Source organism: Paenibacillus sp. sgz302114, from assembly GCF_056120345.1.
The window spans coordinates 1-115,343 of sequence record NZ_JBVYOI010000012.1 but is presented as its reverse complement, the minus strand read 5'-3'; the positions used below and the strand labels follow the sequence as shown (position 1 = coordinate 115,343).

At 48.7% G+C, this 115,343-nt stretch carries 113 protein-coding genes, 1 rRNA gene, 2 pseudogenes, 3 riboswitches and 1 other annotated feature (1 of these 120 running past the window's edge); of the genes and pseudogenes, 88 read left to right on the top strand and 28 right to left on the bottom strand.

What is annotated here, in order from left to right:
- From AC0LWF_RS23075 to AC0LWF_RS23065, 3 genes are all read right to left on the bottom strand, one after another.
- Positions 1–1,115 carry the 5' portion of a tyrosine-type recombinase/integrase gene (locus AC0LWF_RS23075; RefSeq protein ID WP_474653884.1) on the bottom strand. 172 nt of this gene lie to the left of the window's left edge, so only the first 1,115 of its 1,287 coding nucleotides appear in the window; it begins with the start codon at positions 1,113–1,115; its stop codon lies off the left edge, out of view.
- Positions 1,105–1,674, bottom strand: coding sequence for a tyrosine-type recombinase/integrase (locus AC0LWF_RS23070; protein ID WP_474653883.1), 570 nt, complete (start codon positions 1,672–1,674; stop codon positions 1,105–1,107). Before AC0LWF_RS23070 ends, AC0LWF_RS23075 begins: the two co-directional genes overlap by 11 nt.
- A gap of 76 nt (positions 1,675–1,750) precedes the next feature.
- Positions 1,751–2,137, bottom strand: coding sequence for a hypothetical protein (locus AC0LWF_RS23065; RefSeq protein WP_474653882.1), 387 nt, complete (start codon positions 2,135–2,137; stop codon positions 1,751–1,753).
- A 1,007-nt stretch (positions 2,138–3,144) separates the two neighbouring features.
- On the opposite strand from AC0LWF_RS23065, the gene AC0LWF_RS23060 reads away from it, so the two are divergent.
- From AC0LWF_RS23060 to AC0LWF_RS23035, 6 genes are all read left to right on the top strand, one after another.
- The gene (locus AC0LWF_RS23060; protein ID WP_474653881.1) at positions 3,145–3,690 is read left to right on the top strand and encodes a hypothetical protein; all 546 of its coding nucleotides are present in this window, start codon (positions 3,145–3,147) and stop codon (positions 3,688–3,690) included.
- A gap of 49 nt (positions 3,691–3,739) precedes the next feature.
- Entirely contained in the window at positions 3,740–3,880 is a 141-nt protein-coding gene (locus AC0LWF_RS23055; protein ID WP_474653880.1) for a hypothetical protein, read from the top strand.
- 41 nt (positions 3,881–3,921) lie between these two features.
- Positions 3,922–4,077: a hypothetical protein gene (locus AC0LWF_RS23050; protein ID WP_474653879.1), complete on the top strand. Its 156-nt coding sequence runs from the start codon at positions 3,922–3,924 to the stop codon at positions 4,075–4,077.
- A gap of 184 nt (positions 4,078–4,261) precedes the next feature.
- A complete protein-coding gene (locus AC0LWF_RS23045) occupies positions 4,262–4,465 on the top strand; it encodes a hypothetical protein (protein WP_474653878.1) in 204 nt (67 codons plus the stop codon).
- 30 nt (positions 4,466–4,495) lie between these two features.
- Entirely contained in the window at positions 4,496–6,172 is a 1,677-nt protein-coding gene (locus AC0LWF_RS23040; protein ID WP_474653877.1) for a recombinase family protein, read from the top strand.
- A 6-nt stretch (positions 6,173–6,178) separates the two neighbouring features.
- Entirely contained in the window at positions 6,179–6,535 is a 357-nt protein-coding gene (locus AC0LWF_RS23035) for a hypothetical protein (RefSeq protein WP_474653876.1), read from the top strand.
- Positions 6,536–6,696: 161 nt separating this feature from the next.
- Here the strand turns inward: AC0LWF_RS23035 and AC0LWF_RS23030 are convergent, their stop codons facing one another.
- Complete coding sequence (locus AC0LWF_RS23030) at positions 6,697–7,308, bottom strand: hypothetical protein (protein WP_474653875.1); 612 nt, start codon at positions 7,306–7,308, stop codon at positions 6,697–6,699.
- Positions 7,309–7,332: 24 nt separating this feature from the next.
- A complete protein-coding gene (locus AC0LWF_RS23025; RefSeq protein WP_474653874.1) occupies positions 7,333–7,956 on the bottom strand; it encodes a zinc metalloprotease in 624 nt (207 codons plus the stop codon).
- Positions 7,957–8,275: 319 nt separating this feature from the next.
- Here AC0LWF_RS23025 and AC0LWF_RS23020 point away from each other — a divergent pair, with 319 nt between their 5' ends.
- The 3 genes from AC0LWF_RS23020 to AC0LWF_RS23010 all read left to right on the top strand — a co-directional run bounded on the left by AC0LWF_RS23020 (position 8,276) and on the right by AC0LWF_RS23010 (position 9,848).
- Positions 8,276–8,527, top strand: coding sequence for a hypothetical protein (locus AC0LWF_RS23020; protein WP_474653873.1), 252 nt, complete (start codon positions 8,276–8,278; stop codon positions 8,525–8,527).
- Between the two features lie 198 nt (positions 8,528–8,725).
- A complete protein-coding gene (locus AC0LWF_RS23015) occupies positions 8,726–9,253 on the top strand; it encodes a hypothetical protein (protein ID WP_474653872.1) in 528 nt (175 codons plus the stop codon).
- Between the two features lie 409 nt (positions 9,254–9,662).
- The gene (locus AC0LWF_RS23010) at positions 9,663–9,848 is read left to right on the top strand and encodes a hypothetical protein (protein ID WP_474653892.1); all 186 of its coding nucleotides are present in this window, start codon (positions 9,663–9,665) and stop codon (positions 9,846–9,848) included.
- Positions 9,849–10,460: 612 nt separating this feature from the next.
- On the opposite strand, the gene AC0LWF_RS23005 is transcribed toward AC0LWF_RS23010, so the two are convergent.
- On the bottom strand, positions 10,461–11,342 hold the full coding sequence (locus tag AC0LWF_RS23005) for a MerR family transcriptional regulator (RefSeq protein WP_474653871.1): 882 nt from the start codon (positions 11,340–11,342) through the stop codon (positions 10,461–10,463).
- A 207-nt stretch (positions 11,343–11,549) separates the two neighbouring features.
- On the opposite strand from AC0LWF_RS23005, the pseudogene AC0LWF_RS23000 reads away from it, so the two are divergent.
- From AC0LWF_RS23000 to AC0LWF_RS22955, 10 genes and pseudogenes are all read left to right on the top strand, one after another.
- Positions 11,550–12,586 (top strand): annotated as a pseudogene (locus tag AC0LWF_RS23000) (EAL domain-containing protein).
- A gap of 69 nt (positions 12,587–12,655) precedes the next feature.
- Positions 12,656–12,934, top strand: coding sequence for an alpha-hydroxy-acid oxidizing protein (locus AC0LWF_RS22995; protein WP_474653891.1), 279 nt, complete (start codon positions 12,656–12,658; stop codon positions 12,932–12,934).
- A gap of 40 nt (positions 12,935–12,974) precedes the next feature.
- Positions 12,975–13,199, top strand: coding sequence for a hypothetical protein (locus AC0LWF_RS22990; protein WP_474653870.1), 225 nt, complete (start codon positions 12,975–12,977; stop codon positions 13,197–13,199).
- Between the two features lie 162 nt (positions 13,200–13,361).
- Positions 13,362–13,664, top strand: coding sequence for an alpha-hydroxy-acid oxidizing protein (locus tag AC0LWF_RS22985; RefSeq protein WP_474653869.1), 303 nt, complete (start codon positions 13,362–13,364; stop codon positions 13,662–13,664).
- A 162-nt stretch (positions 13,665–13,826) separates the two neighbouring features.
- On the top strand, positions 13,827–14,696 hold the full coding sequence (locus AC0LWF_RS22980; RefSeq protein ID WP_474653868.1) for a phytoene/squalene synthase family protein: 870 nt from the start codon (positions 13,827–13,829) through the stop codon (positions 14,694–14,696).
- 15 nt (positions 14,697–14,711) lie between these two features.
- Positions 14,712–16,208 carry a phytoene desaturase family protein gene (locus tag AC0LWF_RS22975; protein WP_474653867.1) on the top strand — a complete coding sequence of 499 codons (1,497 nt, stop codon included), beginning with the start codon at positions 14,712–14,714 and terminating at the stop codon, positions 16,206–16,208.
- On the top strand, positions 16,201–17,598 hold the full coding sequence (locus tag AC0LWF_RS22970; RefSeq protein WP_474653866.1) for an aldehyde dehydrogenase family protein: 1,398 nt from the start codon (positions 16,201–16,203) through the stop codon (positions 17,596–17,598). Before AC0LWF_RS22975 ends, AC0LWF_RS22970 begins: the two co-directional genes overlap by 8 nt.
- Before the next feature lie 32 nt (positions 17,599–17,630).
- Positions 17,631–18,137 (top strand): glycosyl-4,4'-diaponeurosporenoate acyltransferase CrtO family protein, encoded by a 507-nt coding sequence (locus tag AC0LWF_RS22965; protein WP_474653865.1) that lies wholly within the window; start codon positions 17,631–17,633, stop codon positions 18,135–18,137.
- Positions 18,134–19,660: a phytoene desaturase family protein gene (locus AC0LWF_RS22960; protein ID WP_474653864.1), complete on the top strand. Its 1,527-nt coding sequence runs from the start codon at positions 18,134–18,136 to the stop codon at positions 19,658–19,660. The genes AC0LWF_RS22965 and AC0LWF_RS22960 overlap by 4 nt, the downstream gene beginning before the upstream one ends.
- Before the next feature lie 43 nt (positions 19,661–19,703).
- Positions 19,704–20,822 carry a glycosyltransferase family 2 protein gene (locus AC0LWF_RS22955; protein ID WP_474653863.1) on the top strand — a complete coding sequence of 373 codons (1,119 nt, stop codon included), beginning with the start codon at positions 19,704–19,706 and terminating at the stop codon, positions 20,820–20,822.
- A gap of 148 nt (positions 20,823–20,970) precedes the next feature.
- Here AC0LWF_RS22955 and AC0LWF_RS22950 read toward each other — a convergent pair whose 3' ends face one another.
- Positions 20,971–21,384 carry an organic hydroperoxide resistance protein gene (locus AC0LWF_RS22950; RefSeq protein WP_474653862.1) on the bottom strand — a complete coding sequence of 138 codons (414 nt, stop codon included), beginning with the start codon at positions 21,382–21,384 and terminating at the stop codon, positions 20,971–20,973.
- Between the two features lie 247 nt (positions 21,385–21,631).
- Between AC0LWF_RS22950 and AC0LWF_RS22945 the strand changes: the two genes are divergently transcribed.
- On the top strand, positions 21,632–22,864 hold the full coding sequence (locus AC0LWF_RS22945; protein ID WP_474653861.1) for an NAD(P)/FAD-dependent oxidoreductase: 1,233 nt from the start codon (positions 21,632–21,634) through the stop codon (positions 22,862–22,864).
- 70 nt (positions 22,865–22,934) lie between these two features.
- On the opposite strand, the gene AC0LWF_RS22940 is transcribed toward AC0LWF_RS22945, so the two are convergent.
- Complete coding sequence (locus tag AC0LWF_RS22940; protein WP_474653860.1) at positions 22,935–25,004, bottom strand: sigma-54 interaction domain-containing protein; 2,070 nt, start codon at positions 25,002–25,004, stop codon at positions 22,935–22,937.
- Positions 25,005–25,316: 312 nt separating this feature from the next.
- On the opposite strand from AC0LWF_RS22940, the gene AC0LWF_RS22935 reads away from it, so the two are divergent.
- The 6 genes from AC0LWF_RS22935 to AC0LWF_RS22910 all read left to right on the top strand — a co-directional run bounded on the left by AC0LWF_RS22935 (position 25,317) and on the right by AC0LWF_RS22910 (position 32,557).
- On the top strand, positions 25,317–26,954 hold the full coding sequence (locus tag AC0LWF_RS22935) for a glutathione ABC transporter substrate-binding protein (protein ID WP_474653859.1): 1,638 nt from the start codon (positions 25,317–25,319) through the stop codon (positions 26,952–26,954).
- Positions 26,955–27,039: 85 nt separating this feature from the next.
- Positions 27,040–27,963 carry an ABC transporter permease gene (locus AC0LWF_RS22930; RefSeq protein WP_474653858.1) on the top strand — a complete coding sequence of 308 codons (924 nt, stop codon included), beginning with the start codon at positions 27,040–27,042 and terminating at the stop codon, positions 27,961–27,963.
- Positions 27,964–27,975: 12 nt separating this feature from the next.
- Positions 27,976–29,532 carry an ABC transporter permease gene (locus AC0LWF_RS22925; protein WP_474653857.1) on the top strand — a complete coding sequence of 519 codons (1,557 nt, stop codon included), beginning with the start codon at positions 27,976–27,978 and terminating at the stop codon, positions 29,530–29,532.
- 12 nt (positions 29,533–29,544) lie between these two features.
- Positions 29,545–30,525, top strand: a complete 981-nt coding sequence (locus AC0LWF_RS22920; protein WP_474653856.1) for an ABC transporter ATP-binding protein — start codon at positions 29,545–29,547, stop codon at positions 30,523–30,525.
- A gap of 2 nt (positions 30,526–30,527) precedes the next feature.
- Positions 30,528–31,508 carry an ABC transporter ATP-binding protein gene (locus tag AC0LWF_RS22915; protein WP_474653855.1) on the top strand — a complete coding sequence of 327 codons (981 nt, stop codon included), beginning with the start codon at positions 30,528–30,530 and terminating at the stop codon, positions 31,506–31,508.
- 26 nt (positions 31,509–31,534) lie between these two features.
- Positions 31,535–32,557 carry an asparaginase gene (locus AC0LWF_RS22910; RefSeq protein ID WP_474653854.1) on the top strand — a complete coding sequence of 341 codons (1,023 nt, stop codon included), beginning with the start codon at positions 31,535–31,537 and terminating at the stop codon, positions 32,555–32,557.
- 61 nt (positions 32,558–32,618) lie between these two features.
- On the opposite strand, the gene AC0LWF_RS22905 is transcribed toward AC0LWF_RS22910, so the two are convergent.
- Positions 32,619–33,539 (bottom strand): cyanophycinase, encoded by a 921-nt coding sequence (locus tag AC0LWF_RS22905; RefSeq protein ID WP_474653853.1) that lies wholly within the window; start codon positions 33,537–33,539, stop codon positions 32,619–32,621.
- A 23-nt stretch (positions 33,540–33,562) separates the two neighbouring features.
- Entirely contained in the window at positions 33,563–34,738 is a 1,176-nt protein-coding gene (locus AC0LWF_RS22900) for a M20 family metallopeptidase (RefSeq protein WP_474653852.1), read from the bottom strand.
- Positions 34,739–35,007: 269 nt separating this feature from the next.
- Between AC0LWF_RS22900 and rpoN the strand changes: the two genes are divergently transcribed.
- The 4 genes from rpoN (at position 35,008) to AC0LWF_RS22880 (ending at position 38,908) form a co-directional block, all read left to right on the top strand.
- On the top strand, positions 35,008–36,318 hold the full coding sequence (gene rpoN, locus AC0LWF_RS22895) for an RNA polymerase factor sigma-54 (protein WP_474653851.1): 1,311 nt from the start codon (positions 35,008–35,010) through the stop codon (positions 36,316–36,318).
- A 175-nt stretch (positions 36,319–36,493) separates the two neighbouring features.
- On the top strand, positions 36,494–36,955 hold the full coding sequence (locus tag AC0LWF_RS22890; protein WP_474653850.1) for a TspO/MBR family protein: 462 nt from the start codon (positions 36,494–36,496) through the stop codon (positions 36,953–36,955).
- 36 nt (positions 36,956–36,991) lie between these two features.
- Positions 36,992–37,444, top strand: a complete 453-nt coding sequence (locus tag AC0LWF_RS22885) for a hypothetical protein (RefSeq protein ID WP_474653849.1) — start codon at positions 36,992–36,994, stop codon at positions 37,442–37,444.
- A 429-nt stretch (positions 37,445–37,873) separates the two neighbouring features.
- Positions 37,874–38,908 (top strand): phosphotransferase enzyme family protein, encoded by a 1,035-nt coding sequence (locus AC0LWF_RS22880; protein ID WP_474653848.1) that lies wholly within the window; start codon positions 37,874–37,876, stop codon positions 38,906–38,908.
- 330 nt (positions 38,909–39,238) lie between these two features.
- Here AC0LWF_RS22880 and AC0LWF_RS22875 read toward each other — a convergent pair whose 3' ends face one another.
- Positions 39,239–39,502 carry a hypothetical protein gene (locus tag AC0LWF_RS22875; RefSeq protein ID WP_474653847.1) on the bottom strand — a complete coding sequence of 88 codons (264 nt, stop codon included), beginning with the start codon at positions 39,500–39,502 and terminating at the stop codon, positions 39,239–39,241.
- A 1,024-nt stretch (positions 39,503–40,526) separates the two neighbouring features.
- Here AC0LWF_RS22875 and AC0LWF_RS22870 point away from each other — a divergent pair.
- Together AC0LWF_RS22870 and AC0LWF_RS22865 are read left to right on the top strand one after the other, a co-directional pair.
- Entirely contained in the window at positions 40,527–41,021 is a 495-nt protein-coding gene (locus tag AC0LWF_RS22870) for a tyrosine-type recombinase/integrase (protein ID WP_474653846.1), read from the top strand.
- Between the two features lie 893 nt (positions 41,022–41,914).
- Positions 41,915–43,609 (top strand): M3 family oligoendopeptidase, encoded by a 1,695-nt coding sequence (locus AC0LWF_RS22865; protein ID WP_474653845.1) that lies wholly within the window; start codon positions 41,915–41,917, stop codon positions 43,607–43,609.
- 91 nt (positions 43,610–43,700) lie between these two features.
- Here the strand turns inward: AC0LWF_RS22865 and AC0LWF_RS22860 are convergent, their stop codons facing one another.
- Positions 43,701–44,588, bottom strand: a complete 888-nt coding sequence (locus AC0LWF_RS22860) for a LysR family transcriptional regulator (protein ID WP_474653844.1) — start codon at positions 44,586–44,588, stop codon at positions 43,701–43,703.
- A 111-nt stretch (positions 44,589–44,699) separates the two neighbouring features.
- On the opposite strand from AC0LWF_RS22860, the gene aroC reads away from it, so the two are divergent.
- The 3 genes from aroC to AC0LWF_RS22845 all read left to right on the top strand — a co-directional run bounded on the left by aroC (position 44,700) and on the right by AC0LWF_RS22845 (position 47,291).
- Complete coding sequence (gene aroC, locus AC0LWF_RS22855) at positions 44,700–45,755, top strand: chorismate synthase (RefSeq protein WP_474653843.1); 1,056 nt, start codon at positions 44,700–44,702, stop codon at positions 45,753–45,755.
- A gap of 104 nt (positions 45,756–45,859) precedes the next feature.
- On the top strand, positions 45,860–46,600 hold the full coding sequence (locus AC0LWF_RS22850) for an AAA family ATPase (protein WP_474653890.1): 741 nt from the start codon (positions 45,860–45,862) through the stop codon (positions 46,598–46,600).
- Between the two features lie 25 nt (positions 46,601–46,625).
- Positions 46,626–47,291: an HAD family hydrolase gene (locus AC0LWF_RS22845; protein ID WP_474653842.1), complete on the top strand. Its 666-nt coding sequence runs from the start codon at positions 46,626–46,628 to the stop codon at positions 47,289–47,291.
- 325 nt (positions 47,292–47,616) lie between these two features.
- Here the strand turns inward: AC0LWF_RS22845 and AC0LWF_RS22840 are convergent, their stop codons facing one another.
- The 4 genes from AC0LWF_RS22840 to AC0LWF_RS22825 all read right to left on the bottom strand — a co-directional run bounded on the left by AC0LWF_RS22840 (position 47,617) and on the right by AC0LWF_RS22825 (position 50,692).
- The gene (locus tag AC0LWF_RS22840) at positions 47,617–47,937 is read right to left on the bottom strand and encodes a hypothetical protein (RefSeq protein ID WP_474653841.1); all 321 of its coding nucleotides are present in this window, start codon (positions 47,935–47,937) and stop codon (positions 47,617–47,619) included.
- A gap of 95 nt (positions 47,938–48,032) precedes the next feature.
- Positions 48,033–48,863 carry an ABC transporter permease gene (locus AC0LWF_RS22835; RefSeq protein ID WP_474653840.1) on the bottom strand — a complete coding sequence of 277 codons (831 nt, stop codon included), beginning with the start codon at positions 48,861–48,863 and terminating at the stop codon, positions 48,033–48,035.
- Complete coding sequence (locus tag AC0LWF_RS22830) at positions 48,860–49,645, bottom strand: ABC transporter ATP-binding protein (protein WP_474653839.1); 786 nt, start codon at positions 49,643–49,645, stop codon at positions 48,860–48,862. The genes AC0LWF_RS22835 and AC0LWF_RS22830 overlap by 4 nt, the downstream gene beginning before the upstream one ends.
- Before the next feature lie 81 nt (positions 49,646–49,726).
- Positions 49,727–50,692: an ABC transporter substrate-binding protein gene (locus AC0LWF_RS22825; protein WP_474653889.1), complete on the bottom strand. Its 966-nt coding sequence runs from the start codon at positions 50,690–50,692 to the stop codon at positions 49,727–49,729.
- A 215-nt stretch (positions 50,693–50,907) separates the two neighbouring features.
- On the opposite strand from AC0LWF_RS22825, the gene AC0LWF_RS22820 reads away from it, so the two are divergent.
- The 3 genes from AC0LWF_RS22820 (at position 50,908) to AC0LWF_RS22810 (ending at position 53,334) form a co-directional block, all read left to right on the top strand.
- Entirely contained in the window at positions 50,908–51,741 is an 834-nt protein-coding gene (locus AC0LWF_RS22820; protein WP_474653838.1) for a phytanoyl-CoA dioxygenase family protein, read from the top strand.
- A 100-nt stretch (positions 51,742–51,841) separates the two neighbouring features.
- The gene (locus tag AC0LWF_RS22815; protein ID WP_474653837.1) at positions 51,842–52,192 is read left to right on the top strand and encodes a hypothetical protein; all 351 of its coding nucleotides are present in this window, start codon (positions 51,842–51,844) and stop codon (positions 52,190–52,192) included.
- 41 nt (positions 52,193–52,233) lie between these two features.
- Positions 52,234–53,334: an alanine racemase gene (locus AC0LWF_RS22810; RefSeq protein ID WP_474653836.1), complete on the top strand. Its 1,101-nt coding sequence runs from the start codon at positions 52,234–52,236 to the stop codon at positions 53,332–53,334.
- A 249-nt stretch (positions 53,335–53,583) separates the two neighbouring features.
- On the opposite strand, the gene AC0LWF_RS22805 is transcribed toward AC0LWF_RS22810, so the two are convergent.
- Positions 53,584–53,754 carry a hypothetical protein gene (locus AC0LWF_RS22805; RefSeq protein ID WP_474653835.1) on the bottom strand — a complete coding sequence of 57 codons (171 nt, stop codon included), beginning with the start codon at positions 53,752–53,754 and terminating at the stop codon, positions 53,584–53,586.
- Positions 53,755–53,915: 161 nt separating this feature from the next.
- Between AC0LWF_RS22805 and AC0LWF_RS22800 the strand changes: the two genes are divergently transcribed.
- From AC0LWF_RS22800 to AC0LWF_RS22790, 3 genes are read left to right on the top strand one after another with little or no spacing between them, the layout of a single operon-like run.
- Positions 53,916–54,353: a helix-turn-helix domain-containing protein gene (locus tag AC0LWF_RS22800; RefSeq protein WP_474653834.1), complete on the top strand. Its 438-nt coding sequence runs from the start codon at positions 53,916–53,918 to the stop codon at positions 54,351–54,353.
- A gap of 25 nt (positions 54,354–54,378) precedes the next feature.
- Positions 54,379–55,842 (top strand): MFS transporter, encoded by a 1,464-nt coding sequence (locus AC0LWF_RS22795; protein WP_474653833.1) that lies wholly within the window; start codon positions 54,379–54,381, stop codon positions 55,840–55,842.
- Positions 55,843–55,892: 50 nt separating this feature from the next.
- Positions 55,893–56,798 carry a DMT family transporter gene (locus AC0LWF_RS22790; protein ID WP_474653832.1) on the top strand — a complete coding sequence of 302 codons (906 nt, stop codon included), beginning with the start codon at positions 55,893–55,895 and terminating at the stop codon, positions 56,796–56,798.
- 39 nt (positions 56,799–56,837) lie between these two features.
- Here AC0LWF_RS22790 and AC0LWF_RS22785 read toward each other — a convergent pair whose 3' ends face one another.
- The 4 genes from AC0LWF_RS22785 to AC0LWF_RS22770 form a co-directional block, all read right to left on the bottom strand.
- Positions 56,838–57,926, bottom strand: a complete 1,089-nt coding sequence (locus AC0LWF_RS22785) for a peptidase G2 autoproteolytic cleavage domain-containing protein (protein ID WP_474653831.1) — start codon at positions 57,924–57,926, stop codon at positions 56,838–56,840.
- 180 nt (positions 57,927–58,106) lie between these two features.
- Positions 58,107–58,364, bottom strand: coding sequence for a hypothetical protein (locus AC0LWF_RS22780; protein ID WP_474653830.1), 258 nt, complete (start codon positions 58,362–58,364; stop codon positions 58,107–58,109).
- A gap of 47 nt (positions 58,365–58,411) precedes the next feature.
- Positions 58,412–60,106, bottom strand: coding sequence for a peptidase G2 autoproteolytic cleavage domain-containing protein (locus tag AC0LWF_RS22775; RefSeq protein ID WP_474653829.1), 1,695 nt, complete (start codon positions 60,104–60,106; stop codon positions 58,412–58,414).
- A 457-nt stretch (positions 60,107–60,563) separates the two neighbouring features.
- On the bottom strand, positions 60,564–61,439 hold the full coding sequence (locus tag AC0LWF_RS22770) for a helix-turn-helix domain-containing protein (RefSeq protein WP_474653828.1): 876 nt from the start codon (positions 61,437–61,439) through the stop codon (positions 60,564–60,566).
- 120 nt (positions 61,440–61,559) lie between these two features.
- Here AC0LWF_RS22770 and AC0LWF_RS22765 point away from each other — a divergent pair, with 120 nt between their 5' ends.
- Together AC0LWF_RS22765 and AC0LWF_RS22760 are read left to right on the top strand one after the other, a co-directional pair.
- On the top strand, positions 61,560–62,663 hold the full coding sequence (locus tag AC0LWF_RS22765; RefSeq protein ID WP_474653827.1) for a glycoside hydrolase family 172 protein: 1,104 nt from the start codon (positions 61,560–61,562) through the stop codon (positions 62,661–62,663).
- Between the two features lie 213 nt (positions 62,664–62,876).
- The gene (locus AC0LWF_RS22760) at positions 62,877–63,329 is read left to right on the top strand and encodes a DUF1761 domain-containing protein (protein ID WP_474653826.1); all 453 of its coding nucleotides are present in this window, start codon (positions 62,877–62,879) and stop codon (positions 63,327–63,329) included.
- Positions 63,330–63,422: 93 nt separating this feature from the next.
- On the opposite strand, the gene AC0LWF_RS22755 is transcribed toward AC0LWF_RS22760, so the two are convergent.
- The gene (locus tag AC0LWF_RS22755) at positions 63,423–63,749 is read right to left on the bottom strand and encodes a YnfA family protein (protein ID WP_474653888.1); all 327 of its coding nucleotides are present in this window, start codon (positions 63,747–63,749) and stop codon (positions 63,423–63,425) included.
- Positions 63,750–64,142: 393 nt separating this feature from the next.
- Here AC0LWF_RS22755 and AC0LWF_RS22750 point away from each other — a divergent pair, with 393 nt between their 5' ends.
- From AC0LWF_RS22750 to AC0LWF_RS22735, 4 genes are all read left to right on the top strand, one after another.
- A complete protein-coding gene (locus AC0LWF_RS22750; RefSeq protein ID WP_474653825.1) occupies positions 64,143–65,765 on the top strand; it encodes a type 2 periplasmic-binding domain-containing protein in 1,623 nt (540 codons plus the stop codon).
- Between the two features lie 91 nt (positions 65,766–65,856).
- Positions 65,857–66,831, top strand: coding sequence for an ABC transporter permease (locus tag AC0LWF_RS22745; protein ID WP_474653824.1), 975 nt, complete (start codon positions 65,857–65,859; stop codon positions 66,829–66,831).
- A 16-nt stretch (positions 66,832–66,847) separates the two neighbouring features.
- The gene (locus AC0LWF_RS22740) at positions 66,848–67,717 is read left to right on the top strand and encodes a carbohydrate ABC transporter permease (protein ID WP_474653823.1); all 870 of its coding nucleotides are present in this window, start codon (positions 66,848–66,850) and stop codon (positions 67,715–67,717) included.
- A gap of 95 nt (positions 67,718–67,812) precedes the next feature.
- Positions 67,813–70,080: a helix-turn-helix domain-containing protein gene (locus AC0LWF_RS22735; protein WP_474653822.1), complete on the top strand. Its 2,268-nt coding sequence runs from the start codon at positions 67,813–67,815 to the stop codon at positions 70,078–70,080.
- 7 nt (positions 70,081–70,087) lie between these two features.
- On the opposite strand, the gene AC0LWF_RS22730 is transcribed toward AC0LWF_RS22735, so the two are convergent.
- Positions 70,088–71,887 carry a glycoside hydrolase family 36 protein gene (locus tag AC0LWF_RS22730; protein ID WP_474653821.1) on the bottom strand — a complete coding sequence of 600 codons (1,800 nt, stop codon included), beginning with the start codon at positions 71,885–71,887 and terminating at the stop codon, positions 70,088–70,090.
- Positions 71,888–72,055: 168 nt separating this feature from the next.
- On the opposite strand from AC0LWF_RS22730, the gene AC0LWF_RS22725 reads away from it, so the two are divergent.
- The 3 genes from AC0LWF_RS22725 (at position 72,056) to AC0LWF_RS22715 (ending at position 74,017) form a co-directional block, all read left to right on the top strand.
- Positions 72,056–72,280: a hypothetical protein gene (locus AC0LWF_RS22725; protein WP_474653820.1), complete on the top strand. Its 225-nt coding sequence runs from the start codon at positions 72,056–72,058 to the stop codon at positions 72,278–72,280.
- Between the two features lie 396 nt (positions 72,281–72,676).
- Complete coding sequence (locus AC0LWF_RS22720; protein WP_474653819.1) at positions 72,677–73,162, top strand: GNAT family N-acetyltransferase; 486 nt, start codon at positions 72,677–72,679, stop codon at positions 73,160–73,162.
- 27 nt (positions 73,163–73,189) lie between these two features.
- Positions 73,190–74,017 carry an NAD-dependent epimerase/dehydratase family protein gene (locus AC0LWF_RS22715; RefSeq protein WP_474653818.1) on the top strand — a complete coding sequence of 276 codons (828 nt, stop codon included), beginning with the start codon at positions 73,190–73,192 and terminating at the stop codon, positions 74,015–74,017.
- Positions 74,018–74,131: 114 nt separating this feature from the next.
- Here the strand turns inward: AC0LWF_RS22715 and AC0LWF_RS22710 are convergent, their stop codons facing one another.
- Positions 74,132–75,031, bottom strand: a complete 900-nt coding sequence (locus AC0LWF_RS22710) for a cation diffusion facilitator family transporter (RefSeq protein WP_474653817.1) — start codon at positions 75,029–75,031, stop codon at positions 74,132–74,134.
- A 232-nt stretch (positions 75,032–75,263) separates the two neighbouring features.
- Between AC0LWF_RS22710 and AC0LWF_RS22705 the strand changes: the two genes are divergently transcribed.
- Positions 75,264–77,657 carry a WG repeat-containing protein gene (locus AC0LWF_RS22705; protein ID WP_474653816.1) on the top strand — a complete coding sequence of 798 codons (2,394 nt, stop codon included), beginning with the start codon at positions 75,264–75,266 and terminating at the stop codon, positions 77,655–77,657.
- Between the two features lie 51 nt (positions 77,658–77,708).
- Here AC0LWF_RS22705 and AC0LWF_RS22700 read toward each other — a convergent pair whose 3' ends face one another.
- Entirely contained in the window at positions 77,709–79,442 is a 1,734-nt protein-coding gene (locus tag AC0LWF_RS22700) for a stalk domain-containing protein (protein ID WP_474653815.1), read from the bottom strand.
- Positions 79,443–79,618: 176 nt separating this feature from the next.
- Between AC0LWF_RS22700 and AC0LWF_RS22695 the strand changes: the two genes are divergently transcribed.
- From AC0LWF_RS22695 to AC0LWF_RS22685, 3 genes are all read left to right on the top strand, one after another.
- Positions 79,619–80,419: a phosphodiester glycosidase family protein gene (locus AC0LWF_RS22695; protein WP_474653814.1), complete on the top strand. Its 801-nt coding sequence runs from the start codon at positions 79,619–79,621 to the stop codon at positions 80,417–80,419.
- Between the two features lie 164 nt (positions 80,420–80,583).
- Positions 80,584–81,582: a mannonate dehydratase gene (locus AC0LWF_RS22690; protein WP_474653813.1), complete on the top strand. Its 999-nt coding sequence runs from the start codon at positions 80,584–80,586 to the stop codon at positions 81,580–81,582.
- 453 nt (positions 81,583–82,035) lie between these two features.
- Positions 82,036–82,293: a hypothetical protein gene (locus AC0LWF_RS22685; protein WP_474653812.1), complete on the top strand. Its 258-nt coding sequence runs from the start codon at positions 82,036–82,038 to the stop codon at positions 82,291–82,293.
- Positions 82,294–82,447: 154 nt separating this feature from the next.
- On the opposite strand, the gene AC0LWF_RS22680 is transcribed toward AC0LWF_RS22685, so the two are convergent.
- Positions 82,448–83,557, bottom strand: coding sequence for a GNAT family N-acetyltransferase (locus tag AC0LWF_RS22680; protein ID WP_474653811.1), 1,110 nt, complete (start codon positions 83,555–83,557; stop codon positions 82,448–82,450).
- Between the two features lie 50 nt (positions 83,558–83,607).
- Positions 83,608–83,689, bottom strand: a riboswitch (ZMP/ZTP riboswitch).
- Between the two features lie 159 nt (positions 83,690–83,848).
- Here AC0LWF_RS22680 and AC0LWF_RS22675 point away from each other — a divergent pair.
- The 17 genes and pseudogenes from AC0LWF_RS22675 (at position 83,849) to AC0LWF_RS22595 (ending at position 95,367) form a co-directional block, all read left to right on the top strand.
- Positions 83,849–84,625 (top strand): Cof-type HAD-IIB family hydrolase, encoded by a 777-nt coding sequence (locus tag AC0LWF_RS22675; RefSeq protein ID WP_474653810.1) that lies wholly within the window; start codon positions 83,849–83,851, stop codon positions 84,623–84,625.
- 11 nt (positions 84,626–84,636) lie between these two features.
- Positions 84,637–84,873, top strand: a complete 237-nt coding sequence (locus AC0LWF_RS22670) for a hypothetical protein (RefSeq protein ID WP_474653809.1) — start codon at positions 84,637–84,639, stop codon at positions 84,871–84,873.
- Between the two features lie 71 nt (positions 84,874–84,944).
- A complete protein-coding gene (locus AC0LWF_RS22665; RefSeq protein ID WP_474653808.1) occupies positions 84,945–85,163 on the top strand; it encodes a hypothetical protein in 219 nt (72 codons plus the stop codon).
- 169 nt (positions 85,164–85,332) lie between these two features.
- Positions 85,333–86,115 (top strand): NUDIX domain-containing protein, encoded by a 783-nt coding sequence (locus AC0LWF_RS22660; RefSeq protein WP_474653807.1) that lies wholly within the window; start codon positions 85,333–85,335, stop codon positions 86,113–86,115.
- A gap of 139 nt (positions 86,116–86,254) precedes the next feature.
- Complete coding sequence (locus tag AC0LWF_RS22655) at positions 86,255–86,983, top strand: AzlC family ABC transporter permease (protein WP_474653806.1); 729 nt, start codon at positions 86,255–86,257, stop codon at positions 86,981–86,983.
- Positions 86,974–87,300, top strand: a complete 327-nt coding sequence (locus AC0LWF_RS22650; RefSeq protein WP_474653805.1) for an AzlD domain-containing protein — start codon at positions 86,974–86,976, stop codon at positions 87,298–87,300. The genes AC0LWF_RS22655 and AC0LWF_RS22650 overlap by 10 nt, the downstream gene beginning before the upstream one ends.
- 82 nt (positions 87,301–87,382) lie before the next feature.
- A riboswitch (TPP riboswitch) is annotated at positions 87,383–87,492 on the top strand.
- 85 nt (positions 87,493–87,577) lie between these two features.
- On the top strand, positions 87,578–88,255 hold the full coding sequence (gene tenA / locus AC0LWF_RS22645; protein WP_474653804.1) for a thiaminase II: 678 nt from the start codon (positions 87,578–87,580) through the stop codon (positions 88,253–88,255).
- A complete protein-coding gene (locus tag AC0LWF_RS22640; protein WP_474653803.1) occupies positions 88,252–89,073 on the top strand; it encodes an ABC transporter ATP-binding protein in 822 nt (273 codons plus the stop codon). The genes tenA and AC0LWF_RS22640 overlap by 4 nt, the downstream gene beginning before the upstream one ends.
- Complete coding sequence (locus tag AC0LWF_RS22635; protein ID WP_474653802.1) at positions 89,063–89,815, top strand: ABC transporter permease; 753 nt, start codon at positions 89,063–89,065, stop codon at positions 89,813–89,815. Before AC0LWF_RS22640 ends, AC0LWF_RS22635 begins: the two co-directional genes overlap by 11 nt.
- Before the next feature lie 36 nt (positions 89,816–89,851).
- Positions 89,852–90,853 carry an ABC transporter substrate-binding protein gene (locus AC0LWF_RS22630; protein WP_474653801.1) on the top strand — a complete coding sequence of 334 codons (1,002 nt, stop codon included), beginning with the start codon at positions 89,852–89,854 and terminating at the stop codon, positions 90,851–90,853.
- 15 nt (positions 90,854–90,868) lie between these two features.
- Positions 90,869–91,875 (top strand): annotated as a pseudogene (locus AC0LWF_RS22625) (ThiF family adenylyltransferase).
- 20 nt (positions 91,876–91,895) lie between these two features.
- Positions 91,896–92,531, top strand: a complete 636-nt coding sequence (gene thiE, locus AC0LWF_RS22620) for a thiamine phosphate synthase (protein ID WP_474653800.1) — start codon at positions 91,896–91,898, stop codon at positions 92,529–92,531.
- Positions 92,528–92,728, top strand: coding sequence for a sulfur carrier protein ThiS (thiS, locus tag AC0LWF_RS22615; protein WP_474653799.1), 201 nt, complete (start codon positions 92,528–92,530; stop codon positions 92,726–92,728). The genes thiE and thiS overlap by 4 nt, the downstream gene beginning before the upstream one ends.
- Before the next feature lie 6 nt (positions 92,729–92,734).
- Positions 92,735–93,511 carry a thiazole synthase gene (locus tag AC0LWF_RS22610; RefSeq protein ID WP_474653798.1) on the top strand — a complete coding sequence of 259 codons (777 nt, stop codon included), beginning with the start codon at positions 92,735–92,737 and terminating at the stop codon, positions 93,509–93,511.
- A 39-nt stretch (positions 93,512–93,550) separates the two neighbouring features.
- A complete protein-coding gene (gene thiO / locus AC0LWF_RS22605) occupies positions 93,551–94,681 on the top strand; it encodes a glycine oxidase ThiO (protein WP_474653797.1) in 1,131 nt (376 codons plus the stop codon).
- A 174-nt stretch (positions 94,682–94,855) separates the two neighbouring features.
- A complete protein-coding gene (locus tag AC0LWF_RS22600; protein WP_474653796.1) occupies positions 94,856–95,146 on the top strand; it encodes a DUF5316 family protein in 291 nt (96 codons plus the stop codon).
- A 26-nt stretch (positions 95,147–95,172) separates the two neighbouring features.
- On the top strand, positions 95,173–95,367 hold the full coding sequence (locus AC0LWF_RS22595) for a DUF4177 domain-containing protein (RefSeq protein WP_474653795.1): 195 nt from the start codon (positions 95,173–95,175) through the stop codon (positions 95,365–95,367).
- Positions 95,368–95,384: 17 nt separating this feature from the next.
- Here AC0LWF_RS22595 and dapA read toward each other — a convergent pair whose 3' ends face one another.
- Entirely contained in the window at positions 95,385–96,266 is an 882-nt protein-coding gene (gene dapA, locus AC0LWF_RS22590) for a 4-hydroxy-tetrahydrodipicolinate synthase (protein ID WP_474653794.1), read from the bottom strand.
- A 116-nt stretch (positions 96,267–96,382) separates the two neighbouring features.
- Between dapA and AC0LWF_RS22585 the strand changes: the two genes are divergently transcribed.
- The 3 genes from AC0LWF_RS22585 (at position 96,383) to AC0LWF_RS22575 (ending at position 100,381) form a co-directional block, all read left to right on the top strand.
- On the top strand, positions 96,383–97,249 hold the full coding sequence (locus AC0LWF_RS22585) for a LysR family transcriptional regulator (protein ID WP_474653793.1): 867 nt from the start codon (positions 96,383–96,385) through the stop codon (positions 97,247–97,249).
- A gap of 86 nt (positions 97,250–97,335) precedes the next feature.
- The gene (locus AC0LWF_RS22580) at positions 97,336–98,310 is read left to right on the top strand and encodes an aldo/keto reductase (RefSeq protein ID WP_474653792.1); all 975 of its coding nucleotides are present in this window, start codon (positions 97,336–97,338) and stop codon (positions 98,308–98,310) included.
- Between the two features lie 66 nt (positions 98,311–98,376).
- Positions 98,377–98,639, top strand: a binding site (T-box leader).
- An 83-nt stretch (positions 98,640–98,722) separates the two neighbouring features.
- A complete protein-coding gene (locus AC0LWF_RS22575) occupies positions 98,723–100,381 on the top strand; it encodes a glutamine--tRNA ligase/YqeY domain fusion protein (protein WP_474653791.1) in 1,659 nt (552 codons plus the stop codon).
- A 101-nt stretch (positions 100,382–100,482) separates the two neighbouring features.
- Here the strand turns inward: AC0LWF_RS22575 and AC0LWF_RS22570 are convergent, their stop codons facing one another.
- The gene (locus AC0LWF_RS22570) at positions 100,483–101,430 is read right to left on the bottom strand and encodes a hypothetical protein (protein WP_474653790.1); all 948 of its coding nucleotides are present in this window, start codon (positions 101,428–101,430) and stop codon (positions 100,483–100,485) included.
- A 196-nt stretch (positions 101,431–101,626) separates the two neighbouring features.
- Here AC0LWF_RS22570 and AC0LWF_RS22565 point away from each other — a divergent pair, with 196 nt between their 5' ends.
- The 14 genes from AC0LWF_RS22565 to AC0LWF_RS22500 all read left to right on the top strand — a co-directional run.
- The gene (locus tag AC0LWF_RS22565) at positions 101,627–102,424 is read left to right on the top strand and encodes a DUF2935 domain-containing protein (RefSeq protein ID WP_474653789.1); all 798 of its coding nucleotides are present in this window, start codon (positions 101,627–101,629) and stop codon (positions 102,422–102,424) included.
- A 128-nt stretch (positions 102,425–102,552) separates the two neighbouring features.
- Complete coding sequence (locus AC0LWF_RS22560) at positions 102,553–103,059, top strand: GNAT family N-acetyltransferase (RefSeq protein WP_474653788.1); 507 nt, start codon at positions 102,553–102,555, stop codon at positions 103,057–103,059.
- Positions 103,060–103,090: 31 nt separating this feature from the next.
- Positions 103,091–104,476, top strand: a complete 1,386-nt coding sequence (locus AC0LWF_RS22555; protein WP_474653787.1) for a copper amine oxidase N-terminal domain-containing protein — start codon at positions 103,091–103,093, stop codon at positions 104,474–104,476.
- A 74-nt stretch (positions 104,477–104,550) separates the two neighbouring features.
- Positions 104,551–105,042 (top strand): hypothetical protein, encoded by a 492-nt coding sequence (locus tag AC0LWF_RS22550; RefSeq protein ID WP_474653786.1) that lies wholly within the window; start codon positions 104,551–104,553, stop codon positions 105,040–105,042.
- 55 nt (positions 105,043–105,097) lie between these two features.
- Positions 105,098–105,577, top strand: coding sequence for a GAF domain-containing protein (locus AC0LWF_RS22545; protein ID WP_474653785.1), 480 nt, complete (start codon positions 105,098–105,100; stop codon positions 105,575–105,577).
- 43 nt (positions 105,578–105,620) lie between these two features.
- Positions 105,621–106,148 (top strand): GNAT family N-acetyltransferase, encoded by a 528-nt coding sequence (locus tag AC0LWF_RS22540; protein WP_474653784.1) that lies wholly within the window; start codon positions 105,621–105,623, stop codon positions 106,146–106,148.
- 107 nt (positions 106,149–106,255) lie between these two features.
- Positions 106,256–106,447: riboswitch (Lysine riboswitch) on the top strand.
- A gap of 146 nt (positions 106,448–106,593) precedes the next feature.
- Positions 106,594–107,985, top strand: coding sequence for an amino acid permease (locus AC0LWF_RS22535; RefSeq protein ID WP_474653887.1), 1,392 nt, complete (start codon positions 106,594–106,596; stop codon positions 107,983–107,985).
- A gap of 207 nt (positions 107,986–108,192) precedes the next feature.
- Complete coding sequence (bcaP, locus tag AC0LWF_RS22530; protein ID WP_474653783.1) at positions 108,193–109,590, top strand: branched-chain amino acid transporter BcaP; 1,398 nt, start codon at positions 108,193–108,195, stop codon at positions 109,588–109,590.
- A gap of 103 nt (positions 109,591–109,693) precedes the next feature.
- Positions 109,694–110,143 carry a hypothetical protein gene (locus tag AC0LWF_RS22525; protein ID WP_474653782.1) on the top strand — a complete coding sequence of 150 codons (450 nt, stop codon included), beginning with the start codon at positions 109,694–109,696 and terminating at the stop codon, positions 110,141–110,143.
- 12 nt (positions 110,144–110,155) lie between these two features.
- Positions 110,156–110,749, top strand: coding sequence for a pentapeptide repeat-containing protein (locus AC0LWF_RS22520; RefSeq protein ID WP_474653781.1), 594 nt, complete (start codon positions 110,156–110,158; stop codon positions 110,747–110,749).
- A gap of 93 nt (positions 110,750–110,842) precedes the next feature.
- Positions 110,843–112,117, top strand: a complete 1,275-nt coding sequence (locus AC0LWF_RS22515) for a cytochrome P450 (RefSeq protein ID WP_474653780.1) — start codon at positions 110,843–110,845, stop codon at positions 112,115–112,117.
- Positions 112,118–112,174: 57 nt separating this feature from the next.
- On the top strand, positions 112,175–113,227 hold the full coding sequence (locus tag AC0LWF_RS22510; RefSeq protein ID WP_474653779.1) for a phosphotransferase: 1,053 nt from the start codon (positions 112,175–112,177) through the stop codon (positions 113,225–113,227).
- A gap of 11 nt (positions 113,228–113,238) precedes the next feature.
- Complete coding sequence (locus tag AC0LWF_RS22505) at positions 113,239–114,450, top strand: MFS transporter (RefSeq protein WP_474653778.1); 1,212 nt, start codon at positions 113,239–113,241, stop codon at positions 114,448–114,450.
- Between the two features lie 697 nt (positions 114,451–115,147).
- Positions 115,148–115,343 (top strand): 16S ribosomal RNA (locus tag AC0LWF_RS22500); the annotation flags it as partial.

Below are 115,343 nucleotides of genomic sequence, written 5' to 3'. Positions count from 1 at the left end.
ATTGGTCGTTTACGAGGCTTAAACGCTTTAAGATTAAACGTACAATCGGCCATGGGTTCAAAGGCAAAGGGGTACTTCTCAGTTATCTCCTTTTGAAGATCAGCCGGAATGAGCTGTAGATACACATATGTTGTTTTTGGATCAACATGCCCAAGAATCTGACATAGATATTCAATTTTCATTCCAGCCATTAGGCATCGAACAGCGAAGGTGTGTCGAAATGAATGAACCGTGTAGGTATCAGTAAACTTTAACTTCTTGCATATGGCGGTAACCATTCGCTCAATGCTGCGTACCGATATTTTCTTACTGCGATCTTGCCCATATCCATGAGTAAACAAATAGCCTCTTTCACTTCGACTCCACTGTTTTATACCAGTCATGTTCAAATAACCTATCACACTTTGTATAACTTGAGGATACAAGGGCACAACCCTGTCCTTCTTCCCTTTTCCCTTATAAATTGTGAGAATCTTGCTACCAAGATCTACATCACAAACGCGGAGATTAACTAGTTCACTTACCCGACAACCAGTCCCAACTAAAAAACTGAACACAGTATGCCACAAGTAACCGTTTCTACGTTGAATAGTTTCAGCTAAAAATGCTTTTAAACGCTCGTCAGGTAAATATCGAGGAAGTAAACCGACTGATTGGAAACTAAATTTGTGGCGATGATCCCTACTTGTAAATTCCATTCGATAACAATATCCTAAAAAGGATCTAAGCACTGCGGTGTAAGTGTTCTGTGTCCGATCACTTAGAGCGCGCTCATTACCTTCTTTGCAAAAAAGTAAAAACTCACCAAACACAACTTCATTTAGCGATGAAATAGTGTGTTTTTGCTCAAGGTCTGATAAATATGCTTTAAAGCGTATCAGGACCCCTTCGTATAACTTTTGTGTTTGTAGTGAAATTTTTTGTAATCGCAGTAATTGGTTTTGATGGGAGAGAAAGATATCAATTGCTTCAAATAGCGGCTTGTCGGTTGTTACTGTAGTAATAAGGCTGCTGGAATTATTGCTGTTTAAAAAAGCAATGAAGGCGCTATATTCTATCCCTAGTTCGGAACACATCCCTTTGTAATCGTATGAAGATGTATGATCAAAGTTCATTATGTTCATCGACTCCTTCCATTGGGTTGTGTGATAAGGTTTGCTTAAGTAACATTTCCACGTCTCTATAAAAATAATGCAGTGTGGAGATTAGATACTTGTGGCCAGCTGCCTCTGCAACGTCACGCATATTGTTTCGATTGTTTAATTGATTTGTAATGCAAGTATGCCGTAGAGATTTTGCTGAGAACCGTGGTTCCCCAAAAGTTATTTGTGCATAGCGACGAACCATATTTGTGATACGCATGGAGTTGATTGGTTCTCCATAGGAGAGTAAAAAAAGCGAATCCCCGTGAATCTCCAGCCTATCATACAAGTATTGTTTCACGAATTCGCAAACAAATGGATGTATTTTTAATTTTCGTTGACCCGATTTCTCGCAATAAAGTATTATTGTTTGTTCAGTCGCGTTAAAATCGGTCACAGTTAATCCGGCCAGTTCAATCGGTCTGCAACCAGTATCAATTAGATATAAGCAGATCGCCATATCTCTGCTAAAGTACATTCCGTTGTACTGAATAATCGTGTTGAGAAATGCTAATCGGTCATGATTGGACACGTACTCGTTATCTTGATCGATAGGGGCCCCCTTGAACCGTTGAGGGATACGATAGCTAAAATCAATAACATCTGTCCTACACAAGTAGTTGAGAAAGTGCATGACGTACCTCACAATGTTTGTATGCCGTTCCTCGCTTAATTTCCTTGTTTTCAACTCGCATCATCACATGATTTTCGAATGCTTGGACTAATTCAAGTGTTAGCAATTTTAGATCTTGAATTTTGTGGTTAGCGTGCAAATATCGTAAAAAATATCCGATTTTTTTATAGGCGGTTTGTATCGTCACTGATCCTTTGTTATGCAAAAATTCGCTTAAGTATAGCTGGAGATATAAATTGTTTGCCACAACATCATCTGGTTTTTGGGGGTAATTAGGCTTCTTTAAAAGCATGAATTGCTTGTTTGCCTCCTTTTGATCCACAGCTTCATAAGGCATGTTCATTTTGTTGAGTTGTTCCATAAAATCCACCTTCATTTGTAGTCTAGTAGTATTGTTACCAGATTTATAGGATGCTATAATCTTGGTAGATTATTCTTCGTAGTTGGCTCGATAGTTGAGTTTTTTCCTAGCGAAGAAGGGGGATGCGGATGGTCCGCATAGATAATTAAGGAAGATTTATTTGTCATGTCCTAAAAAAATGGAGATAAGATTCTTAATTCTTACTGTTGGGTTTCTTTAATTCGGATTTGAATTGGAGAGGTAGAATGGGGATTGGTAATATTTGGAGTGAAGTGACGCTTAATTTTTTTTAAGCGTCACTTCACCTCTCTTTCCCGATCAATTCTTGAACCAATCAATTCAAAAAGATATTGGAGTAAGGGCTATGATCGTAAAAGTGAATATTTTTGTGATAAAGCCTTGTTCGAAATCGAACAAGGCTTTTTCTGTTCATTTGTATTTCTTACATCATCAGCTTCTATGCAAAGTACAAGAAAATCCAGCTGCTCTTATTTAATTTATTTAACAAACGTTACTCAATTTTATGAAGGAGGTGTGTGGGATGATCATACATTATGGTAATTTCTGTGTTTACAATGGCTTTGAAATTACGGTTAGACGTTGCTTGGTACGTGCCGCACTTTTTCAAGAGTATTTGTTAAATGGATATAAGAAGTATTGTACCTCTACTCTGTTTTTCCTAGGGCAATAAAGCCAATTGGCCTCGTCGCCCTAGGAGACTTCCGAGAAACCTATACTTTTCTCGGTGATGAAAATGGATATGAAGTCCGGTGAAGGCTTATGGATTGGGGAGTATTACAAAAAAGCTATTTCTCTTATAAATGGTGACATCACTGAAAGTGATTGGGAAGAGTACCACGGTGAACAAAACTCGAAACATCATTTTGAAATCCGACTCCTGAAGAAGAACTATGATAAATACGCAACGTTCGTAAGGACCCTTTCATTGGAAAACAGACTGCCAATATTATTGGATGCTTACTCCACGGGTTTTACGAGGGACGAGCTTGAGAAGGCAGGAGTCTCCAGTAAACGAGTTGGCAAGTTCGTTCGTATGGAAAACAAAAAAAGATGAGGATACATCTTGTAGTTTTCTAACGTTAATAAGTTTATATTGCCGTGTACCATCACATTGGTTAACGCATAGTTCTTGTATTGATATTTGGGATAATGAACATTTGCTTCATCCGAATATTCCAGAACTACACTTGGATAGTTTGAGACCATATCTGAATAAAGTTTGTAAAGCTCCACGTGCTGTTTACGGCATTAGAGTCATGATGAATTCCAGTTACTATAGGGTTCGTGTTGAAGTTTTATCAGATGGAGTATTATTAATTGAGTTCTATCACGATTTTATTTCTGATATAGAGCTAAATATTTTTAAAAATTCCTTAGAAGCATCTCAGTGCTTTCCTGGGTATATGCGGACAGTTATCCCTAATCGGAATTATAGAGCATTGTTCTGTAATAACTTAGAGCAACGTAATAGTATTTCTCCTCCCATTGAATTTTATACAGATGAAGCCAAATCGCTATATACTGGTAAATAGTCTTGTGGAGGAAAACCTTCTAACGAAGTCTTGTTAGGAGGTTTTTTTATTGAATGAAAATCGGAAACGCGCACTTAAATTAATAGAACAGTGGTTGAAGGATGAAGAGCTGCGAATAGAAAAAGAAAATGGGGGACGACAAGCTACAGCAGACGAGCAGGTTGATTGGAAACCAAGTGAACTGGACTAAGTCAAGCCACTATTCGAATACATCAGTATTGAGGTGGTTTGATGCATAAGACGTATATGTTCACGTATGTATCTGAGGCTAAAGCTGAAGAGAACAAGCAAAATACTGAGCCGTCGAGCATCGATGCAGCAGCTATTGTAGCCAAATGGAGAGTCATTGACTACATCCTAAAACAGATCATGATAAAAACCGGCTGAAGCTTGTTCAGTCGGTTTATTTTTTGTGAAAAAGGACACGCTAACAATATACGAACAAATGTTCTCATTTGGTGGTGTGTTTAGTTTGGGACTGCAATCGAGAAAAGCATTTATTACTCGAAGGGGTATAGAAGTGGATGATCATATATATACCTGTTCCCTGGCAGTCAAGGAGCAGTGGTTTATGAAAGTGGTTGATTCTGCCCCGATTGAAGTTGAGTTTTGTGTTAATTCAAACAACATTGAGGAAGGGTTCCTCATTACTAATGTAGGCTTTGAATGGTGCTCACGAATCAGCCATGACACATTCCCACCTGAGGCTTTAGATGCTTATTACAAGCAGATGGAGAGAATGAAACAAGTTTTTCTCAAACGAGACCCCGAATAATAAGTCGTGTAAAAGGAGGAAGTAAAACTGATGTACACAGCGGTCTATGTAAGGGTATCGACTGGCATGCAAGCGCTAGAAGGAACCAGTTTGGATGGTCAATTGGAGCTATGTATGAAGAAAGCTAAAGAGCTAAACATCGCTGCTTCTAATGTTAAAATGTATCGCGAAGAGGGGGTTAGCGGTGAGGATATCGACCGCCCTGCTATGAACCAGCTAAGACAGGATATATTAGCAGGGCTTATCTCTAAAATCATAATTACTCATCCTGACAGATTGTCACGCGACCTTACTGACAAGTTACTCATTTGTCGTGAGTTCGAGGCCAAACATGTTCAGTTGATGTTCGTGGACACGGAGTATAAGAATACGCCGGAAGGCCTGCTCTTTTTTAATTTGATCAGTGTGATTGCTCAGTATGAGTTGTCATTGATAAAGAAGAGAACTGTTCGAGGACGTCTAAATGCCGTAGAGAAAGATAAAAAGATAATGCCGATGCGTGTTCCACCGTATGGCTATGACTTAATCGACAGCAGGCTAGTGATAAATGAGAACGAGGCAAGGTTTGTGAAACTTGTCTATCAATGGTATGCGCATGATAACTTCTCGATAAAGGAGATCGGAAACCGGCTAGTTGAGATAGGGGCAGAACCGAAGAGAGCTGAAAGGAATATTTGGAATGCCAGCACGCTAAAACGTATATTACAAAGTGAAATTTATATTGGTAATTATTACTACAATCGAAGATGCACTCAGAGGGCTAAAGGAGAACGTACGAAGAAGGGAGCACCAAAGAGAACTGTAACCTATCGGAATAAGAGCGATTGGATTCATGTAGAAATACCAGCGATTATTGATGATAGTATATTTCAGTTAGCTCAAGAGCGGCGTGCGAAGAACAGAGCAAATGCTGGCAATCACAAATCAGAGTTTCTACTCCGATCTCTTTTAAGGTGCGGACATTGTGGCCGTAAATGGGAGGGGACTACATATTTAGGACGAATAAACAAGTCCACGGGGATAAAGGAGAAATATATTTGTTATAGGTGTCCTAACAGATATCCGAGCCAATATGGCAAATCCGTAAAGCCATGCCCCACTAGCTCCATTCGAACTGAAGTTCTTGATGATTATGTGTGGGGGTTGGTTATCGAATTGGTATCTGTTCCTCAGGAATTTATGGAGAGGCTAAATAGCAATAAGGAGACAATAATTACCGAGTTAGAATTAACATCCGAGTCGCTTCATAAGTTGATATCGACAAAGGAAAAGGAAATGGAAAAGGTTAAAATCATGTTCAAAAAGGACTTGATTGATGAACAAGAAATGGAGCGCGAGTTCAGGACAGTAAAGAATGAAATGTCTGAAATACAGCAGCGCCTTGATTCATGTCAAGAGCAGATGCGCTTAATGAAAACGGAAGTAGCTTCTATGGAAGAGAACCAGTTGGCCTTGGATAAAATAAACGAGTTTATTCTGACCAAAGGCAGCAGCTTAACGTACGGAGACAAGAGACATATAATCCAATCTCTTGTTCATGAATTACTGATTAGGTGTGAGGGAGCGAACATCCATATTAGTGCAATTGGTCCTTTAGATTCATTACGGAACGAGCAAGATGCTCTGAATAAGGGACAGCAATCAATAATTACAGGACAATTAATCGTGTTCTCACAGCGAAGTAAAGATCAATCTCATGAAGGGTGAGCATTCTTGGAAGAGCTATTGAAGCAGATTGAAAGCAAGGTTGCTGTAATTAAACATAGCATTGTAAGAAATGAGAATTATCGTGATTTTGCTCACCCGACAGACATAACTCATTATTATAGGCTACTCAGATTGCACATTGAACTGCGCGATTGGGAAACGATATTAAAACTAGTGTTGAAATATAAGAATTCACGTTGCCAGTTAATTGAGAAGAGTAGTGCGGTTTTTCAAGAAATTATAAACATTCAGAAGAGGAGTCCGGGGGTTGTTACGCAGCAAACGCTGGACCTTATGATTGAATATATGAAGCAACTTGAGTGGAAGATTGATGTGCTTAATGGAGTGTGGAAAGAGAGTTGAGAAGCTGCCGACAAGAGTCGGCAGCTTTTTTATTGTACGCGCAATCAAAGGTAGGAGAACCACTTTGAACGCATTCAAGAAATATAGCATTTGGTTGGCTATAATTGCTGTTGGATTAGTTCTAATAACATTATGGGAAAAGATGATAAGAACTTATTTAATTATTTTATTTTACCATCCCCACCTTTCTGGGTTACCTGCAGTTTTGCTTTTTCTTTAATTAGTTCTTTAAAAGATTTAAGATCATCTCCATCAAGTTTGCTTAAGATCGAGTTATCCGTCTTCGACTTTAATTTCCCATTTATATTTTTCCAAACACCATCATTAAAATTATACGACCAATACTTATTGTCATCAGTCTTGACTAGCAGGAGAATTACTTTATCACCTTCATGCACATAATCATTATTTCCTTTTGCTTCTTTCTCAGTGCCATGCTGTAAAAAAGTAATTGTTGAGCTATCTGGTGCTTGACCATAAAGGACATTTTCAATATTTACTTCAGCTGGTGTCACGTCATACTGGAAAGACGTATTCCCAACCTTGCCACTATCACGCATTTCTGGGAGGTCTACTTTTTGAACTGTTCCTTCAACTATCAGATCTACACCATAAAGAGCCTCTTCAATATTTTTACTTGAAGTGATGTCAACGGCTTCAGTCTGATTTTGTTCAGTATTATGTAATCCCTGAACCCCAAAATAAGATCCAAGTAAAATTGCAGAGACAATACCAAGTGAATACAGAGGAATTAATATTTTAGATTTCTTCATAAAGTACACTCACATCGCTTTCGTTTAAGGATAAATTTGATTTACACAAGATACATCAAACGCAGTTATGGCATATCCATAGTTTAGTTCGGCTTCCATAATTGTACCTGATAGAAAACGAGCATGAGCTAATCCTATTGAATGACCTAATTCATGTGTGAGTACTGCTTGTTTTTTAGCTCCATCGGATGGAACTAATCCGTTATTTAGGTAAATAGCTGCATAATTAATAACGTCACCTGTACCGCAATCAGTATACGTGAAATCCAAATTACAAGGTGTGCCGCTGGTCTTATAAGCTTGAGTCCAAGCATTACATGAAGATCCCCAACCATTATGATCCCATACCGAACTATCAACAGAGTTCAGATCAACCAAAGAACTGGAGGCACCGTAGCCAGACACGTACGCATGTGCTCCGGATGAATTCCAAGCTGACATGGCATTTTGTATATAGGTGTGGTAAGCACTATTTAAATTATCCCCATTGGCTTTAATAACAACTTTTCCATTTTGTATTTCAGCACTCTCCCATTTCCATCCATATGGTTCTGCATGAACTGTGCTTGATGAAAATGCAAATGCAATTATGCAGACAACAGGGAAAATTAAAAAATGAATATAATCTTTTTGAAACAACTTTTTCAAGCAATATTCCTCCTCAGAAGTAAATGAAAATAATTTTAAGCAATTCTACTAATTATGCCTAATTTGGATTTTATGTACTTCAGGCGTTAAGAATACAATCTAATGTTCTTCTCTAATAGTTTCATAGGAACTAATTTTTTTTCTGCATAGACGCGGTAAAAATTTGGTATTTTTTTACTCTTAATTTTAGAGGTTAAAGGAGATTAAGGATGAAAAAACGTTTGAGCCTGTTTTTGTTATTGACGTGTGAGTTTGCACGTTAGTAATAAATAGGATGCGACTCCCTAATACTACTGTTGCTTGACTCGGTACTTACCCGATGGAAGAAAACTCAGAATTTTTCGCCGCGTTGTTGTTCATGCCATCTCACTCCTTCGCAGGAGTTGTGCGCATTGACGAAATATTGAAAGATGCTGCACCTGATGCGCTTTGGCTTTCTGTGAGCAAAGATGATTTCGATGCTATCAAGGTAGACGATCAAGTAAGAATCAATATTATTGAAATGGATGCAAGTTTGATGTATCCAGCACAGGCAACCGCAGACATTAAGAAAATGTTTGATTTATTTTGATTGAGCTATCGGGCACTATCGCTCAATATAACACGACGGCAGCTGGGTTAATTCGCAACTGCCGTTTTTCATTGAAGTAACGGGGCAGAATAATTTAACCATTTATGCGGACAATAACCCAAACTTTTACGGGGGAATCTGTCCATGTTAGTGAGAGGCGTTGTGATTTTCATAATCTTGTTAAGCTGCATTAATGTAATGAGTAAAGCCACAGCCTCCACCAGTTCGGGGAGTACATTAATAGACGCTTTCCAGATCGGTCTGACTGAAGCAAGAAAATGGGATGCCCAGGCGAGTCTAACCTTGATAACGAGTGTTGGTGATACAGGTCCAGCACCACCATCTACTCTCGGTAATGATGGCAAAAGAGAAGTTTGGAATTTGTTGTTCAGCAATGGTCAAAGAAACGAAACTTTAATCATTAACATAAAAAAAGGTAAGATTGCGATTACGCGGACTGTTCGAGAAGATATTCAAGACTTTGAAATTATCCCGCAAAAAGATCTCATACTTGATTCAACTAATATGGTGCAGATTGCGGTTAAAAACGGTGTCAAACCAGGGGAAGGATGGGCTAAAGGATATCATTTCAACGTTAGAAAAGATCACCATGCCTTGTTTTTTGGAGTAGTTGGGCAGAACAAGTACGGTATGATGACGAAACTTTACATGGACAAGACAGGAAAGATTCTTGGTTCCGAAACGAAAAATGAAGAACTGAGATAACTTAATTCATTAAACTAACGGGCACAATGGAGCAGTTTGCATATGCAGCTGCTCTATTTTCATTAAGCTAAAGGACAGCTATCCACAATAAAACAAGAGAGAAACCTGTCTTTAAGTCTAGTTGGTGAGATTTGAAGTACAATAGGTGTCTAATAACGGTGTGATGTCACACATGGTTGCCGCAGCTGACAACGGAGAACGAAATTATGAAAAAGTTTCATATTACCCCCATGAGGTGGTAGTCAAAAGTTTAAGAACCAGCTTATTATCTCGAGAAAGCTGGTCAATTTTTAGGAAAGTATTATAGATGAAAGGATTGTATCTATGGCTAAAAGGATAAAATACACAATTGGTGACTTGATTCTTATCCCAGTTGCCGAACGAAAAGAACTCAAATTAGTAGGGGAGAATTCTCAAGAAGGATGGTGGTTCTGTACTTCTAGAGGTATTTGATATAAATCCGATGTTTAACAAACTGGAATTTATATATGACTCGGTGAAGTCTAAAAAGCCATATTTAATTGTTTGGTGTTATGATAATGCGATTAAAAAAGGCGAATGGGAGATCATTGGGAATGAGGAATCGGGCAAATAGCAGATATATTCTTTTTTACTCAAGAATTCACAGCAAAGCTTAATTTAATGAAGTGTACGGATACAGTTTACGGAGAGTCTACAGGGATAGAAATTACGGAAGAAGAGTCAAAAATGTATTTTCGATATGGAATAACCAATGAGTATGCACTACCTGATGTAAATGGGATTTTCTGTTGCGTGATTATTTAGATATCAGTATTAATATGTATTGGTAATTAAGACATTCCATTGAGCTGTCACATCTCTAGTAAGGGAGCTGGGGAATTGTAATTGGCTCTGAAGCCGAGGTCGAACAAATGTACAATGCGATGATTGCGGACATGGAGAAGAATGTGCTGAGTGATCTTGAGAAGGTATATACCGCCAACTGCAAGGCGAAAGTGGAGCTGTGGAAGTAAGCTGCTCGCTGCTGCTTGATTCCGCATTCCTCACGGTAAACAATATTAGCCTGTCCAGGAAATACTGGGCAGGTTGTTTTTTTTGTTCAGCCGTCTTCTTTCGTTGCCAAAGGAGAATTCCATGTAAGGGAGGAAACTTAGAGCAGACAAGTTGAAATTTTTTTCCTATCTGGAATCGGTTCACCGTATGATAAGCGGTGAACCGAAAGTCTTTAAGCGTGGTGCCAATCTTCCCATTCATCGACAGACAGATAACGTACATTAGCTTTAACAGTACGCCTTTCTTCCCGGTTGTCGAAAGCGGCTCCTCCTAAAAGGAACCGTAATCCGGAATTTCTCCGTACCGCGGTTTGAATCCATTCCATAAGCTTGTCTACATAACGAGAATCTGTAACGGAAACGGCGATGAACGATACATTCTGCCTGTTTATGAGCCCTTCTAACTCCTTAAAAGGAGTGTCAGGACCTAAGTACAATACATTCGCGCCTTGTTTGCGCAAGAAAAGGCTGAATGACATGAGTCCAAGATGATGACGCTCTCCTTCGGGGCAAAAAGCCAACACGACCGGCAGACTCGGGTTGATAGGATAAACCCTAAATAGTGCTGACAATCTCCGCAGTATTGTTTCCGAAGCGAAATGCTCCTGAACAACGGAGATTTTGCCCGCTTCCCACTCCGCTCCGACACGGTAGAGAACGGGAACGATGAGGTGGCGAAACGTATCCTCAAAGTCGTACAATGCAAATGCCAGATCTATTGTTTTATCCGCTTGCTGGGAGTTGAAATCCATTAAATCGGTGTATAGCTTGTCGACCAAATTATCGTACGACTGGCCTGTCACCGGTTTTTTTTCCGTCTGTTCCGGAGGGACAGACTCTCTTTGCTGCAGCAGCTTCACCGCTTCGCTGATCTTCAAACCATTCTTTTGAATTTGGTCTTTAAGAAAGTTGAGTTTGGTTAGATCCTCATCGCTTAGCGAACGATGTCCGCCACTGCTACGGTTTGGGGAGATTACCCCGTAACGGTTCTCCCAGGCACGGATTGTGACCACAGGGATGCCTAGAAGCTCCGATGCCCTCTTCATGCTATACATACTTCGATCCCTCCTTAATGCAATTATACATAATCGATACAAAATGAGGAGAGTTATACAGCGGAAATTATTTGTTTGGAACATCTCTTGTGATTATTGTATAGTTTTTGTATAATCATTTTCAAAACCTATACATAGTCATAAAAAGGAAAACGAAACCAAGCTGATACGAATTGATAGCCAAAGGCAACCAGTGGAGGGAAGTTCATGAGCTGCCAGGGATGCAGAATGAATGAGTTGCAATTTGACTTCAAGGCCGAAGGTACACAGCTTCTCAAATTATTACGCGACGTACCCGGATTTATGAGTAGGAGCACCGCTCTGAAACAAACGGACGAAGTTACGATAACACTTAAAGAGTTCGAAGCCCGAGAGCTTGCAGATTTTTATCACGATCATCTGTATAGAGAGAAGCTTCTTTTTCGGCTAAAGGGAGGAGAATGGAGGGAGATGTCTGAACTTCTCACGGTTCTCGAAACGCACTGGGTCGATAACTTAATAGACGAACAAAGGACGGTTATCCAGTTTCAACCGATTGTAGACGTTGATGAGCGAATTTATGCCTTTGAAGCTTTAGCTAGATTCATAAGCGAAGACGGGGTCTTGCTATATCCAGATCAAGTCTTCTCAGCTGCGAAGGCACGAGGCCGGCTTTACGCACTAGATAGGCTATGCAGAATGAAAGCGGTGAGGCGGCAGCGCCTCTTCAAGCGAAGACGTTTATTAATTTTATACCAACTTCTATTTATTCGCCCCAATATTGCTTGAAGTCTACAGTAGAATTAGCGACAAGATTGAATATTGAGCCTGCACTGTTCGTTTTTGAAGTGGTCGAAACCGAGGAAACAGAGGATTTGTCGCATTTAAAACGTATCCTGGATTTCTATAAGAGAAAAGGATTTCAATATGCGCTTGACGATGTCGGCGAGGACTTCAGTACGGCGGAAGTATTTACAGAACTCGAGCCTCATTATATGAAGTTGGATCGGACATATGTTCTGGGCGTTGCAGAAGATGAATCAAAACAGCGAACGGCCGAACTTTTACTCGAAGCGGCTTTAAAGGTCGGAGCGGTACCTCTTGCAGAAGGAGTTGAATCAAGGGAGGACTTCGATTGGCTGAAAAAGCGGGGATACCTATTATTCCAAGGCTACTTGTTCGGCAAGCCGGGATTTCCGCCAAGCTTTCAACAGGAGGAGGCATTTGGAGCAGGTTCTATTATTTCTCAAGGAGCGACGAGATAGGGGGATGAGCAAGCTGACGATCGATCCTACGAAAGAAAGAGCAAATACGCTTAGGCGCGAAGATAGCATCTGGATATTTGTCTGGATGAAGATGTTCAGGGATGCACGGGGTCAGGCTTCGACCGTTATCGATTCCGCCATAATGCCCTACCTGAGCTGGATTATTCTTCGATCGACACTTCCACAGAATTTTTGAGTCGGAAGCTGAGAATGCCATTTATCGTTAGTTCTATGACCGGGGGGACGCCCAGGGCAGGTGAAATCAACCGTCGTCTGGCGGCGGTTGCCGGGGTCAAGGGATGGGCGATGAGGCTTGGATCGCTAAGAGCAGCTAAAAGCAACTATTGAAAATCATGAAGCGGCTCAATCCTTCCGCGTTCGTGAACTTGTGCCGGATATTCCCCTTATTGCCAATATTGGCGCGGTGCAGCTTAATTATGGCTTCGATGCAGAGAAGTGCAGCCAAGCGATAGACATTGTGGAAGCGGATGGTCTTGTCTTGCATCTCAATTCCCTTCAAGAAGTTATTCAGACTGGCGGTAATACGGACTTCAGCGGACTGTTGCGACAAATTGGGGAGTGTGTCGTCTGGTTACCGTTCCAGTTGGGGTGAAAGAAGTGGCTGGACAATTGACGGGTAAACAGCTCGGAAGCTATCTGACGCAGGTGTTCAGTTCATTGACGTTGCAGGTGCAGGAGGAACTCTTGGAGCCAAGTAGAAAGACTGCGCTCTAGTGATCACGATGAAAAGAGCGGCAGCGGAAACATTCTCCGAGTGGGGAATTCAGACAGCATAGTGCATACAGGATGTACGTTCTGTATTGCCTGGCATGTGCTTAATCGGGAGTGGCGGCATTACCAACGGACTTCAGGCATCCAGGCATCCAAAGGATTGGCATTGGGAGCGAATTTTGTCGGATTCGGACGAGGGTTGCTGGAGGCCGCTCAAGAATCTGAGGAGAGACTGGAGTTTGTTTTCGAACAAGCTGAACTGGAGATAAGAATCGCGATGTTCGGAATTGGCGCTGCGAATATCCCGGAGCTTAGGGAGACCATACGCCTTATTCAGGCCGAATGAGGTATAAAAACTCGAAAAAATATACATAATGGTGCCGTTTACTTATTTACCGAAGAGATAGCTCTACTCTCTTTATAATCGTCCGAATAATGCGACACTTACTCGCAACACTGCTTTACTGAAAAGATTATTGAGTACCCCCAGGGTCAGGAGAGGGTCGTTATGGACACAGAGCAAATGCAAGCTGATTTTGCCTATTGTGAAACCATTATCAAAAAACATTCTAAAAGCTTTTATTATGCTTTTTCGCAGCTTCCGCCGGAAAAAGCCAATGCTGTCTACGCCATTTATGCTTTTTGCAGAACGGCAGACGATTGTGTGGATTCGAGTCAACCGCATACGGAGAAGCTCGCGGCGCTAAAGCGGTTAAAGGAAGAGCTCGATTTATTCAGGGATCGGGCGGAGGTAGATCATCCCCTGTGGCGCTCGCTCAGAAGCGTTTTTACTGCCTATGAAATGGACATTCAACCATTCTACGATCAGTTAACGGGACAGTGGATGGATTTGAATTTTTCCGTTCCGAAAACCATGCATGAGCTTGAACGGTACAGTTATTATGTTGCAGGCTCGGTAGGTTTGATGCTATTACCAGTCCTGGCTTCCAAAGCGACTGCCGATTTGCGTCCATCCGCGATTCATTTAGGCATCGCTATGCAAATAACAAATATCCTGCGGGACATTGGCGAAGATTTACATAGCAAGCAACGGATTTATTTGCCCGAAGAAGAAATGGAACGCTTCCGGTATACGCAAGCGGATTTACGCCATGGTCTCATTACGGAAAGTTTTATTCGATTGTGGGAGAGTCTAGCTAAACATGCAGAATCCTTATACGACGATTTCAATAGGAGCATAAATCTCTTTGATGCTGACAGCAGGCTGCCTCTTTCTTTGTCTGTAGGCGTGTACAGAAGCATATTGGATGCCGTAAGAGGCAGCAATTATGATTGTTTCTCCAAGCGCAACTATGTATCGAAAGAAAAGATGGCCAAGATCGGCGCTGACATTAGCAGCTTCTCCCAGATTGTGTGAAAGGTGTTGTTTGAATTGTCGAATCAAAAAAGCGTATTGATTATCGGCGGGGGACTTGGCGGACTGTCTGCTGCCATATCGCTCAGCCAAAGCGGCTATAGCGTTTCTTTATACGAACAGAACAATCATATAGGCGGCAAATTAAATCGGCTAGAGCAAGATGGCTTTGGCTTTGATCTCGGGCCATCCATTCTGACGATGCCGCAAATCTTTGAAAAGCTATTTGCTGCAAGCGGTAAGAAGATGATGGATTACGTCCCGACTGTAAAATTGAACCATCAGTGGCGATCCTTTTTCCCGAATGGCAATATTGTGGATCTCTATGAAGATATTGAAGAGATGAAAGCGAAGAATCCCTCATTGAATGAGAAGGATATGTTAGAGTACGGTAAGCTGCTCCAATACTCCAAAAAATTATACGAGATGACTGAACAAGGCTACTTCAAGCATGGAGCTGACAACACCAAAGATATCGCTCGATATAATGGCGCGCTTAATGCGCTCAAGAACTTCGACTTGTTTTCCACGGTACATAAGTCTATTGCGAAACGAATAAGCAACCCGGATCTGCGAGATATGCTCTCTTATTTCATCAAATACGTCGGTTCTTCTCCTTACGATGCGCCGGCTGTTCTGAACATGATGATCTATATGCAGCATGAGCAAGGCTTGTGGTACGTCCCTGGCGGGATGCACCTGCTCGCCAGCGGCTTGGTGAAGCTTGCAGAGGAAACAGGCGTGTCGATTCATACGGGCAAACGTATTGTCGGGCTCGAGAAAAAGGATGGTCAAATCACCAGGGCCTTTTTGGAAGACGGGACAGAACTGTCGGCCGACTACTACATTTCCAATATGGAGGTCATCCCGTTCTACGAGCATCTGCTTCAGGAAGAGAAGCCTTTCATCCATAAATTGAAAAAGAAATATGAACCGGCAAGCTCGGGTCTTGTCATGCACCTCGGCGTGAAGAAAACATACCCGCAGCTAGCACATCACAATTTCTTCTTTGCTGAAAATATGAAGCGGCAAATGGATAAAATCTTTCACCGCCACGAGCTGCCGGACGACCCGATCATCTATCTGGTGAACGTCAACAAAACAGATCCCGCGCAGACAAGCGAAGGATATGAGAATCTAAAGGTCCTGCCGCATATACCCTATATTCAGGATAAACCGCTTACTCAGCAGGACTACGATCGTTTTGCCGAATTGGTGCTGATGAAATTAGAAAGAATGGGTCTGGAGGGACTGCGCGATAACATCGTGACCAAGGATGTATGGACCCCGGAAGATATCAAACGAATCTATGGATCCGACCGGGGAGCCATCTACGGTACATTATCCGATCGCAAGAAAAATAAAGGGTTTAAGCATCCGAAGCATAGCACGAGGTACGACAATCTTTACTTTGTCGGTGGAACGGTAAACCCGGGAGGCGGCATGCCTATGGTGACATTAAGCGGTCAGCAGGTACGGGATAAAATCGTGCAAAGGGATGCGACCCATGGTTGATCAGCAGAGTATTGCGCTGCGTGCGTTATTGGAAAATCAGCAGGACGATATTCTCCGGCGTGCTGTCCCTTCAGTGAATGAGAGGAGAAGCACGCTTCTGCGCTTGAAACAAATGCTGATTGACCATGAGGCGGAATTCATCAAAGCGCTTGTTTCCGATATGCGAAGACCTGCTTTTGAAGCATTTTCTTTCGAAATTGCACTTCTGTTGAATGAGATTGAGCATGTATGCGGGTCGTTGAGGAATTGGATGAAACCTCAGCGATCCTATCAATTCAAATTCGGCTACATAGAAGCGATTCGCTCAAAGAGAAGTCCTTACGGCAGTGTTCTTATCATTGGCCCATGGAATTATCCGCTGCAACTCGCATTGATGCCGGCCATCAGCGCGCTTGCAGCGGGAAACCGTTGCGTCATCAAACCATCCGAGCATGCGGCAGCAACAAGCGAACTGCTGCAAAAGGTTGTCAGCCAAACGTTTCCGCCTGAAATCCTATCCGTTGTGACAGGGGATAGGCAAATTGCGAAATTATTGACGACCCTTCCATTTGACCTCATTTTTTTTACAGGGAGCGGGGAGACAGGAAAGGCCGTATCGCAGCAGGCTGCCAAGCAGCTTATTCCCGTCATATTGGAACTCGGCGGCAAGAACGCTTGCATTTTGGATGAGACGGGTTTTTCGCCTGAAACTATCCGGGAAATCGTCTGGGGCAAATTTCTCAATGCAGGCCAGACCTGCATTGCGCCGGACACGCTATTCGTGCATGAAGCGGTCTATGAAAGAACGTTATTGGAAATTGGTGCTGCGCTTGTCGAGTTTTACGGGAAATTTCCCAAGGATAGCAAGGACTATGCGAGCATTTCACATGACCGGCACTTTCAAAAACTGCTGCATTTTATGGAGCAGGGCAAAGTTCGGCAAGGGGGTGCTTACGATGCGGATGATTTATTCATCTCCCCAACCGTAATAACAGATATTCAGCCAGGCAGCTCCATTCTGCAGGAGGAGATTTTTGGTCCTATTCTTCCCGTCATTCCCTATAGCAACCTGGAAGCCTTACTAGATCAAAAGATAATTCAGCGGGATGCACTGGTCGCTTATATGTTTAGCAAGAACGAGCAGCACATTAGACTGATCGAAAAATACATGCGATCGACCACGGTCAGCATCAATCAAGTCATCCATCATGGCGCCAATCCCCGTATTGCGTTCGGCGGAGTTGGGCGCAGCGGACACGGCAGCTATCACGGCAAGGCGGGTTTTCTAGCTTTCGGATATGAGAAGACCGAGTACAACGCGTATCGCTACTTGCATGTATCCGAGAAATTTCCGCCCTATACCGATCAGGATATGGCTATCGTGCGTAAGTTTAGAAAATGGCTGTTGTAAGGAAACAATAGAGATCATTAGGAGGATTCCATGTGCCGCCATTATCGTTTCCTGTCTATTGGACCGTTAGCATCGACATATTCGCTTGGGCTTTTTTTCATGTCATTGTTTCCGTCTGTTGCTTGAAGCTTCCTTTGGCGTATTTTCTGCAAGACAGTGTCTGGTTTCGGCTCCTTGCATGGGAGAAATCAGGTAAGCTTTGGCAGCAGTTATTTCGCGTAAAAAGATGGAAAGGGCATCTGATAGACGGGACCGCGATTCTGAAAAAAGGTTATGGCAAGAAGAAATTGCATGGTACCGTAGCAAACGACTTGGTTATATTTGCAGCGGAAACGAAACGTGCGGAGCTGACCCACTGGCTGTCTATGGTGCCTGCACCGTTGTTTTTCTTATGGAACCCCTTATGGGCGGGTTGGGTCATGGTCCTGTATGCGGTGATGTTCAACTTGCCATTTATCATTGTGCAGAGATACAATCGCGGGCGCATCGATGCGATTACAGCAAGAACGAATAGAATGGGAGCGGGATTATTCACATGAGCAAGAAGGTTATTGTTATTGGCGCAGGCGTCGCCGGGCTTGCCAGCGCTATAAGACTGCAGCATGCGGGGTATCAGGTTGAAATCTTTGAGAAAGAAGCCTCGCCGGGCGGGAAAATGAATCGGATCGAGACGGGGGGGTTCAAGTTTGATTTGGGGCCAACGATCGTCATGATGCCGGAGCTGTACAGGGAAATTTTCGAGCTTTGCGGCCGCAATCCGAATGATTACATTCCCATGGAGAGATTGGACCCGATGTACCGGGTTTATTACAAGGATATTCCAGATGAGCCTTTCGACATTTCCTCCGATCTTGCGGAACTGACAAAGACGATTGAAAAGATCAGCGAAGAGGATATGGAGGGCTTCTTTCTCTATCTGCACGAAATTTATAAACGCTTTATGGTCGCCAAACACAACATTATCCAAAGACCCTTCCGTAAATCACGAGATTTCTATAACTTCTCCATGCTGAGGAAAGCCTTGAAACTGAAGACGTTCGATACGGCTGACCGGTTTACGAGCAAATATATGAAGAATGAACGGCTAAAACAGATGATCAGCTTTCAGACCTTGTACATTGGCATCTCACCTTTTAAAAGCCCGTCGTTTTACACCATGATCCCTATGATCCAATTTATGTATGGAGTATGGTTTATCAAGGGAGGTATGTATACCATGGCTCAAGCTATGGAAAAGCTGTTCAAAGAGCTGGGCGGGACCATTCACTATAACAAAAGCGTGCAGGAAATAGACATTCATAATCGCAGAGCGGCCGGCATCATCGTAGACGGGGAGAGGGCTTCTGCGGATTTTGTAGTATGCAATGCAGATTTCCCATACGCCATGAAACATCTAGTCAAAGACAGAGTAACGAAAGGTAAATTTACGGATAAAAAGATCGATAAAATGAAATACTCTTGCTCTTGTTTTCTGCTCTATTTGGGCATGAACCGAAAGTACGAGGAAATCGAGCATGTTCATAATTTTATTTTTACCGAGGATCTGAAAAAAAATCTGCATGATATTTTTGCAGGGAACAAACTGACCAATGGGTCGTTTTATGTTTATATCGCCTCCAAAATGGACCCTTCGCTTGCCCCCGAGGGTAAAGACGGTTTATACATTCTGATGCCGGTTTCCCATGTTGCCTCGGCTAGTTATGAATGGAACGAGGAAACGATTCAGGATTACCGAACCTACATTCTAAACACATTAACGAAAATTCGCGGGTTTGAGAATATACAACAGGAAATCGTCACTGAAACTTGCATCACGCCGCGCGACTTCGAGTCAAAGTTCAACGCCTATAACGGCGCCGCTTTCGGTCTGATGCCGATCTTGTCTCAGAGCAACCATATGCGACCGCAGAGCAAGGCGAAACATTGCGACAATCTGTACTTTACCGGCAGCAGCACGCATCCGGGCGCTGGTGTTCCAATTGTGCTACTATCGGCTAGAATTGCCGCACAGGAACTGATGCAGGATGATCAAGGAATTGTATTCGATTATAGCGTGAAGTGAAGCGGCATGAATGCCATTCATTTATTTTGAGGAGGAAATGGCTATGACCGTTTCAGAAGAGATCAATCTTATCATCGGTTCACTGGCTCTTCTAGTGGGAATTTTCATGTTCTGGACGTTCCCAATTATCAAGACAATTGAGAAAAACGGTCAATTGTTCCCGCTGCTATCCATCATCATTCCTGCCCGAAACGAGGCCGGTCGGATTTCCCCGCTGTTGCGTTCATTGCAAGAGCAGCATTACCGGTCATTCGAGGTTCTGATTGTTGACGATCATTCGACAGATGATACTGCCGCAATTGCCCGAAGTTTCGGTGCCAAGGTTCTCCAGAACAAGGCAGTGGACTCAGGATCAGGCAAATCTACGGCCTGTTGGCACGGTGCTCAGCATGCGAAAGGGCAATGGCTTCTGTTCTTGGATGCGGATACTGCTTTCACGGATTCTGACAGCCTGTTCAAGATATTGGAATTCTATCATCGAAAAGGCGCTAGGGGGATTTTATCCCTGCAGCCCCATCATACCGTGCATAAATTATATGAGAATCTATCGGCCATTTTTAACGTAATTGTGTTTGTCGGCATGAATGTATTTACAATCTGGGGGCCAGCTTTTAAAGCGGCAGGCTCTTTTGGTCCGTGCATCGTGTGCAATAAAAAGGATTATTTGTTGACAGGGGGGCATCACAAAATCCTGGGCGCCGTGATGGATGATCTGGCACTGGGGCAGGCCTTCATGGATAATAACCTTCCTGTTTACTGTATGGGGGGGAGCGGTGTAATAGATTTTCGCATGTACCCGGAAGGTTTGCGCAGTCTTGTCGAAGGATGGTGCAAAAGCTTTGCCGTTGGTTCAAAATCCACCCATCCGGTTGTGATGGCAATGACCATCCTTTGGATTACCGGCGGCTTTATGAGTACTGCAGCCCTCATTTCCTCCATTACGGCATTCAATTCAGGTGCCATGGTGCTCAGTGGTCTGTTGTACGCGGCGTATGCTTTACAGATGATGCGATTTGCACACAGATGCGGCAATTTCAATCGATGGATATTCTTATTTTATCCGTTATTGTTTTTATTTTTCTCGGCCATACACCTATATTCCCTATTCCGGGCACATGTTCTGCATTCGGTAAGCTGGAAAGGCCGTAAAATCGATGTGTAATGCCGCTCGTACAACCACACTTTTCTTAATCCAAGTTATGAAGAATGCAACCTAAATCAGAAAATGAAAGGCACCCGTACCTATTCGGCCGGATGCCTTTGTTATTCGTCAATGTGCGATGTGCAGCGCATCTGTTATCTCGATGTTTTTACACCACGTTTAATTGAACGTCAATATTGCCGCGAATCGCTCTGGAATACGGACATACATCATGAGCTGCTTTGGCGAGTTCCTGAGCAGTATTTTGGTCCACGCCAGCCAAGGCGATGTCGAGCTTGACCGCAAGTTTGAAATGGTCTGTTTCATCTTTGCCCAGTGTTACGTGCGCTGTCACCTCTGTACGGTCGGGGTTCACTTTCCGCTCCCGACACACCACATTCAGCGCACTCTCGAAGCATGCCGCGTATCCGCCCGCAAACAGCTGCTCGGGATTGGTTGCCCCTCCCGGTCCTCCGAGCTCCTTCGGATGTACTACATTCAGGAGCAGCATGCCATCGCTCGACTCCAGCCTGCCGTTCCTGCCTCCAATCGCTTTAACGCTTGTGGAATAAAGCTCCTTCACTGTTCCAAATTCCTCCTGAAATTACGAAATATTGTTGCTTGATTATAGGTTACCCTTTTTTCGTTAAATCAACAGTTGCTTACAAAGTTGTATTTTTCTACGAATGGTTTACACGCGACCTCTTTAGATTGATTGTTCTCGAGTAAAATCCAGAAATAATCACAAAATATAAAAAAAGGTGTTGGGGATATCTCAATGTATGTACATACTCGATCCTTTTTAGAACTGTAAATAACAGGAGGAAGCGATGAACTTACAAAGTGGAACGTACTACTGGCCGACTACATTTCTCGATGCTCCCTCATACCCTGCCTTAAAGGGAAACCTGAAGTGTGACGTCTTAATTATAGGTGGAGGGAGCTCCGCTGCACAATGTGCGTATTATCTGGCTGATTCTGGCCTAGATGTCGTTGTTATTGAAAAGGGTAAAATTGGACATGGCAGTACAAAATCGAATACTGCACTGATTCAATATTCCGGGGAGAAAATGTTCACCGATTTAATTCATACCTTTGGTGAGGGCTACATTGGCCGTCATTTGCAATTATTGCGACAAGCAATCAATGAAATTGAAATGGCTGCAAATACGGTGGATATCGATTGCGAATTTACAAGAAGAGATACTTTATATGCTGCCAGTTGCCAAGAAGATATCGTCCGGTTGCAGAAGGAGTATGAGTTATTAAAAAAGCATGGGTTTGAACTTTCTTTTTGGACCCAAGAGGATATTGAACGTAATTACCCTTTTAGCAGAGAAGCTGCCATTTATTCATACGATGATGGAGAAGTTAATCCTTATAAGTTCACTCATGCATTGTTTGACTATGCCGTTAAGCGAAATATTCATATATTCGAAAATACTGAAATGAATGGACATCATTATGATGCAGAGATAGACTGCATGAAAATTTCTATAAAAGGGGGATATTCCATTACAGCACGCAAGGTTATTTTCGCTGCAGGTTATGAAGGAATGGACATTAGAAAGGAGAAGATGGTTTCATTTGTAAGCACCTACACCGTAACCACGAATCCAGTGGATGATTTCTCCACTTGGTATAACCGCACACTGCTATGGGAGACCGCTCGTCCTTATTTATTTATGCGTACAACCGCAGATAACCGCATCATTATAGGAGGTTTAGATGACAATACGACCTATCCGGAGGACCGGGACAGCAAGTTAATGCATAAGAAGGAAAAGCTAATCGAGGAATTTAATAAGCTATTTCCTGATATCAACGTAGTACCCGAATACTACCTGGCCGCCTTTTACGGCGGATCGGTGGACGGTCTTCCCATCATTGGCGTTTATGATCAGTATCCTTGCTGTTATTTCCTATTTGCAGTTGGCGACAACGGTACTGTATACAGCCAACTCTTATCAAAACTTATAAGAGATGATATTGTCACAGGCAGTAGTCCTGATTTAAAACTCTATTTGCCAGATCGTCCGCTGCTCTCCGTATCATCAAAGTAAAACAATGCGAAAGCTGTATTGAATAGGTCTTGCAATCGGTTAAGCACCGACTTGTCCACGCTCAATTCCCTTACTTATTTAACCACTCAAGCCCGGCCGGTGTCACTCTGGCACCGGTTCTCCCGCGTGAACAGATCAAGAAACCCCGCTGCTCAAGCATATCAAACCGATGGCGAATCTGTTGCTCTGTAAACGATTTTCTCCAAGTGCTGGACAACTCTGCAATCCTCTTCCTGCCCGCCGGCTCGCCTTCCAAGTTAAAGCGATATACCGATTGCAGGATAAGCTGCAGTTCCTCTTCATCCACCGCACCGGAGGTTGGCAGCTGGAGGGGAGCCGAGGGGGGCAGACCATCGTTAATTCGATAGACCAATTCTCCTTTCACGGCGCTTGTTCGGCGAGGGGAGTAACTTGTATCAGGCAGATCGCTCATCGTTATTGTCTGATCTTCGCAGACGGCAAGCATATAATCGATCGTATTCTTTAGTTCGCGGACATTGCCATACCACGGCTGCTCTTCTAGTTTTCTCATGGCCTCGGGCAGAAGTTTGACGCTGTTTCTTCCATTCATTTGAATGAAATACCGAATGAGCTGCGGAATATCCTCCTTGCGACGTCGCAGTTCAGGCAGATGGAGATATAGAACCTTCAGCCGATGGTACAAGTCCTCTCGGAACTTTCCCATATCAATCATGGCCAGCAGGTCTTTATTGGTTGCAGCGATGATTCGAACGTCGATCGGAATGATTTTGCCGCCTCCAATTCGCATAATTTCTTTCTCTTGAAGTACGCGCAGTAGCCGGGCCTGGAGCTTCAAGCTAATGTCTCCAATCTCATCTAGAAAAATGGTTCCTCCGTTGGCTTGCTCAAATAGACCGGTTTTGCCGCCTTTCTTAGCACCGGTAAAGGCTCCGTCTTCGTAACCGAACAACTCGCTCTCCATAAGGTCTTCCGGAAGGGAACTGAAATTAATGGCTAGGAAGGGACCGTTGCTGCGATAGGAAGCAAGGTGGATGGCGCTTGCAAACAACTCCTTGCCGCTGCCGCTCTCGCCTTCAATGAGGATGGACAAGTCTGTCTTAGCGAGCTTTTCTGCTACTGTCTTCGTATGCACTAATGCGTTGCTGGAGCCAATAATATCCGAAAATGCATGCTTGGCGACGAAGCCTTTCTTAACGAGCTCTCTGCGGAGCGTGCGTTCCATCTTAATGGTCTCATTCAAATTTTTGAATGTGGCTACAATGGAATTTTCAGTTTTGAGAGCAAGCCGCTGTACGATAAATTCGTTCTGCATTAAGGTGAAGCATTGACTGTCGTCGCTGCTGTCACTCGTAATGAATCGCACCAGTTCACCGCTTGGCAAGACATCCTTCAGCATGCGGCCAATGGCATTCCTCGCAGAGACCTTCAGAACGGATTCTAGAATTTCGTTAAAGACCGTAATTCGACCTTCTGCATCTACGGCCAAAATACCTTCATCTACGCCGTCGAGAACGCGTTTAATATGTTTGTTGAGCTTCTCGGTTTCGCGATTGGTTTGCGCAAGCTTCTTCGTAAGCTCAATAATCTTGCGTGTGTAGCTTGTGGCGATGATGCCGCCGCGTTCGCCAAGCACATCGAAGTAAGCGAGAATTTCCATAATGCTCGTAATGTCGATTAGTCGCGGACCAATATCGATAACCTCTTCTACGAATGCAGGAATGAGCTCGCTTTCACCCGGCGTAATGGCAAGCGGGATGGGCTCTACCTTGGACCGACCAGGGTAATAAGGGATGTAATCGATATGATTAATGCCAAGTTGCTTCAACATCGCAATCGAGTCTAAGCAATTCTGGGCATTATCGTTGACATACAGCGCTTTGGTTCCGGTTGGCAGGTTGAGCAGTTTCTCAAAAGATTCGTAGTTGACGATCCGTTTGACGACAAATACTTTGCAGTGGTCTCCGATAAAGGGGGCTACTTCTTCCTTCAAGAGATACGAAGTAACGATAATCAGCTTATTCTCGAGTAAGGGTGGCATGTTTTCTTCCAACGAGTAACTGTGGATTTCAATAAAATCTCCAATGATGTCTATTAACTGTGCGACAAGCGCAATCCGCGTACCCTTCGTGCCGGCTAGTAGAATGATCTCCTTCTTCAATTGAACCCCTCCATTTATACAATTATATCGCCACATTAAACAACCAACAAGAACCATTAAAGAACCAATACCGGAAAAACAATGCTTAGAGACGATTTGCCATTCGTCTTTAAAGCAGCTAATCTCTTTTTAACGATAATTTAAAAAAGATTTGTTGAATACCAATCATTCTGGCACGGAGTTTGCTAGTACATAAAAGGCGGGGATAGAACGTTATTATCTCACACCATTGAGTTAGAATTATTGACATTAAACGAAGGAGAAGGGGAGATTGTGGTGAGAAAGTCATTTAAAGCATGGAGCTTGGTTTGCGTGATCGTACTATGTCTCAGCGTCTTGGCCGCATGCGGCAGCAACAACGGTAATAGCGACAAACCAACAGGAAACAAAGAGAACAACCTCCAAACGAATGCAGCTTCGAACTCGAGTTCGAACTCAAGCTCGACGACGACGCCGGAAACGGCATCAGATGCAGAGACAGCACCTGCCACCTTGCAGCCGCTTAGAGTTGGTATTGAAGCGGAGCCCAAGTCTATGGATCCGTACAATGCAACGGATGGCAATTCGACAGGCGTTCAAGGCAGCATGTTCGAGAGCTTGCTTAAGCTGGACCCGGATATGAACATTCAACCTTCGCTGGCAACGGAGTACCAACTAAGCCCAGATGCCAAATCCATTACGTTCACGATTCGTCCGAATGTGAAGTTTCATGATGGCTCGGTGCTAACCGCTCAAGCCGTCAAAGACAGTTTGGATTACGTTCGGGACGAAGCAAACGAACTGTCTCGTGCAAGCTTCTTCTCCTTCATCGACAACATCACCGTTTCGGATGATCAGCATGTGACCATCACGTCCAAAGAACCGAACTCTGCTATGGCGGCTTATATGACGCATTCTGCAGCTTCGATACTCTCTCCGGAAATAATCAAGAAAGCGAAAGCCGACAAAAGCTTCAATCTAGACCGCAATCCAGTCGGTACAGGACCGTACAAATTTGCGGAATGGAAGGACGGTCAATACGTAAAGGTTGTTCCGTTTGACGATTATTGGGATACCGAACATAAAGCCAAGCTTGAGAGCATCACCTACGTTCCTGTCAAGGAAGCCAGCACCCGAGTGAACATGATTAAGACCGGAGAGCTGGATATCGTAAAGAACGTGCCGTCCCAAAGCGCGAAGGAGCTGACGGATGATGCTTCGCTCGATCTCAGTAAAACGCCAAGCATGGACGTGTTCTACGTTGGCGCTAACAATAAGCTGAAGCAATATAACCTCGACGTTCGTCAAGCAATGAACTATGCACTTGATAAGGAGCAGTTGATTGCTCAGGTCGAGAACGGCTACGGCCGTATCGCTGATTCGGCGATTGCACCCAACGTTGTTGGTTACTCGGCTCAGAAGCTATATGAGTTCGATCTTGCAAAAGCCAAAGAACTGATGAAGAAGGGCGGCTATGAGAACGGCTTTAATGCGACGCTCTGGACACGGAATGATACGGAGTTCGTTGCCATCGCCGAGAACGTCTCCATTCAGCTCGCTAAAATCGGTATCAAAGCGAAGGTCGTCCCGATGGAATCGGGTACTTTGTTCGATAAGCTTGATGCCGGGAAGGACATTGATATGTATATCGGCCGCTGGTCGCCTGGGACGGGTGAAGCGGATTGGGGTCTTCGGCCGAACTTTCACTCGACGCGTATCCCGCCTAGCTACAACAATGATACGTTCTATATCAACCATGAAGTCGACAAGCTGTTGGACGAAGCACTGCAAACAGCAGACAAGGCCAAGGCGCAAGAGGCTTACGACAAGGTGCAGAAGATTGTCTATGAAGATGCTGCATGGCTGTATCTGATGTCGCCCGAATCGATCGTTGCCAAGCGTAAGAATGTTAGCAATGTCGTGCTTCTCCCGACAGGCTACGTTGACGTCAATAACGCGACGAAGGAATAAGCTACGAGGTCCTTGGCCATTCGCCAAGGACCATCCTTCCTTGACGTGAAGCGAAAGAACCACAAATCAGAAAGTAGGGGGCAGCTTGATTCGATATCTCATTCGGAGAACCCTGGGCATTATTCCGATATTGGTGATTGTATCCGTCATATCATTCACCCTCATTCATTTGACCCCGTCAGATCCGATCCGAATTCTGTACGGGAATGAGCTTAGCAAGGCAACCTACGAGAAGTACAAGGAAATGGAAGGCTTTAACGATCCGCTTTACCTGCAATACGCGCATTATATGTGGGATATTGTTGCGCATGGCAGCTTCGGCAAGTCATATATCACGAAGACGGACGTATCGGGAGAAATCTGGGAACGTCTGAAGATGACCACCGCTTTAACTTTCACCGCAATGGCTTGGGCGGTTCTGCTCGGTCTGCTTGTCGGCATTATATCTGCCGTAAAGCGAAACTCCTTCTATGACCGGTTAGGTATGATCGCAGCTGTTACTTTTCTCAGTATCCCTGAGTTTTGGTTCGGCCTCGTGCTTATGGAGATTTTTGCCGTACAGCTTCGCTGGCTGCCTTCGGGCGGCGCGGGAGGCTTCTCGCATTTGCTGCTTCCATCGCTGACGCTTGGCATCGGCGTGGCTGCGGTCATTGCTCGATTCACGCGTTCCAGCATTCTCGAGGTCATGGGGGAGGATTATGTGCGCACCGCAAGAGCGAAAGGACAGCGGGAGAGCGTCATCATCGTTACGCATGTTCTCCGCAATGCGTTGATTCCCGTTGTCACCATGACGGGCTTACAGTTCGGCTTCTTGATCGGCGGCGCTTCTGTTGTAGAAAGCGTATTTAACTATCCAGGTCTCGGAGCTTTTATGATTGATTCGATAACGACGCGGGACTACCCGGTAGTCCAGGCTTTAATATTGTTGTTCTCCTTTCAGTTTCTCGTTGTGAATCTGCTCGTTGATATCAGCTACGGTTTGCTTAATCCGCAAATCCGTTATAAGTAAGGGGGATCGCAGGTGCACATCAATGGGGTTAAGCAGGTCTCTCCTATCCGCATGTTTCTGTATAAGTTCGGACGGCAGCGAGTAGCCGTCGCAGCAGGCGTATTGGTCGCTCTTATTGTGCTTGTAGGTATCTTCGGACCGTACTTCGTTCCTTTTGATCCGAATAAGCCGGTTGATGAGCAATATGCTGCGAAGGGCATTGCAAGACCGAATGTAAAACAGACCGATATTCAGGTTCTCGTTACGGATGCCAGCGGAAAGCAGGTTTCTGAGTCAGCGATTCCGGATCTGTCCTGGGAGAGCGAGCACATCGAAGTAGCGAAGGCTGCTGTCACATCGAAAGGTGTGAGTATTACAGCCGTGTCAAAAGGCGCGGCAACTATTGTGCTAAAGAGCGGTCAGGTGTCTTCTGTGCTGCAAGTTGGCGTCTCAAGCAGCGCGGCAGAACCAGTGCTCGCTTATCTTGAAGCCAAGCCAGAAGTGAAAGCGCTCGCAGTAGGTGACACCGGCGGCCTGGCCATAACCGGCGTTAAGACGAACGGAGACAAGCTCCCAGATAAGAAAGCTGTAGCGGCGTATGCGGAGGCGCATGCCGGCAAAGCAGAGCATTCGGATAACGGCTTTGTTACATCGACTGACTCGAAGAAAAGCACCTCTGCCTTGAGCTATGAGTCCCTCACGCCAGACATCTTGAAGATAACTGGAGATGGGACGGTGACCCCTCTTCGCGAAGGTTTGGGACTTGTGAAAGTAGCGGTAGGAAGTGTCTCTACAGTTGCGGTATTACCTGTAGGGGACGCTGCTCTGGTTGGTGAGTCCGATGCAATCGTCAGGCTTATCCCTTCCAAGCTCAGTATTCAACTGGAGGATGTTTATAAGCATCAACGACCGTCATCGCTGCATTGGTTCGGTACGGATCATGCGAACCGAGATATTTTCAGCCGCATTATCGCAGGTACGAGGCAAACGCTGATAATTGGCTTCGTATCCGTATTCATCGGTGCATTCTTCGGAATCACTTTCGGATTAATTGCCGGCTACTACGGACGCTTGCCGGATATGCTGATTTCGCGGGGTTCGGATATTCTGCTGTCGTTTCCGGGCATTCTGCTCGCCATCTTCGTTGTTGCTGTGGCGGGACCTGGTCTTCTCAATATTATATTGGCCGTTGCCACCTTTACGGTTCCGATTTTTACCCGTATTGTGCGCGGCAGCGTGCTATCTCTAAGAGAGATGACCTATGTAGAGGCTGCCCGTTCCATCGGCGTATCCGATTACTTCATTCTCGTCAGACATATATTCCCGGGGACAATTCCGGTCATTCTGATTTACCTGACCATGCGGGTAGGCAGCGCGATTCTGATTGGGGCCGGACTAAGCTACCTTGGGCTCGGCGGCGATGTAACAGCTCCGGAGTGGGGCTCGATGTTAAGCGCGGCGAAAAACAACAGTATGTCGGAGTTTTTCCCGGTCTTTTTCCCGGGAGCCGCGATCGTCGTCACCGTGCTGAGCTTCAATTTGCTTGGGGATGGTCTGCGGGATGCGCTTGATCCGAAACTTAAAGAATAGAGGAAGACGGCGATGAGCGAAAACTTACTAGAAGTGAAGGACTTGCGCGTCCATTTCAAAGCAAGCGGCGGCAGGGAAATTTCCGTTGTGAATGGCGTATCTTTCTCGATTAAGCCCGGGGAGACACTCGGCATCGTCGGAGAATCCGGCTGCGGTAAAAGCATTACCTCTCTATCCATTATGGGACTTGTCCCGTCACCGCCGGGCCGTATTGCGGGCGGAGAAATCATTTTCGGGGGAACGGACCTGCTTCGCATGAAGAAGAAACAGCTTCGTCACATTCGAGGCAATGAAATTTCGATGATTTTTCAAGAGCCCATGACGTCGCTTAATCCGGTCTTCAAGGTCGGCAAGCAGCTGGATGAAGCGATTCTCCTGCATACCGTCTTATCTTGGCAGGGCGCGAGGCAGCGCTCGATTGAGATGCTGCATACTGTGGGCATTGCTAACGCTGAGCGCGTGTATGAGAGCTATCCGTTTGAATTGTCAGGCGGTATGCGACAACGCGTCATGATTGCGATGGGGCTGGCTTGCGAGCCCAAACTGCTTATTGCGGATGAGCCGACAACCGCCCTGGATGTCACCATCCAGGCGCAAATTTTGGACTTAATGAAGGAATTGAAAGCAAAGACAGGTGCGGCGATCATGTTCATCACGCATGACTTGGGCGTAGTCGCCGAAATGTGCGATCGCGTCATTGTTATGTATGCGGGGGAGATTGTGGAGGAAGCGGAGGTGGATGTGCTGTTTAACGATCCCAAACATCCTTACACCCGTGGCCTTCTGCAGTCGATTCCCAATCTTGAGGAGAAGCGCCGCCGACTGTTCGCCATTCCCGGGCAAGTTCCTCCTGCCGGTTCCATTGTTGCCGGCTGTCGGTTCATCGACCGCTGCTCTCAAGCTGACGATCGCTGCCGCGAGGAGAATCCGCAATTAATTGAAGTTAAGCCTGACCATCGCTGCCGGTGCTTAATGGCCTTGAAGGAGGCGTAGAGATGACCCGTACATTGCTGAAGGTTTCAAATTTAAAGGTACATTTTCCGGTCAAAGACGGTCTGCTCCGGCAAGCCCATACATTCGTAAAGGCGGTCGATGATGTTTCGTTCTCCATTGAGGAAGGGGAGACCTTGGGCATCGTAGGGGAATCGGGCTGCGGCAAATCCACGACAGGCAGGGCCCTTCTGCGTCTGATTGAGCCCACGTCGGGTACCATTACATTCGCGGACAGCGATCTAATGGGATTAAATGCTGCAGAGATGCGCAAGCAACGTCAGCATATGCAGATGGTGTTTCAAGACCCCTATTCCTCGCTCAATCCAAGATTGACCGTGGAGCGGATTCTTCACGAGCCGCTGCACGCGCACCGCATCGGAACCAAGGAAGAACGGAAACGGCTCATTGCCGAGACGATGGAGCTATGCGGTCTTAGCCGAACTTACATGCAGCGGTATGCGCATGAATTCTCCGGTGGGCAGCGGCAGCGGATCTGTATTGCCCGAGCGCTCATTCTAAAGCCTAAGCTTATCGTTGCCGACGAGCCGGTGTCCGCGCTCGACGTTTCCATTCAATCGCAAATTCTCAATCTGATGCAGGACTTGCAGGATGAACTCAAGCTAACTTACCTGTTTATCTCTCACGATCTCGGCGTTGTGAAGCATCTGTGCAACCGTGTCGGCGTTATGTATCTCGGTCGCATGGCGGAAATCGCACCTGTGGACAGACTCTACGCGACTCCGCTCCATCCGTATACGCAGACGCTGCTATCGGCTATTCCAAGATCGAATCCCAGAATAAAGAGGGAGCGAATCATTCTGCGCGGCGACGTTCCTTCGCCTGCCAATCCGCCATCCGGGTGCGCATTCTCGACCCGTTGCCCACTGGCGGAGGAGCGTTGCCGGCGCGAACGTCCCGAGCTTAGGGAAGCAACGCCGGACCACTGGGTGGCCTGCCATTTGATTGAGGCGAATATGCTATGAGAATGACGACAAGAGGAGAGATACGGTTGGGACAGAAGCTGGTGGTCGTTAGACGAGGCGCATATATCGAGAGTGAACATACCGGGCACATCGCCGTAGTGGATGCCTTGGGGAAAATAATCTATACCGCAGGGGATCCAAGCAGGCTAACCTTCGCTAGATCGGCGCTGAAGCCGGTGCAAGCCATTCCGCTCGTTCAATCGGGCGCCGCTGAACGCTTCCTCATGAGCGGCAAGGAACTGGCCATCTGCTGCGGTTCGCACAACGGCGAACCGACCCATGTGCAGACCGTTAGCGTGCTGTTAGGGCGTTTGGGTTTGGAAGAGGAGCATCTGCAATGCGGCGCGCATGCTCCTTATCATGCGAAGAGCCACGCGGAGATGCTGGCTGCAGGCTTAGCTCCGCGGGGAATCCATAACAATTGCTCGGGCAAGCATGCCGGCATGCTTGCGCTGGCCCTTCATCTGCAAAGCGATATCGGCCGTTATCATGAAGCCGATCATCCCGTGCAGCAGCGGGTACTCGACACGCTGTGCGAGTTGACCGGCATTTATCCGGAAGAAACGGCTATCGCAATAGATGGCTGCGGTATTCCAACGTTCGGGCTTCCTCTTCAGAAACTCGCGCATATCTACGCCATGCTGGCGTCCCACGATGCAATCGTTCCGCATTCGCTTCGAAATGCCGTGCAATGTGTCAGTCAAGCCATGATGGAGTATCCGGATATGGTAGGAGGCACGGAGGTACTGTGCAGCGACTTAATGAACGCCTTGAAAGGGAGGATCATCGCCAAAGGAGGGGCCGAAGGCGTCTATTGCATCGGATCGTTGGAACATGGAATTGGCATCGCCATAAAAATCAACGATGGCAATGCACGGGCTGCCTATCCTGTGGCGCTTGAAACACTAGCCCAGCTCGGAATTCTGGACGAGAATACTAAGGAGGAACTGCTCCACTATCACTTTCCGGACATCTATAACAGGCGGCATGAGAAAGTCGGCAGCATCGAGCCGGTTTTTAAGATCGAAGCCGTCCCCGGTCTCATATAAAAAACAGAAGAACCTGTACGTGGATACTATCCGCTGTACAGGTTCTTCTCTTCTTTGGTCTCTAGTTGGCGGGCTTCAAGTTGACGAGCTCAATGGATTGGCCGTTCTTGGTCCATGCACGCGAGGAACTGAAATCGATTCGGTCGCCTTCGCTCAGCACATACGCAGATACAACATCTTCCTGCACATTATTTAAGGCAAGCATTGGATTAGGAAGAACCATGACGTGATGTTGCCCGTATACGGAGCCAAACGCGCCTTGAATATGAATGACCGTATTCTCATCTATTCCTATGCCATAATTGGTCATTAAGCATTCGACCGCAACAGCCAACCGCCCTTCACGCCTGCGCTGACTAAAGTGAGTATCAACGCAAGCATTCAAATGTGCCAGGAAACCGAACCCTTGCGTGAAACCCCCGTTATTCGGGTCACTCGGATCATGAAGAGAAATATCCGATATAGACTTCTCAATCAATTTCCTGCTTGACCGATACCCATCGCTGTTGCCTTCTCCATACGTGAACGTGCCTTGAATGGCTGCGCCTGCGCTGGAACCGGCAACGACGCCTCCTCTGCTGAATACTTCGCGAACCGAAGCCAGCAGAGGCGAATCGCTGCCATCGTCACGAAGCAAACAACGCGCGTGTTTGGCTTGATCGCCTCCATTAAACCAGACGGCCGAAACGCCTTTGACGAGGTCTGCAAGGCCGGCATCATAGGCCGCTTCTTCGTAGACATCAATAGCAACTGGAATCCATATGGGATAAAAACCATAATGACGGAAAAGCTTCTGATACCCCCAGAACTCTCCATCATCCTCATAGTAAGCTTGCCCAGCCTGAGCGATATTCTCGGCGGCTGAGCATATGACCGCAATAGTCGGAGTTCCCCTGCCGGCAGCGCGATGGAGTGCTTGCCATATCTTCTCGTTATGGGCTGACAGGGAGCCGCCGCCGAGGAATATGGATCCTTGACTCATTCCGATAACCTCCGTTTCGCAAATTATTCTTGTTCCTTCCTTTGCGCGAATTCAGCCCTGACCCCACTCATCAGATTGAGGTCGCTTAATAGATCATAGCCGGTATAGGCGAGTGCCTTCGCGCCTATAAGCAGCGCTTGACGGCCGCGTTCATCGCCCGATGCGTCCCGAAAGCCGATGGTATGCCCGCCATGGTTGCAGTCTGGAATGCGAATATAGGGATGTATGGCAGCAGTCCGGTGGCTGACGTTTCCCATGTCGATAGAACCGTGATCAAGCCCGCTCTTGATCGCATTAGGCTCGACGCCAAGCTGAATCAAATTAGCCGTAAAAATATCAGATAGCGCCGTATTCGTTATCAGATTCTCATAACCGAGTTCGTAATTCGAAATCTCCAATCGGCAACCTGTAGCCAGAGCGGCCGCTTCCGCGCAGGCCTTCACTTTCTTCACGACATCGCCAAGCGTCGCGCTGCTCCGCGAACGTACATAGAATTGGGCTTGGCCGCGGTCTGGAACGACATTCGCGGCGACCCCGCCTCTTGTAATAATACCGTGAACGCGAACGTCTGCAGGAAGATGCTGCCGCAATGCATTTATGGCATTGAAGGACTGAATGACGCCGTCAAGTGCATTGATTCCGTGCTGGGGACTTGAAGCAGCATGGGCCGTCCGCCCGAAGAAATCAAATTGCAGCGCCTCCATGGCCATAGATACGCCGCTCCTCTCATAATGCTGGGAAGGGTGAGCCATGAGTGCAGCATCGACATCATCGAAATAACCCAGCTCGGCCATGGTAACTTTGCCGCCGCTGGTCTCTTCCGCAGGCGTGCCGAATAGGATGACCGTGCCGCCCAGCTCTTCCGCTGCCATTCGCAGTGAGATAGCGGCTGCCAAGCTCATGACCCCTATCAAGTTATGTCCGCATGCGTGACCGATCTCGGGAAGGGCATCGTATTCCGCGAGATAGGCAATGACGGGACCCGGCTTTCCTGAATCGTAAACGGCTCGGAATGCGGTAGGCAGTCCGGCTGTTCCTTGTTCGACTTTGAATCCGTACTGTTCGGTGACGGATACCAGAAGCGCTGATGCCTGAAATTCTTCATGGCCCAGTTCGGGGCGGCTCCATATATAGTCGGAGCAATGAAACCACTCTTCGCGTTTGGCGTCGATGAACGAGGCCAATTGTTCTTTAGCCATCTAATTACCTTCTTTCAAGTAGACATATGATGCTATGTTTATGTGCTATAACTGAATAAGCAAGAAGCATGCCATAACATGAAATTTGCAGGACAGTTTGTCCATTTATTGCTAAATCGCGATTTTCGTAATCTTCCTGCATGCATTGGCATGGATTTTGCTTGATAGAATACAACGAATGAGCTTGAAATCAGCTGTGGCTAATTGAATCCAGCAGGAATTAGGCATGGTCTTTGTCGAAAAATGCAGGGATGAAGGAAGGTGACTCCATGAATCAAAGCTTGCGCGCTCATCAAACACAGCATATGAAGCTAGCTATGACCACCCAGTTAAAGCAATCCATTCATATTCTCAAGCTTTCCGGCCATGAGCTGCTTGATTATCTCCAGGAGCAATCGCGGGAAAACCCGGCCCTTGAATTCGAGGCATGGGAGATTCCTCATGGAGGGGAAAGAAAACGATTATCGGACTCATCCGTTAATTGGGATCCTATTCTGAATCTTAAAGCGCCTGAACAATCGCTTGAGCAATCGCTTATTGAGCAATTAAGATTAAGCAGCCTACCTTGCGGAGTAAGAAGAATAGCTGAATATTTGGCCGGGAATCTTGATGAGAACGGTTATTTGACGCTCGATGCAGAGGAGGCATGCATTGAACTTGGTTATAAGAGAGAGCTTGCCGAAGCGGCGGTGAACGCATTGCAAGCAATGGATCCTCCTGGCGTTGGAGCGCGTAGTCTAAGGGAATGTCTATTAGCCCAGATCGGCAGGAATCCTGCAGTGCCGAAGCATGCGGCGCAGCTTGCGGCGGCTTATCTGCCGCTGCTTGCTCAAGGGAGGCTGAAAGAGATCGCTCACAGAATGAAGCAACCAATAGATGCCGTAAGAGAAGCAGCAGTCTTCTTGAAGACACTGGATCCGCGTCCGGGCCTTGCTTACCAGCCTGTAAACGAGAAGGATTTCGTCATGCCGGAGGCTATCCTGCACAAAGAAGAAGAGGGATATGTCCTTACAATGACTGCTTTCTGCGCGCCAAAGATAACGATTCATCCTAAATATGCAACTTGGATGAAAGAGTTGCCTGGCGAGGCAGGAGAGTATCTGAGGGAGAAGGTTAAAGCGGCATCGTGGGTTATTCGATGCGTCGAGCAGCGAAGATTGACCATAACAAGAGTCATTCAAAGCGTTATGGAAGTGCAGCACGAGTTCTTGCTCTTCGGACCGAGTGCTCTGAAGCCGCTCGTGCTGCGAAACATAGCCGATCAGCTTGGTATGCATGAATCAACCATAAGCCGAGCCATTCAGGGCAAGTATATACAGACCCCGCATGGCGTATTCGAGCTTAAGTATTTCTTCTCTGCCGGGCTGCAGACGGATAGCGGAGAGCTGACTTCCATTACGAGCGCAAAGTATCGGATCAAGCAGCTTATCGGAGAAGAGAATAAATCCCGTCCATACTCCGATCAACAACTAGCGGAATGCCTGGGAGGAGAGGGGATCGCGATTTCAAGGCGAACAATTGCCAAATACCGCGAGGAAATGGGCATTCCGGCATCGGGCTTCCGGAGAGGGCTGCGATAGGGAATTACGAGTTTGGGAAATATAATATAGACAGCAAAAATACCTCCCATTACGAAGGAGCTGCCGTGGCAGCTCCTTATTCTCAGTTCTAGAAGGATGCCGTAGGCATGAATCATAACCACTTTATAACTAGAATAAGATAGACTATTGGACAACTATGGGGGAGGTATGAGCATTGGCGACGGCTATCATCGTATTTTTGGCAGTCTATGGTTTATATTCTCTGTCAGGTATCTTGTTTCCAACGGATATATCTTACTATGACACTCTTAGAAAACCGAGCTGGAATCCACCGAGAAAATGGTTTGGGATTGTCTGGGGAATCCTATATGCGCTGATAGCCCTTTCCATTACAATTGTGTTTATGAAGACATCCTGTTTTGAAGAAGTCTCGCCGTTTTATCTCATTATTCTGATTATCAATTATATGGCAAATCAAGCATTTTCTTATTTATTCTTTAAAATAAAAAATCTTAATTTAGCCTTATTAGATACATTCATAGTCACGATTTCGACATTCCTTCTTATTTACGCAACCATTCCTTATTCTAAATTGGCTGCTTGGCTCTTGGTTCCGTATTTAATTTGGTCCTGCTTTGCAACTTTGTTAGCTTGGACAATTGCCAAGTCAAATTAATAATGTATCAGAAAACATTTCCAAGGCATCAAGCTGATGCTGTACTTGCCTTCCGGCGGACCGGCAGACGACGCGCAGGCGCGTACCGCTCTCGGGTATAGCGATTCGAACGTATCGCAGGCATTCCAAGCTAAATGGGAAGCGGTCACTCAGGAATGGTCGGATCGTTATGGCAGCAAAATTGCCGGTTGGTGGTTCGATGGTGTATATACGCCGAGCGCTTACAGCAATTACAGTCAGGCGCACAACTTTAACACGTTCGCGTCTGCAGCCAAGCACGGCAATGCGGATGCGATCGTCGCATTTAATCAAGGACTCATGTTCAACAAGCTTTCCGACGCCCAGGATTATACGGCGGGAGAGCAAGGGGACTTTGTTCAGCTTCCCGATGCGGGATGGAAAGATGGTATCCAGTGGCAAGCGCTCTCCTATCTCGGTAACCGCTGGAACGATAACGCTAATCCGGGAACACCGCGCTATTCCAACTGATTTAGAACTTATATTGTACACACAGTTAGTGACGGAGCATTTTCGATTGGCGAAGAAAGCACTGGATGATTTTCTTGATTTTCTAAAGAAGAACTATTGAACTAACAGGCACGATAGTCCAACACACCAGGCTGTCGGCGCGAACCGGCAGCCTATTTAACTTCAATTGCCCTAAGTGTGATATTCACGCATTAGAGGTTGTTGACGTTGACTCCCGTTAAATCCATTGGACTTTGAAAGGTATTTGATATGCTCTCATTGTAAGGCGAAAGTGGTTATGAGAATGAGGCGAGCTGAGTGTTAAGTTAACAGGTACCATAGCCCCATAGCCCAACGAAGAACAGGCTGCCGTTTAATCGGTGGCCTATTCCGCTAACGGGCAGAATAACGTAAAGAAAGTAGAAGTAACCCTATGCTGGAAGGAGAGAGATGATGGATATTTCAGTTGATAAATTAAGTGCGAATCCAATGATACGTTATGTGCCAAGAATGTCTGAACTTCAAAAAATCTGCGATGCATTTCAAATTGGTGAGTTAGTGAATATAGACGGTGAATTAGGAGGGCTATTCAATGTTAATTTAAAAATCACCACTAAATCAGGGCAGTATGTAGTACGAGTGCATTCTGGTTTAAGTCGTCAAAACCACATTGATGCTGAAGCAGTATTGTTACGTAAATTAACGAAATGTGGGGTTCCTGCATTAGTGCCTTTATATACAAAAACGAACGGTAATTTCTTATCACTACATAGCCGTTTTCTGCAAGTTACTCCATTCATTAAAGGCATATTATTTGAATACTCCAAAGAACAAGCTTATGAATGTGGAAAAATGTTGCGAAAATTGCATGATACTTTAATGGATGAAGAAGAAGTGCCTATTCCATTTTGGTCAAACTATCCATCCCATACAATACTGCAAGAAGGTATGGAAAAAATGAAACTTGAACAAGGGCATATGCATGATTCTTTGATGATAAATGATGTTGACTACCTTTATCAAAAAGTGATGGAAAGTTGGATGCCTAAAGAGGATGAGTTAATAAAAACGATTATTCATGCTGACTGGCATCCGTGGAATGTTTTATTTGATGAAAATTCAAAAATCAAGTTTGTTCTAGATTTTGACTTTCTCCAGAAAGGTGAGCGTATCCACGATGTTGCTTACTTTCTTTGGTCAATTCGGGATTTTGAAAGTTATAAAGAACTAGGACGGAGCTTTTTAAATGGTTACGCCCCGTTATCATCAGTAGAAATTGAAATGTTGCCCATTGCTATTGCAAGGGCTAGTCTATTTTTTATATGTACTGCTTCGTTCGTCTCAGACCCAGTTCAGGAACTAAAACAACAAATGAAAACACAGAAACCTTACATTGAATGGCTATTGACCAACGAAGGAATGTTAAGTGTTAAGGATTTATTCAACTCCCTCGAAATAATTCAGTTTCCTCACTCAGACTCATGAATTCGCAGGATCTCATCCAGTAGTTAGAGGGGGAGAAGGGGATGGGAGAGTAGCCGGCGGCTGGGAATTGTGAATTGGGCATGCGGGAATAAAGGTGAATCGCTTATCACCCATATTGTTCCATATGTGCACGTCTCCACTTCGCCCTAGCGATTCTCACTCCCATGTCTCAACGGGTCATAGCCCTTTCATTCCTTCGTCACATCTAACTACGGGGTGGAGGTCGGTCTTTCTAACGGAACGGGTCCGAGCCCTTTTGTTGAACATATCCCGATACTCCGAGCTACTTGTCATCCTGCGAATGCTTGAGCTGGTGAGGATCGTTCGATCTTAAGCTGCCAGCCGGAAAACTCGAGTTGAATCGTAGGTCTCGTTGCTCTTTGCCAAGCTGACTAGCAAACGAGCTACTTTACTGCAAAGTTTCATGATGGACTTCATTTTCTTCAATTTCTTGTCTTCTACGTTATGACGGTGCAAAGCCCGTATTTCCGGGTTTGTCATGACCATGCACATTTGCTTTTCCACCATATCCAGCATTAACGGCAGCAGGCAGCACTCTTTGATCATCACAAGTTCTTCTGGCGTTGAGATCACATATATCACCTCTGTGGTAGTATATGCGAACATTTGTTCTTTATCAACTGATTAACGAAATAAAGGTGTCTTACCAGAAGAGAGGGCGTTACTTACTCGAAAAACCACCCTATATGAGGTGGTTTTCTTTTCAATTCAGCCTGTTTGTAGTTGAAGTATCGTAAAGCTTGATATCATACATGACAAGAACTTTATCTTGAACAGTGAAAACACCATCTTCATATGCGAAGATGGTTGTCATCCGAATATTTCACGGACTTACTTCAGAAAAACTAAGTTTTCTCATTTAGTTTTTGCTGCTTGATGAAGTCTTTCATTTAATTATCGACTGCGGCTAACCATTCCCCATCAATCTTAAAGCTCCTTAGCTCCTGATACACACTCGACTACGCCTCAGCGGTCAGATCCTCAAACGGATTGATCATCTTCACAAGGATCGATACTTTGTGATGCATCGTAGCACCAAAAGCAGAGGATATATCGAGCCATGCAGCCTTTTCAACCATGCATGGCTCTCGTTGTGAAGACAGTTGACGCATACGACGAAGGTACCTTTAGGCCCGATCCGCGGTGTACCGCCATTAGTCTACTTAGAGGGGAGCAACAGTTAAAAACACTGAGTCAGAAGCCAGACTAACCATAATCTTATTTAGGGTGAGTTGAACCATAAAAAAATAAGCAGGTCGATTTTAAATAATGATCATTTTTAGTTGAGGTGACTTTATCATCATCATGTGACTTGATGGTAATTCCTTTATCAAGAAGCTCCCCTTGCAGCCCTACGTCAACTGGTCGTGTGAAAATCCTCATTCTTTCGAAATCCGAATGAGTAATAATTGGTCGAAGTTTAGGCATAGTTCCTCCAAAGATGTAATAAGATCCAATTTACATTATTCAGGTAGCTAACTCAACTACGTGGTAGTTCATTGAACGACGGTAAACACTTGTATAAAAACATAATATACAGATTAAACCTCCTAAATAATGCGAAGCTAATAATAATTAGACCTTGGGAGGTTTTACTATGAAGATGAGTGAATTATGGTTGTTGTATGAGGCAAATAAGCGTATTTTGGGCTTCAGTCCATATACGTTGGAGGCATATTCACTAAATATTGAGGACATAAACTGGGATAACTGCTCTGCAGTTGTGAACGGGAAAGGTTCTAAACAACGAGAAGTGTATTTTACAACGGAATGCAAAATCTGGCTAAAGAGATATGTCAAGGACCGTGAGGATTCCTGTAAAGCGCTCTTTGTAACGAAGAGTTTTCCTATTCGCCGTATGTCGATCTCGACGATCCGTTATGAACTTAAGCAATTAGCTGCTCGAAGTCAAGTGAATGCGAATGTATACCCACACAGGTTTCGTCATACATATGCTTGTCACTTGTTGGATAATGGCGCTCCCCTAGAGTTTATTCAGGGAATGTTAGGTCACGATAAAGCTTCAACAACACAGATTTATGCCCAATTACGGGGAGAACGTCGGAGAGAACTATATCGGCGTTACTTTTAAGGTGCTCTAATCCCCTGTTGACTAATAGGGAGGTGAATCATGTGGTAGTTTGCGAAATACAACCGCTCCTGACGGATACTGAAATTTTGCAGTTTAATAATTATAGAAAATCACTTAAATGAACATTGTATTGGAAGCATAAGTTTGCCTTTTTAATTTGTAAGCATAAGCCTGCCAATGAGGCAAACTTATGATTTAAGTAACAAACTAGGGGTTAAGTAAATTAAGTGGTGCGTTGATCGCATGAAGTTGAAGCCAGAAAGAAAAGCGGTAGAGAATTTTCTTTCTGAGGGGAGGATCTGCCACTATTAGCCTGCGCGATAGAAATTTAGGAATGCGTTTGCCCATCTTTGGTTCTCTCAGTGTAATTTCAAGCATTAAGAGGTGTACATATAGGTTTAAGGTGTACTCTCCAATTCCTCCAAACTCGCTATCTGGTTTAACTGATACGTCAAGGACCGTGAGGATTCATGTAAAGTGCTCATTGTTACGAAGAGTTATCCTGCTCGCCGTATGTCGAAACTGACGAACCGTTACGAACGTAAGCAATCAGTTGCTCGAAGTAAAGGGGAAGCGGATGTATACCCCACAACGGTTTCGATATACTTATGCTTTTCATCTGTTGGATAATAGCGCGCCGTTGGAATTTATACAAGGAATACATCCATGTTGGAGGAATAGAGAAAACGGATTGCACCATTAGCTGACATCGGGTTGAAACCATAACATCAAACGGTTTAAGCCAGCAGCAGCCGAGCAGCCCTCCGAATAACGGGGGGCTTCTTCGATTGTTCACGCACGCGCTCCTTCACGAAAATGGCATGGATAGGATATAATTGGATAGTCGCCCGTCCATTTTATTTCATTATTTAGCGAAAGGTAGGTATGTCGTCATGAAATTCAGCGAGTACCGGTACGAACGCCCGGATGTGGCTTTATTCGAGGCGAAGTTCAAGGAAGAGTTGACGAAGTTTCAGTCAGCCGTGAGCTATGAAGAACAGGATCTGGTAATGGCTGAGATCAACAAGCTGCGCAGCGAGTTCGACACTCAGCAGCAATTGGCGAGCATTCGGCACTCCATTGACACGAACGATGACTTCTATAAAGCGGAGCAGGACTTCTTCGATGAGAACGGTCCGATCGTCCAGGAATACATAACCGATTACTACCGTGCGCTGGTCGATTCGAAGTTTCGTGCACAGCTGGAGCAGAAGTGGGGCAAGCAGCTGTTCTCCCTCGCCGAGCTTGCGCTGAAGACGTTCAGCCCGGACATTATTGAAGATTTGCAACTTGAGAACAAGCTGTCTACGGAATATTCGAAGCTCATCGCTTCTGCGAAAATCATGTTCGAAGGCGAAGAGCGCACGCTCTCGCAGCTCGGTCCATTCCAGCAGTCGACAAACCGTGATATGCGGAAAAGGGCGCTTGAAGCATCCTCTGGCTTCATGGCGGAGAACGAAGCGAACTTCGACCGCATCTATGACGAGCTCGTGAAGGTGCGCACGAATATCGCGAAGAAGCTTGGCTTCAAGAACTTTGTTGAGCTTGGTTACGCGCGCATGAGCCGTACCGACTACAATGCGGAGATGGTCGTTAACTTCCGTAAGCAGGTGCTCGAGAATATCGTGCCTGCGGCAACGAAGCTGCGTCAGCGTCAGCAGAACCGGATCGGCGTAGATGAGCTGCGCTATTATGATGAGAATTTCAGCTTCAAGAGCGGCAATGCGAAACCGAAGGGCGATCCGGATTGGATCGTAGCGGGCGGAGCGAAGATGTACGCCGAGCTGTCGCCGGAGACGGATGCATTCTTCCGTTTCATGCAGGACAATGGCCTGATGGACCTGGTGAGCAAGAAGGGTAAGCAGGGTGGGGGCTATTGCACGTACATTAGCGAGTATGGCGCACCGTTTATTTTCTCCAACTTCAACGGTACTTCAGGCGATATTGATGTATTGACGCATGAAGCGGGCCATGCTTTCCAAGTGTACGAGAGCCGCAGCTTCGCGGTGCCGGAGTACAGCTTCCCGACCTATGAGGCGTGCGAGATCCATTCCATGAGCATGGAGTTCTTCACATGGCCGTGGATGAACCTGTTCTTCGAGGAGGATGCGGACAAATACCGCTTCGAGCACCTCGGCAGCGGCTTGCTGTTCATTCCGTACGGCGTGACAGTCGATGAATTCCAGCATTTTGTCTATGAGAACCCGGATGCGACGCCAACAGAGCGGAAGCAAGCATGGCGCGACATCGAGCGCAAGTACTTGCCGCACCGCGACTATGCGGACAACGAGTACTTAGAGCGCGGCGGTTTCTGGCATAAGCAGGGCCATATCTTTGGCTCGCCGTTCTACTACATCGACTACACGCTTGCGCAAATCTGCGCGTTCCAGTTCTGGAAGCAGATGAACGAGGATCGCACAGCGGCGTGGGATGCTTACGTGAACCTATGCCGACAAGGCGGCAGCCTTTCCTTCACGGAGCTCGTGAAGGTGGCGGGTCTTATCTCGCCGTTCGAAGACGGCTGCGTGTCGTCGGTCATCGGAAGCATCGAGGGCTGGCTGGACAGCGTGGATGATACGGCGCTCTAAGGCGCTGCGCGGTTCATACTAACCTATTCATATTGCACAACGCAGAGCAAGCAGATGCTCTTCTCCGTGAAGGAGGGGAGGTCTGCTTGTTTTATTTTGGCGAGTCTTCAATTCGATTAATGAAAGCCGTCGCTGCAGCCGTCATGGCCCGGCTGCTCATCGTGGCAACTCCAATCTCGCCTTCGGGCAAGGGCGCAAGCGTCTTCAGCTCCAATAATGCTCCAGCTTCAATGAGAGTGCTGACAGACGGATGAGGGACGAACGCTGCTCCATAGCCTCGTCTAGCAAATTCAATCAGTAGATCAATGCTGTTTAATTCGATATCGCTATTCGCTGTAAACCCTTGACTAGTGAACCACTGCTCTACGATTCGCCTTGTCGCACTGCTTGGCGATAGCATGAGGAGCGGCAGCTTGAGCAGATCTTCCGTCGATACCGGCGCTTCAAGAAACGATTGGAACGCATTGCTCACAACAAAACAGTTGCGGATGGCAGCAAGTGGCCTGATCTCAATCTCGGGATCATGGACCGGGAGATGAACAAATGCGATTTCTAGTGTTCGATTCTTAAGCTGATTCACAAGCTCCTTCGATTGCTCCGCAACTAAGCGTATACGAACCTCTGGGAAATCGGCATGGAATTGATCCAGAGCCGGAAGAACCTTCTCTTTCAATATCGTACCGCTCGCGCCGATGCGAAGCAGCCCGGACTTGAACTGCTTCACAAGCTGCAGCTCATTCTCGCCTTGATCGAATTGGGAGAACGCTCGATCTATATATGCCAGCAGAAGCGTTCCTTCATAGGTTAGCTTCACGCCTTTGGACATTCGATCGAACAAAACAACGTTCAGCGCTTCTTCTAACTGTTTGATGGCATAGCTGGCTGAAGGCTGCGTAATGTGCAGCTTCTGTGCGGCCTTTGTTACATTGCCGAATTGAGCTGCGTACAGGAAGATGCGGTACCACTCTGTATTAATCATCGTTGACATAGTTCCTCTCTATGACAAAGCTCGGATATTTCAATTTCTTTTATTTCAATTATAGAGCTAAACTAATGAAAACGATACATGGGATAGCAAGGGGAGAGAGAGATGGCAGCGAATTCGTTTGGAGAGCGGTTCAGAATTACGACTTTTGGCGAATCTCACGGTGAAGCGGTTGGTGTAATCGTTGACGGCGTGACGCCAGGCTTGGAAATCAATGAGGCATACATTCAAATTCAGATGGACCGGAGAAAGCCGGGGCAATCGTCCGTGACGTCACCGCGCAAGGAATATGATCATGTCCATATTGTATCTGGTGTTTATGAAGGAAAAGCGACGGGGACACCGCTCACCATCATTTTGTATAACAAAGATATGCGTCCAGAAGCTTATGACGATATTAAGCATAGTTACCGGCCTGGACATGCGGACTTCACGTATATGCAGAAATACGGGCTTCGTGATCACCGGGGCAGCGGCCGGGCATCTGGACGGGAGACGGCGGCTAGAGTAGCAGCAGGTGCTGTTGCGCGCAAACTCCTTGAACAGAGAGGTGTCTCCGTAGTTGCGTATACCAAAGAAGTCGGTGGCATTGAATGCGGCACTTTCTCAGAGGAAGAGATTGAGAGAAATCCGGTCAGAGCGGCAGATCCAATTGCTGCAAAGAGAATGATTGAGCGAATTGAACATTTAGCATCCATTGGCGATAGCTGCGGAGGCATTGTCGAGTGCAGAATTCGGGGGCTTGCACCCGGTATTGGCGAGCCTGTCTTTGATAAGCTCGATGCCGAACTAGCTCGAGCAATGATATCCATCGGCGCTGTAAAAGGGATCGAGTTCGGCTCGGGGTTCGAAGCAGCGAGAATGCAAGGCAGCGAGCATAACGATCCGATGAGCCAGTCTGGATTCATGAGCAATCATGCTGGGGGGATTCTTGGCGGTATTAGCACGGGAGCGGACATTATTTTCCGAGTTGCGGTCAAGCCGACCTCCTCGATTTCGGTCCCTCAGCAAACGATTGGGGAGAACGGGGAGGAACAGATCATCGTTACAAAGGGCAGGCATGATCCATGTATCTGCCCAAGAATTGTACCCGTTGTAGAAGCGATGGCATGTCTTGTTCTCGAAGATCAGATTAAGCGGCAAGCAGTGATGCATGCATGAAGGATGATTTTCAAATAAATACCAGGTGTGATAATGTATTCGCATAAATCACTTCACACGTAAGGGGGATGATGGGCATGCCTTCTCGTATTTATGCGCAGGATATGTTTCTTCGTTCGATCGAGCTAGAGCGGGAGCGCGTGCCTGCTTTTGCCGAATATCCGTTTCATCTCGGGGCGATTCAGCGCCTCGAACGGTTGGAGTTTCATCCCAAGGTAACGTATATCGTCGGTGAGAACGGAATGGGCAAGTCGACCTTGATGGAGGCAATTGCCGTTGCGTGGGGCTTCAATCCGGAGGGGGGAACGAAGAACTTCACGTTCTCGACACATGCATCGCATTCGAATTTGTTCGAGTACATTCGGCTTGTGCGCGGGCTTAAGAAGGCAAGAGATGGCTTCTTCTTCCGTGCGGAGAGTTACTACAACTTGGCGAGCAACATTGATGAGTTAGATAAAGAGCCGGGATCGGGTCCATCGCTGATCGACTCTTATGGTGGGAAGTCGCTGCACGAGCAGTCGCATGGCGAATCGTTCTTCGCAACCTTCATGAACCGTTTCGGTGGTAACGGACTCTATATCTTGGACGAGCCGGAAGCGGCGTTGTCGCCGTTTCGGCAAATGGCGATGCTATCGAATATGCATGAGCTGATTCAGCGGAACTCGCAGTTTATTATTTCGACCCATTCTCCTATTCTGATGGCTTACCCGGACTCTATCATTTACTACTTGACGACGGACGGCATCGAGACGCGAACGCTAGAGCAGACCGACCATTACATCATTATGAAAGAGTTTCTGAACAATAAGGACCGCATGCTGCGGGAGCTGATGGAAGAAGAGTAGATCGAATGAAAAAGGAATGATTCAGATGACAATCCAAGCTGTTCTATTTGATTTGGACGGAACATTGCTTGACCGTCACTCTTCGCTATTAGAATTTGTGAGTGACCAATGGCAGCGATATTCCGAGTTGCAAATCGTTGACAAACAGAGCTTCGTTAAGCGCTTTATTAAGCTAGATAATTATGGCTATGTATGGAAAGACAAGGTGTATCAGCAGTTGCTTGAGGAGTTTTCGATTACAAACTTGGACTGGACTTTACTGCTCGATGATTACATCCACAGCTTCCAAAACCATTGTATAGGGTTTCCGAGCCTGTTAAGCATGCTTCAGCAGTTGAAGGAACAGCACATTAAATTGGCTTTGGTCTCCAACGGCTTCGGTCAATTCCAGTATGATAACTTCAAGGCGCTGCAGGTGGAACCCTTATTCGATGAGGTTCTCATCTCCGAGTGGGAAGGACTTCGGAAGCCTGACAAAGCCATATTTCATCGTGCGTTGACCAAACTTGGGGTAGCAGCCGAGAATGCTCTCTTCGTTGGAGATCATCCTAATAACGATATTCGGGCGAGCCGTGCAGTAGGAATGAAGGCGGTTTGGATGCGAAATAGTCAGTTTGAGCTGGTTGATGAAGCCGATGCTGATGCTGTCATTGACGATCTGGAGGAGCTTGTGAACATTGTGCTGGCATAATACGGCAGATGATACTCTAAGGAACTCCACAGAGGCTATTCGCTCCAAATTGCCGTGGTTGAAATTCTAAGGAACCCCAGACATTCTATTACGCCAAATTGAGCCTGATTTCGGTGGGAATAGGTGAAATAAGGTCACTATAGTTCTTTAAAACGGGAAAAGGGCAACTTTCAGGCAAATAAGCGCTGCTGAGTTCGTTAGGCGAATGGCGGGAAAAAAATGTAAACTTACGACGCTGGTTATAAGGAAAATTACCTCCATGTACAAGCCCAATCAAAATAAGCCGCCCTTGAAGGGCAGCCTACCGCAAAATCAAGCAATTCCTCTATTTGCACTTCTTCCGCCGCATGCTGGTGGCACCATGCCTAATTTCGGCACTTTTTGCTTTCTCTTTCATTTTACCCTTCGCTTTGCCCTTCCGCTTTGCAGTCGCAGTTGAGATCCCGTTATCGACCCCGCTATCGGCTCCGGTTCCAGTTCCAGTTCCAGTTCCAGTTCCGGCTGCGTCCGTATCCGTACTCTGTTCGCTCGCTTTCTCGTTTAAGTCCGAAATCTCCTGGATCTCAACCGCATCCCCGATGAACACGATGCCTTCGTTTTTCACGATGACGACTTTCCCAATCCAGCAGAATGGCACAGTAACCAACGTCCTTCTTCAAGAGTTTTTCACTCGCATACTCTAGGAATATGCTCGTACTCTTGCAGAAGCATTGGCGTATCTAGCGGGTACAGACGCCTTTTTTAGCGCTTCTTCACAATTCTCGACTCGATATAAGCAACAACCTGATACATGATCGTAGCCACCGCCGCAATAATGAACAGACTGCTGATGACTAACGTAAAATTGAACACTTGAAAGCCATAGATGATTAAGTAGCCTAACCCTTCTTTGGCAACGAGAAACTCCCCAACGATAACCCCGACCCAAGCAAGACCGACATTAACTTTCAATGTGGAGATGATCGCTGGGAAGGAAGCGGGTAGGATGACTTTCAAGAAGGACTGCCTTCTCGTCGCACCGAAGATCAGAACGACCTTCACATAATTCGGGTCGACCTCCTTAAAGGCGGTATAGATGACAAGTGTCGTAATAATGACCGTGATGGATAGAATGGTTGCGATTATCGAGAGTATGCCGGAGCCGAGCGCGACGATGAACAGCGGTCCAAGCGCCACCTTCGGCAGCGAATTGAGGACAACGAGATACGGATCGAGCACTTTGGCGAGGAAGGGGCTCCACCAGATCAGCGTTGCGAGAATAAGTCCGCTCAGCGTCCCTAGAACAAAACCGGCGATAGTCTCCGCAACCGTGACGCCGATATGGGGAAGAAGAGAGCCGTCGATGGCTTTGTCGTACAGCAGGCGGAGGATTTTGCTCGGATAACTAAACAAGAAGACGTCAATCCATTTGAGCCGTCCCGCGCATTCCCAAGATCCAAGGAAGAGAACGAGCAGCAGGATGCGGGCAATAAGTACGTAGAGCTTCTCTTTGTTGCGTGCTTTCTTATAGGCTTGATAGAGTTGCGCAGGATCCGTTGTGACTCGATGAGGCTCATGATTCCAATGATTCATAGCGGCTGTTTGCTCCTTTCCATTTGTTCGAAGGCTTGCCATACGAGGCGGAAAAATGGTTGAAATCCGTCCTGCTCACGCGCCTGAGTTGGCAGCAAATGAGCGAGGCTCGAAGGAATATCCACTTCCTTGTAGATGGTCCCCGGATTCGGCGCAAGAATGATGACCCGGTCGCTCATCGCAATCGCTTCCGCGATGTCGTGGGTGACCAGCAGCGATGTTTTGCGATGCTTCCGCAGCGTCTCGTAGATCAAATTCTCCAGCTGCAGCTTCGTCTGAAAATCAAGCGCGGAGAATGGTTCATCCAGGAACAGAACATCCGGCTCCGTCGCGAGCGTGCGCACAAGGGCAACCCGCTGCCGCATCCCGCCTGACAGCTCGCTCGGATAACTGTCCGCGTGAGAGCTTAAGCCCATCTCATCGAGCAGATGGAGCGCATATTCGCGCTTCGCCGGCGTCAGCTGTCTCATCAGCTCGAGTCCGATCATAATGTTCTCGCGGATTGTCCGCCATGGAAACAGATAGTCCTGCTGCAGCATGTAGCCGACTCTCGGTGTTGGCCCGCTCACCGGTTGTCCGAACAGCCGCACGTTTCCTTCCGACGGAGCAATCAAGCCTGCGATGATGGACAGAAGCGTCGTCTTGCCGCAGCCGCTCGGGCCGACGAGCGATACGAACTCGCCAGCTTCCACGCCGAGCTGAATCTGCTTCAGGGCGAGCTTGGCTCCATGTTCATTCACATAAACATGCGATACATGATTGACTTCTACAGCAATTGTCATGCCTGTCACTCCTTCAAAATGTGGAAAGAAGCCGCGCTGGCAAGCAGCAGGCGGCTAAAGCATCTTCCACATGAAACTGCATTATTTGACTTCTTTGATCGCTTTCTCTGCGTACGAATTATCGACGAGCTTGCTGTATTCGGCAGGCTGTTTCAGCTCGCCGGCTTGCGTCATAATATCTTGCAGATTCGCCCATTCCTCACTGTCAATGATCGGATCGGCAGCATAGGAGCCTTGATCCTTATACCGCTGTACTACACTGCGAATGAGGCCTATGTCGGTATCAGGGAAGAACGGAGCGACGGCATCGGCAATCTCGTTTACACTATGCTCTTGCACCCAGAGCTGGCCTCTGTACACGGCGTTCGTGAACTTTTGGACAGCATCAGCATTTTTCTTCATATAGCTGCTCTTTGTCATGTAAGCCGTATAAGGCAGGTGTCCGCTCTCGGTGCCGAAAGATGCGACAACATAACCTTTGCCTTGCTGCTCCAGCATCGTTGCGGATGGCTCGAATAACTGCACGAATTGCTCATCGCCGGAGGTGAAAGCAGGAACGATATTCGCGAATTCGACGTTCTGGATAAGCTCTAGATCTTTCTGCGGATCGATGCCATGCTTCTTCAGCACGAACTCGCCTGCCATCTGCGGCATGCCGCCTTTGCGCTGGCCGAGAAATTTGGACCCCTTCAGCATATCCCAAGTAAAGTTGTCAATCGGTGTGCGCGAGATGAGGAACGTGCCGTCTGTTTGTGTTAGCTGAGCGAAGTTGATGACCGGGTCATCCGAGCCTTGCAGGGAAACGTAGATTGACGTCTCGGAACCGACAAGCGCTACATCGATGTTGCCGCTAAGCAGCGCCGTCATTGTTTTGTCTCCGCCTGGCGTCGTCGTCAGCTCGACATCAAGCCCTTCATCCTTAAAGAACCCATTCGTAATGGCTACATATTGCGGTGCGTAGAAGACGGAGCGAGTCACTTCGCCGATGCGAATCTTGGTCGCTTCTGTTTTCTTCCCGCTGCAGCCTGCCAGTAATAACGTGATCATTACAGCGATGGCAGTCAGCACGATAAACGCTTTTTTCAATCTGATCCCTCCAGGCAATATCTTTAAATGTAGTTTCATGCTATGCATGCGCCTAGAAAGGGTGAAGGGTGAGTTACCATAAAGATGGAAATAAGTGAGATTTAATGCTCGTAAGCGCAACCAAAACGGTTTATAGTAAAGGGGTACAATCCATTATTGGCAGGAGGGAATCGAAGTTGAACCAATCGTGTTTGAACTACGCACTCACCGCTGAGGAACGGAAGACATTCGAAGAAACAGGTTATCTCATTGTGGAAGACGCGCTATCACCGGAACAAATCACCGAGCTGACTACGGAATTTGACCGCATCTATGAGCGTAAGCTCAGCGAGGGACATGACCCGAAGACGGCGTTATTCTATCCCAATTTCATTCCCGATCATGAATCGTTCCTATCGCTCGTTGATTATGAGAAAGTACTGCCGAAGGTGTGGGGCATTCTCGGCTGGAATATATACTTGTACCATGCCCATATGATATCAACGCCGCCGTCGGGTCAGACCAAAAATGATGGCACATTCGGTTGGCATCAAGACAGCGGCAGAGTAAACAAAGAGATCGAGACTCATCCGCGTCCGAGGCTGTCGCTCAAAGTCGCTTATTTCTTATCCGACGTCTCTGAGCCGGACCGCGGCAACTTCTGGGTCGTGCCGGGAAGCCATCTTCGCGATGAAATCGACATTCCTATTGATCGCCATGGTCAGCCGGAAGGGGCGATTCCGGTATGCGTAAAGCCCGGATCAGCCGTATTCTTCGATCGGCGGCTATGGCATGCAGGCACTCCGAACTGGTCGACAGAGCTGACTCGCAAAGTGCTGTTCTACGGTTACGGCTATCGATGGCTCCGCACGAAGGATGACATGACCGTCTCGCATCTATGGGAGCAGAGCGATCCGGTTCGCCGACAGCTGCTTGGAGCCGGGGTAAATTGCAACGGCTTCTACTCGCCGTCGGACGAAGATGTGCCGCTGCGGACTTGGCTGAAGGAGCATCAGCCGGAGCTTGTATAGAGCAGACACACGCCCAAAAAATTGTGGTCTCCCCGCAACTTTTTGACCGAATGTTCGTCTTCACACCATACAAAGAAAAGTAAAGCAGTGGGGATAGGTCATGAATAAATCAGTAATTGGAGCAGCTTCCATATGCTTGATGATGCTTACAGCTTGTGGGAATGCAGCAGCGCCGACTACTGCCGCTAAGCAGGCAGAGGCATTCAGCATAGAACAGGATCAGAGCGTCCCTTTCCAGCAGCAAGTCGAACCTATACTGGAGGAGCTCGTGAAGAAATACTATAGCGGGAACGAAGCGGAATTTAACGCACAGACGGATCTCTACTTCGATGATCGGGATTCATCTCATCCGCATCTGGTCTTTCTCATCAAACAGAAGGAATCCAAGGTGTTTCAAGCTTTTCGCAAGGAGATAGAGGCGAGGCTGGGGCTCCAGGTTATTTTCAAATAGTGCATTCCAGTTGCTCAAAGAAAGGCTTCGGTGACGTTGCTATGAACAAAAGCGAGCTTGATACGCCTTATGTGCTTATTGATCTTGATGCCGTGGATCGCAACATTGCGAGAATGCAGGATATTGCTGACCGTGCCGGCGTATCGCTTCGTCCGCACGCGAAGACGCACAAGCTACCGGTTCTTGCCCACAAGCAAATAGAAGCTGGCGCAGTCGGCGTAACCGTTGCGAAGCTCGGAGAGGCGGAAGTGATGGCGGCAGGCGGTGTCCGCGATATTCTGATTGCGTATCCGATTGTCGGGAAGCAGAAGCTCGAACGGCTTATTCGACTAGCCAAGCATGTCAATGTTACGGTTGCGGTGGACAGCTTTGCAGCAGCAGAAGCCATCTCGGTTGCGGCGATGGAAGCGAATATGACGATCGGCGTTCTCCTCGAGTTCGATTGCGGATTTCGTCGTGTGGGGCTTGAAGCCGGCGAGCCGGTGTTGGAGCTTGCGATGCAGCTCGTTCAACTGCCTGGCATCGAGATCAAGGGCATCATGACCTTCGGCGGGCAAGCGTATCAAGCTGCCGATGAATCAGAGCTGCGCCGAATCGGGCGGGAGGAAGGGCAGGCGGCTGCCGATACGGCAGAGCTGCTGAACGATGAGGGAATTGCTGCAGATATCGTGAGCGCTGGTTCGTCACCAGGCTCGCCATACACGGCACTCGTGCAAGGAGTGACGGAGATACGGCCGGGAACGTATATTTTCGGCGATCTCATGCAAGTAGCGCTTGGGGCTCAGTTACTGGAGGATTGCGCGTTAACCGTGAAGGTGACGGTCGTCAGCAGGCCTGAACCTGGCAGAGCGGTCATCGATGCAGGGACTAAAGTGTTCACATCAGATGGAGCCGCTTCGCCGATCGGGACGGGTAAAGGATATGTCGTCGGTCACCCCGGCATCAAGCTGGCTTGGATGTCAGAGGAGCACGGCATGCTGGAGCTAGGCGATAATGATCGGTCGCTCGCAATTGGCGACACACTTGAGATCGTACCCGTTCATTGCTGCGCTGTCATGAACATGGTTGACGAAGTTGCGGCGGTCCGAGGTGAAGAGATCGAGGCGTTCTGGGAAGTGCAAGGGCGAGGGAAGTCGAGATAGTAAGCGCCCGGGCAAGGTATCAGCCATTGTTGAAGACAGGTCTCCTCTTAGAGGTGACTTGTTTTTTGTTGTCGCGAAAGTATCATGTCCGGCTGCAATTGACTTCCCGGCGGAACGCATCACGAATCCGCTGGGAGCAAGCTGTTCCCTGATGTGCACCGGTGGCTGCTTCAGCCTTAAATTGGATTAAAGCTTCTCTAGGCAACAAGAAGGCACTCCTCTCGCGGAGTGCCTTTTCAAATATTGTGACTACTTCAACATCTTCTGCAGAAAAGCGATTGGCGTGGAAGAAGGATCCAGATCAGACAGGCCATACAAGTCACTCCAGCTGTAGATGATCAGAAATGGCAATAGACCGATGGCAACGACAGCAATAACGAAACCGAGCAACAGTAACCGTGCTGCTTTCCCCGCGTTCATGCTTCTCATCTCCTCTGAACCCTAGTCAAATGCCGTATCCATTATTACTCTATGCAGGTCTGAGATGAAACTGGTAATAAATTAGCATAAACTTACGTTAACGTGAGTAATTTTTGTTATGATAAGGAATATGACTAGTGGAAAGGAGAAGCGAGGGACGGATGATGAATGAGTCGCACAAATATACGATGGAAGAAGTGACCGAGCGTCTTGGCATTACGGCGCGAACGCTGCATTATTACGAAGAAATCGGCTTATTGCCTGCCGTGACTCGGTCCGGAGGGCGCCATCGCTTATTCGATGAGGCGATGCTGCAGCGGATTGAGCATATTTTGAAGCTGAAGCAGGTGCTTGGGGCGTCATTGGTTGAAATCCGCGAAATTATGCAAGCGGAGGAAGAGCTGGACCAAATTCGGGCGACGTACTACAGTGATGGGGCGTCGGATGAAGAGAAGGATCGGCTGCTTGACGAAGCTGCGCTGCGGTTGCGGGAGATCATTACGCACATTGACGAGAAGCTCGAGAAGCTTCAGACGCTTAGGCAAGGCTTCAGCGGCCGGCTAGAACGAGCTACCAGGTTAAAGCAGAAATCTGAGTAAGCAAGCAGGAAGAGGGAGAGTACGAATGGATCAATCGCGAAAATGGTGGATTTTGTCCGTAACGAGTCTGGGTTCCTTACTATCCGCACTCAATTTCAGCACACTCATCATTGCGCTGCCGGATTTGCTCAAAGGGCTGCACGCCTCGCTGCTGCAAGCGATGTGGGTGATGCTGTCTTATATGGTTGCGCAGACCGTTATGGTGCTTATGGCGGGTTCACTTGCTGACCGGTTCGGTCGCAAACGGATCTATATCGCAGGCATGATGTTGTTTACGGTTGTTTCGTTCGTGTGCGGTTTTGCAGATAACGCTCCGCTGCTGATCATCCTTCGGATTCTGCAAGGGGTCGGCGGAGCGATGGTAATGGCGAATAGTACCGCGATTGTCGCGGATGCTTTTCCGAAGGAGGAACTTGGCAAGGCGCTTGGCATTAATATCATGGTTATCGCAGTCGGCCAGATTATCGGACCTGTGCTCGGCGGCTGGCTGACGACCGCGTTCGGTTGGGAGTGGACCTTCTGGTTCAACGTTCCTTTCGGTATTATCGGCGTCGTGTGGGGCATGCGTGTCATGGGTGTGAAGGACGATAAGATTGCTGCTCCGAAGGCTGGCGGGCTTGATCGCGGCGGCGTTATTACGTATGTTATCTCGGTTACCGGTCTCTTGATCGCACTGACTTGGGGGCCGATTCAAAGCTGGACTTCGCCAGTGGTCTGGATTTCCGGCGCTACCTTCATCGTGTTGTTCCCGGTCTTCCTGATCTGTGAGAAAAAGCATCCGAATGCGCTCTTGCATCTGCCTTTGTTTACGAACCGAATCTTCTCGTTCGGGATCGTATCCGCAACACTGAACGCGATTGCCCGGATGGCTGTGATGTTTATGTTGATCTTCTATTTTCAAGGCGCGCTTGAGAAGGATGCACTCATTGCTGGGATTATGACCATTCCGCTTGCTGCTGGAATGCTCGTCGTTTCGCCGCTTGCCGGCAGCCTTGGAGATAAATACGGCGAGACGATGCCGGCGACGCTTGGCTTGTTCCTGAGCATCTTCGGACTGGTAGGTCTGGCGCTTGATACCGGAATGTCGACGCCGTTCTGGCATCTCGCAGTTTATATGACAATAATTAGTATCGGATCAGGGTTGTTCAACTCGCCGAACTCCAGTAGCATTATGAATGCAGCCGGGGCCAAATATCGCGGCGAAGCTTCCGGGATCCGCTCGCTCACAACGAACATGGGCATGATGCTCAGCATCGCGTTCTCCATGCCGATCGTGACGCATAGCATTCCGCATGATGCGATGCTGGCGATTTTCTCGGGGACGCAGGTTGGCATGAACGGCGACAAGTCGTCGCTTGACGGATTTATCAGCGGCTTGCATGCCGTATTCTGGTTCATGGCTGCGTTAATGGCGCTTGCTGCGGTAATGTCGTATATGCGTTCAAACAAGCGGTCGCATGGTTTGGGTCAGTCGGTTCATCCGAAGTAAGTGAGTAAGAAAGGAAAGTTAAGCAGTTCGCAGAAGGAGATTTTATTGAAATGCCGGATCGATCCGTATATTTGAAATTGTGGGCTGTATCGCTCTTATGGGGCTGCAATTATGTGGCAAGCGCTTATATGCTGCGCGATTTCTCGCCGATTTTCTTATCGTTTGCACGTCTTGTCGTCATGTCGTTGTTTCTATTGTCCGTAGCGTCCGTCAATCGCTCGATGCGTTGGCCGAATAAGCGGGAGTGGGGACTTCTGCTGTTTGCAGGCATTTCGGGCACATTGATTAACCAGCTGTTCTATTTCAAAGGCTTGCAGCATTCGACTGCCGGCAATGCAGCTTTAATTATTGCGCTGTCTCCGATAGCGACAACTCTGCTGGCACGGATGTTTCTGAAAGAAGAGTTTACTTTGCCGAAGCTGGCAGGTGCGGTCGTTGCGTTGACTGGTGTCATTTGCATCGTGCTGTTTGGCGGCAAGGAGCTTGGAATTTCAGTAGGGGATATTTACTTATTGCTCGCGATGCTGGGCATGTCCGTCAGTCTGTTATTCATCCGCAAACTGACTATCGCAATGTCGTCTTATGAAGTAACGATCTATTCTACCGTTATTGGCACGATTCTGATGACGCCGGCGGTTGCGTATGAAGGAATCGCTGGTCATCTGCACGGAAGCCACTATGCGATGACTTGGCTGCTGCTGATTTCTGTAGCGGTCATTGGTCAAGGGATAACCGGCTTCTGGTGGAACCGAGGCATCGCCGTCGTTGGCGCTTCCGTGAGCTCGATGTTCATGAACATTCCGCCGTTCGTTGCGATTATCGTCAGTTATTTTGTGCTTGGGGATTCAATCAAGCCCGCGCAGATCGCTGGAGGAGTGCTGATTCTCGCTGGCGTTGCGCTTAGCAATATGAAGCGGCGGGCGATTTCGCCGTCGGCGGCGAGTGTGGATGTATAGTAGGGAAAGCCGCGAGTATATGCTCGCGGCTTTTTTTGTTTAGACGGTGAATCGTGTTCCGAATAGGATGAGCACTTGGTTCGGAGCTGTCCGCTTAAGCACATAATATCCGCTGCCAGGTAATGGTGCCGCGGTTGCTTGGCCGTTGTTGGCTGGACGACACAGTGCGCCCGGTTGGCAGGACCCATCGTCTCGAATGAGCAGCTTGCCAAGCATGCCAACAGCAACCCATTCGGGCCGGCTTATTCGCGGAATGTATGGCTGGCTAGGGTCCCATGTAGGGTTAAGCTGCGGCTGTCGTTCCGTATGCGCGGGCACGAGTACATGTCCGTTCCGATCGAGAAGGGCAGGTACGTTCACGTCGTGGTAGAAAGTCCCTCCCCATTCGTCGGTGAGGAATTTGCTAGGCCAATTCAGCTCTGCATTGCCGGAGAGGAAAGCAGGCTTGCGGCTGGATATGCCGACGATGAAGGGATCCGCTGCTGTTGCAATGCGAACCTTATCGCCGACCAGTGCAAGGAAATAGCCTGGTTCAATGGGATTACCGTCCTCTGTTTCAAACATTTCGGCATAGTCGGCGGCTGGGCTGCTGACTGACCCATGGATCTTGACGTCGCCGGTGCTCAATATCGCTGCTGCAAGCCCGGGCGATGCGGCACTGCTGCCGTTGGCTAGGTACCAGGAGTAAGAGAGCGAGTTCGCAGCACCGAATTGGCCCATGATGTGGACGCCGTCAAGCATGTTCGTCGATGTGCCTAGACCTTCCGCGTGCGAGAAGGAGCTATCTGCGACAGTGTTGACTCCTTGAGCATGCGAAGCGAAGCCACTGGCTATTGCAACCGCGCCTTCGGCGTGTGAGGATTGGCCGCTAGCGATCGATTGGTTGCCTTCGGCATGCGAGAGATCGCCCGTTGCTTGCGACCGCTGTCCCTCCGCGTGGGCGGCGATGCCGGTCGCGGCGGTAAGATTGCCTTCGGCATGCGAAGCTCGTCCGCTTGCGGTGTTGGATACGCCTTCGGTGTGCGAGGTCTGACCGCTAGCAACCGTTTCTAGACCTTCGGCGTGGGAGTTGAGCCCCGTCGCTTGGGTCAGTTCACCTTCGGCATGCGCGTTAAGCCCGCTTGCCAAAGTCAGTTGGCCTTCCGCGTGGGAGCTATCGCCTTGCGCGAGCGTGAGTTCGCCTTCTGCGTGCGCGTAGAGGCCTCGTGCTATCGCAGCGCCGCCTTCCGCGTGCGAAGCAGGGCCGATCGCCTGCGTAGCGTAGCCTTCGGCGTGAGCGGCGAACCCGCCTGCCGCCGATAGGTAGCCCTACGCGTGGGCGGCCTCGTTCGCCGCGTCGGTGTTGCGGCCTTCGGCGTGGCCGTACAGCCCATGCGCCACCGAGGCGCCGCCCTCCGCATGCGAAGCAGGGCCAATTGCCTGAGTGGCGTAGCCTTCAGCGTGCGAGGCGAAGGCGCTCGCCGTCGTTTGAAAGCCCTCCGCGTGAGAAGCGGTTCCGCTCGCGGTGGTGTCAGAGCCTTCGGCTTCCGAGCAGCCGCCGGTTGCCTGGGCGTTACATTCTGCCATATGCATTCCTCCTTGAATCTATGAATATCGAAGCTGTTTAGATATTTTCACAAGTAGAAGCGGGATCCAAACAGGACGAGCACCCGGTTCGGTGCGTTCCGTTCTAAGACATAGTAACCGCTGCCCGGTGCTGTTGCCGCAGTGGCATAACCGTTGTCGCCCGGCTTGCACAGGGCGCCGGGCTGGCAAGAACCATCATCACGAACGAGCAGCTTGCCAATCATGCCGACTGCGACCCATTCCAGGCGGCCAAATCTAGGCATGTATTTCTTGCCCGGATCCCAATCTGGGTTCAGCTGCGGTTGGCACTCGATATGCTCGGGTACAAGTACATCTCCGTCCTGGCCGTGTTGGGCAGGAACGGTAACATCGTGGTAGAGCGTCCGTCCCCATTCGTCGGTGAGGTATTTCTTCGGCCAGCTCAGTTCGGCATTACCGGATAGGAACGCGGGCTTGGCGCTGGAGATGCCGACGATAAAAGGATCGGCTGCCGTTGCAATTCGAACTTTGCTGCCTGCTAAAGCGATGAAGTATCCAGGCTCGATAGGCTTGCCATCAAGCGTCTCGAACATTTCCGCATAGTCGGCAGCGGGGCTGCTAACTGCGCCGTCGATCTTGACGTCTCCGGTGGTTAATATTGCGGCCGCAAGGCCAGGCAAATCGGGAGTAATGCCGTTGGCTAGGTACCAGGAGTAGGGCAACATATTCGCGTTGCCGCACCTACCCATAATGTGTACCCCGTCCAGCATGTTCGTTGAAGTGATATGCCCTTCCGCGTGCGAAAAGTAGCCATCTGCTGTGGTTTCAAGGCCTTGCGAGTGAGCGTAGTTCCCGCTGGCTGTTGTCGTAGAACCTTCGGCGTGTGCGTATGAGCCGCTCGCTTTGGTGAAATAGCCTTCGGCATGGGTAAAAGCGCCGGTTGCCTGTGATCTCGAACCTTCCGCATGGGCAGCATTGCCGCTCGCGATGGTATCTGTGCCTTCCGCATGGGAGGCCCATCCGCTTGCGATAGTGGTGTCGCCTTCCGCATGGGCAGCGTAATTGCTTGCGATCGTGTTGCCGCCTTCTGCATGCGAACCCCATACGCTCGCTGTTGTTTTGTCGCCTTCTGCATGCGAATTCTGGCCGCTCGCCACAGTTTGGCTACCCTCTGCATGTGCATTAGGGGCACTGGCTGTCGTCTGCTGCCCTTCGGCGTGAGTTCGCATGTCAAGTGCCTTAGTGAGTTCGCCTTCTGCGTGCGCATAGAGGGCATTAGCCAGCGTGGCACCGCCTTCGGCGTGCGAAGCTGGGCCGTGTGCTTGCGCGGCGTATCCTTCGGCATGTGCGGCGAACCCCGACGCTGCCGTGACGTAGCCCTCGGCGTGGGCGACTTCGTCCGCTGCGATGCTGCCGCGTCCTTCGGCGTGCGATTGCGGGAAGAGCGCCTGCGTTCCGAATCCTTCGGCATGGGAATCGGCACCGACCGCTGCCGTGAGATAACCTTCGGCGTGGGCAGCTTCGCCCGCCGCATTGGTGTCGCGTCCTTCCGCATGGGCATAAAGCCCAAGCGCCGTCGAAGCGCCGCCCTCTGCATGCGATGCGGGACCAAGCGCTTGCGTAGCGTAGCCTTCGGCATGCGCGGAATATCCGCTCGCCGTCGTTTGATATCCCTCCGCATGAGAGGCTATGCCGCTTGCGGTAGTATCCTTGCCCTCGGCTTCCGAGCATTCGCCGGTTGCCTGGGCGTTACAATCCGCCATATGAAAACCCCCTTGATCTATGAAAACGAACTAATGCATTACATAGTATTACAGATATTACGTGTTTGATTGGATGGATGCGTTCATAAATGGAGTAGTTCGCAGCGGGTTTTATGGAGATGGCAGTGCTTGCGATTTCGAGAGAGCGAGGAGAGTGGAAGGATGGTAGTTGATTAAATTGAACTGGAGAGTAATGCTAAGAAATCATATAGGGTCTCTCAGCTGGGGAAACGATATTGATGTAAAAAGCAGCCGAGAGATCGAATACGATCTCTCGGGGTCATCATTGGCCAATATTTGGCGAAAATGCTGTTGAAAGGCCCTATACGAGCTTTCGGCTCCAAAATATATCGCGAATACTATCGAGAGATCAAATAGGATCTCTCAACCCTAGCTAAGCTGCAAATTCATCGCGCATATCGAAATCCCCGACTATTGCTATTGCCAATCCAACAAACTACCGCCCCCGCCGGAAATCCGACGGGCAGCGCCCCGCGCTGGATTTGAAGGCGCGGCTGAACGCGTGAATGTTCGCATAACCGAGCTGGTCGGCGATGTCTTGCATCGAAAGATGCGTGTACTGGATCATGTTTTTCGCTTTCTCGATTCGGATGTGCTGATGGTATTGGATTGGGGTCATCTGAAACATCGTTTTGAACAGATTAATGAGATAGAATTTACTCAGATGGAAGCGTTCGGACAGCTCGTCCAGCTTTACGATACGATGTGCGTTCTGGTCGATGTAGCTGCGCACCTCAGCCAGCAGCTCCATATGTCCGTCGCTTGAGGTCATGCTGCCCCAATATTGCTCGCGCATCATTTGTGCCAAGATGCTCAACAACGTTCCCTTCATCCGCAGCTCATAGAACGGAGGCTTCGTCTCGAATTCCCGAATGAGCTCGAACAACGACTGGGCAATCGGCAGCGCATCGCTCGGTCGAAAGAAATTCGGTATAAAGTGAGGAGGCGCATCCAGCTCATTCACTCTCAGCCAGCTTCGCTCCTTCGTCGTCATCGCTTCAAGCGGCTTGAACGACACGCCAATCTCGGCGCTCAGCGCATCCGTGTACAGATCGAAATGCACATGCGGCTGGCGTACGCGAGTTCCGCCGACATTTCGTATCGAATGCCGCTGTCCTGGCTTGAAGAAGAAGAAATCCCCTGCAGTTCCGTGATACACCTGATCCTCCACCGTCACAAGCAGCTGTCCTTCCATCAAATAGAGCAGCTCATAATCCCAAATGATCCGTTCATCTACCGTCCAAGTCTCGTCCAGCACACTATCAATGGCCACCCGAATATAAGGGGAGAGCTTATCAATCCGCAGCGTCATCCGCAACACCTCAACAATATTTGATAAATAACTAAACAATAACTGCTATCGGAAATCCAAACAAGACATTATATAATGAGTTCATCTTAACACAATATATGATACATGAGGTGAATGGGCATGCTGCAAAATAACGGTCTCGGACTAGGACTCGCTTCCGCTCCACTCGTCACAAACGCACGGACCCGCTCGATTTCGGCTGAGAATCCGAAAGGCGAGAAAGGTCAAGGCGGCAAAGAAGCAAGCAATCTTGGTATTGCTCGCAAAGGCAGACCTTGTATCACTCTCAAGCAGGGCGAAATCGCGACACTAGTCGATATTCAAGGTCCAGGTATTATCCAGCACTTCTGGATTACCGTTACCGATAAAACAGGCAAAGGCCACGCACAGCAATTTGTGCTTCGTGATCTTGTGCTGCGTATGTTCTGGGACGATGAGGCAACGCCGTCCGTTGAAGTACCGCTTGGCGACTTCTTCTGCAACGGCTTTGGCGTGCGCACGAATGTGAACTCGCTGCCGATTTCAGTCGTGCCGACAGGCGGCATGAACTGCTATATCCCGATGCCGTTCCGCAAATCGGCGAAGATTACGATTGAGAACCAGCACGCCGTCGATATTGATGGATTCTTCTATACATTCAATTACTCCCTAGTGGACGAGCTGCCGGACAATGCGGCTTACTTCCATGCACAATGGCGCCGCGAGCATGTGACCGATATCGCTCAAGACTTCACGATTCTGGATGAAGTGAAAGGTGCAGGGCAATATATCGGAACCTATCTCGCATGGGCTGCGCTGGAGCGCAATTGGTGGGGCGAAGGCGAGATCAAGTTCTTTATGGATGGCGATGAAGAATGGCCGACCATCTGTGGAACAGGTACTGAAGATTACGTTGGCGGTGCATGGTGCTTCAACAATTCGAAGACGAATGAGCCGGAATCATACTCGACTCCGTACCTCGGATACAAGTTCTATAAAGAGACGACGGAGATCGATGCTTGGTACGGCCACAATGTGCCGATGCACGGCATGTACCGCTGGCATATGCTTGATCCGATCCGATTCGAGAAGGATCTTCGCGTTACGATCCAACAGATTGGACATGACCATACGAAGCTGTTCGAGCGTGCCGACGATATTTCGTCCGTGGCGTATTGGTACCAGATGGAGCCGCACACGCCATTCCCTCAGCTCTTGCCAACAAGCAAGAGATGGCCTCGATAACTTACCTTTAAACACAAGCGTCCAGAACCTTGAGCTAGCTCGAGGGGATGGGCGTTTTTTTTATTTCCGCGAAACGTAAGCTTTTGACTAAAGGACGAATACAGCCGTTTTCACTTGCTTGACAGCAAACCAAATGGTTTTATATAATACAAAGCGAAACCAAAAGGTTTCGTATTGGAATTCACTATTTTCAGCCGAAAAGGGGATATTTAAATGTTGCTCGATTCCATTAATTACGGAGCAGTTGTAGTTACAGGCATTCTATCATTAGTGTTGGGATTTCTATGGATGGCGGTCATTTGGAAGAAACCGTACCAGCGCGACATGTATGGCAACACAGCTGATCGCACTTCGACGCCGAAGCCCTCCAAGGCGGGCATGATTCAATCCTTCGTACTGTACATTCTAGTCTCGTTCGTCACGTCGATCGCTTATGCGGTATGTTTGGAGCTATTCCGTTCAGGCGGACAAGCTTTCAGCTATGATGGCGACAGCTTCGCGCACGCGTTCTGGTTTACAATGCTATTGGCAGCAGGCTTCACGCTGCCTTTCACTGTTGGCAAGAAAGTGTGGCAGTTCAAGAGTTGGACGGTCGTTGCAGTCGATACATCGTATGAAGTGGTTCGGTTCACGATGCTATTGCTTATCTTCTGGAACTGGTCGTAGCACCTAACGTGTGAAAAAGCCGTACATTCACGTAACAAACCCGGTAAGCCCACAAGCTGCCGGGTTTTCCCATCCCCATAATCATCCTCATGCTCATCCTCTAGGCGCCCACAACATGACGGACACGCCAATGATACAAATCCCCGAACCAAGCCAATCATAGAAGTCAGGCGATTTTCGATCGACGAGCCAGCCCCACAGCACGGCAAGTATAATGAATACGCCGCCGTAGGCTGCATAGACCCGCCCAAACGAAGGGAAGCTCTGCCGCGTCGGAATGATGCCGTACAAAACAAGAATAATACTCCCCGCCAAGCCGAAGGACCACGAACGAGATTCCCGCAGCCATTGCCAGACCAAGTATCCGCCGCCGATTTCGGCCAGTCCCGCTAGGAGAAATAAAGCAATTGCGAGCAGCATGCGATTCAATCCTTTCCATTGAATTCCTCTGCACGTAGTATAGCCTGTACGGACAAACGAAGTAAATGAAGCAGGACCGAGCGCACCTATAATCGAAATAATAAGAAACCACATCCTCGTCACACACACGATCCATCCAACCTTTTCCAGTCCGCATCCACTGCCCGAAGCAGGTGCTCATTGCCGCACAAATGTCTCTTTTAACAATAAATACGGTCCAATTCAGCTTTTACGCACGAACCTGCATGAAAAGTCTATATCGAATCTTAAGGGACGCATGCTACATTGCAGATGTCAGGGTCACCTGAACATTGCTTAAGGGGGGTTCACATGTTGCGTAATTCCAATCATGTGAAGAGATCGAGAGTGATCAAGAAAGGATCAACAATAGTCATGGCTATTCTGATACTCGCTCTTGTTGGCTGCTCGAGTTCGAACAATAATACGAGTACTAATAACGCCGCCTCAAGTAACAAAACAACGAATGACAACACGACCGCAACAACGAATGATTCGACATCCACGAATGATACTGCAACGACTGACAACTCCTCCGCAACGACGACTGAGCCTCCAATGGAAATCAACTGGCATGGTAACTTCCAATTAGATTCGCTTCTTCCGGATAGCTACGTACAGAAGATTATTGAAGAGAAATTCAATGTCAAAATTAACTTCGTTTCTGCGAAGATGGACAAACTCAACCTGCTCGCAGCCTCCGGCGATCTTCCGGACGTCATGCGTATTGCCGATCCGAAGGATGTCGCAGCGCTGGGCAGCTCTGGCGTTTTGCTTGAGCTTCCGAAGGATCTGCTCTCCAAAGAGATGCCTGACGTAACGAGCTCGATCGATAAGGTTGATCCAGGTCTCTGGGGCTTGACGAACGTGAACGGCACAAACTACGCAATTCCGCAATACCTCGCTGTTGTTCCTTGGGATACAGGCATGGCTTGGCGCAAGGATGTGCTTGCAGATGCAGGAATCACAACAGTTCCTCAATCTATTGCTGATTATGACAGCGCATTCAAGTCGATCAAGTCCAAGGAGAAGGATATTCTCAAGGCTACAAAAGCAACGTCCAAGAAGCTCTACATGTTCAGCGGCGCTGATATTCAATATCCATGGAATGCCTACACCTGGTTGTTCGGCGCTTACGGCTCGATGCCTGGCACATGGCAGCTAGATGCAAACGGTAATATTGCACGTGCCGAGACGCTGCCTGGTACGAGAGATGCGCTGATTAAGCTCAATGAATGGTACAAAGCCGGCTACATCGACCCTGCCTTCGTAACAGACAAGGGTGACCAAATGGATGCAAAATATGCACAAGGCGCTTATGCGTTGACGACTAAAGGGATTGACGGTATTACAAGTCCGAACCCGGACTCGCTCCAGAAGGTAAATCCGGATGTACAGTATGACTTCACAAAAGCACCGACAGGCGATAACGGCCAGCAAGGTGTTTGGTCGTGGGGCAAGCGTCAAAACTTCATTGCATTCTCTGCGAAGCTGAAGGATCAGCCTGAGAAAGTAAATAAAATTCTTGAAATTATGAACGCAGTCGCAACAGATGACAGCCTCTTCTTGACAACGCACTATGGTGAAGAAGGCAAATCCTACAAGCTTGATAACGGCATTCCTGTTGTTATTCCTCCCTATGACAACGATAAATCGCCTGAATCCAACGCGCTCGGAACTGGCGGTCCTAACGGCGGTCTGTTCGGACCATTCGGATCGATCGATCTCGTGAAGAAGTTTACGAATCCGCAAATGGTTGACGCTTGGCAAACCTACTATGCCGGCAAGCCGGACGTTCTGTTCATGCTGCCGCTGCCATCGACGGCAAGCACGGATCAACGGATTCAAGACAAATGGAATGAAACGTTCATTAAGATCGTAATTGGCGAAGCGCCAATCACCGCTTACGACGACTTCCTGAAGTGGTTCGACTCAAACGGCGGCAAGCAGCTGACGAAAGAAGCGAACGATCTGTACACAGCAAGCTTCAAGAAATAAGAAGCAAGCAGGAAGACTTCCCGGCGCTTCAAGGCGAAGTCTTCCTGTCTTCCCTTCGCGCGACTAACGTGTTCAAGGAAAGGAGCAGGACATGGAAATTGCAAAAGAGTACAAGGCAGCAACCAAAGCGAAGGCCATTCGCTCCAAACCGACATTCTTGCATTCGCTTCGAAGCCTAGTGAAGCATTGGCAGCTGAGCTTAATGCTGCTTCCCGTCGTTGCCGCATTTCTCATTTTCAGTTATTTTCCGCTCCTGTGGCTCCTAATCGCATTCAAGGACTATAACATCGGCAAAGGATTATGGGGCAGTCCGTGGGTTGGCTGGAAGCATTTCCATATGATCTTCACCTATCCCGATATGATTCAGCTCATTCGCAATACCGTGTTCATTAGTTTGCTTAATCTTGGCTTCGGCTTCCCGGCAGCGATCCTATTCGCTCTGCTGCTCAATGAAATCAAACATTCTGCTTTTAAAAGAACGGTGCAGACATTGACGTACTTGCCGTATTTTATCCCTTGGACCATTATGGCCGGTTTCATCCTGCTGCTGTTCTCGGTCGACGGCCTTATTAATAATGTATTGGTCGATTACTTCGGTCTCGATCCTAAGAACTTCCTCACCAACAATGCATCGTTTATCCAACTGCTAATCGGCTCGGCGATCTGGAAAGGAATGGGGTGGAGCTCCATTATCTATCTCGCTGCAATCGCCGGTGTGAATCCGCAGCTATATGAAGCCGCGCACATTGATGGCGCATCCCGCATGCAGCGCATCGTTTCGATAACAATCCCGTCCATTGCTCCGGTTATCGGCATTACGTTTATTTTGCAGGTTGGGGGACTGATGTCATCGAACTTCGATCAAATTTATAACATGTACAACGCGCAAGTGTACAAAGTGGCGGATGTTATCGACACCTTCGTCGTTCGTATGGGCGTTACGCAGATGCAGTACAGCATCACAACCGCGATGGGGCTGTTTAAAGGCGTAGTCGGCTTCATCCTTATCATTCTCAGCAACTATATTATTCGGAAGACGAGCGATTCGGAGAACTCGCTTTGGTAGGAGGAGGGATGAGGCGATGCTGAACAAGAAGATGAATGTCTTGGATTATTTGAACTATCTGTTTATGACTCTGCTCTGCTTAACCATGATTTACCCGTTCCTGCATACATTCTCCTTATCCTTCAGTGATCCGATCGAGGCGAGTAAAGGCGGATTCATGCTTTGGCCGCGAGGCTTCCAACTTGATACGTATAAGGGATTGCTTAAAGATACGCTATTCTGGCGCAGTTACTTGAATATCGCAGCCGTAACGGCAATCGGGGTCGTCGGATGCTTATTCCTCACCTCCTGCGCTTCTTATGTTTTATCGCTGCCGCATTATCCGTTCCGCCGTTTCTTCACGATGTTCATCGTCTTCACGATGTTCTTCTCAGGCGGGATCATTCCAAGCTACTTGCTGACGAAGGATCTCCACCTCATGAATACATGGATTCCCCTTTGGGTTCCAGGACTTGTCGCCGCCTTCAATATTATTCTGCTCATCAATTTCTTCAAGCAGATTCCAAGCGAGGTCAGAGAGGCTGCAGTCATCGACGGAGCATCGGACTTTGCCATATTCACACGCATCGTGCTGCCTCTCTCGAAGCCTGTCCTTGCAACGGTGGCGCTCTTCCTCGCGGTCATGTTCTGGAATGATTGGTTCACGCCCTACCTATATTTAAATGATACGGATAAGTACACGCTGCCGCTTATCCTGAAGAAGTACGTGGTGAATAGCGAAATAGACGGCTTATCCGGATTTGTGAAAGCGACGAACCAGCAGGTGCTGCCAAGCCAAGTCCGTTCAACCGTTATTCTGGTGGGCATTCTGCCGACGCTGCTTATTTATCCGTTTATTCAAAAATATTTTGTCAAAGGGGTTACGCTCGGATCGTTAAAAGGTTAGTTTCTTGGTTCAAAGCGGTGGGGAGATCGACGCTTCAGTCGGTCTTCCTATAGCTGTTTATACGGACAAAGTATAGATATGGAAGGGGTCTGATCATGAAGCTTAAGTCCCGTTGGTTCCAAAATATATACGCCAAGCTGCTTCTTATTCTACTGAGCATCGCGATTATCCCTTCTCTTATTTCCAGTGTGTTCTCTTATCAAATTTCGATTACGAATGCGAAACATCAGAGCGAGAATTACAGCGAGCAGCTGCTGACACAAATTGCGAATAGCAACGATATTACTTTCGAGCAGATGCGCTCTTTCATATATGAAATTATGATCAATTTCAGCTACTACAGCGATGTGATGGAAAAGACGCCATACTCTGCAGCTTTTCTTGACGTTCGCATCGCGCTCGATCGGAAGCGGCAGGCTTATCAGAAGCATATTAAGAACTTCGCCATTATTGATCTCGCTTCCAAGAAGGTCATTACCTCGGTAGGCGGAATCTCGATCTACGGGATGGATGAATATCGAAGTCAAGTCGATAAGAACCTGATGCAGATGGTGACGGAGAAGGATGATAAGTCGCTGTCCAACGAGCTCGTACTGCGTCCGACCGGCGACAATCAGAAGGTGCTGACATATATTTTCAAATACGGTCCTGCCGCGGACGTTAAAGGGTTCATTGCCGTTGACGTCGATGCGAGCAGCATTACGCATCCGGAGCAGGAAGGCGATTACGGCAGCTTATTCGTTCGCAATTCCAAAGGGCTGATGCTGTCCGATCAGAACTTGAGCATGTTCCAGGCGAGCCAAGATCCAAGCACGAGAAGCGATTATGTCGTTATTTCGCAGCGATCAGCATCTTCCAGCCTGCAATATGATTACGTCATACCGAAGCATGCTCTGACGAAGAGCAGTGATCGCGTATTGAACAGTATTCTGTTCATCAGCTTAGGGCTAGTCGTGCTTGGTGCGCTTGCAGCATGGCTGAGCTCGAAAAATATTTATACGCCTCTCAGGAACTTGCTTGGCTATATCCGCGGCATGAATGGCGATTCGCTGGCGACGGCGCCGAATATGAACGAAATCAATTACTTGGAGCAGGCGTTCACACGCATGAACCAGGAGAATAAGACCTACCTCAATATGATTCGCAGCAACCAAAATGTGTTCAAGCAGCGTCAGCTGGCGTTGCTGCTAACTGGAGATATAGCAGGCTATCAGTCGCTCGAAGTTCCGAGCAAGCTTCGTCTGCAATTCCCGCATGACCGCTTCCTTGTGATGACGGTCGAGATCGAAGATGTGACTGCGTTCAAGGCGAAGTATACGCAGCTTGAGCAGCAGCTGTTATATTTTGCAGTGGAGAATATTACGGAGGAAGTGCTTGGGGAGCAGGGATCAGCGGTGGCCGGACATCTTGAGCCTTACCGGCTGGCTGTCGTCTTCAATTACAGCTCGGAGCGCACCGATCACGAGCAGCATATTGAGCTGTGCAAGCAGCTGAAGAACCAGATCGTCGGCTACTTGCATCTGTCGGTCAGCATCGGCATCAGCGAGCCGGCAAGCGATATCCACGCGATCAAATCCTGCTACGATCAGGCGATTCGGGCGATTTCGTATAATGTCTATTTTGGCAAAAGCAGTATCATCCACTATCCGAGCGTCGCGCAGATGGATAATCATCTCCTGTTCGATTCGAATTCGATTCAATGGAACGAGGTCAAGGAGCAGATTAAGATACACTTCCGCATGAATGAGTGGGACCGAATCGAGGCTACATTGACCGAGATGATCCATAAAGTATCGTACATCGGCATTACAAAGTCGGATGTGCAATATATTTTCTTGCAATACGTAGCGAGTCTCTCAGACCTGTGCGTGGAGTTTTCGCTGCAGCTGTCGGACGTGTTCGGCAAGCATTTCTATATTAACGAGAGTGCGGCAACACTGTCTACAATGGAAGAGTTGAAGCTGCAGATGACGACGATGGCGAAGCGGCTCTATGAGATGCTGGGAGAAAAGAAGACGCATATCCATACGGAGATGATTGAGCAGCTGCTGCACTATATTGAGGAGCATATTGAGGAAAATATTACGCTGGAGTCGATTGCGGAGAAGGTGTATATGCATCCTGCTTACCTCAGCCGAATCTGCAAGACGGTGACAGGGCTCAGCTTAGGAGAGCAAATTGTGCTCGCCAAGATTAATAAGGCGAAGAGCTTGCTCGTTCACAGTGACGATAAAGTCGGGAATATCTCGGAGCGGCTTGGTTATACCACCCCGAGAGCGTTCTATCGGATCTTCAAAGATTATACCGGCTTCACGCCGAGCGACTTCCGGAAGCGGGAAGGGCTGAAAAGCATTACGGAGTAAAATGACATTAGCTGGCTGTGATGATTGCGAGTCCGGCTGCCGGTACAGGAATCGCTTGAATGCCCGGCGTGCTGCTCAGAGCGTACTCGGAGACAATGTGACCGAGGCAGTTCTTGATAGTCACCGTTGCTGTGGTGCATTGCTGCTGCGGGATTTCGATGACGAGCCTGCTTGTGCGTGTGCCATTGATCAGTATGGTCTGCGATGGAAGAGGCTGGCTTTCTGACAGCTGGATAATAAGGTTCTCTTGATAAGCGGCAGCAATATACGTATTGCTGCCTGTTGCCGTTACGAGCGGGTAGAGCAGCTCCGGGTGATGCGGCGCAAGCTTGCCGTCTAGCAGCGTGCTGCGGTGCTCCTTCCAGAACGCGAGCCAGAAAGCGACCATCTCGGCGTGCTGCTCCGGCAGAGCCGTGAGGCGCACGGAGATTTGCGGAACGGCGAACAGCACGTTGATGATTTGCAGTGCCGCGCTCTCGACCGGCTCATCGGCATGCCACATAATCATGTCGGCATGAGCGGCTGTGCTGCCGCAAAGCAGACGAATATCAATTGTGCGCATCCTATTCTGAACGGCATCATTCGGGCAATCCGCTGCCCGGAACAGATTGCCGTATTTGCGCATGAGCGGACTAATATAGTTCTGCCGGAATTCGAGCATGATGTCCGGCTTGATTACGCTTAACCTTGCAATGACCTCGCTGAGGAGCAAATCCACAGCCTGCGCAACCGAGATGTCGTCACGGCCATCATCATTGCTGGGATTCTCTTTCTCCGGCTGGTGGAATACATCGACGAAATCGAGCTTGAACCCGTCGAGATCCCAATCTAGCAGCGCTTTCTCGTAAACTTCCATTAAGTAGCTGCGAACCTCCGGATATCTCGGATCGAGGACCCCGGCATCCAAGTAGTCGATCGTATAGAGCAGCTTATTCTCGTATCGGCCCCATGCTTCGCTATGCTTCCCGACGAACGGCACCGAATACCAAAGGATGTATTTCATGCCGAGCTTATGAACGTTCTCGACATGTGCCCGCATATCCGGAATCTTTTCCGTGCATACTTGCCAATCCCCGCAATAAGCGTAGCCGCGCGCATTATCCGCCGTCTGCCAGCCGTCATCGACGATGACCGTTTCACAGCCCAGCTTGCTCGCCGCTGCGCATTGCTCCTCGATCGCCTCTGGCGAGAGCTTCTGATGGAAGCTATACCATGTCGAATACATCGGCTGAGTAGCCGCAGGCGGTACCTGGGAAGGCTTGTTCTCCGGGAAGGCGCTCCACCAATCGCTTACCTGCTGGAGCGCTTCGTAGTAGGGGATGTGGCTGCGCGTGTCGATTCTTAGTATTGCTTCATAGCGGGAGATTGGCGTCGTTGGGGTGTCGAACATGGCGATGTAGCAGTGGAAGCAAGCAGATTCCTCATTTACGCCAGCATCATATTTAATGACATTAAGTACATCGGAGAATGCAAAAGTAAGCCGATTGCCGCCATCCCCGCTAAAGAGACTGATTACCGGAGCTGAGTACGTTGACTTCGACTCGAATGGCTGCGACCAATCGGCGCGCAGTCCTTTGTTATAGATGGCAGTCGGATGCCATTGCCCTTGAACATCCACAATCGGCATCCGCCACTCGAGGCGAATCGGTGCTGGGACGGCTGCATTGTCGGAATGGATTCGGATATGGACTAGCTCGATGCCTGGCTCGTTTGACGGCTCTACGGTGAGTTCGGCATGAAAGGGGCTTGCGTCTTCGGCATTATTCTCCAAACGATATTGAAATAAACCGGCTGCTTCTACTAGCATGACAATAGATTCCCTCCTTAGGATGGCTTACTTTCACTATAAAGCAAAGGCTAAGCAGCCACTAGCGCGTATTGCAAATAAAGGTGTCCGAATATGTTCGGTGTTGATCGTTATGCCGGATTAGACCGCAAATGTGCGGAATAGTCACTTTGTTCGGATGGTGCCTCTTTGATAAACGGCATTACGATGACGGGCTACATCTTCGAGCAGGGCGTTATTCGCGCCGAACTGCAAGGGGCAGGCATGTGCCGGCTCGTGCTTGAAGCCGCACACCGGCCGATCGTTTATTTGAACGATGAGTCGGCGAAGGTGGTTTATGATGAAGCTGCAGGAGTTGCGACTGTGCAGCTGCGCATGACTTCGGGAGAGCCGTTGAAGCCGGTTGTTAGTTAATGAGGTTAAATGTATGCGAGAGGCTGTCTCGCTGAGGGGGGAGAACAAATATGTTCTCTCAGCTCGAGAAAGAAGGGTTTCGCTGGTAATGAGATCATTTATGATCTCTCAACTCCGAGATTCAGAGGTTTCGTGCATCTGCGGCACGCGAGGGAACGTATACGTTCTCTCAGCTCGAAAAAGAAGTGTTTCGCTGGCTGAGAGATCATATATGATCTCTCGTGAGCGGAAAAAGCCAAAACCGAGCGGGAGTGTAAGCTAAGAGAGGGAAAAGCCTCTCTCGCAGCCGAGAACACCATGCTTCGCAGCAAAGTAACCTCAATATCGACTTGATAAGTTATGAGCTTCTGCTAATATGTAGATAGCCTCGAGCAATAACGAAGGATGTGATAGTCGATGCTACACATACGGCCGATGCAGCTCTCTGAGTTTGATTTTTGTATGGAGATGCATTACGAATCCATTCATATTGTAGAGAATAAGCCGTCGAAGGAAGAACTGCTGAACGCGCCGGCAATTCGGAAGTACAACGAAGGCTGGGGCAGAGCAGGAGATGCAGCTTTACTTGCCGAATTGGATGGGAAGCTTGTAGGAGCTGTCTGGATACGATTGTTTAATGAGGTTAATAAAGGCTATGGCTATGTCGACGCCGAGACGCCGGAGCTTGGCATTGCGATTGCACCGGGTTATCGAGGACGCGGTATTGGCTACGCGCTCATGCAAGCGATTATTGAACTTACGCGGGCAGATGGTTATCGAGCGCTTTCGCTTAGCGTAGACCCGGCGAATACGCGTGCCGTTCAATTGTATCAACGACTCGGGTTCGAGCGCTGCGAGGCGGCGGAAGGAACGTCATGGACGATGAAGTTGAATCTCGTTTAATAATGTGAGGGAGGCTGAGCGATTCGTATGAAAATCCTCATTACAGGGGCAACCGGAAATGTTGGTACAGGTGTTTTGGAAGCGCTGCCACAGAAAGATGACATTCGGCTGTCGGATATCGCCTCGCCTAGTGGAGCTGCGCCGCAGCCGTTCTTTACAGCAGATGTGAGGGAGCCGCATGCGCTTGATGAGGCAGCGCAAGGCGTGGATGTCATCATTCACACGCCAGCTTATCATGGCATACATATGGGCACCTTTACGGAAAAAGAGTTCTACGACCTCAATGTCACCGGCACGTTCGAGATGTTCCAAACTGCTGTGCGCAATAACGTGCGCCGCATTGTCTGGCTGTCCAGCATGTCCTTCTTCGGTGACGACTTCTATGCGTATACGAAGAAGCTTGGCGAGCAGCTATGCGAATTTTATCATCGCAAGCACGGCATCGAAGTGATCATGCTGCGTCCTGCTGACTTCACGCCGTTCCGCTCAATCAAGCATTACGGGGAGCGGCTGCTGCATGGCGGAGTCGATCGCCGCGATGTCATTCAAGCGGTTGTGAAAGCGACAACGTGTGAGCAGCGCTTCGGCGCTTACCATATTGTTCGCGAGGATCATTTCACTGAAGCCGATGTCATTGCCTATGCGCAAGGTAACCGAGTAGAAGCGTGGGAGAAGCTCTATCCAGGTGCGCAAGCGATTATCGAAAAGTATGGATTCCATCTACCGGATGCAATCCATCCTGCCGATCTTTCCCGTGAGAAGCAGGAGCTTGGCTATGCGCCGAGCTATAACTTCGGCACGTTTCTGGAAGAGTTTACGCGAGACAACGCTATTGTTGAAGCGAAAAGTATTTAGCGAATAGTCATTAGCTTCATTTATAAAACGAGAGACTAAGCAGCGATGCTTAGTCTCTCGTTCAGATTGTGGAGAAACTAGCGTTTTATCTAAACGGCGAGTTTCTCTTTTTTTTTAATCCTTACTTAGTCTTTCGCTCTGCATACTCTGGATAAACGGCTCAATATGCACATGCACCTGCATGACCTGATGCTTCTCAAGCAGCTCGCTCTCCACATGCTCCGTAATTTCATGGCTCTCCAGCACATTCATCTCGTGATCCACTTCAATGATAACATCCACGAAGATTTGATTGCCGTGCACGCGACCCTTAATATCTTTTACTCCTTCAACGCCGTCCAGCGCGAGAACCGTGTCCTTGAACTTCTCCAGTTCATTCTCATCGAAGCCGTCGGTAAGCATATGCGTCGCTTCGCGGAAGATCTCCCATGCCGTCTTCCAGATCAGCAAGCCAACGATTATAGCGGTCGCTGCATCCAGCCAAGGAAGGCCGTTGACCGCGCCGATGACGCCGATGAATGTGCCCAAGCTTACGAAGGCATCGGAGCGGTTATCGAGTGCAGCTGCTTTCAGGGCGTGGCTCCGTGTCCGCTGAGCCAGCCGACTATTAACGCGATAGACCACATACATCACGACAGCAGAGAATACAGCTACCCAAGCCGCAAACATATCCGGTGAAGCGATGTCTTTCTCCATAATTTTCGCAATAGCGCTTCTAAGCACTTCAACGCCAGCGCCGAACATGACGAAGGAAGCGACCATCGAGGCAATCGTTTCGGCACGTGAGTGACCGTACTGGTGGTCGGCATCCGCAGGCTTATTTGAGATCCGAAGACCAATTAGCACCGCAAGCGATGCGAAAATATCCGATGTATTGTTCAGGCCGTCAGCTAGCAGCGCCTCTGAATTTCCGAGCCAGCCTGCTCCAATCTTGAGCAAGGAGAGCACGATATATACACCAATGCTGATCCATGCGCCATATTCGGCTGTTTTGTTCCGTAACCCTGTATCCACTACTTCTCCCCCGACCCATGATTGTATGAGACCTTATTATATAGAACGAAATTCGTGTGGGTCTAGAGAAACAGTGTTGCTCCGGGTAAGCACAGTTTAACGGGGTCAAGATCGTTTAGACAAGCCAACTATGTTGCACAAGACCAATTCCCCTAAAATGTTACTAAGTTGCCCTGCTGCTGCATACGATTAAGGCGAAGCATGCGTAAGACAAAGGGAGGATGCTGCGAAAATGTCTCTATATAACGAGCAGCTTATCCAGTTTGCCAGCGCTTTTTTGCCGTATGGCGCGGAGCTGGAGTTTATCGAGAGCACGGTACCGCGAGCAGCGATTTGCGCAGTTGATATGAACGAAGATCACATCCCCGAGACGGTCCTGGTGTTCCGATTGTACGGGGAGCTCCATTTGCTTGAACTCCGCTACAAGGATGGCGCATGGGAGCGGGCAACAGGCTTGAAGGCGCCTGGCTATGGCGTGACGCTCATGACTTCCATGCCGATTACGCGCGCGAGCTCGAACAACTTGGTCATCGGCTGGCAGGTCAGCCCTGAATATTCGAAGCTGTCCGTCTATGAGTGGACCGATGATGGCTTGGTCGATATGGCGCCTGCGGACATGTATTACAGCTACTTGGAACCGCTCCCCGAAACGCGCGCTAACGAGCTGAATGAAAAGGTTGACTCGCTCTGTTTTGCACTCTGGTCCTATGAGTCCGGCGAGGCTTATCGGGTTGATGTCGTGAAGTGGAATGGCAATAGATTTGTAGAAGCGCCGGATGCATTCGCCGACTACTATCCGAATATAGCAAGGTATTACGAACAGCTGACAAGGCGTTATCCGAGCGCCCCTCTCTACTGGGAGTATCTCGCTGACGCACAGTACCGGGCGAGCATGTCGCGGGCGGTTGCCTTGTTTCCGGCATCAATAAAACGAATTGGCGGAACCAAATGGGGTTATATCAATAGCAATGGCAGAATGGAAATTCCGGTTCGATTCGACGATGCGCATGATTTTCAGAAGAATGGGCTTGCGATTGTGTCGGAGAAAGGGAAAACCGGGCTCATTAACGCCTCGGCGCAATATGTTGTTCAGCCGATCTATGATTCGATTTATCCGTTCTCGGAGCGGCGAGCTGCGGCTATCGACGAGAAAGGATTTCATATGATCAACGAGAGCGGGCAGGTGCTAACGAAGCGCGCGTATCCGTACATAGCAGATATGCATGGGGGTCGGTCGCTCTTCTATATCACTAAGGATTCGCCGGATGGCTCGGGGCAATCCTTATATGGTTATCTTGACGCGAATGGCAATGAAGCGATACCTGCGCAGTACGAGGATGCGACGGATTTCACGAACGGCCGCGCAGTCGTGAAGGTTAAGGAAAACGAATATGCGCTCATTAATCCAAGTGGCAGGCGGCTAGCGACTTATCCGTTTGCTTACGTCGGCCCGTATGGAGATGGGCTGCTCGCGTTCCAACGGGAACTAAGCGGCAAATACGGATATATCGACGAGGGCGGCAAAATCATCATCCAGCCGACGTATTACGCCGCTATGCCATTCGAGCGGGGCCGTGCAGTTGTGAATACGTCCGCAGACTTCCGCTCCGAGTACGGCGTTATCAATAGGAAAGGCGCATATATCGTAGAGCCGATCTATAACGATGTGCGAAGCTTAGGCGAGGAGCGGTTCGCGCTCGGGAATGCGATCGATAAGGAGCAGCCGTTCATCGGCTCCATGTATGCGATCGCGGATTGGAACGGCAAGCGGCTCTCTGATTTCGTCTACAATGATGTATCGGAATATCAGAACGGTCTTGCATCGGTGTCGGATACGAAGCACACATTCCTCATTGACCGCACGGGGAAAGCCGCTTCAGGCTATCCGCGAGTGCCAGGCCGAGGTTCGCTGACGGTAGAAGAAGGCAATCTTATCAAAGCCTTTGTCGATCAGCGGCTCTCTTATCGCAATCGTGCAGGACGAATGATATGGCAGCAAAATGTAGTCATTCCGCTTGCACCACCTTATGTCGTCAAAGAAGTGAAGTACAATCCGAATCCAGACTATCTCGTTTATTATCCGCAGGTCGATGGGATGGCCGATCAAGCTGCGATGAGAAACGTGAATGCGAAGCTGAGAGATATGTCTCAGGTGAAGCCGATTCCAGCGAATGAGCGGCTAGATTATTCGTATACCGGCGATTTCGACGTCTCGTTCTTCAAGCATCAATTGCTGCAGCTGGAGCTTACCGGCTACAACTTCCCGTTCGGCGCTGCACACGGGATGCCTACGCAAGTCTATGCGATTCTGAATTTGGTGTCAGGGCATATGTTTGCGCTCAAGGATTTGTTCAAGCCGGGCAGCAATTATGTAAAGGTGCTCAGCGATATCGTTGGCAAGCAGATTAAAGAGGATCCGCAATATTCGTATGTATTCCCAGACTCGTACAAAGGCATTAGTCCTGATCAGCCGTTCTTCGTGACCGAGAATGCGCTGCATCTTTACTTCAATCCCTACGATATTGGACCGTATGCTGCGGGATTCCCGACGTTCACGATCCCTTTTGCCGAGATTCGCAGCATTATTGATACGAATGGCGAGTTCTGGAGATCATTTCATTCATAAGACGAAGGAAGGGAAGCTAGGCTGATGCCCAGCTTCCCTTTTGTTGTATCTCTACTTGGCTGCCGCTGCTGGCTTTGTTGTAATAAAGACGGTGTGGTTCTTCCATGTGACAGTGGTTCCTAGCATCGTGCTGATGTCGCGAAGCGGGACGTATACGGTGTTGCGATACACAAGAGGCGCTTCGCTCAGCCCGATCTTGGCGCCATCTAATGTCACGAGCGCATTGCCCGAGGTGAGTTGAATCTTCTTGCCTAGCGCAGAGGCAGTAACGGATTTGGTTGCAGCATCATAGCTGATCGTCCCATTGAATAAGCTGAACATCGCGCGGAACGGGACAAACACTTGATTGTTCACGAAAGCTGCATCCGGCGAAATCGAATGTTTGACGCCATCGACGACAATATCTGCTTTCTCATCTTTGATGATCAGATTGTGGGTCGGTGCGAACTTGGCTGCAGCAGGCAGCGGGTAGGCGAGCAATTGATGCTCCGCTTGAACGATTACGATGTTGCCGGCAACCGCGAAGCGGTTGAACATCCAAGCTGATGTTTGTCCATGTAGGAGCGTCTTGCCTGTGCTTAACTGCGAGATGAGGAAATGACCATTTTGCAGCCCGATGAACATGCCGCCGCCAATGCGGTCAACACGTGAGATACCGCCATTGCCCCAGTAATTGATTTCCGGTTTGGTCAGGTCGAACATCGAGAGCGAGCTCATGCCAGCAAACCCTTCAAACTGCATGTAGCCGTCACTTGGGCCTAGAATCCACTTCCCGAGCGTCCCTTGGAACAGATGGTTATAGACAAAAGGCGCCCCTTTCGTCGGATCTGCATCCCGATGATACCGGTAGACCACGTCATTGACGCCAATATAGAGCCAATTACCGTCCATCGCCAGCTTCGTAATTCTCGTATAGGGACTGTTTGGCGAAGAAGTGGATATTTCGGCATTGATTTTGCTCACATCATAGATTTGGTCTTTGACTAGCTTCCCGGTGTCCGTGTTGATCTGAAGCACATGCGTCGTGAGCGGGTCTTCTGCCATGAAATTGTAGGAGCTAACCCACAGCTGATTGCCTTCCACAAGAAGGGGATTCGATGCCCAACCGAAGCCGAACTTCTCCTTGCCGGTAGCAGCGTCATACCCGTATAAATTATCGTGAGAGATCGCTCCTTGCTCGATGTACGATTGAACAACCGTATCGCCGACAAGAGTCAAATCATCAACTGCGTAGGCCTCTGTCTTATCCACCATCCAGAGCTTCTTGCCAGTTGCCAGATCCAGAGCGAATAGCGCATCTCTGCAGCTTATATAGACTCGTTTGGCATCAAATTTCACCTGAACAAGATTGCTCTTGCCGAGCGGGGCTATCCAGATCTTCTTCCCGGTCTGGGCATTAAATGCATAGAGCACGCGATCTTCGCCCAGCGCATAGATGATGCCATTGTGAAGGAATAAGGTAGTTGAGTAGTTTGTTTTGCTCGTCCACATTACATGTCCGCTTGTTACATCGGAAGAGACGAGATGCTTGTTCTGCAAATAGACGAGGATGTTGCCTTCTACTGCAAATGAAGAGCCGTTCTGCATATACAGCTCATGATCGATCTTAGCGGACCAAAGTGGCTTCGTAACAGGTGTCTTCTCGAGATAGCTTGGAAAAGAGTTCAGCTGGATACCTTCAGCATGGACGGTCTTTCCTGTACCAGCTCCTGCTGCGGGCAATAGGATGGATAAAGCAGTGAGTGCGCATAGCAGAGTGCGGCGCGGCTTTAGCGATATTTTCAACGTATATTCACCTGACCTTCTTCGTAATTCGGACTAACTGCCGATATAGACGATGGAAGATCGAGAATTGTTACACTAAAAGTTTCCATTTCTATCTTTTTGTAGATTATAGCCGAATTCGATATACTAGACTCGCTAGTAAGTGAAGAATGTATGTTAAGAAAAGGGGAAATGAAGTGTCGGATCGGGTTCGTATCGTGAGAGTTGCAGTCATAACCGGCGGGATTCTGCTCGTGCTAGCAATTCTGCTGGTGGTCATGTTGAAAATGCTAAATAGCCATTCAAGCCCTCATGTGGCACGCTTTCCGGCGCAGGAGTATCAATATATGGAGAAAGAGGCTGCGAATGGATTCAAGCTGCATGTGCTGCAGACCGATCCTTCGAATATATCGCTTGAAGTCATTCGGCAAAATCTAGCTGTATCCGATTATTACGGCGTAAATGGAGGGTTCTTCTACGATACGAGCTTGCTTAGCATGGCGGTCATGAACGGGCAGCCGGTCGGCGGTGCGAAGGGGCAATACGGGGCGGGGGATGAGAATGCCAAATACCCGCGCGGCACGCTCGTCTGGGACGGCGCGAGCAATAAGTTGTCCGTGCAGATCGTGAGCAAATCTTCAGAGCTGGAAGTGAGCGATCCGCTCCACTTCTGGGCGCAGGGCGGCATCAGCATGAGCCTTGGTCAGGATGACCTGTGGCTAGGACGCGCGATGCTGGAAAATGCACCGCTCATGGATAACAGTCATCTTCGCAGCGCAGCGGTCTATGATCGGCAAGGGAAGCTCTACCTCATCGTTAGCAGCACGAAGGGGACGCTGGCAGATTTTCGTTCGGCAATAACCGAGCAGTTGGGCAGTATGCAGCTGGTTGATGGTGTTTTTCTAGATGGGGACGGCTCGTCCCAGATGCAAGCGGCGGAGATGGTGCTGCATGGCGACAGCCGACCGGTCGTGGAGATGATGCGGATCGTGAAGTGATGGTGTTTGGAAGAATATTGCAACCTTTGCGGAGTGGGTACAAGAGAAGAATCAGATTGCGATTACGTTTGAGATACATAGTGTTACCTAGCAAACATATATTGGAAGAGGAGAGAATAGGTCAAGCTTTTGAATCCAAATTCGGAGTTGGACGGTGATTAGTAGTGAAGCGGAACATACGCATTGCCTTAGGTCAAATGCAAGAGCTGACTCAGGAAACGATGACTTTTGCCAAGCAGCTTGGAGTAACGAGTGTCCAGTTGAACACCCCGAATATTCCAGGTGTTGCGTGTTGGACTTACGAGGATCTGAATGCGATTAAGAAGACATGCGATGACAATGGACTGTTCTTGGAGTCTATTGAGAATGTTCCGATTCGTTTCTACGATAAAATCATGCTAGGACTGCCCGGCAGGGATGAGCAAATTGAGAACTATAGCACCATTATCCGGTATATGGGCCGTGCTGGAATCCCTGTCCTTGGTCACCACTTCATGCCGAATTTCGTATGGCGGACGTCCTCGGAGCCGGGTCGGGGAGGGGCTTTATGTACGGCGTTCGATCTTGAAGCGGCAGCAAGCGGCATCAATCAAGTGAAGTATGCTGCGAATCGGGAAGTGAGAATACCAGATGAGTCGGTCATGTGGGACAATTATGCATATTTCCTAAAGGCTGTCATTCCAGTAGCCGAAGAGGCTGGCGTCCGGCTGGCGCTACACCCTGACGATCCACCGGTTGCTATGCTTGATGGAACGGCGAGGATTTTCTATAAAGTGGATAATTTCAAGAGGGCGGAAGCGATTGCAAATAGTGATGCTTGGGGCTTGAATCTATGCCTCGGCTGCTGCTCGGAGATGGTCTATGGCGCTGCGAATGTGATGGAGATGATTCGATATTTTGGCCCGCGGAACAAAATCTGTTATGTGCATTTCCGAGATGTACAAGGCACGATGCCGAAGTTCCAAGAGTGCTTCCTCGGCGAAGGAAACTATCATCCCGCTGAAGTGCTGCTGGAGCTGAAACGGTCAGGATTTACAGGCTTCCTGATGGACGATCACGTGCCAAGCGTCATAAATGATTCCCCATGGGGCCATCGAGCACGCGCTCATGCCGTCGGGTATATGCAGGGGCTGTTGAATGCGTTGGAGTTGATTGAGAGGTAAAGGCGTTATGGAGCAAAAGGCATGCCAGAGTAGGTTTGTGCTTCGAAAGTGGAAATCCCCACCTTATTTCGCTGAATAGCAGTGAGTGGCCCAAGATAAATGGACATTTGCATTTATTCCGAGATAGTGGTAACCAGCAACCAACCTATTGGATTGGTTGCTTTTTTAATCTAACGAAATAGCTTAAGGGCAGGATAACTGCCAATTATTAGCGAATATCTCGGATACTGATCACTTTATCTAGGAGGAACTGATATCAGAATTAGTAGAACTATTGTAATACTGCAGACCCTAATCATTGTTGCTTTGCTCGGTGTCATATCAATCCTTATCGTAAAGCCTGAGACGAACAGAACAACCAATAATGCAGTTATCATTAATTATGACAAAGCGGATCTGGATCGGCTTGAAGAAATGGTGAGTCGATTCAATGAGGGTCATGGTGACAACTTAATGATTATTGAACCAGGTATGGACAGTGGTCCGGTCATCCATGATGTCATTACGAACGGGAGGGAAGTCAAGTGGACCGTTGATCATTCAAGAGATGCTTGGTTTCCTAATAATAAGAACAAGATCGTATATGAGTGTAAGTCGATTCGACTTCATGAACGAGATCGTGATTTTATTGATGTGCAATTGTCAAAATGTATGGGTTACAAGGCGGAAGAACAGCTGCCTGTTCTATCATTCCCGAGGGAGAAATTGTAGTTCTGAACAAGAATTGACTCGGATAGGAGCCTGCCGCTGTAAGTCTGGGCAACCGTTAGATGTCAAGAATGTTTAAATGTGTGTGAATAAGCTCTGAGGCAACCGCTAGAATTCCTCAGGCATGCTTCGATCCAAAATACTGGAGTGAGTCATACTAGCGCGCCGGTGGCTTATCTTTTATCTCCCGCTCATATAAATTCGCACTCCACATGCCAGCGTCATAGAGGCCCTTATAGCTAAATCCTGAATGGACATAATAGGCGTTCAGACTCGGATTGTTGGACATACAGTCTAGCCGGAGCCAGCGTTTACCTCTCGACCGAATATAACTTTCTGCATAGCGGATGAGCTCGCGGCCGATTCCTTCTCCCTTTCGTTTGCGCGATACGCATAACCGATGAACATATCCCGCATCCTCGTGAAATTTCTCTCCCCATATTTCCTCATCTCGCCAGTGCATGGAGAAGCAACCGACAACCTCATTCCCCAGAGTGGCGACAAACACTTCCTGATCTCGGACAAAAGCTTCGACCATCCCGCGATTGAAATGTTCAGCTCTCCACTGCCACAAGCCGTGCGTCGCATGAATCCATTGCGCTGCATCAATAAACAGGGGACGGATACCATCTACGTCTTCATCTGTTGCCCTGCGAAAAGAAAGCAATTCGGAAGGCTCGCGCCGCCAATCATGCTCCAGCCTAGATGCCGTTTCGAGCGCACGCTCTTCTCCGAGAAGCTTGGCGACAAGATGCAGCGCCGCATCAATGCCCGCTGTAACGCCAGCTGATGTAATAAGCCGACCGTTATCCACGTAACGGACGTTCTCGACCAGCGTTGTGCTAGCCGGCGCTGCCTCCCTGAGCAAATCCATGGCACGTCTGTTGGTAGTCGCGCGCAATCCAACGAGAAGTCCGGCTTTGGCGAGCAATAGTGCCCCTGTGCAAACAGACAGAGTAAACGAAGCCCGCTTTGAGGTTTCGTAGATCCAGCTGGTCAGCTTCTCGTTATACATCTCTTTGCGGGATCCCCAGCCTCCCGGCACGACGAGAATGTCTGGATCCGGGCAATCCCAAGAAGCGAAGTCTGGCTGAATCGTTAAGCCGCTAATGGTTCGGATAGCATCTTTAGACTCCAGGGCAACCGTATAAACGCGGAAGTCCTGTCCCCAATTACTAGCAATAGCGAACGTGTCGAACGGGCCGGTCACATCTAGCGCATCCACATGGTCATACACGATTACGGCAACATTTTTGACTGACAACATCCTGGCACTCTCCTTAGAAAATAGAAAAGCATCTGGTTAGAGTTAACCAAATGCTTTGCCCAGGCGAACGGCTAGTTTGAAAGATACGCTCCCCCGTAGTGATCTACGTTCTCGCCAGTTACGCATCCCGTTTATTTATTGACTATTATAAGACGGGGAAGAGAATAATTTCAACTGAATTTTCTGAATATTTAGGTTGACGACATCTTTATTTGCTAGTATTATTTTACCAATTTACGTATTTTGTAGGGGGAGATACAGCTGTCTAATATTCAAGCAATTGTACTAGACTTGGACGGAACCTTGCTCGGTAGTGATAAAACGATATCTCCTAGAAATCATGAGGCTGTTAAAAGATGTTTTGATGCTGGAATACATATTATTATTGCCACGGCGCGCCCGCCTAGAGCGGCTAATCAATTTGTGATGAAGTTCCCTTTTGTAGACTACATGGTTTATTACAACGGAGCTTTAGTCACTTGCAAATCAAAACAAAATGAGCGGCACATTAGCATTCCAATGGAGATTAGCAGGCAGATTAACAACTTCATCGAGTTAAGGGAACCTCAAGCGATGATCTCCTACGAGGTGAATGATTTATGGTATACGTGCAGCCCAGTTCCAGATTCCCGAGGAGCTCAACTGGGTATCCGCCCGAATGATCCGAAGCCGCAGGTTGTTGATAAAGAGCATATGAGTTCACTTTCCCCGACCAAAATATTGGTTCTAGGCTGCAGCAACTGGATCGATATAAGCGAACAATTCAGTGAAGTTGTAAACGTTATCGCAACCGATGAAGGAGTATTGGTCCAAATCATGCATAAAATAGCCTCTAAGGAAAAAGCCGTGCAATGGGTGTTAAGCGATATTGGAGTGAAATCAGAAAACGTTATGGTATTCGGGGATGATTTTAATGATGTCGGGTTATTCCAGATGTCCGGATTTCCGATCGCCATGGATAATGCAATAATTGAACTAAAGAATTGCGCAGCCCACATAACCGAATCCAATGATAATGATGGTGTTGCTGCTGCAATCGAGAGATTTGTTGCAATTGAGACTAGTTAGGAGGAGTCAAAATGGGTTCAAGAATCATGCATGCGATTATAGCGATTCGAATTGCAGAGAGTCTCTCGTTAGAAGATCGTACGCTATTTCTGCTAGGAGGTATCGCTCCGGATGCTGTCTCCACCAAGAATGAATCGCATTTCTTTCAAGGCGACTTACATGACACTTACATGACTTTTCGCGAAGCGTTGATTACGCAGGGTTTCTATATAAATACCAAACACACGCTGCAAGCGCGTATATTCTAGGCTACTTTACACATCTGGTCGCTGATGACATCTGGTTAAAAGGCTTCAATCTATCTTGGCTGCGTAATCGGATGGAAGCAAATAAAGAGCTATACAATCAATATCACAAAGAATTTCGCTTGTTAAACGGGCAATTGCTGGAGCATTACGGTTTGAAAGATGAGTTGAACAGGTTGTTGATTCATAGCAACGATGTTATTGATCTCGTTGAGGTGAAGTCCGCAGATGTCGAAGCGCTTATTCCCCATGTTATAGAAGATATGAATTATCCCCCCCGCAGTAATCTCTGAGAAGCTTCATGTATTCACGTTCGATCAAATCCTTGGATATATCGAAACTTCGGTTGAGGTTGCATTGATTAAATTAAAACAGGCAGCGATTCTGTATCGATTGCCCGTAAATCTAAGTGGATTGTGAGATGTCTAGAAAGCCAGAATTTAAACAGATGGAGAGAAGTTAATGAGCGTAATAACCTTATGTGGCTCGACTAAATTCAAGGAGAAGTTCAATCAAATGAACGCATTCCTTACCCTTCAAGGACATATTGTAATTAGTCTTGCTTTCTTCGAGCAAAGTGAGGGCTTTGAGCTGTCAGAGCATCAAGCAGAATTACTAGGTGAGCTGCATTTGCGAAAGATTAATCTATCAGACGAAATATTCGTGATCGACGTTGGCGGCTACATCGGAACGAGTACGAGAAGAGAGATCGAGTATGCGGAGGCAGCGGGGAAGGTAGTTCGGTATTACTCTAATGGCGAGATCCCTTCGGACTATTTTCTGCCAAACATCAAATTCCGGCATATCGCACGCGCAGTCATTGTACATAACAAGAAAATACTAATCGCTCGTTTAAAAGGGGCGCACTCTTTTCTGCCTGGTGGTAGTATTGAGCTAGGGGAAGGCGCACAACAAGCTTTAAAGAGAGAATTGGGCGAGGAGTTAGGTGTCGAATGTACAATAGGGCGATTTCTTGGTGTAGTTGAGACGAGAAGGACTGACGAGAAAGGAATTACTCAGCATGAAGTTAGTCATCTCTTTGAAGCAAGCTCGGAGCAATTACAATCTCATATGATACCTACCTCCGAAGAAGGTCATTTGGAGTTTTATTGGATAGAGCTAACATCGGATAGTTTGAAAAAACATCATGTGTTGCCGCAGATTCTTCATGAACACCTTGTTCGTTTGGTCGTAGAGAAGGAATGTGCTTGGTTAACTACGTTAACACCACGAAACGCAATATAAAATAACTAAATTTTCATCCAAACTGGCATCGCAAAGATGGCAGTTTTTTATTGCAATTTCTGTGTGGTATAACACACAGGTGTGTATTATAATAAACAAACCTGACATAAAGAAAAAGTTACACGGAGAGGGTCAAGCCATGCAAGAGAACACAAACATAAAGAGTCAAGGAGCTGTAAGTACCGGGGACTTCATCCAAGGCGTGAAAGATTGCATACCCACCTTGCTCGGCTACTTAAGTATAGGATTTGCCGCTGGGGTTGTTGAGAAGACATCGGGCCTCAGCATAATTGAAATTACTCTGATGAGCGTCCTCATCTATGCGGGATCCGCCCAGTTTATCATTGCCGGGATGATTGCAGCTCAGGGCTCGGTAGCGGCAATTATTGTAACGATTTTCTTCGTGAATCTGCGCCATTTGTTGCTGAGCGCGGCTTTGTCGCCTTATTTTCGCCATCTTAGGCCTTTAGTGAACATGCTCGTAGGTTCATTGCTTACTGATGAAACGTTCGGTGTTGCCATTAATCAGACGGTGAATAAGCAACGACTGAGCGAAAAATGGATGCATGGACTCAACATAACCGCTTACCTGAACTGGATTGCAGCCAACATAGCTGGAGCATATTTGGGACAGTGGATTACGAATCCTCAGAAGTTTGGCCTCGATTTTGCATTGCCAGCCATGTTCATTGGGCTTCTGGTTCTATTGATGGTGAGCCGGGGGAAGTTTGTAAGAGATGTTATCGTTGCAATTAGCGCTGTTGTCGTGGTTGTAGGAGTTACGTTGGTGTCATCTGCAAGTGTTGGCGTCATCGTGGGCACAGTGATTGCAGCAACAGTCGGAATGGTGGTGGAAAAATGGAAATAAGATGGGATATTCTGCTCGTTATTATGGGGTCATCCATCGTCACATTCATTCCGCGCGTGCTGCCGCTTATTCTTCTAAGCCGCATTCAAATTCCTGATTGGGGCATGCGCTGGTTAAATTATGTACCCATCGCAGTTATGGCTGCCCTGGTCGGACAAGAATTGTTCATACAGAATGGTGAGCTCTCTCCACTTCGAAACAACGTCGAATTGTTCGCCGCGTTACCGACTTTCTTAACGGCGATCTTCACGCGCAGCTTATTAGGAACGGTCGTTGTCGGCATTATTTCGATTATGGCGCTTCGTTATTTGATTTAGTTGTGAGCAGGAAAGCGTAAAGATATGTTTGAAATCTCCTATTGTGAATTACTGGTTAATCGCTTATAGTAAAAGCAATTGAATAACTATGTGCGGGGGCTAGATGGAGTCTGGCTGAGATTGGGAACGTATTTCCCTGACCGTTAATCTGAACCAGGTAATGCTGGCGTAGAGAACGTATCGAATTGTATTAATTCGCAAACCATTCGTATATTCTCGAATGGTTTTTTTTGCGTTCCGTGCCCCTGTTGCCTGTAACTAAAGGAGCTGTTGAAATATGAGTTCGAGTCGATTTACTGAGAGATTGTACGGTGCTGCAGAGTCGATATGGGCGAAGTGCCACGAGCATCCGTTTCTGACGGAGTTGCGTGCAGGGACGCTCGATCACGATCGATTCATCTATTATCTCAAGCAAGATTATGTCTATTTGATCGATTATGCCAAATTGTTTGCGCTCGGCAGCGTGAAAGCACGGGATGTGCAGACGATGGCGAAGTTTGCAGAGCTGCTGCATAACACGCTCAATGTGGAAATGGAGCTGCACCGCCAATATACGGAAAAGTTCGGCGTAAGCCGTGAGCAGCTTGAACAGACGGTTCCTTCACCGACGACTGTGGCTTATACGAAATATTTGATGGATACCGCTGTACATGGCTCCCTGGCTGAAGTTGTCGCTGCGCTGCTGCCGTGCATGTGGAGCTATCGTGAAATCGGGGTTTCGTTCATGAACCATCCTGGCGCGTTGGACCATCCGCTCTACCGTGAGTGGATTCTGATGTACGGATCTGTTGAATTTGGCGAGCTGACGGATTGGTGCATTGGGTTGATGGATGAACTGGCGGAGGGACTGCCCGAGGCTGAGCTCTCAAAGCTGGAGGAGCGGTTCATCGTTGCTTCAAAGCTGGAGTATATGTTCTGGGATATGGCTTACCGGTTAGAGGAGTGGCCAGTGTGAGTATTACGCATGCAGAGCTTGGACCGATTGCGCTGTCTGTCAGCGATCTTCATTTTGCTTTTGCAGGAGAGCCTGCGCTATTCAGCGGTCTTGATTTCAACATCCGGAAGGGCGAGTTCGTCAGCATGCTCGCCGCGAGCGGTATCGGCAAGACAACACTGTTCCGGCTGGTGGCGGGTCTACTCGCGCAGGATACGGGGACGATCGCGATTGGAGCAAACCGCGAGCCAGCCGCGGAGGCGGCAAAACGAGGCCGAATCGGCTATATGCCGCAGCGGGATTGTTTGATGCCGTGGCGTACTGTGCTGGACAATGCCGCGCTAGGTCTCGAACTTCGCGGAGTCGGCAAACGCGAAGCGAAGCGCCAGGTGCTGGAGCTTCTGCCCGAATTCGGGCTAGCGGAGACGGAGCGGAAATATCCGCACGAGCTGTCTGGCGGCATGCGCCAGCGCGTCTCATTTCTGCGTGCTTTGCTTGGCGGAGGCGAGCTGCTGCTGCTCGACGAACCGTTCAGCGCTTTAGATGCGATAACACGCATCAGTATGCAGGAGTGGCTGCTGCAAATATGTGAGCGGCACCGCACGACGGTGCTTTTCATTACGCACGATGTTGATGAAGCGCTTTTCTTGTCCGACCGAGTTCTCGTAGCTGCGACTTCTCCGATTTCGGCATTGAGCGAGCTGCAAGTCAGTCTACCTCGTCCGCGAAGCCATAAGCTCGCGCTCGATGAACCATTCATCCATTTGAAGCGACAGTTGCTAACCATGCTGGAGCAAGGTGCGGATATTCGGAAGGAAGGTGACGGACATGAGAGCTAAAATAACCGCTTATGTCCCTGAGGCAGCGTTCCTGCTGTTGATTGCGGTTCTTTGGGAAGCGAGTGCGCGAATTTTTCATTTTCCGCATTACATTATTCCTAAGCTGTCTGACGTGCTTCTGTCGCTGTGGGAAAACCGCGGGGTATTAACGAAGCATCTCGGGGTCACGCTGTGGGAATCGCTGCTTGGTCTGTTCATCTCGACCATTCTCGGTGTGGCGTCTGCGATCATTATCGACGTCTCGCGTCTCGCGAAACGGACGATCTACCCGCTCATCGTCGCTTCCCAGACCATTCCGATTATCGCATTGTCACCGATTATGGTGATGTGGTTCGGGTATGAAATATGGAGTAAAGTCGCCGTTGTTGTTCTGTTTACATTCTTCCCGATTGCAGTGAATACTGCAGATGGCTTCCGCACCGCCGATGCCGGTATCGGAGAGCTGCTCAGGACGATGGGAGCCGGCAAACGCGCGTTATTTACGAAATGGAAGCTGCCATCCGCGTTGCCTGGATTTTTTACCGGCCTTAAGCTGGCTGCCGCGATCAGCGTCGGAGGCGCAACGCTTGGCGAGTGGCTTGGCGGGGAGAATGGACTTGGCATGTATACGAAGCGGGCGTCGAATATGCTTCGTGGTGAAGCGGTGTTCTCGGGTGTTCTTTTGCTGTCGGCAATGGGCATTCTGATGTTTCTTGCCGTTCAATTGTTGGAGAAGCTGGTACTGAGCCATCGTAAAGAATAGTTATAAATAGATGATATGAGGGAGACTGGATTGAAAATGATGCTACGTAATTGGAGAAAAAGCGCGAAGCTGGTTCTAGCCGTAACGCTTATGATTGCCGCTGCAGCGGGCTGTGCCTCTAAGAAACAATCGGGGGAAGGGGAGACGGAGCTGACGGTTCTGCTCGACTGGTACCCGAATGCGGTTCATACGTTCCTATATGCGGCGGAATCGCAAGGCTATTTCAAGGATGCTGGCCTCAAGGTCAAGCTGGAGACGCCTGCCGATACGAATGATGCACTGAAGCTGGTGTCGACGGGCAAAGCAGATTTGGCATTCAGCTATCAGATGCAGGTTGCGGTAGCGCGAGCAGAGGATATTCCGATTGTCTCTGTCGGCGCGATCGTTCGCCATCCGCTGAATCAGCTGTTTGTCCGTGATTCGGATGGCGTGCAAAGCCCTAAGGACTTAGAGGGCAGAACGGTTGGTTATCCATCGCTTCCGCTCGATGAGGAGCTGATCAATACGATGGTGAAATCGGATGGCGGCGATCCGTCCAAAGTGAAATACGTGGACGTTGGATGGGATCTGATTCCGTCGATGACGACGAAGAAAGTGGATGGCATCATCGGTGGATACATCAATCATGAGAAGCTGCTGCTGGAGAAAGAAGGCCAGAAACTAACCGTATTCGACCCGTCCAAGTTCGGAGTTCCCGATTACTACGAGCTGGTTCTCACTGCTAGCGAGTCCGGCGTGGAGAAGAACGGCGATGCAATTAAACGGTTTATCGAAGCTGCCGGCAAGGGGCAAGCCTACACCGTAAGCCATCAGGATGAAGCGCTGAAGCTGCTGCTTGATCAACAAAGTGCTGATTTCCCGCTGGATGCTGAAGTTGAGAAGCAAAGCTTGGCTATTCTTTTGCCGCTTATGGATGCAGGGAAAGAGCCTTTCATGAGTCAATCCGCTCAGTCGTGGAGCGATGTTATTAATTGGTTGAAGGAGCATGGCCAATTATCGAAGGAAGTTAAAGCTGACGAGTTGTTCCGCAATCTATAGTAGGAGGCTCATCCAATGGACACACGCTATTCAAGACAGATGTTATTTGCGCCAATTGGCGAAGCGGGTCAGCGAAAGCTGGGACAAAGCGCTGTGTGCATTGTTGGCATGGGGGCGCTCGGCACCGTGCTTGCCAACCATATGGTTAGGGCAGGCGTCGGTTTCGTGCGGCTGGTCGACCGCGACTACGTGGAGCTGAGCAATCTGCAGCGTCAAATGCTGTACGACGAAGACGATGTGCAAAGCGGTTATCCGAAGGCGGTTGCAGCGGAGAGGAAGCTTGCGAGAATTAATTCCTCTGTTCGGCTCGAAGCAATTGTCGCAGATGCTACCGTTCACAATATCGACGAACTGCTGGATGGAATGGATCTCGTACTCGATGGAACAGATAATTTCCAAACACGGTTTCTATTGAACGATGCTTGCTTCAGCAAAGGAATTCCGTTCACCTATGGCGGTGCCGTCAGCGCACACGGCATGAGCGCGATGCTTGTACCGGGGCAGACGCCATGTCTGCGCTGCTTCATTCAATCCGCTGATGCGAGCGGTCAGACATGCGACACGATCGGCGTTATTGCGCCGGTCATCGATATGGTCGCTTCCTATCAGGCGGTTGAGGCGCTGAAGTATTTGGTTGGCGCTGGCGACAAGCGCAGAAACACTCTCGTGACGTTCGACCTGTGGCATAACCGGCATTATGAGATGAAGCATGGGGCGCCTGCTGCCAATTGTCCTTGCTGCCAGTTAAAGCAGTACCCAGCGCTTGATCCAGCGCAGCCGGAAGCTGCCGTGTCGTTATGCGGGCGGGAGACGGTTCAGCTCGCGGGAAGCGCTCCGCTTGATCTATCTCTATGGAGCGAGCGCTTGGCGCCTGCGGTCGGAGTGCGAATGCATATCTGGTTCGCGCCGAGCTGCCGGAGGGGGAGCGTTTGGTGCTGTTCCCGGATGGTCGCGTGTTCGTGCAAGGAACTGACGATATTGTTCGTGCCAAAACATTGTATGCGAGATATATCGGAGCGTAAAACAAGGGAGGCTATTGAAAATGAAAGATTTTCGTCTATATGCCATCACAGCCGAGCAGTTTCACCCGAATCGGGATTTAGTAGAGGTCATGGAAGAAGCGATTATCGGCGGTGCGGATATTATTCAGCTGCGGGATAAAACAAGCGGCAGAGAAGAGCTGCTCCGCAAGGCGCAGGCGCTTCGGGAGCTGACGCGCAAGCATGGCGTTACTTTTATCGTCAATGACCATATCGATATTGCGCTGGAGGTGGATGCAGACGGCATTCATTTGGGCCAGAACGATCTTTCTCTGGAAGAAGCTCGCAAGCTTGTCGGCGACAAAATCATCGGCATCTCGACCCATGCAATTGAGGAAGCGCGTCTTGCACAAGCGCAAGGCGCGGATTATATCGGAGTCGGGCCTGTGTTTCGTACAGCGACAAAGGCGGATGTCGTCGATCCCGTTAGCGTCTCGTACGTGAGCGAAGTGGCTGCGGAGATCGGGATTCCGTTCGTTGCCATTGGCGGCATCAAGCTGAACAATGTGGATGAAGTCATCGCGGCAGGCGCAACTCGGATATGCGCGGTGAGCGAAATTGTTGGCAGCAATGATGTGAGCGGTACTTGCAGAGCTTTCCTCGCCAAGCTGGATAACAAGGGAGAGGCTGCGCGATGAAACTGGTTATTAACGGAGCTGAGCATGAGCTTGAAGGCGTCCAGACGATTGCGGATGTCGTAGCGCATTACGGTTTGACAGGTAAACCGCTTGTCGTGGAAGCTGGCGGCGCCGTGTTGACTGCTGAGCAGTGGGCGTCGGCAGCGGTACATCCTCATATGCAGATCGAATTGGTTCATTTTGTCGGAGGGGGCTAACGGAAAATGAGTGATGGTTTTCAAATTGGCGGCACGACGTTAAGCTCGCGTTTCTTTATCGGAACGGGGCTGTTTCCGAATCCATATGTGCAGAAGGAAGCGATTAGAGCTTCCGGCGCACAGGTGCTTACTTTCGCCATACGCCGGATTAACCTGGAGTCTACGGAAGACGATTCGATTTTGCAGCATGTGCAGGATGAATCCTACGTCTATTTACCGAATACATCAGGAGCACGGACAGCCGATGAGGCCGTACGCATTGCTCGGCTTGCTCGCGCATCGGGGCTTAGCGACTGGGTGAAGGTAGAGATTAGCGCCAACGAGCGCACACTGCTGCCTGATCCGATTGAGACGCTGAAGGCGACGGAAATATTGGTCAAGGAAGGGTTCACGGTGCTTCCTTATATCACGGATGACCCGATTATGTGCAAACGTCTTGAAGAAGCCGGCGCAGCAGCGGTAATGCCTGGTGCAGCTCCGATAGGGACGGGGCTTGGCATTCTCAACCCGTACCATCTAGGACTCATCGTGGAGGATGCGAACGTCCCGATTATCGTCGATGCGGGTCTTGGCTCTGTCAGCGATGTCGCGCAGGCGATGGAACTCGGCGTGTCCGCTGTGCTGATGAATACGCCTGTAGCTAAAGCGAAGGACCCGGTAAGAATGGCGCAGGCGATGAAGCTTGCGATTGAAGCCGGCCGACTCTCGTATTTGGCAGGGCGAATTGAGAAGAAGAAGTATGCATCGGCGAGCAGCGGTTACGAAGCGTTCAAGCTGAGCTAATCAGGCGACTCCCATCGCGGATGAGAGAAGAGGTTTCGGATGAAAGAACAAGTAATCGTTATGGGCGGAGGCGTCATCGGCTTATCCTGTGCGTTTGAGCTGCGACGGCGAGGCTGCGAGGTGACCGTGCTGGAAATCAACCGCTGCGGCGGGCAAGCGTCTGGTGCAGCTGCTGGTATGCTTGCGCCATATTCCGAGAACGTAGAAGGACCCGATGCTTTTTTTTGGCTATGTCTAGAGAGCTTGCGGCTCTATCCAGAATGGCAGGCTGACGTGAAGAAGGCATCAGGCCAATCGTTCGAATATACGAACTCGGGGAGCCTCTATGCCGCTTACCACGATGCAGACTTACTCGTTCTTGAAGGCAGACTGCATTGGCAGCGAAAGCACGGCTCTACGGGACGCATCGTAGAAGGCGCCGAGCTGCAGCAGCTTGAGCCGCATCTCGCAAAGAATGTGCGAGCGGCGTTATATACGCCAGAAGAGAGTCATCTCTACGCGCCGCATTATGTGAAAGCGCTTGAGGAAGCATGTCGTCTCATGGGCGTGCAGATTCATGAACAGTTAGAGCAGCTCGCTGTGACGGAGTGGCAGCATGAAGTTCGCGTAGCTGCGGAGGACGGACGCGTGTTCGGCGGCGACCGGCTAGTTGTATGCTCAGGCGCATGGGCTCAAGAGTTGGAGGAGACGTTCGGAATCCGGATTCCTGTATACCCGATTCGCGGACAAATATGCGCATATGAGGCGGATAGTGCTCAGCCGGTAAAGCACATGGTATTTTGCAATCAGGGGTACTTAGTTGCGAAGGAGAATGGCACCCTCGTCTGCGGCGCTTCAGAGGATGTAGCGGGCTTCGATACCTCGGTTACAGACAGGGGCATCGAACGGCTGCGGAAGTGGAACAAGCAGCTCATACCTGATTTAGAGCATCGTGTTCCGTTCCATCGCTGGGCTGGCTTGCGTCCTTCCACGCAGGATGGATATCCGCTGCTCGGTCCGCTTAGCGCATCAGACCGCGTAATCATGGCAGCAGGTCATTACCGCAATGGCATTCTGCTAAGCCCGGCTACAGCGATGTTCGTTGCAGATTGCCTGGACGGGAAGCAGACGGCAGAGCGCAAGCGGGCGTTCTCGCCGGAGCGGTTCGGTTTAATAGCATCTTACTCTTGAGCGTGATGATATCTTCAAATCGTATTAGACAGTGGAAGCTGGTCAATTGGATCAGCTTCTATTTTCTTTTCTCATGTCGTAGTCGAATGGAACCGTTATCGCAACTTTTGTCTACCCCGACACGTAATAGCATCATATGGAATAATTAGGAGGTTTATGGAGGGGGGCAGTAGCATGAAGCTGGCAAAATACTCATTTCTCTTTGGATTGATCGTTTCACTCGTTCTGTTGGCGTTGACGATATTTATGAATAGCTCCACCATTCAACGCGTGTCCGGATTAATTGGGTTGGTTTTATTCATTGGCGCGATAATTACAGGCGGAGCGATGGTATCGGGTGACCGTGCTAGAGCAAATTACAGCAATGAGGACCCCATCGACAAGAAGCAACGGGAGAATGCCGCATTGGCTTGTTTCCTTGCAGCAATTCCGATCTTGCTCTTATGGGGTTTCCTCAAATATTAGAATAGAATGAAGGGATTGATCTCGTAATGGCATTGTACGAATACAAATACGTAGAGACTTCACTCGGCGGATTCTTCTCCGCACCAAAGCATAGAGAAACGATAGATGAGTATGCAAAGGCCGGCTGGCGTTTAGTTCAGGTACTAGGAACAAACTACGACGGTCATGGGAAACCAGGAGATTTTGAAATTATTTTCGAGCGGCTCGTTCAAGAAGAATAGGAAGCTATCCAGTCCTCCTATCCCGTTTCCTTCGCGAGCTGCTGTTGTAATCCTTCTGATATTGGCGTCATTGGCAGCCGAAGTGTAGCCGATGCGAGGATGCCTTGACGCGAAAGCAGCCATTTGAGGGGGGCGGGGTTCGATTCCCGAAACAGCAGTTCAATTAGCGGTCTCAGTGAATCGAATGCCTTCGCCGCTTCAGTTGAATTGCCGTCTCGGTGCTGCCGATACGTCTCAATGAACAACTCCGTCCTCATATTAGCGGCTGCCAGTATGCCTCCTGCAGCGCCATGATTCAAATATGTGAGAAAATAAGCATCTTCTCCGCATAAGACGGGCTTCGCGATATGAAGCCGATTCAAGGCCGAAATCAGTTCGATACCTCCTGAGCTATCCTTCAATCCGATGATCCCTTCCAGTGCCAGAATTGCTGCAGCTGTGTCTGCGCTTAACCGTACTCCAGTACGGTATGGAACCTCATACGCGATAATAGGAACCCCCGTTTGCGCAACGAGCCTGAAGTGTTCGAGAATGCCAGCTTGCGATGGCCTGCTATAGTACGGAACAACGACGAGAGCGGCGTCCGCACCGAGTGCCCCAGCTAGCTTGGTTCGGTTTACGGTCGAATGCGTATCGTTCGTACCCGTACCGACAATAATGGGTATCGATTTCCCGCAGGTTGTCATGATCGCTTTCGTTCTTTGAACAAGCTCGCACACTTCCTCCCACGAAACGGTTGGTGATTCTCCGGTCGTTCCATTGATGACGAGTCCTTGAATGTCATGATTCAGCAGATCCATCAAGTAGCGGTCGTACGATATTTCATCTAGTGAACCGTCCAGCGAGAATGGCGTCACGACCGGTACAAAAATCCCTCGTAGCATCTCTTTCATTAACATCTCTGCACCTCCGAAGTCATGTTTATAGTCTAACAGTACCATAGGAATTGCCATCAGAGTTATCTATAATAAGTGATAAGGGAAATCGAAATTAATGATGGAGTTGTTGCGGGAAAATGGAACTGATCTACTTGCAAACTTTTCGCGAGGTGGCACATCGCCAGAGCTTCACGAGGGCGGCTGAGGAGTTAGGCTACGCACAGTCGAGCGTGACGGCGCAAATTCAGAAGCTGGAGAAGGCGTATGGCGTGGAGCTGTTCGAGAGGTTCGGTCGTGGGCTGCGCTTAACATCGGCTGGTGAGGAATTGCTCCGAGTCGCCGTGCAAATGCTGGATCTATACCAGGAAACCAAGGAAAAGCTGGCTCGTCAAGGTGGAGGAACGCTCTCGATCGGAACGATAGATTCCATTGCCTCTTATTTTCTTCCGCCCTCTATTCAGCAGCTGCGACGTGATTATCCTGAGCTTGCAATTCGGCTGCATTCGGATCGTGAAGAGTCCATCTTAAATAAACTCAGGGATGGCGATATTGATTTAGGGTTTATTTTGGCGAGTAGTCCGTCCGATTCGGCGCTAGAATGGCAGATGATACGGGAAGAGCCGCTAGTGCTCATCGCGAATCCGAGCCACCGGCTTACTGCTCTGGATAAGGTGGGGCTGCCGGATCTTGCTGGCGTGGAATGGTTCATGAGCGAAGAGAGCTGTAATTACCGCATCATGCTTGAAAAGGTGCTTCGTGTGAATGGATTCGTATACCGAGTCGGTTTGGAGCTTGGCAATCCAGAAGCAATCAAACGTTGCGTTATGACTAGCGATGGCATCGCGCTCCTGCCTCGCATGGCGGCAGAAGATGAGATCCGTAGAGGCGAGCTCACGGTTCTGCCATTCGCACACCCTGAGATTCGGTTGAAGCTATATCTACTGAAGCATCCCAAGAAATGGATTTCCCATGCGATGACAGATTTTATGAATCGGATTCGGTAAATGGCATGGAAGCGGAAAGTGGCGTCTCATTACCGAAATAAGGTAATATTCATATCAATACAGCTTGTAAGGAGGAATAATCGACAATGAACTATCGCCGACTAGGTAATAGCGGTCTTCGCGTATCCGAGCTTGGACTCGGCACGAACGCATTCGGCAAACGTGCCGACCGCGAAGCTTCCATTCGCATTATCGACTTCGCCATTGAGCGGGGCATCAACTTTATTGATACCGCTAATATTTACGCGGGCACAGAATCGGAGCGGATTATTGGAGAAGCACTCCAAGGCAAGCGCAGCAAAGTGGTGCTCGCGACGAAAGGCGGACTCCCGCGGGGAAGCGGGCCGAATGAGAGCGGATCCTCCCGGTTTCATCTTCAGCAAGAGTTGGAGGATAGTCTGATACGACTGAAAACCGATTATGTCGACCTCTATCAAATCCATACATTCGATCCGAGCACGCCGCTGGAGGAGACACTTCGTTTTCTCGATGATATGGTGCGTGCCGGCAAGATTCGCTATATTGGCGCATCCAATTATTTCGCATGGGAGCTTATGAAAGCACTAGCGATTAGTGAGGCAAAAGGGTTCCCGCGCTACGTTTCTACGCAAGTCAGCTATTCGCTAGCGGATCGGACGCCGGAGCAGGAGCTTGCGCCGGTGTGCCTTGACCAAGGTGTTGGGATTATTCCGTACTTCCCGCTCGCCGGCGGTATATTAAGCGGCAAGTATAGCTTGAGCGGTGAAGCGCCATCGAATTCTCGAGTGGTGACCGACCCGAACTTCGCACGTTTTATGGATGAAGGCAGAATCACGCTTGGCCAGCAAGTGAGCAGCATCGCAGAAGCGAACGGATGTACAGCAAGTGTATTGTCGCTTGCTTGGCTCATGAACTGCCCAGCCGTGTCCACCGTCATCGTCGGCGCGACGAGTACCAGTCAATTGGAAGATAATTTGAATAGCGTTACGCTGAAGCTTAGTAATCAAGTCAGTGAGCAGCTGAATGAGATTAGCGATACATATCGTTACGGGAAACCTTTTGCGTGGTATCGCTTGCCATAACTAATTAAGGTGAGTTACCCATTTACAATGCGGTATAGGATCTGTTATGATGTTTGAAATATTTTACAAAATGCAGTGAAGAGAAGAGTAGGGAATAAGAACCTGTACAGAGAGCTCCGGGTGCTGAGAAGGAGCAAGGGATCTGTTTCGCGAACCAAGCCTCTGAGCAGCATGCCGGATCCAAGCTTATCGTGATGGCATGACGGGAGCTCCCGTTACAGAGCTAGAGTATAACCACTCTCTACTTCGGGAGTGCCGTACTTGAAAAGGTTAATATGGCGACATATTAATGAAGCTGGGGTGGCACCGCGAATAACTTCGTCCCCAAGACCAACAAGTCTTGGAGGTGGAGTTTTTTTTTATTTTTGCGATCTAAGCCACGACATTTGCTCATTAGGAGGAGCCGAAGACGATGAACAACGATAATTTTATGCTGAAGTTAATTGAGGAAGAGCTCGCAGTGGAGCCTTTCAGTAGAGCTATGTGCACACGGTTTCCGCCAGAACCGAACGGATACCTGCATATTGGCAGCGCTTATGCGATTCATACGAACTACATGGTTGCGGAAAGCTTCGGCGGCAAGTTTCATCTAAGGTTTGACGATACGAACCCGCTCAAAGAAGATATCACCTATGTGAATGCGATCATCGAAGATATCAAGTGGCTCGGCTACGATCCGAAGGAGCATATTTACTACGGCTCTGATTACTCGGATGCCATATACCGCAGCGCGGTGAAGCTGATCGAAGACGGGAAGGCGTATGTGTGCGATCTATCGCCGAGCGAGATGACGGCGTTTCGCGGGACGCTAACCGAGCCGGGGAAGAACAGTCCGTATCGAGACCGGAGTGTGGAGGAGAATTTGAAGCTGTTTGCGGAGATGAAAGCAGGCGTGTACCCAGCGTCTGCGAAAGTACTTCGTGCCCGGATTGATATGAGCTCGCCTAACATGAACATGCGCGATCCCGTGCTGTACCGGATCATTCATGCTGAACATTACCGGACGGGAGATGCATGGTGCATCTACCCGATGTATGATTTTGCCCATCCGATTCAAGATGCCGTTGAAGGCATTACGTATTCACTCTGTTCAATTGAATTCAAGGACCATCGTCCGCTGTACGACTGGGTGCTTCGCGAGCTGGAGCTAGCATCGCCCCCGCGCCAACGGGAGTTCGGTCGACTCAGCTTGACAGGCGTTGTCACGAGCAAAAGATTTCTAAGGCAACTCGTTGAAGGCGGGCACGTGGATGGCTGGGATGATCCGAGACTCCCCACGCTGCGCGGACTTCGGCGGAGGGGATTTACTTCAGAGAGTATTCGCCGGTTCATTACAGAGATCGGCAGCATACGAGCGCAAAGCACAGTCGATATTTCGCTGCTTGATCACTGTCTTCGCCAAGAGCTGAAGGGGACTACGGTCAGTGTGATGGGAGTGCTCCGCCCGTTAAAGGTGGTTATCACCAATTATCCCGAGGGTCAAACGGAGCTGCTAACTATAGAGAACAATAGCGAGAGCCCGGAGCTTGGGACTAGGGAAGTGCCGTTCTCGCGGACGATCTATGTGGAGAAGGATGACTTCATGGAGTCGCCGCCTGCGGGGTTCCACCGGCTTAGTCCTGGAGCCGAAGTTCGGCTGAAGGGGGCGTATTTCATCCGTTGCGAGCATGTGATTAAAGATGCGGCGACCGGCGAGATCCTAGAGCTTCACTGCACCTATGATCCGAGAACGAAGAGCGGTTCGGGCTTCAGTGAGCGGAAAGTGAAGGGAACGATCCACTGGGTATCCGTGAAACATGCCGTACCGGTTGATGTGCATCTCTACGATAAGCTGCTCCAATCGGACTCTTTGCCGGAAGATAACGAGGACTGGTCAGAGCGGCTGAATCCGAAGTCTCTAACGAATGTACGCAATGCGATGGTTGAGCCGTACATTCGTGATGCTTGCGTAGAGCGGAAGTTTCAACTGTTCCGTCACGGTTATTTCTGTACCGATTCGAAGCATAGCTCCGCTGAGCGCCTCGTGTTCAATCGGATCGTACCGCTTAAAGATACGTGGAATAAGAAATAAGCTAAGGTTTTGCTTAGCCCAAATCGGCAGAGATCACGCCCCAAATCCCCGAATAGCAGAAGGCATATGCACCTAAGCATATGCCTTCTTTTTTTACCAATCTACTCGAGATTCGTCATCTCAATCCATGCTTGCCGCTTCGTTTGCAGAGCTATGAGGGCAGCTTGGCCGGAGGCTTGCTTGCTTTGCAGCTCTCGAACGACGGGGCGAATATTGCCCAGCGCATCAAGCGTTTGCTGCTGAGAATTCTCAATACGCCCTTGTACAATCCAGTCCGTAATGAGGCCGTCGAACCAATAATCGGCCATCTTGAGCGAGCTGCTGATATCAATGCGAATATCAATGGTTTGGTTCAGATCATTCAGCTCATCGCGGAAGTTGTGAAGCAGATGATTCGCATTTTGAATATGCTGTTTGGCATCATCGACATGCTCATGTTTGATGGACGTACTGATTAAACCGCCGCCGCCCCAAGTGTCCCACGCTCCCCAGTTCTCCGCTTTCTCGAGACTACTAGACGCATCCTCCAGTGCAGCAACCACACGATTGCCTGCTATCAAAGCTTCTTGAATCTCTTTCAGCTGAATCGTCTGGTCTGCGATCTGATCATCCATCGCAATAAGCTCGCTCGCATGCGAAGATGCAACTCGAAGTGCAGCTTCTTTGGCTGCTAGCAAACGATTATACTCTTGATCAGCACCTTGATATTGGGCGAGCTCGTCACCGAGAAGCCTCAAGTCCTCTTGCGTGCTCAATAGTCGTTGCTTCTCCTCCTGCAGTTTCAGCGTTACTGCCAGCGCCTCTTGGCGCTCAACCTCAAGCTGTTCTTCTTTGCTGCGCAGAATGGTATGAAATAAGTTCGTTAAGCTCAGCTTCGTCAGCTTCTCGACATCAGCCTCTTCCTTCTCCAGCTGAACCTCATACTGAATTATGATTTGTTCTTGATTGCGAGTTCGTCTCAGCAGCTCTTCACGTCTGCGCTCCGCCTTGTTCAACCGGTGCAACCGTTCCTTAGCCTCAAGCAGCTGTGCGCTTAAATCATTCGGCATCGTAATTTCCCCGTTTCATCGTTTGTGAGAACAGTAGCTTTGCTCTTATTACGCGCCTTACGCTGGAATAGTTTCGAGACGTATGGAAAATATTTGGTACTTTATCAACGTCAATCCTGCCTTCAGATGTTATATAGCCAAGCTGTGCGCCCATACGCTATAGAGATGACACAAGAAGTTGAGGGAGGAATTCGAGTTGCCGGATGCGTTCGTAGCTCGCTCATTAGAGGAGATTCGATTTTGGTCGCGGATTATGAAAGAGCATTCATTATTTCTAAAGCTTGGATTCCGTTGTGAGGATACGACACTCATTAATGAAGCGAATCAGTTCTACTCCATCTTCGAAAATATCGAGAGCAGGGCGAACCAATTTACGGTTGGCACAGATCCGAATGTGATCCGGAGGTTCAATGAAGAGGTTCACAACGCTGTTTCGCATATCTGGCTGTTTAAGCGCAAAATCCTTCAGCTTATACTTACCTGCCAGCTGCCTGGAGCGAACAATTTCCCCCTGCTAGTGGATCATACGAGCAGAGAAGCGAATTATTTCCGGAATCGGCTCGCGGAGCTTAATGCCGGAAGGCTGGACCCACTGCCAGATGCCATTATTAACGAAAATGTGTTCTTCCTTCGGATAATGGCTGATCATGCTAAATTCATCAGCCATCTGTTAGATCCTTCCGAACGGAAGCTGGTCGACCAAGCGAACGAATTCAGCCACGACTTCGACCAGCTGCTCTATCAAGCCGTCGATCTCGATTCGATGCGCCCGCAATCACAGACGGTTCCTCTGCTGGACCAGTTTCTGGATCAGAACCGTGTATCCGTTGTCGCCCTTCGTGACTTTAAGAAAACCGCTCGTGATCTCATTGAGGCTTGCCGGATTAAGAGCATTATCCATCCACTGCTTGCCGATCATGTGTATCGTGAAGCGGAGCATTTCCTAGAGATCATCAATATGTTCGAGCATAGTTTGACAGGGAATAAAAACTGAATGTGTATAGAGGCTGCTGGTCGTTAGAGACTGGCAGCTTTATCTATTTTACAGTGAAAAAGAAATCATCAGTTGGAGGTATATGGTAATTTTTGTGGAATATTTGGGTGAGAGGACGGTGATGTTCGGTGTTGATAAGAGAAGCGACGATTGCCGATGCGGTGCAAATTGCAAGCGTTCACGTGAAGAGCTGGCAAACCACATATCGCGGCATTATTGCCGAAGATTATCTGGACAGTTTATCCGTAGATCAGAGGATTAGAAATTGGAAGTGGACGTTCAACAATATGAACATGCAGGATTGCATCTTCGTCGCAGTGGCGGATAACGGCCGCATTGTTGGTTTTGCCAATGGCGGGGGATGCCGTGAACCAGAACGGGGCTATGACGGTGAGTTGTATGCGATTTACTTGCTCGAGCAATATCAGCGAGCAGGCATAGGCAAGCAGCTGTTTCGTCATGTTAGGGATGCCTTGCGGAATACGGACCGTTCCTCCATGATGCTGTGGGTGCTCGCGGACAATCCGTCATTGACTTTCTATCTAGCACAAGGCGGACAAATTATTGACCAGCAGGACATTCGCATCGGCAATGAGGAACTGCCGGAGCTGTTAATCGGTTGGAATCCAATTTAATAATAGCCGCAATATGAGGGGGCGGACGAAGATGAGACGGGCAAAATGGTCGAGCATAATAACCGCTGCATTGTTTGTATTAATCGCAAGCACATTTCAACCTTCATTAGAGCCTGTGAGCGCCAGTAGCGGAACAAGGGCAGCCGCGAAGCCCGTCCAAGTGATGCTGAACGAGAAGCCGATTGCGATGCCGGTTGCGCCGATAAAGCTTGATGGCGTTACGTTGGTTCCGTTTCGGGATTTATTCGATGCACTTGGGTTCGAAGTTTCGTTCAATCAGGAGAATCAGACGATTGTCGGAACGCGGCATGACGTCGCAATTATGCTGCAGATCGGCAACAAGGCAGCGCAAGTGAATGGCAAGGAGCTGCAGCTGCGGACAGCGCCGGTTATGCAAGCTGGTACGACCTTTGTTCCACTGCGTTTCGTTGCGGAAGCGACGAATAAAGACGTTACGCCTGTTGGCAATTCCATAATTATTCGTAACAAATCAGGCATGTGGTTCTTGACGGACGAGTATCCGGAGCCGGACCGCGGCTTCAGCAGCAAGCCGCATTTCACCGATTATGCCGGCGAGGACCAAGAGGGAAATGTCTTCGTTTATTGGACTGAAACTGTTGGTAAGGTCGATCATATCAACGCCTCGATCATGAAAGGTTTGAAATGGCGGGTCCGCGATAAGGAAATCGCCACAACGGATTCATTGCTAGGCGAAGTGAAGCCGATCAAGATTTTACAGGGCAATACGCTCGTAGTGAGGGACAAGCAGGGATTGCGATTCATCGATTTTGCAGCGGATGGTTCGGTAAGACGAGATGAATATTTATTCAAATCTACTATGCTCACGAAAGAGTCGGTCACATCGCTTCGAACAAGCGAAGGCGGTAGAGGAGTCGTGTACAATCGCGGCGATGGCAAGTCTGTGCTATACCTGTTCGATGAATTGGAGCACCCGATTACATTGGACAAGGAGCTATCGACTGACGCGAATTTCTGGATCTACGACGGAGCGGGTGGCAGTCTTGCTAAGGTGAAAGACGAGCAGTTATCCATCTATGACCTTAACGGTAATTTGACGAGCGACAGCAGTGGCAAGCCTAATAAATTCAACGCGACGATTCCAAAAGGAGCGAAGATCAGCAATATCGTATACGACAAAGGACGAATCTACTACTTATTCAATCATCGCAGTGGAGGTTACACCGACATTGAGACTGTACAATATGTCATTACCCCTAACAACGGAACAAGCGTGAAGGCGAGCTTCAAGCAGGAGTATCTCTATCACATGGGCTTCCAGGTCGCGAATAATTGGCATTCGGATGCAAGCATATACGACGGCGAGCTGCGTGTCTTCTGCACTCAAATCTTCCAGCCGGCGAATTGGTTCTATATCGGAGTCATGGAGATGGATTAGCAACCTTTACTCACGAACGACCGTCAACAGTTACGAGAAGCATCAGCAGAAGATAGAACTCGGGGGCGGTTGAAATGAACAAGATTTGGGTTGTATTATTATTCATCGTTATGGCAGGTTTATCGGTTGGATGCGCGATTAATAAGCAAAGCATTAACGAGCAAGAGCCGTTTACGGGAGATCAATTGTATATCGCTGATCATTACAAAGAGAAGCTGGCAGCTATGAAGCTTGCGGAAGTGGCAGCTTTACCGTATTTCCACAGTCCGTTCATCGTTGTAGCTGAAGATGAAGCGGGGCGGCAATCCGCAGTTATATTCGGGGATGACGAGACAACGAAGACTGTTCAGCTGACCGTTACTTATGAGTCAATCACGCGTATGGTGCAGCAGCGGGGATTCGATCTCTCTTCCGAGGCGAGCCGTTGGAACCTCCATCTCTTCGAGATCAATCATAAGCTCTACTGGGAATTCGTGGACGGTCAAGGGAAACTCATTCTGGACACAGCAGGCCAAGAGGTTGCTGATCCCTTCCACCAGGATGAATTGAACGGCACATCCAGCTAAGATACAATATAGGGAATATCTTAATTATTTCAAGCAAGTAAAGGAGCGCAAACACATGTTTTACACAGAGGCATATACAGAATCACGTGAGAAGAATTACGAGTTAGTCATCAGCCAGCTTGGAGCGCTGCTTGAAGGGGAAACTGATCAAATCGCGAATCTTTCCAACGCATCGGCACTACTGAATCAATTTCTTGATCGTATTAATTGGGTTGGATTCTACATTAACCGAGGCGGGGAGCTTGTGCTTGGACCATTCCAAGGACTGCCGGCATGCGTACGCATTCCGTTCTCGCGAGGCGTTTGCGGCAAAGCAGCAAGCACAAGAGAGACTGTTCGCGTCGAGAACGTTCATGAATTTCCTGGCCATATTGCGTGTGATGCAGCTTCGCAATCCGAGATCGTCATCCCGATTACGAAAGACGGTGAGCTGCTCGGCGTACTGGACATCGACAGTCCCGAATTGAACCGGTTCGACGAGCTGGATCAGAAGTATCTAGAGCAATTCGTTCAGAAGCTCATCGCTCACCTCTAAGATGACCCTAGACTACCTTGTCGCATCAGAATGGGATGAGAGCTTGTGGCGAAAGGTCGAGCCGGTGTACAGAGAAGCATTCCCTGAACATAGAGGCAAGAGCGTAGGCGTTATCCGCCGTATGTTCGAGCGCAAGCTCAGCGAGCTGCATATTTGGAGTGAAGCGGGCGTTGTTCTTGCGATGGCGCTGACATCAATAGATCGCAATGCTCATGTGCTCGTGCTCGATTACCTCGCGGTGCGCGCGAATCGTAGAGGGAGCGGTCTTGGCCGACATTGCGTCGAAGCGATTAGCCAGTGGGCGGCGACAACCCAGTCCTGCAGCGCGCTCATCATCGAAGTCGAAGCTGAGCAGACGGAAGAGAATGCGGGGCGTATCCGATTTTGGCAGAAGACTGGCTTTCAGCTGACAAGCTATGTGCATCCGTATATCTGGGTTCCAGAGACGTATCATGCGATGTACTTGCCGCTTGACTCGTCGTTTACTCCGGAGGAAGAGAATGGCCGATCTCTGTTCAACTTCATTACCAAATATCATGAGAAAGCTTACCGCGGCGGTGATATAGAGTAGCGGGAATCAAGTGTCGCTGGGCCAAATAACCATTGCTTTTTCCGAGAAGGCTCTATATGATAGGAAACTGTTATAAAAATTAAATACAAATGCCTCATGATTGTTTGTGATGAGGTAGAGGTCGCGATGTTGAAGAGTACCTCCGGGGGAAGTCCAGTATAGACTGTTGATTCCGGGTGAAAAGGCAACTTCGCCGAAGTAAGCGCGCCATACTAGCCGTGCTTGCTGGGGCCGTTTCCGAAAGGAGCGGAACTGTCATGCTGTTCTTCCTAGGAACAGTATGTTGAGCTATCTTGTTACAGGGATGATTGAGGGAGTTGAAGGCTGCCTTGCTTATGCGATTAAGAGGGCAGCTTTTTTGTGTTTATTTTGACGGATAAACAGTAAAGGGAGCGTATCGAAAGTGAATGAGAACAAACTGCGCAGAGGCTTGAAATCTCGCCACATGGCAATGATTTCTCTAGGCGGATCAATTGGAACAGGGCTGTTCCTGGCAAGCGGCGGAGCGATTCACTCTGCTGGACCCGGAGGAGCACTGCTAGCTTATCTCCTCATCGGCATCATGGTCTATTTCCTCGTTACAAGCTTGGGAGAAATGGCTACATATATGCCGGTATCGGGTACATTTAGTACGTATGCAACGAAATTCGTAGATCCATCCTTCGGCTTCGCGCTTGGCTGGAACTATTGGTATAACTGGGCGATTACGATCGCCGCAGAATTATCTGCCGCAACGTTGATCATCAAATTCTGGCTGCCGGACAGCCCGTCCTTCCTATGGAGTGCGCTGTTCCTGGCGCTCATGGTCGGACTTAATCTATTGTCGGTAAAAGGCTACGGCGAATCCGAATACTGGTTCGCGATGATCAAGATCGTCACCGTCATCGTCTTCATCGGCATCGGCTTGCTCATGATCGTTGGCATCTGGCGCGGTGACGCTGTCGGCTTCAGCAACTTTACAGCTGGCGACGCGCCGATCTCCGGCGGCTGGCTGGCCGTACTCGGCGTATGTATGGCTGCCGGCTTCTCGTTCCAAGGGACGGAGCTCGTCGGCATCGCGGCAGGCGAATCCGAGAATCCGCGCGTGAGCGTTCCTCGTGCCATCCGCAGCGTGTTCTGGCGGATTCTGCTCTTCTACATTCTGGCGATCTTCGTCGTTGGCATGCTCATTCCGTTCACAACGGATACGCTGGCGAGCGACAGTGTAGCAGCAAGTCCGTTCACGATTGTATTTGAGAAAGCGGGACTAAGCGTAGCCGCTTCCGTGATGAACGCAGTTATCTTAAGCTCGGTGCTCTCCGCAGGCAACTCGGGTATGTATGCATCGACAAGGATGCTATGGGTGCTTGCCAAAGAAGGCAAGGCGCCGAAGCTGTTCGCCAAGCTGAACAAGCATGGCATTCCGGTGTATGCGCTGCTTGCAACTGCTGCCATTGGTATGCTGGCGTTTCTTGCTTCCTTCTTCGGCGACGGTCAGGTGTATATCTGGCTGCTGAATGCATCTGGCATGTCGGGCTTCATTGCTTGGCTCGGTATTGCAATCAGCCATTACCGGTTCCGCAAAGCATATGTGGCGCAAGGCCGCAGCATCGCAGATCTCCCATACCGTTCGCTATGGTTCCCATTTGGTCCAATTCTGGCAGGGGTCATGTGTATGATCGTCATCATCGGACAGAGCATGAGCGCTTATTCAGACGGGCAAGTGGACTGGAGTTTCGTGCTTGCATCGTATATCGGGATTCCATTATTCCTCGTGATCTGGCTCGGCTATAAGTGGAAGCATAAGTCGAAGCTGTTGAAGCTCGAAGAGTGTGACTTGGAGCCTGTAACTGAATAGGTTGAGACAATAATGAAGAGTAAGGGCTGAATAAGCCTTTGCTCTTTTTTTTCTGTGATACGTCATTCGAAAATACTGCATACTACCTAAGAGAAAATCCCAGTATTCCACATATTGTTGCTTTACCGCCACAAAGCTTTATAGTACTATATTTTTCTGTGTCTTTTTTAACAGTAATCGCATCATGAATCAAAGGTGGAACGCAGCATGAATCTTTTTCGAAAAAAATCCATTTCCTCTTTATTGGCTGACCAGTCAAAGAGCGGGAGCGGCCTCAAGAAAGCGCTTGGTGCATTTGACCTTACAATGCTAGGTGTCGGCGCTATTATTGGAACCGGGATTTTCGTACTCACGGGAGTGGCAGCCGCGACATATGCGGGACCTGCGCTCGTCATCTCCTTCATCCTCGCAGGTATTGCATGTGTCTTTACAGCCTTGTGTTATGCCGAATTCGCGTCAAGTGTACCGGTATCAGGCAGCGCATATACGTACAGCTATGCTGCATTTGGAGAATTTATCGCTTGGATACTCGGCTGGGCGCTTATTCTCGAATATGGGCTTGCCAGCTCTGCGGTCGCGAGCGGATGGTCGGGGTATTTTCAAGGGCTGCTGGACGGCTTCGGCTTACATCTGCCCAAGGCATTATCCAGTGCAATCAACTTGGATAATGGGACGATCATTGATTTGCCAGCGATGCTTATCATTTTCTTGATTACACTCGTTCTGACACGCGGCGTAAAAGAATCTGCACGAATGAACATGGTCATGGTTATTATCAAAGTAACGGTCGTCTTGCTTTTCATTGGCGTCGGTGTCTGGTATGTCAAGCCGGAGAATTGGACGCCATTCATGCCATTCGGATTCGATGGCGTAACCGCTGGCGCGGCTACAATCTTCTTCGCTTACATCGGATTTGACGCGGTATCAACCGCAGCAGAAGAGGTTCGGGATCCGCAGCGCGCCATGCCGATCGGCATTATCGTATCGCTTGCGATTTGTACGGTGCTTTATATTGTCGTATCGCTCATCCTAACGGGAATCGTTCCGTATGATCAGCTTAACGTCAGCAATCCAGTCGCGTTCGCGCTCGATTATATCGGTCAAGATTGGATAGCCGGGTTCATCTCGGTTGGTGCGATTACAGGGATTACAACGGTACTGCTCGTGCTGCTCTTCGGGCAGACGCGTCTGTTCTATGCGATGAGCCGTGATGGCTTGCTGCCGAAGGCGCTGTCGATAGTGAATCCGAAGCGTCAAACTCCGATTATCGGGAGCTGGCTGACAGCACTGCTTGCGGGTACTTTCGCAGGTCTAGTGCCGCTTCACAGACTTGCGGAATTAACGAACATTGGAACACTGTTCGCATTCTTCGTCGTATCGCTTGGCGTAATCGTACTGCGACGGACGCAGCCGAACATGCAGCGCGGCTTCAAAGTTCCTTTCGTTCCTTATACGCCGATTCTCGGTGCGGCGTCTTGCTTGTATCTCATGCTGCAGCTCAAAGCATTCACATGGGCGAGCTTTGGGGTCTGGCTTATCATCGGACTTGGGATTTACTTCATATATGGGTATCGCAACAGTTCTCTTCGTAATCAGAATAACTAGAAGACGGCAGCCTGACGGGCTGCCTTTTTTGTATCCCGCGAATAGGAACAAAAATGGACAAGCAGCGTATCAATTACGAGTAGCAGTGGGAGGGGAAGTCAAGATGAAGAATGGCTTTTACCGTGTTATAGTGATCATAGCTTTGTTATGCATGCTCGTTAGCTGCAAGTCGGGAAGTGATTCGTCCGCTCAAATGAATGGCAATGGTAGCCATGATATCGCGAGCATTACGCTGGATTGCGCGGATTTATGTATTCACCATGAGAAGCAGAAGTTAGCCGAGATGAAGTTTACACGCCCTGAAGACATTCAGATCTTTCTCGATGCGTCCGGCAAAGCGAAGGAAATCATGGGAGAGCTTGATTATGGCGTGTATTTCGATATGAATGTCAGGTTTAGCGACGGAGCAGACAATAGTTATGTGTTAAATGTAGATCGTGATGCGGGTAGTAAGGGCCTGCTCGTCAATTTGGCTGATAGCGGTCGAGGATTCTCAATTCCAGAGAGGGAGACGGCGCTTCTACGCGAATTGATTTATACCCAATCGAAGTAGGGGGGATTCGTATTGTTTCATGAGAAAGAGTACTATAACGAACATTTTGCGGAATTAGCGTTCTCTAAAGAAGAACTGATCGGTGTAAAATTTTACGATTGTACGTTTACGAAGTGTGCTTTCAACGAAACGGTGTTTGATGAATGCAAGTTCTCGGACTGTACGTTTACATCTTGTGATCTCAGCATGATCAAGCTGATGGACAGCTCTATCTCACAAGCCTCATTCAAGCAATGCAAGCTGGTTGGCGTCGATTGGACAGAGGCTTCATGGTCCCGGATCGTAGTGCCAGGTACGCTGCGTTTCGATGAATGTGTGCTGAATCATTCCACTTTTATCGGGCTTACGCTGCGGAAGAGCGAGATGATAGGGTGCACAGCTCGAAATGTCGATTTCCGCGAAGCGGATTTGCTAGAATCGAATTTGAGTCGCACTAATTTCTCTGAAAGCTTGTTTGGCGAGACGAACTTGACTGGCGCAGACTTGTCGCACGCAACGAACTATGCGATCGATCCGAGCATTAATCGGATTAGCAAAGCGAAGTTTTCGCTGCCGGAGGCGATCTCGCTGCTCTACAGCATGGACATTGAGATCATCGAAGATTAGGCAGGTTGTCGATTTTTGCACCTGCTTTGGAAGGAATTGGCTTGTTTATGACGAAATAGTCACGGACTGATCAAACGTAAAGGTGTGATTACCGTGTCTACGCATTCACATTCGCAATCGCAATCGTCATCGTCATCCGCCGAGAAGCCTGATATCGCTTCCTGGTTCCGGCAGTATTCCGAGTCGGCGCATCGCAATCCTTATCCGTTCTATTCATATCTGCTTGAGCATGAACCGGTTCACTTTATTGAAGAGAGCGGTTTCTGGATGATATCAAGATATGAAGACGTCAATCGAATATTGAAGGATCCTGTATTTGTCCGTGAGCACCGCAATGCGATGCCGAGCCTATATGAAGAGCCGCCGCAACAAGTTGTCAACGAATGGAAACCGGTTAATGATCTGCTCGATAACTGGATGCTGCTCCGTGATGCACCTGTACATACTCGATTAAGAGGGCTGGTCAGCCCAGCCTTTACACCTCGTGCGATGGAGCGGCTCCGGCAGAATATCCGCAGCATTGCCGAGCATTTAGCTGACCAGATGGAGGAAGGAAAGGAAGCTGAGCTCATCTCGGCATTTGCTTTCCCGCTGCCGGTTATCGTTATTGCGGAGATGCTTGGCGTGCCGCCGGAAGATCGCGAGCTGTTCAAGGGCTGGTCGCATACATTCGCGCGCATACTGGAAGGCGGCGATCAACCGCCGGACTTTGCACAGCAAGCGATTGGCGCGGCGGAGGAGATTTCCGTCTACTTCCGTGAACTGATAAGTGAACGCAAGAAAGCGCCGAAGGAAGACATGATAAGCGATCTGATTCACGCGAAAGAACAAGCCGATGCCTTAACGGAGCAGGAGCTTATCGCGACGTGCGTTCTGCTGCTTGTGGCCGGCCATGAAACGACAGTGAACCTGATTAGTAATACGATGCTGGCACTGCTTGAGCATCCAGAGCAGCATGCGCTTCTACTTAGCCAGCCGGGTCTGACCGCATCTGCAGTTGAGGAAGCGCTTCGCTATGAAGGCCCTGTGCAGCAGACTTCTCGTCTTGCTTCCGCTGATTATTCGATTGGAGGTCAAACGATCAAGCAGGGGCAATTTGTCACGGTCATGTTAGGCGCAGCTAATCGCGACCCAGCACAGTTCAATGAGCCGGATCGTTTCCTCATCGAGCGGACTCCGAACCGCCATCTTGCTTTTGCAACGGGAGCTCACTTCTGCCTCGGTGCTCCGCTTGCGCGGATGGAAGGCGAGATCGCATTGTCTGTGCTCATGCAGAGATTTCCAGAGATGCGCTTCATAGACGAATATCCAAATTGGCGTCCGAACATGCTATTCCGCGGGTTAGGGACGATGCAAGTACAGTTATAAACTGGTGACAGAAATCCGCGGCTAACGCGGATTTTTTGTTGGGAGGATAATCTTAAAGTGAAGGTCAAATTCGAGATCGACGAGAAGAAGGTTGTTGCAAAGCTGAGCGATGCATATGGCATCAAGGCTGAAGCGTTGCGGTTTATTCCAGTTGGGGATGCTGCTTACTCTTATTTTCTGCTGTGCCATGAAGGGCTTCGCTATTACGTCAAGCTTTTCGACCATCATAACGACCGTCAGAAGCGGGGAGCGGCAAAGCTCGGCTATTACTTGCCTCTGCTTTGGCGGCTGCATCATGAGGGTCAATTTGAACAGCTTACTTGGCCGATTCGGGCGCTCAGCGGTGATTACTGGATCACGATTGAAGACTGTACCATTGTATTGTTTAACTACATCGCAGGAGAGACGCTCGCGGACGCCTACCCATTCTCTCCAGAAACGGTCGGCAACATCGCACAGCTGGCGGCGCAGGTCCATCGAATGACGCCAATTCTGGACCGACAATTGATGGCACTGCCTACGGAAACATTCGATCTTTCGTTCGTACCCGATATGGAGAAGTGCCTAGCTCAGCTTGAATGCCAGGAAGCGGAAGTGGGCGGAGATCCCATTCTGATTGAACTACAAGCTGCAATGCGGCCTCAGAAAGCGCGGATCAGCGAAATGGTTAATTTGCTGCATCGTTTGCGCGTCAAGTCTCAGGAAGACGAGAGAGATATGGTGCTATGTCATGGCGATATGTGGGGTGGCAACTTGATTCTCGGCGAGAACGGGAGCTTATTTCTGATCGACTGGGAATCTGTTATGATTGCGCCGATCGAGTTTGATCTTAGGGGATATATCGGGGAAGAGTTTGGTATTTACTTGTCCGCATACGAGAAGGAACTGGGCCGCGAGGTTCAGATCAATACGGATGTGCTGCGGTTCTACTGCTACCAACATCATCTTCGCAATTTGACGAATTGGCTGCTTAATCTGCTTGTAAGAGATATGAATCCGGAGCAGCGCGCCAATGATCTTGAGATGATTTTGTACCATTGTATGAATCGGTGGGACAGCATCGAGCCGCAAGTTTATGCAGTTGAAACGCAATTACAAGATAGGAAGTGACCCGCAAAAGCATGCAGCAACTATCGGAACCATCATTGAAGCAATCATCGTTTCATAAGTTTTGGATCGGACGCACGTTTTCATCGACCTCCTTTCAAATGATGTCCGTCGCCATCGGTTGGCAAATGTACGACCTGACGCATGACGCTTACAGTCTCGGTCTCGTCGGTCTTGCTCAGTTTCTGCCTATGCTGCTTCTGACGCTGATCGTCGGTCATGTCGCAGATCGTTTCGATCGCCGTATCATCGTATTCCTCGTCCAGCTTATCCAGAGCGGCATAGCTGTACTGCTGCTCGTAGGCAATCTTGCAGACTGGCTCGGGCGCGAGCAGATCCTCGTTGCGGCGATGATACTCGGCGCATGCCGAGCCTTCGAAGGGCCGTCGTCATCCGCGCTGCTGCCGATGCTTGTGCCCAAGGAGCTCATGCAGAAAGCAATCGCATGGACGACATCAGCCGGACAGACGTCGCAAATACTAGGACCGACACTTGGAGGCGTTCTCGTCGCTATTGGTCCTGTCTATGTATATGGAACAGCGGCAGCGGCATTGCTTGTGGGATCGGTTCTGACCGTTCTCATACGGATGGAACGCGTCATAAGAACGCCGGCTCCGCTAACGCTCAAGTCCTTCTTCTCAGGATTGACCTTTGTTAAGAGTCACCCGATTATCCTTGGCACGATATCGCTCGACTTGTTCGCCGTACTGCTCGGCGGCGCAACAGCGTTGCTGCCGATTTTCGCACAAGATATTTTGTTTACCGGGGCTTGGGGACTTGGCTTAATGCGTACAGCGCCAGCGGTGGGGGCACTCCTGATGTCCATCGTCCTTGTGTATTATCCGCTTAAAAAAGCGCTCGGGCCGATTCTGTTCGGCGCGCTCGCCATATTTGGCTTAGCAACGATGCTCTTCGCCGTTTCGACGAATCTCGTCTTGTCGCTGTTCGCGCTGCTTATGATCGGTGCTTCGGACGTCATCAGCGTCGTCATTCGCTCATCGCTCGTGCAGCTCCAAACGCCGGATGAGATGCGCGGGCGTGTCAATGCGGTTAATTCGCTCTTCATAGGAACATCCAATCAGCTTGGCGAGTTTGAGTCGGGGACGCTTGCAGGCATGGTTGGAGCTGTGAATGCAACGTTGATTGGCGGCATTGGTACCATTATTGTCGCAGGAGTTTGGATGGTTTGGTTCCCTTCTTTACGAAAACTTAAAACCCTTGTATAAGAAGTGCGTTTTCTGTCCATGATATATTCGACGGTGCAAAGAGAGGTGTGGTTCCGTTGAACCGAATGGTGCAAGAGCTACAAGAGGGTTTTAGTTAATCACCTAACTACATGGAAGCGAGGCGACGTGTCGCAGAGCAGGTCACATGAACTGCATAGCTTTTCGTTGAAAGACGGAAGTTAAGGCAGTAACCAAGTGTTCCAACCGATGTGTTTTGTGAACTTGAAGCAACTCTAATCGATCGATCACCGTCAGAAAGCTGTCCGAGGCAACTCGGGCAGTTTTTCTTTTGCAAAGAACATATGCAGCGCTGGTTTACGAATGCGATAAAAGCCTATATGGGGACCGATATTGATCAGGAATATTTTAACACTGGACGAGTATGCTGATATCATGTTAATCTTACATTCCGCCGCTGAGAGGTAAGCCAAACACGGTGGTCGAAACGAAAACAAGTTAAAAAATAAAGCTTGCAATTAAGTTTCGATGTATGATATATTCTAATTCCGGCCGAGAGGTTGGGACGAGAATTAAAGAAGTTTGTTCTTTGAAAACTGAACAATGAGCGACCTGTCAAAAGGTCTAAAATACGTCGAAACGTCGATCGCCATCTGGTGAAAGTGTTTCTGACGAGCTAGATTTTTGAATGAGCTAACAAGCAAATTCATTTGGCGCGAATGGCTCCGCCATTTCGCCTTTTATGGAGAGTTTGATCCTGGCTCAGGACGAACGCTGGCGGCGTGCCTAATACATGCAAGTCGAGCGGATCTTGTCCTTCGGGACAAGGTTAGCGGCGGACGGGTGAGTAACACGTAGGCAACCTGCCTGTAAGATCGGGATAACATTCGGAAACGGATGCTAATACCGGATAAACAATTCAGCTGCATGGCTGA

Coding starts and splice junctions, on each gene's coding strand:
- AC0LWF_RS22830 (WP_474653839.1), bottom strand. CDS start 49,645: ATGACAATTGCTGTAGAAGTCAATCATGTATCGCATGTTTATGTGAAT.
- AC0LWF_RS22770 (WP_474653828.1), bottom strand. CDS start 61,439: ATGACGCTGCGGATTGATAAGCTCTCCCCTTATATTCGGGTGGCCATT.
- thiO (WP_474653797.1), top strand. CDS start 93,551: ATGAAAGAACAAGTAATCGTTATGGGCGGAGGCGTCATCGGCTTATCC.
- AC0LWF_RS22850 (WP_474653890.1), top strand. CDS start 45,860: ATGTTTCTTCGTTCGATCGAGCTAGAGCGGGAGCGCGTGCCTGCTTTT.
- AC0LWF_RS22585 (WP_474653793.1), top strand. CDS start 96,383: ATGGAACTGATCTACTTGCAAACTTTTCGCGAGGTGGCACATCGCCAG.
- AC0LWF_RS22705 (WP_474653816.1), top strand. CDS start 75,264: ATGTCTCTATATAACGAGCAGCTTATCCAGTTTGCCAGCGCTTTTTTG.
- AC0LWF_RS22550 (WP_474653786.1), top strand. CDS start 104,551: ATGAACAAGATTTGGGTTGTATTATTATTCATCGTTATGGCAGGTTTA.
- AC0LWF_RS22660 (WP_474653807.1), top strand. CDS start 85,333: ATGAGCGTAATAACCTTATGTGGCTCGACTAAATTCAAGGAGAAGTTC.
- aroC (WP_474653843.1), top strand. CDS start 44,700: ATGGCAGCGAATTCGTTTGGAGAGCGGTTCAGAATTACGACTTTTGGC.
- AC0LWF_RS22970 (WP_474653866.1), top strand. CDS start 16,201: ATGGTTGATCAGCAGAGTATTGCGCTGCGTGCGTTATTGGAAAATCAG.
- AC0LWF_RS22535 (WP_474653887.1), top strand. CDS start 106,594: ATGGCAATGATTTCTCTAGGCGGATCAATTGGAACAGGGCTGTTCCTG.
- AC0LWF_RS22600 (WP_474653796.1), top strand. CDS start 94,856: ATGAAGCTGGCAAAATACTCATTTCTCTTTGGATTGATCGTTTCACTC.
- AC0LWF_RS22885 (WP_474653849.1), top strand. CDS start 36,992: ATGCTGTACTTGCCTTCCGGCGGACCGGCAGACGACGCGCAGGCGCGT.
- AC0LWF_RS22545 (WP_474653785.1), top strand. CDS start 105,098: ATGTTTTACACAGAGGCATATACAGAATCACGTGAGAAGAATTACGAG.
- AC0LWF_RS22915 (WP_474653855.1), top strand. CDS start 30,528: ATGACCCGTACATTGCTGAAGGTTTCAAATTTAAAGGTACATTTTCCG.
- thiS (WP_474653799.1), top strand. CDS start 92,528: ATGAAACTGGTTATTAACGGAGCTGAGCATGAGCTTGAAGGCGTCCAG.
- AC0LWF_RS22805 (WP_474653835.1), bottom strand. CDS start 53,754: ATGAACGCGGGGAAAGCAGCACGGTTACTGTTGCTCGGTTTCGTTATT.
- AC0LWF_RS22650 (WP_474653805.1), top strand. CDS start 86,974: ATGGAAATAAGATGGGATATTCTGCTCGTTATTATGGGGTCATCCATC.
- AC0LWF_RS22760 (WP_474653826.1), top strand. CDS start 62,877: ATGTTGCTCGATTCCATTAATTACGGAGCAGTTGTAGTTACAGGCATT.
- AC0LWF_RS22790 (WP_474653832.1), top strand. CDS start 55,893: ATGCCGGATCGATCCGTATATTTGAAATTGTGGGCTGTATCGCTCTTA.
- AC0LWF_RS22800 (WP_474653834.1), top strand. CDS start 53,916: ATGATGAATGAGTCGCACAAATATACGATGGAAGAAGTGACCGAGCGT.
- AC0LWF_RS22715 (WP_474653818.1), top strand. CDS start 73,190: ATGAAAATCCTCATTACAGGGGCAACCGGAAATGTTGGTACAGGTGTT.
- AC0LWF_RS22765 (WP_474653827.1), top strand. CDS start 61,560: ATGCTGCAAAATAACGGTCTCGGACTAGGACTCGCTTCCGCTCCACTC.
- dapA (WP_474653794.1), bottom strand. CDS start 96,266: ATGTTAATGAAAGAGATGCTACGAGGGATTTTTGTACCGGTCGTGACG.
- AC0LWF_RS22980 (WP_474653868.1), top strand. CDS start 13,827: ATGGACACAGAGCAAATGCAAGCTGATTTTGCCTATTGTGAAACCATT.
- AC0LWF_RS22685 (WP_474653812.1), top strand. CDS start 82,036: ATGATTATTGAACCAGGTATGGACAGTGGTCCGGTCATCCATGATGTC.
- AC0LWF_RS22880 (WP_474653848.1), top strand. CDS start 37,874: ATGATGGATATTTCAGTTGATAAATTAAGTGCGAATCCAATGATACGT.
- AC0LWF_RS22580 (WP_474653792.1), top strand. CDS start 97,336: ATGAACTATCGCCGACTAGGTAATAGCGGTCTTCGCGTATCCGAGCTT.
- AC0LWF_RS22595 (WP_474653795.1), top strand. CDS start 95,173: ATGGCATTGTACGAATACAAATACGTAGAGACTTCACTCGGCGGATTC.
- AC0LWF_RS22795 (WP_474653833.1), top strand. CDS start 54,379: ATGGATCAATCGCGAAAATGGTGGATTTTGTCCGTAACGAGTCTGGGT.
- rpoN (WP_474653851.1), top strand. CDS start 35,008: ATGAATCAAAGCTTGCGCGCTCATCAAACACAGCATATGAAGCTAGCT.
- AC0LWF_RS22555 (WP_474653787.1), top strand. CDS start 103,091: ATGAGACGGGCAAAATGGTCGAGCATAATAACCGCTGCATTGTTTGTA.
- AC0LWF_RS22835 (WP_474653840.1), bottom strand. CDS start 48,863: ATGAATCATTGGAATCATGAGCCTCATCGAGTCACAACGGATCCTGCG.
- AC0LWF_RS23030 (WP_474653875.1), bottom strand. CDS start 7,308: ATGAAGAAATCTAAAATATTAATTCCTCTGTATTCACTTGGTATTGTC.
- AC0LWF_RS22570 (WP_474653790.1), bottom strand. CDS start 101,430: ATGCCGAATGATTTAAGCGCACAGCTGCTTGAGGCTAAGGAACGGTTG.
- AC0LWF_RS22780 (WP_474653830.1), bottom strand. CDS start 58,364: ATGGCAGAATGTAACGCCCAGGCAACCGGCGGCTGCTCGGAAGCCGAA.
- AC0LWF_RS23020 (WP_474653873.1), top strand. CDS start 8,276: ATGGAAGAAAACTCAGAATTTTTCGCCGCGTTGTTGTTCATGCCATCT.
- AC0LWF_RS22655 (WP_474653806.1), top strand. CDS start 86,255: ATGCAAGAGAACACAAACATAAAGAGTCAAGGAGCTGTAAGTACCGGG.
- tenA (WP_474653804.1), top strand. CDS start 87,578: ATGAGTTCGAGTCGATTTACTGAGAGATTGTACGGTGCTGCAGAGTCG.
- AC0LWF_RS22730 (WP_474653821.1), bottom strand. CDS start 71,887: ATGCTAGTAGAAGCAGCCGGTTTATTTCAATATCGTTTGGAGAATAAT.
- thiE (WP_474653800.1), top strand. CDS start 91,896: ATGAAAGATTTTCGTCTATATGCCATCACAGCCGAGCAGTTTCACCCG.
- AC0LWF_RS22945 (WP_474653861.1), top strand. CDS start 21,632: ATGAACTTACAAAGTGGAACGTACTACTGGCCGACTACATTTCTCGAT.
- AC0LWF_RS23050 (WP_474653879.1), top strand. CDS start 3,922: ATGCATAAGACGTATATGTTCACGTATGTATCTGAGGCTAAAGCTGAA.
- AC0LWF_RS23005 (WP_474653871.1), bottom strand. CDS start 11,342: ATGTATAGCATGAAGAGGGCATCGGAGCTTCTAGGCATCCCTGTGGTC.
- AC0LWF_RS22905 (WP_474653853.1), bottom strand. CDS start 33,539: ATGAGTCAAGGATCCATATTCCTCGGCGGCGGCTCCCTGTCAGCCCAT.
- AC0LWF_RS22860 (WP_474653844.1), bottom strand. CDS start 44,588: ATGATTAATACAGAGTGGTACCGCATCTTCCTGTACGCAGCTCAATTC.
- AC0LWF_RS22955 (WP_474653863.1), top strand. CDS start 19,704: ATGACCGTTTCAGAAGAGATCAATCTTATCATCGGTTCACTGGCTCTT.
- bcaP (WP_474653783.1), top strand. CDS start 108,193: ATGAATCTTTTTCGAAAAAAATCCATTTCCTCTTTATTGGCTGACCAG.
- AC0LWF_RS23045 (WP_474653878.1), top strand. CDS start 4,262: ATGAAAGTGGTTGATTCTGCCCCGATTGAAGTTGAGTTTTGTGTTAAT.
- AC0LWF_RS22845 (WP_474653842.1), top strand. CDS start 46,626: ATGACAATCCAAGCTGTTCTATTTGATTTGGACGGAACATTGCTTGAC.
- AC0LWF_RS22745 (WP_474653824.1), top strand. CDS start 65,857: ATGGAAATTGCAAAAGAGTACAAGGCAGCAACCAAAGCGAAGGCCATT.
- AC0LWF_RS22720 (WP_474653819.1), top strand. CDS start 72,677: ATGCTACACATACGGCCGATGCAGCTCTCTGAGTTTGATTTTTGTATG.
- AC0LWF_RS22735 (WP_474653822.1), top strand. CDS start 67,813: ATGAAGCTTAAGTCCCGTTGGTTCCAAAATATATACGCCAAGCTGCTT.
- AC0LWF_RS22525 (WP_474653782.1), top strand. CDS start 109,694: ATGAAGAATGGCTTTTACCGTGTTATAGTGATCATAGCTTTGTTATGC.
- AC0LWF_RS22670 (WP_474653809.1), top strand. CDS start 84,637: ATGGGTTCAAGAATCATGCATGCGATTATAGCGATTCGAATTGCAGAG.
- AC0LWF_RS22810 (WP_474653836.1), top strand. CDS start 52,234: ATGAACAAAAGCGAGCTTGATACGCCTTATGTGCTTATTGATCTTGAT.
- AC0LWF_RS22635 (WP_474653802.1), top strand. CDS start 89,063: ATGAGAGCTAAAATAACCGCTTATGTCCCTGAGGCAGCGTTCCTGCTG.
- AC0LWF_RS23015 (WP_474653872.1), top strand. CDS start 8,726: ATGAGTAAAGCCACAGCCTCCACCAGTTCGGGGAGTACATTAATAGAC.
- AC0LWF_RS22865 (WP_474653845.1), top strand. CDS start 41,915: ATGAAATTCAGCGAGTACCGGTACGAACGCCCGGATGTGGCTTTATTC.
- AC0LWF_RS22755 (WP_474653888.1), bottom strand. CDS start 63,749: ATGCTGCTCGCAATTGCTTTATTTCTCCTAGCGGGACTGGCCGAAATC.
- AC0LWF_RS22575 (WP_474653791.1), top strand. CDS start 98,723: ATGAACAACGATAATTTTATGCTGAAGTTAATTGAGGAAGAGCTCGCA.
- AC0LWF_RS22815 (WP_474653837.1), top strand. CDS start 51,842: ATGAATAAATCAGTAATTGGAGCAGCTTCCATATGCTTGATGATGCTT.
- AC0LWF_RS22750 (WP_474653825.1), top strand. CDS start 64,143: ATGGCTATTCTGATACTCGCTCTTGTTGGCTGCTCGAGTTCGAACAAT.
- AC0LWF_RS23040 (WP_474653877.1), top strand. CDS start 4,496: ATGTACACAGCGGTCTATGTAAGGGTATCGACTGGCATGCAAGCGCTA.
- AC0LWF_RS22825 (WP_474653889.1), bottom strand. CDS start 50,692: ATGATCACGTTATTACTGGCAGGCTGCAGCGGGAAGAAAACAGAAGCG.
- AC0LWF_RS22870 (WP_474653846.1), top strand. CDS start 40,527: ATGAAGATGAGTGAATTATGGTTGTTGTATGAGGCAAATAAGCGTATT.
- AC0LWF_RS22505 (WP_474653778.1), top strand. CDS start 113,239: ATGCAGCAACTATCGGAACCATCATTGAAGCAATCATCGTTTCATAAG.
- AC0LWF_RS22680 (WP_474653811.1), bottom strand. CDS start 83,557: ATGTTGTCAGTCAAAAATGTTGCCGTAATCGTGTATGACCATGTGGAT.
- AC0LWF_RS22775 (WP_474653829.1), bottom strand. CDS start 60,106: ATGGCGGATTGTAACGCCCAGGCAACCGGCGAATGCTCGGAAGCCGAG.
- AC0LWF_RS23065 (WP_474653882.1), bottom strand. CDS start 2,137: ATGGAACAACTCAACAAAATGAACATGCCTTATGAAGCTGTGGATCAA.
- AC0LWF_RS22610 (WP_474653798.1), top strand. CDS start 92,735: ATGAGTGATGGTTTTCAAATTGGCGGCACGACGTTAAGCTCGCGTTTC.
- AC0LWF_RS22900 (WP_474653852.1), bottom strand. CDS start 34,738: ATGGCTAAAGAACAATTGGCCTCGTTCATCGACGCCAAACGCGAAGAG.
- AC0LWF_RS22740 (WP_474653823.1), top strand. CDS start 66,848: ATGCTGAACAAGAAGATGAATGTCTTGGATTATTTGAACTATCTGTTT.
- AC0LWF_RS22920 (WP_474653856.1), top strand. CDS start 29,545: ATGAGCGAAAACTTACTAGAAGTGAAGGACTTGCGCGTCCATTTCAAA.
- AC0LWF_RS22630 (WP_474653801.1), top strand. CDS start 89,852: ATGATGCTACGTAATTGGAGAAAAAGCGCGAAGCTGGTTCTAGCCGTA.
- AC0LWF_RS22665 (WP_474653808.1), top strand. CDS start 84,945: ATGGAAGCAAATAAAGAGCTATACAATCAATATCACAAAGAATTTCGC.
- AC0LWF_RS22960 (WP_474653864.1), top strand. CDS start 18,134: ATGAGCAAGAAGGTTATTGTTATTGGCGCAGGCGTCGCCGGGCTTGCC.